The following is a 115,343-nucleotide window of genomic DNA, read 5'->3' on the forward strand; positions in this document are numbered from 1 at the left end:
ACCCTTGTGTGAGCTTACATTGATGTCGGCCAGGAGGCGGCCCATCCGTTCTGCCAGGTCGCCCCCGCCGGACCAGGGGGGACTGTAGGCCCCTGGCCTGCCCACGAAGGCGTCCGCAGATTTCGGGGCCCCGTTCGAGGACAGGAAATCCCGGGGGATGTCGACCACGGTCATTCCCCTCCATGTCATGCGCAGGCGGGGCTCCTCGACCACCCGGGCGATGACCGTGGCCTGGAGGTTCTCCTCGTGGGCGTAGGCGATGAAGGTGTCGGCATCACCGGCATCCAGGGCCACGGCCATGCGTTCCTGGCTCTCCGATATGGCGATTTCGGTCCCGTTCAGGCCTTGATACTTGAGGGGGACCCGGTCCAGGTCGATTTCCAGGCCGTCGGCCAGCTCTCCGACGGCGACGGCCACGCCTCCGGCCCCGAAGTCGTTGCAGCGTTTGATCAGGCGGGAGGCATCCCGCCGGCGGAAGAGACGCTGGAGGCGGCGTTCCTCAGGGGCATCGCCCTTCTGCACTTCGGCGCCGCACACCTCCAGGCTCTCGCTGTTCTGGGACTTGGAGGCCCCTGTGGCCCCGCCGATCCCATCCCTTCCGGTCCGGCCGCCGACCAGGACGATCAGGTCGCCGGGCCGTGGCCTCTCCCTGACGACATGGTCTGCGGGGGTGGCGGCCACGACGGCCCCCACCTCCATATGCTTGGCCGCATAGCCGGGGTGGTAGATCTCACTGACCTGGCCGGTTGCGATTCCGATCTGGTTTCCGTATGAGGAGTATCCCTGGGCGGCCGACTGGACTATCCTGCGCTGCGGAAGCTTGCCCGGCAGGGTGTCTTCGACGGGGGTCCTGGGGTCCGCTGCTCCGGTCACCCTCATGGCCTGGTAGACGTAACCCCTCCCGGACAGGGGGTCGCGGATGGCTCCCCCTATGCAGGTCGCCGCCCCCCCGAAGGGCTCGATTTCGGTGGGATGGTTGTGGGTCTCGTTCTTGAAGAGGAAGAGCCAGTCCTCCTCTCTGCCGTCCACATCGACCCTGGTGCGGATGGTGCAGGCGTTGACCTCTTCGGAGTCGTCCAGACCGGTGAGCACCCCTTCCTTCCTCAGGTATGAGGCCCCGATGGTCGCCATGTCCATCAGGCAGACGGGGCGCCGGGTCCTCCCCAGTTTTTTCCTGATTTCCAGATATCGGCGGAAGGCGGCCGCGACCCGGTCGTCTTCGATGGAAACATGCTCCAGGCTGGTCCCGAAGGTGGTGTGGCGGCAGTGATCGGACCAGTAGGTGTCTATGACCTTGAGCTCGGCCAGGCTGGGGTCGCGTCCCTCCTGGCGGTAGTGGTCCCGGCAGAAGACCGCATCGGCCAGGTCCATGGCCAGGCCCTCCCGGTCGATCAGATCCGAGAGACCGGCCTCATCCAGATGCCGGAAGCCCTCCACCTGGGGGACGGGGTCCGGTTCGCGCCAGGTCTGGGAGAGGGTGGCCGGCCTGTCCAGGCCGGTAAGCCTGGCCTCGACCGGGTTGACGATATAGCCTTGGATGCGTTCGATGTCTGTCCGGTCAAGGTCCCCCTCCAGGAGGTAGAGGGTGGCCGTTGCCACCCGGGGTCGTTCACCTTGACCCATCAGTTGGATGCACTCCTCGGCCGATGCCGCCCGTTGGTCCAACTGGCCTGGCAGGTAGGCCACGGCGAAGAGGAGGGGGTCGTGGACCAGTTCGGCCAGCACAGGCTGACCGGGCAGGCCGACGGCCTCTTCAAGTGTGAAGGAGACCCGGTCCGTCTGGGGCTGGCTGAAGACGGTGGGCAGACAGCGGCGGAAGAGGTCCTCGCTGATGCCTTCCACGTCGTACCGGTTGATCACACGGACGCCTTCCAGGCCGGGCAGGTCAAGGACCGTGCGCAGCTGGTCGCCCATCCGGGTGGCCTCGACATCGAACCCTGCCTTCTTCTCTGTATAGACGCGGAAAACCAAGGTGCCGACCTTCCTTTCATGCCCCTCCGAGGTGGGGCTGACACATCTGCACGCGCTATCCGGCGCAGTCAGCGCCGGCGGCCGGTCCCGCCCTCCTGCAGCTCCCTGCCCTCCTTGCCGGTTTGGCGGTCGGGTCAGTGGGAGATGCCCCAATCCAAGTGTGGGGAAGGGAGGCCCCGGTCGGGGTAGGGTCAGGCCTCCGCAGGCCTTCCGGCCTCGAGGGTGCGAAGGCGGTCGAGAACGTCCTGATAGGCGGGGATGATGTTGCCCAGGTCGCGGCGGAAGAGGTCCTTGTCCATGTGTTCGACCTCGCCCTTCCCGGAAGCCTTGTCCCAGAGGCGGCAGGTGTCCGGGGTGATTTCGTCGGCCAGGAGGATGGTCCCATCGGAGGTGGTGCCCATCTCGATCTTGAAGTCGACCAGCCTGATCCCGATCGAGTCGAAGATGGAGGTCAGGGCCTTGCCGATCTCCCTTGTCTTGGCCTCGATGATGTCGAGCTGGTCCCGTCCGGCCAGACCAAGGGCTTCGATGTCGTCCTCGTTGATGAAGGGGTCATCCAGCGGGTCCGACTTGTAGAAGAATTCGAGGACGGGCTTGGACAGCTCCTTGCCCTCCTCGACCCCGTAACGCCTGGCGAAGGATCCTGCCGCGGTGTTCCTCATGACGATTTCCAGGGGGAACATGGCCATCCGCCGGTCCAATTGCTCGGTCGCTGATATCTGCCTGATGAAGTGGCTGGGTATGCCCCTGGCCGCAAGGAGGCGGAACATGACGGATGTGATGTGATTGTTGAGTTCCCCCTTGCCGGCGATCTGCGCCTTTTTGGCCCCGTTCCCCGCGGTCGCCTGGTCCGTGTACTCCACCCAGAGCACATCCGGATCATCGGTCGTGTATAGTTTTTTTGCCTTGCCTTGGTATATTTTCTCCAACTTTTCCATGGTTCGCCTTTCCTGAGCGGTGCTCGCGAATTGGGAGAAATCAGGACTGGGACAGGAAACAGATTAACAAGAACCATGTTGCCAACGTGTTATTTGCAGATTCGGCAGTTCGCGTCGGCGCAGGCGGCAGGGGGAGGGGCCGGCGGGTGTCCCCGTCGGGATGGCTTGCGGGGACGGGACTTGCGGGTCTGGCCGACGGGCAGCCGCGATGTCCGATCTGACGGCCGGCCTGGCGGTCAGGCCCGATCCATATGGGTCTGCAGTCTCGTGAGGACCAGGCCCGTCCTCTTCCTGGCGGTCTCCTGGTCGGGGCCTGCGGCCAGGGCGACCCCCATCCGCCTGCGGCCGTGGACGGCCGGCTTGGAGAAGATGCGCAGGTCGGACCAGGGTACCTCCAGGGCGGCGGGGAGCCCGCTGAATCCCACCGGTCCCTCTCCCTCGGCCAGGAGGGCCCGGCTGGCCCCCGTCCATCCAGGGGGGAGGGAGGGCAGAACATCCTCCGGCCGGACCGGTATGCCCAGGAGGGCCCTGGCGTGCAGGTCGAACTCGTTCAGCCGCTGGGTGATCATCGTGACCATCCCGGTGTCGTGGGGGCGGGGGGAGACCTCGTTGAAGAGAATCCGCCTGCCCTCCAGGACGAAGAGTTCCACCCCGTACAACCCCCACCCGGTCTGGCCCCCCTCGCCGGCCAGGCCGGTCAATCCGGCCACCAGGTCCCGCGCCATCACGCAGGCCCTGTCCGTCGTGTCCCGGTCCAGGCCGGCCGGCTGCCAGGACTCCCTGTAGTCCCCATCGTCCTGTATCTGGCCGATGGGGGGGGCAGGTTACGATGCCCGCGCTGGAGGAAACGGTCAGAACCGTCAGTTCGTGGACCAGGGGGACCAGGGATTCGACGATGACCCGGGTGTCATGCGGTTTTCCGTCCGTCCCCGCGGAGGTCGCCTCGACCCCCCTTCCTTCGGTCTGGGCCCGTTCCCATGCCGCCTCCAGGCGGTCGGCTGACCTGACTACCGTCTGGCCATGACCGGAGGAGCTCATGACCGGTTTGACGACGCAGGGCAGGCCGACTTCGCCTGCGGCAGTCCGCAGGCCGGTCAGGTCGTCGGCGAAGCAATAGTTGGCGGTCGGCAGGCCGACCTGCTCATGGGCGAAGACCCTCAGGGCCTGCCGGTCCATGCAGATGGAGGCAAGGTTCGAGGCCGGAACCACCTGGATGCCGTCTTCCCTGGCCAGGGCCAGCCGGTCTGTTGTCAGGGCCTCGATCTCGGGGATGATGATATCCGGCTGGAACGTTTCGATCGCCCGGCCAAGGGCCTGCCTGTCGGCCATGTCGAAAACCATGTGCTCCTGGGCCACCTGGGCGGCAGGAGCACCGGGATAGGAGTCGGCAGCGCAGACCCAGGCACCCATCCTGATCAGGGAGATGGCGATTTCACGCCCCAGCTCCCCGGATCCGAGGAGGAGGACCTTGGTGGTCCCCGCCTTCTTGGGCCGGCCCATGATGCGGTCCTTGTCGGGGAACATGCGGGATGGAAGTGGCCCAGCGGGTGATCTCATGCCCTTATTGTGCCATAAAGCAGTACTTGAAGGGCTGAATCAGGGGACAGATCGCTGTCGCCTGATAAGGCATAATAGATAACTCGTATAACATCCGGCTTGCAGGCCAGGGGGGAGCCTGGTTACCATGGCGGTCGTCCGCCGGCGGCAGCAGTCCGGTGGTCCCGAATGGAAAGAGAGCATGTGGACACCCGGATTCCGGCCGTCGAAATCAGCCATCTGACCAAGATCTACCACAGTGACGACGAGGGGAACAAGACCGCCCTCTCGGACATATCCCTGACCGTGCAACCTGGCGACATATACGGCATCATCGGCCTGAGCGGTGCCGGCAAGAGCACCCTGGTGCGTTGCATCAACGGTCTGGAGGGATACGACTCCGGCAGCGTGAAAGTGAGGGGGAGGGAGGTAAAGGGGTTGGCCCCCCGCGACCTGCGGGCCCTGCGTCAGGAGACAGGCATGATCTTCCAGCATTTCAACCTGATGCCTTCTCGGACCGTGGCAGGCAATGTCGGACTCCCCCTGCGCAGCCGATCGGACCGACGCAGCCGGGTCCCCCGACTTCTGGACCTGGTCGGGTTGGAGGACCTGGCCGACCGCTACCCCTCCGAGCTTTCGGGCGGGCAGCAGCAGCGGGTGGCCATCGCCCGGGCCCTGGCCAATTCGCCTGACATCCTCCTGAGCGACGAGGCGACAAGCGCCCTGGACCCGACCACCACCAAGTCCATCCTCCAGCTCCTTCGCGACCTGCATGACCGGTTGGGAATCACCATCGTCCTGATCACCCATGAGATGTCGGTTGTCAGGCAGATATGCAACAAGATCGCGGTCATCGACCACGGCACGATCGTCGAGCGGGGCAGGGTCTTCGACGTCTTCGCCAACCCCCAGGCCAGCCTGACCAGGTCGTTCGTTTCGACCACCTCGAACCTGGACAAGGTAAACGACCTGATCCAGCAGGATTCCCCCCTTGTCAGGCTGGAGCCCGGGCAGATGCTCCTGCGGATGTCATACGTGACCAAGGAGGTCTCCGAGGCCCTGGTTTCCAGGATCTCCCGCATCTACGACCTGGATGTCAACATCATCTTCGGCGACATAGATGTGGTCGAGGGGGCCCCTTTGGGTGGCCTGGTGGTCCGGTTGTCGGGCCGGGCCGACCAGATCGCCGGCGCCCTGGACTACCTCAGGGAACGCCATATCGGAATCGAGGTCCTCAAGTCATGACCGACCTGCTCAAAGCCTGGTTTCCCAACGTCATGGAGCGGCTGCCCGAGTTCTTCTCCAGCCTGACCCAGACCCTGATCATGGTCGGTGTCTCCGGTGCCATCTCCTTCGTCTTCTCCCTGATCATCGGGGTGGCGCTGACGGTCACGGCCCGCCAGGGGATCAGACGAAACGGCCTGATCTTCAACCTGTTGGACAAACTCATCGACCTCTTCCGTTCCATCCCCTTCATCATCCTGACAGCCGCCCTGGTACCCGTGACAAGGAAGCTGATGGGGGCGGCCATCGGGCCCAAGGGGGCCATCATCCCCCTGGTCGTCGGCATCACCCCCTTCTTCTCACGGCAGATCGAGTCCGCACTGGCCGGTCTGGACCCCGGCTATGTCGAGGCGGCCGAGGCCATGGGCATGTCCACCTGGCAGATCATCTGGCACGTCTACCTGCGGGAGGGTATCCCCTCCATCATCAGGGTGAGCACGATCACCATCATCAGCCTGGTGGGGGAGACCGCGACCGTGGGGATCGTCGGCGGCGGAGGACTGGGCGACTTCGCCATCCGCCTGGGCTACCAGCGATACATGTATGACGTGACCATCGCCACCATCATCGTCCTGGTCATCCTGATAGCTGTCATCGAGCTCTTCGGGAGACTCCTGGCAGAGGTGGTCGAACATTGAGGCGACCGGGCAGGGACGACCGTAAGGTGCCGGCCGGGAGGCCGAGAGACATGTCGCAGGAAAACGGAAAAGGCGATGACGAGGGGAGGGCGGACTGATGGCAGGACTCAAGGGGGCAGGCAGGAAGCGGATGGCCCGGATCGAGCTGACCCTGCTCAGCGTCTGCATGGTGGCTGTCCTGGTGCTCATCTTCGCCACATCGGCCAGGTTGAACCGGACCCAGAGCGGAACCAGAACCGTCACCGTAGGGGTCATCGGCAGTTCCGACGATCAGATCTGGAAGGCGGTCCAGGCGGAGATGGACCGCAGGGGCGACGGGATCAGGATAGTCCTCAAACCCTTCCAGGATGCCATCTACGTCAACCAGGCCACCTCCAACGGGGAGGTGGACATGAATGCGGCACAGCACTACGCCTACCTGGAAGACGATGTGAAGACCAACCACTACCAGCTAGCGGTCCTGGGCAACACCTACATATCCCCAATGAACCTGTACTCACGCCGGTATTCCAAACCCTCCCAGTTCCATGAGGGCGACAGGGTTGCCATCCCGAACAACGCGACCAACATGGGCAGGGCCTTGAAGGTCCTGGCCGACGCCGGCCTGGTCGGCCTGCGCGACCCACAGGAGGTCAACCCCGTGCCGGAGGATGTGGTCGAGAACCCCAAACACCTGAAGATAGAGCAGGTGGACCCGGCCAGCATACTCAACCTTCTGCCCGACTATGCCGGCGGGGTGACCAACGCCAACTTCGTGGTGGATGGGGGCATGAGCGTCCACGACGCCATACACGAGGTCCCCTACGACTTGGACAACCCGGCCAACAAGCCCTACATCAACATCATGGTGACCACCAGGGCCCACAAGGACGACCCTGACTTCAAGAAGATCGTCGCCGCCTACCATTCCAAGCCGGTGGCCGACACCATCACAAGGGTCTACAAGGGGGCCTGCCTGCCCGCCTTCACATACTGAAGCGTGCATACCGAAGAACGCGAGCTGAGACCCGGAGCCGAAGCAGGGAGAGTCGGGTTTGCCGTCATCGACTTACCGTCTGGAACCGCATGGCGGCCGGTCGCCGATCTGCCATGTCCAACTGCGCTGCTGTCATGGAACGAGAGAGACGGGTTCGTCGGCCGGTGACCGTCGGCAGGGCAGGGCCCGGTGGAGGTGAAGCCGTGAAAGGGTCCTTGGAGGGGCAGAGACCGCTGACCATCGCCATGGTCCTGGATACCTTCGGCAACAGGGGGAATGGGACGTCCAACTCCGCCATCCAGTATGCCCATGAGTTGGAACGCCAGGGACACCACGTCCGGCTGGTCGGCATCGGAGCCCCGGACTACCCGGCACGGGTCCACACCATCCCACTGGTCTCACGGGTGGCCGCAAAACAGCAGATGAGCTTCGCCCGGGCCGACCCCTCCCTTTTCAAACGGGCCTTCGACGGGGTGGACCTGGTCCACATATACGAACCCTTCGCCTTCGGAAGGGCCGCCCTGGCCGTGGCCGACGGGATGGGACTGCCCGTCACCGCCGGCTTCCACATCCAGCCGGAGAACATAACATACTCGGCCGGGCCCCTGCGCTACGTGCCCGGCCTGGACGGGGCCATCTACCGCCTATTTCGCCACTGGCTCTACGGGGGAATCCGGCACATCCACGTCCCCACCCTCCTGACCGCCGACCTCCTTCGGGCGCATGGCTACCGTTCCTGCCTCCATGTCATATCGAACGGGTACCAGCCCCGGTTCGACCCCGGTGACAGATATGAGGCGAAGAGGACCCCGCCCTTTTCCGATCGACCGGTCCATATAGTGGCCTCCGGCCGGCTGGCCAGCGAGAAGGACCACGCCACGCTGATCCGGGCCCTGTCCAGGTGCCGGCACCGTGACAGGGTCAGGCTGACCATAGCCGGGACCGGCCCCCTGGAGCGACGGTTGAAGGCCCAAGCGGCCCGGGAGCTGGACGGTCCCGTTTCGATAGGCTTCCATCCCAATGAGACCATGCCCCAGTTGCTCAGGACAGCCGACCTCCTGGTGCATCCCTCGATTGCCGACCTGGAATCGGTCAGCGTGCTCGAGGGGATGGCCTGCGGGGCCGTCCCCATCATCGCCCAGTCGAAACTGAGCGCCGCCGGCCAGTTCGCCCTGACCCCGCACTCCCTCTTCCCCGTGGGCCAGGCGGATGTCCTGGCCTCCCGGATCGACTGGTGGATCGATCATCCCGACCTGATGGTCTCCTGGTCGAAGGGGTACGCCGACTTCACCCGGGACCACTATTCGATCGCCGCTTCGGTCAGGGCCTTCGTCGGTATGGAGAGGCAGGCCCTGGCCGACTTCCGTCCTTGAGATCGGCCGGGCCGTCTGATTCATCGGTGATTGGTATTCCTCGGACCCTCAGAGGGTGTCGTTCCGGCTCATATCGTGGTGGCGCGGGGGCAATTTCCGAAGACTGTCCGGCGACCTGGCAGTGGAGGTTTGAGAGGTGGTGCTTGCGGAGCGGGCAACGGGACTCGGACCCGCGGTCTCGACCTTGGCAAGGTCGCGCTTTACCAACTAAGCTATGCCCGCACACTCTGGACCGGCAGGGCATACCTGCCTTCCATGTGGATTGCCTGGTCAGCCAGGCAACGGAAAGAACTATACAGGATGGAAGGGACCTGACTCGCCGCGCCACCCGGGGCCGCAGGCCCGGAGCCGGCTTACAGGAGGCTGATCAGGGCCTGCACGTCCTCGGTCTTCGTGGCCCAGGAGGTGGCGAACCTCACCACTGTGTGGCTCTCATCGGCCCTCTCCCAGAAGTCGAAGGCCACCTGCTTGGCCAGTTCTTCCATGGTTTCGTTGGATAGGATGACGAAGGTCTGGTTGGTGGGGGAGTCCATGTAGATCCGGTAGCCCTTCTGTCTGAAGGCCTCTTTTATCATCCCTGCGGTCTTGATGGCGTTGCGGCTGATCCGGGTGTACAGGTCGTCGCTGAAGAGGGCGTCGAACTGGACCCCCAGGAGGCGGCCCTTGGCGAGGAGGGCGCCCCGCTGCTTGATCATCGTGGTGAAATGATCGGGGGGGTCGCCCTTGGGGAAGACCACGGCCTCGCCGCACAAGGCGCCGACCTTGGTGCCGCCTATGTAGAAGACGTCACAGAGGTCGGCGATGTCGGAAAGGGTCACATCGGTGCCGGGGGCCACCAGGCCGTAGCCCAGGCGGGCCCCGTCCAGATAGAGGGGGATGTCGTGCTTGCGGCAGGTGGCTGCCAGGGCCGCCAGCTCGCCACGGGTGTATAGGGTTCCATACTCGGTCGGATGGGAGATATAGACCATGCCCGGGTAAACCATCTGCGGATGGTTGGCATCGGTGTAGAAGGCATCGAGGAACTCATCCAGGACGGCCGCGTCGACCTTCCCCTTCCTGCCGGGCAGGCTGAGGACCTTGTGGCCGGCGGCTTCGATTGCTCCGGCTTCATGTACGTTCACATGGCCGGTATCCGCAGCCACCACCCCCTGGTAGGGCTTGAGGATGGTGGAAGTGATCACCTGGTTGGTCTGGGTGCCTCCGGCCATGAGAAAGACCCGGGCCTGCTCGTGCCCGCAGGCAAGGGCGATCTTTGCGGCTGCCGACCGGGTGTAGCGGTCCTTCCCGTAGCCGGGCAGCTGCTCCATGTTGGTGTCGATCAGTCGCTGGAGTACGGCCGGGTGGGCCCCCTCGGAATAGTCGTTGACAAATGAAAGCATATGCACCCCTTCTTCGGACCCTTTCGACATGTGCCCCATGGTACGGTGCCCTGTCTACCTCCCCCCTTCAGGTCCGGTCGGTGCCCTGGAGCCGCCTCGATTCGCCCCCTCCCCCCGGTAACCGCGACCCCGGCGGTTCCCGGAGTTTATGCGGTCGGGTCGTCCGGCGGCATCGCCGGTCTTCCGCACAGGGTCCCTTCCCGGCCTGTCCTCTTCGCCGCTGCCTTCGGCAGTGCTCATGGCCCTCTCACCGTCTTCGCGCGTGGGACGTGAGAAGAGACGTTCGTGGGCGAAAATGAGGCCGAAGGCGGCGACGGTCTCAATCAGGCTGGCCACGATCCAGGTGATGATGATGGGGTTTTGCCGGTCGGCTATGCTGCCCATCCTGGTGAAGACGAAGATGTCGATGATGAAGACCTGGACCACGATCAACACGGTGGCGACGGTGACGGCCCTCCCTCTGCTGCCGTCACCCATCCGTCCGCCGTCTTCATCATTGACGGCGGACGTCCAATAGGCGAGGAACCACATGCCCATGCCGAACAGGAGGGCGGCCAGGGGGAGGGAGAGGAAGATGGGCAGGGTGCTCAGGGCCACACCGACGGCGGCGACCAGGAAGGCCGTGGACAGACCCAGGTAGATGGGGGCACGTCCCTTTTTCCGCTCATGATCGTGCACTTCCTTACCGGGGCCATTGTGTTCGCGGGCGCCGTTCTTCCGATGGAGATGACCGCCTCCTTCCTCTTGGCGGTCTCGGACCTCCTTGCCCGGATCGGAATCCGTGATTTCCTCCCGCCCGCCTTGCCTCTCGGGTCCCCTGCTTTCACCCGACCGATTGTCGGGATCCACCGGATCCTTGCCGCCCTCGTCTGCGGACCCGCCTCGTACGATATCCTGTTTCCTGCTGCTCATCTTTGCCCCGCTCCCCGGAAGCCCGGATGCCTGCCGGATGCATGGCATCCTTGCCCCTTGCAGTTGCCAGTCTAGGTGGGTGGTTCAGGTTTCCTGCATATTGAAGCGGCGGTGCCGGGCTGGTGGACGGGTCGGAATGGGGTCCCCTGTCGACGTCTGCATGACGAGTGCTGGGGTGATGTCCAAGACCGCCCGCCGGACAGGTGAAAAGGAGTCAAACCGTCATGTGCTCACCCGCGCAGGTGTTGTATGGCGTAATCGGCCTCCTCCTTCGTGTACCCCTCTGAGCTTGACATGAGTTGATCGTGAATTTCCTCGGGCTTCATCTTGAGGTTGAGCTGATAGGACCTGGCGCACTTGGCAGCAGCCTCCTTGTAGTCATATTTGAGGTGCCCCATCGCCTTCTCGGCTGCGGCGCGGGTGAAGGTGGGATGGTTTTGGTTGGACCCCGAGATCAGCTCATCTTCGAGCTTTTTCTTGCTGTATGGGTAGTTGTCCGTCAGATAGAGGGCCTGCATATAGGCATCGTCCGCGTTGTCGGAAGCCTTTGCCTTCTTCCTGCCATCTGTGTTCGACGAATCCCCTTGGTGCCCCTCCGTGGTGTCGGAATCCTGCGATTTGTCCCCATCCGTGGTGTGACCGGGGTAGGCGCTGGCGGAATTGCCGGATTCGAATTTCTCGTTCACCCAATGTTGCATTCCCAGGAAATCACCCAGGTAGGCGATGACAAGCAGGCTGATGACCGTGATCAGAATCAGGAGGAAATTGGCGAGAGGGCCGCGCTTTCGGGTGGGTGTCGTCACCTCCATCTGCTGTTTTCCGCTCTGTTCTGAGGTCGCATGCCCGGTGGGGGGCCTATTCGGATCCACATTGCTGTATTGCTGATATGTGCCAGAAGACTGTGCATCCGCCCGCTGGTACATGCCGGATGATTGCGCCTCGTCCGATTGGCCGGGCATCGTCGTTTGGTCGGATTCGTCTGAGTCCCTGGGCTGATCCCACGCAATCTGATTGGGATCGTTCCTGTCGGCCATGTTCCCTCCCTGTCAGGTTCATGCTGACAGACACGGTGTCGCCTTGCATTTTCCCCGAAGCACGTCAGCTCTTAGATTTCGATTATGCTCCGGGATTCTGACAGATCTGGCCTGTGTTCAATGTTCACAGGACCTTCCCGGTTATCCCGCTTTGAGTGGGGAGCAGGAAGGGTGGGGAAAGCTCGCCCCCGGGTGCCTTCGATGAATGAAATTTGTGGGCAATCACTTGGATCCCGCTATCTGTTGGATTTGGCGGTAGCGGCGATCATCCTTGGCGTGTAACCACCCCATGAACAGGGAGATTACACGCCAAGAAGTGGATCCATGATGGTCTTTTCCTGATCATCGCCGAATTGTTCGGATTTCAGATCCCGGCCATCGCCATCTTATAGGCATCAAGAGCATTCTGATAGCTCCCAGACGACTTTCCCACCTTCTGAGGATCATATCCCCAGGGCGCAAGGTTGTTGGAGTACCTCGCCACAACGCTGTCCAGGTTGCGATCCAGCCAAGCCTCGGGATCAGACCGCCATTTCACTATGATGTTTCCATCCTCATCCTGTTCGGTCTCCATGAGTGCCTTCAGTCCATAGACCAAAGGGGTGATGAAACCGTCGGGGCTGAGACTATCCACTTCCCCGTGCCCGTAAGGCGCCAGTCGGCTGCTCCGTCTCGCGTTCAAGGACTTGACGGCAATTATGCGTCCGTAACTGCCTCCGTTTTTATTGTACAGGGAAGGGAACTTTGCGTATATGTAGTCATAAAGCTTGGGGAGTTGCACACCGATTTTGAAAGCGCTGAATACGCTTTGGTTATGCAGTTCCCGTTGATAACCCCTGCCAGGGGAGCAGACTTCCGGCGAGCTCATGAACTGTTCGAACTTTGACAGGCACATGGCTTTGCTCGAATACAGCTGAACGGGGTTCGGCGGTTCTATCACCTTGCCGCGCTCGCTGGTGACAGCCGGAATCAATGACAAGGGGATCCAAGCCAGGGCAATGATGTCAGCAGCCTTGATGTCACCTCCCTCGTTCGACTTCCATTCGATTCTCGGCGCCAGTTCGGGGTCCTCTTCTTTCAAGAGTTTTTTGAATTCGTCGAAGTAACCGTGCTTGTTGGCCTTGGTGCTTGTCGTGAGTTGAACGTTGTTGTTTCGTGCTGCACAGATGTCCAACAGGTTCGTCCTAAATTCATCAAGGCAGTTCTGATCGGTCTGATCTTTGGGAATCAAAAGCTCCACAGGTACCAGCGTGTCCAATGGAGTGATTGTCGCGTCATCATCCTCATCTTTGCGAGTACTGCGAATGTAATCCTCGATGTCGGAGCGTTTGTCGAGCCATGCTTCCTTGAAGTCGCTCCAGGTCTTGAGAGCGGATGGCATCTGTTCGTCCTTGCTGTTCAACGCCAGGCGTAATACATACAGACCGATTGACAGTGCGTTGTGGCCCCCGTCAAGTATTCCTTCGGTTTCCGTGTCCTCAAAGAAGAGACGGTAGCGTTTGGAGTCTATTTGCTCGTAACGTGATGCGGCCAACAGCACACCCTTGGTTTTGAAGGGGAAGATTTCAGGTGTGTCTTCCAGAGAATCTTCGATGTCGTTGGTTACATTGCCGACCTTTGATGAGCGTGGATTTGCATCTAGGTCCAGAGTATCAATGAGGTTGATGAAACTCCTGATTTTTATGAAGCCAATGATCCTCTGAATGCAACCTGTACCTTGTTTGTCAGATTGTGAGAATTTGATGACCGCTGATTTGACTGAATCAGATCCACTGGAATTGCACATTCATTGCCACCTTCGTTGGTCATGTGTATGGGAAGAGGCGGTGTTGGATCCCGAAAGCCACCTTTATTTTCCGGCATCCCTTCCTCTCCCTTTACTATCGGAATTAAGCGATCTGAACCAAATAATTCCGATTTGATTATATAAAATTAATTATGATGTCAACTCTGCATCGAGGTTGAGATCAGTCCGATATGCTTCTTATCGATTGCAGGACTTCCCCGTCGAACCAGGGGTTGAACCCAGCGAGAAGAAGCAGACCATTTGCATGACATTGAGAAGAGGATCATGCAAGGGCCCCGCCTTAGCGGGACCCTGATGATCTGCAGCCTTACTGCTTCTTCAGATGGACGGTGGTCGTCTCGCCCAAGGCGCTGACCTTGTATGTGATCTCCCCGTTCGTGTACTTGAAGTCCTTGCTCTCGTCCTGGGAGGCAAGCAGGCTGCCGGACAGTTTCTCCTTGTTGCCCTTGCTGGTCCATGTGTAATCACCGGCCGAAGTCGGGGCGGTGAAGCTTCCTGACCAGTAGAGATCCTTGCTGTCCTTTCCGACCCAGTTGACCTCTATGGAATCGGCAGTGATCGTGGCCTCTTGGTAGTTGTCTTTGTCTTTTGGATTCTCCTGCTTCCAGGTCCCTGTCAGGTCAGCCGGCTTTGCCTGGGTGCTCTGCGAGGATTCCTGCTTCTTGTCTGCGGCGGCATCGGAAGACGAGTTCCCGCCGCAGGCTGACAAACCAATCACCAGAGCGGCGATCGTGGTGATGATGGCTACTGATTTTTTCATACCCTGCCTTTCGATGATGGATAATATAATAATTTATATATCATCTGGCCCGAACCTCCATCAAAATGAATGGTCTGTGAATCGGCATGTACCGGGGCTGAATCTTCGGAATGGCTCGGTCACCGGAGGGCAAAAGCACTCTTCCCGCCCTGTTTCGGCTGTTTCGCATCGTCCAGCATCCGCTGGTAGTCAAGGACGACCTGTAGGGTCACGTCCAGCTCACAGGCTATCTGGTAGGGTTCCCCTTCGTACAGGCGCTCCGCCATCTCATACTCCGGCAGGCTGATCAGGGTGAGCGCCGTCTCCCGTTTGGCCCTGCTCTCCGCCCTGCTGCCGAAGACCCCTTCATGCGTGCTGTCTGCATGGGACCAATGGATGAGCTCGTGCACCAGGGTGCAACGCTTCTGGCAGTATATGAGTCTGCGGTCTATCAGTATGGTGCGCGTGGCCTCGTCGTAGAATCCCGTCTTGCCGCGGGGGAGGAGGGCGCTGGCCACAGTGAGATCGAGTCTGTCGGCGAACCGTCTCATCTGCCCGTATGTCATCTTTGACGACAGGCCAGCCAGGGATCTTGGGCCTTCAGCGTCCATCGCCCCCCTCTTCCTCCCGTTCCTTGTCCGGGTCTGTCATGGCGGCCAGGGTCTGGTCGCCGGCCTTGATCTTCTTCAGGACGAATCTGACCTTTTCGTCTTCGCTCATCGTAGATGGGTCGATGCCTGTGACCGTCACGGTTTCGCCTGCTTGCGTGGTCGGTGTCGCGGGGGCCCTGCGGGATGATGCGGGGCGTTCCCCGGCCTCGCGCAGGAGGTCCAGGGCATCGACGCCCAGTATGTCGGCTATGTAGCTGATGTCATTGGTGTTGAAGGGTTTCTCCCCCCGCATCCTGGTGTAGAAGTAATCCTGGGACATGCCGCTCTTCTTGATGATTTCCATATTTGTCATCCCTGAAGCGGCGATGGCGTCTTGGATGATTCTGATGACATCCATCGAAAACGGATCCGCTGCTTTCATACCTTTTCGTCCCATGCTCCAAGCCTACGGTAATTACGTACTGCGACACGCCGAGTACGTATTTAAGTTGTGCAACAGTACGCAAATACGTACAGTGTCGGGTATGGCAAGGAAGACGATTCCGGAGGTGACCCTCCTTGTGGCGGCAGCCGTCAGAGAGCGGATCGAAGACAGGGGATTGGTCTGGGGAGCGGTGGCCGAAGCGATCGGCATGGATCAGGATCGGCTCGGCAGGTGTCTGACCGGGGCCGAACCCTTCACCACAGCCGAAATCGCCGCCATCTCCCGGGCCCTTTCGATAACCCCGGCCGACCTGGTCGGTTCGATCCGTCGTCGGGGGAGGGGCGCGCGGGAAGGCCCGGATCCCTGAGCTGAGTCGGTCCGCTGCCGATGCAGGAACCCGCCGCGATGACCGGCAAGTGTCTTGTGGACGGGGAGGGCAGGAAAAGTCAGGAAGGAAGCCGGCGGAAGTGCACGAATCAGGTGGACATCAGGACGCATCAAGTGGAGGTAGCAAGCGAAGTGGTCGTGAAAATGGAAGGATCATGGATGAATGGGACCAGGACATGTCAACAGGTGGCGGGGGGCACGCATCGCCCCGCCGGCGGCAGGGTCAGGATATGGGAGCTGCCTGTGACAGGCACTCCTATGTCACCGATGCAGGAGGCCGTCATCATGGCGCTGGGGCGGATGCCGATCCCGGCCGAGGCCTGGAGGGTGCAGGCCGAGGCGGAACTGGTGACAGGCGGGAGTCTGAGCGGAAGCACGGTGAGAACCCGCCTGGTGGAGTTGACGCGGGCAGGGGTGGTCACCCTGGTGGACCGCAAGGGCAGGAGCATGACGGGAAATCGCTGCTCACGCTACAGGCTGGCATGGAAAGGGGCGGACCTGTGAATCAACGACGCCTTCCCGCATCAGTCACCAACGACCTGCCGGGGGCCGCTCGCCTCTGCGAATACTGCCATAGGCCCGATGTCGGGGCTGACAGGTGCCCCCACGCCATGGACCCCTCGCAGCTGTGTCCCAGACGGACCGTGCCCAAGGCCCTGAGGGAGGCTATGAAACGGTATTGAAGCGCCGGAAGGCAGGGAACGCGGCAAGAGATGGACATGAACAAGTGAGCCAAAGGAGCGATGAATGGGGGAGGGCCGTCAAATAAGCGAAGTCGAAGAGGCGGGAGCCAGGAGGGAATCATGCGAAGAGCGGACGGACAAGGCGGAGACAACCGGATCGCATGAAGGCGGATGCCCTGTCTGCACGGGAAGGCCCAGGGGGATCCTGTGCAAGGAACACAGGCGGGAGCTTGCCCGCATCATACATGATCTGCGGATGGCCCTATACGAACTCTCCATGTTGGCGGCGCGCAAGATTCGCCGGACCGATGGCGTGCCGGGGGCCAAGCCCGCCTTTCCCTCCGCCCCCTTGGAGATGGGTGCCGCCGACCTCTATCAGGAGGTGGAAGAGATCGTACGTGACGTTGCCGCTGACATAGGCGTCTGGGGAGGCCGGGCGCCCGGCCTCCTGAACAAGCTCTCCTCCCGATTGGGCAGGCTGGCCCAGGCACCCCATGTCAGGAAGGATTACCTTCGCCTTGCCGATGCCCTCCACCGGGTGCAGATGCGGGTTGCGCCGCGTGAGGACCGGATCATGCTCGGGCGCTGTCTGAATCCCCGATGCAAGGCAGAGCTCAAAGGTCTGGCCACCGATACCGCCATCACCTGCCGGGACTGCGGGTCGGTGTGGAGTGTGGAAGAGCTGCATCGTGCGCGCCGGCAGCGGTTGGCCGGCAGGAGCATAACCGGCACTCCCACCCAGGTGGCTGCATGGGTGAAGTCCGCCACCGGCGTGCAAGTAAAGGGGCAGAACGTGAAGGACTGGATCCGACGGGGGCAGGTGGGCATCGTCTCGAAAAGGGGGAGGGGGATTTACGAGTGCAGCCTTCCAGACCTGCTGAGGGCGGCAGAATCTGCCCATCCGGGTGTGAAGTTGACACGCTGACTTGACAGGTACCCATTGCCACCATACTATAAATATAGTTGGTTAATTATATGGAGCTGGACATGATGTCCAGCTCTTTGCATATCCGGGCAAAGTGTGAATACTGAACACGTCGCCCGTGCTTTCAGACTTCTTCCAAGTTCTCTGTCTGGTGTCCGTCCTGTCCCTCATCCTGTTCGCCCGTCCGTGAGGATCTCCGATTCGGCATTTCCGGCTGCCCACCCCCTTGCTTCGGGCCTGCGCCGGTGGTGGTTCCGTCTCCGTGGGTGGCATGAAGGTTGAAGATGTGAGGCTAGCCGCCAGCCCGTTCTCTTTTGCGATTGTGGGTCCAGTGTGAAGACACCAGGACAATCCGGCCCGTTGCCATTGTCGGCAGCGGGCTTTTCCATCTGTCGAACGTCCCGATCCCCTGTCCAAGGAGAGCCGTGGACCGACAAACAGCGGGGCCGGTTGCATCCGGTCCCGTCATCAACAGAAATGAAATGAAAGGTATATGACAATGGCAGATACCAGTTACATCAGTTCCGGCAACAACGCGGACCTGGTCAAGCTCATCAAAGACTATGCCCTCTTCCTCTTCAAGAAGGACGAGCCTTTCACCATGCCGACCTCGGCCGACTGGCAGCCGCCGACAGGCAAGGAGCCTGTCGGCTACAACAGCGAGGACGGGGCCGTGCTGCACCCTGAACCCGGTGACGCCACCGAAATCAAGGCCCACAACGGGGATGTGGTCGTCTCTGAATCAACCCCCGGCCAGTGGACCCTGCAGATCCCTGGCATCGAATCCAAGAAGGACATCATCGAAGCTTACTTCGGCACCGAGGCGGATGCGGATGGCAACTTCCACGTGAAGGATGCCACCAGCAACATCGAGTACGGCTTTGTCCTGGCCGCCCTGGACCAGCATGGCAACCCCATCGTGGTCTGCGGGCAGAAGGCCAAGGTCACCGACAGGGATGACATGACCCTGTCGGCCAGCGAGGTGCTGACCTACAACATCACCCTGGGCATGTTCAAGGGGAGCGACGGCTACCAGTTCCATGCTTACGGCCTGGTACCCAAGACAGACAAGGCCTGACCTTCCTCCTCTCCGATACGGCTACATTCCACAGCTTATGGCCGTGGTCTTTTGACTCTTCCCACCCTCGCTTGATGGCGGTCTCGCGGGGGTGGGATCCCAATCATCGAACAACGCATCCATACAGACCGCCGGCAGAAAACGAAGGAGACCGTCATATGAACGACAAGGCCAACCAGTACGCACAGGTGGAGCCGGAAATCGACGAAAAGGCCGAAGATTACCCCGATGTTCATCTTGAAGCGTTGGGATTGAAGTTCGACCTGCCAAATCTCAACAGCGCCGACCTCCCCATCGAGTTGGTGCAGACCATACTCATCATCAAGAGCCGGGTGGTGCTCAGCCAGGAGGAGCAGTACCAGGCCTTGGCAACATGCCTGGCCTACTTCGAACAGATGCAACCCAACCTCTGGAACAGACTGCGGTCCACCGGCAATGCCCTGGGCTGGCTGGCCGGCATCGTCAAGGCCTGGGCCGAAGAGAGCGGGCTGGACCCAAAATCGTTTGCCTCCTCATCCTCCAGGCCAGATACCCGGGAGCATTAGAGGCAGATTGGCTGACCCGCTACCACTGCCTGTTCAGGCCGGTCACCTTCATGGCCTGGCTGGATGCCCCTCCCGGCTCAAAGCCCAGGGCCTCCATGAGTCTTGGCCGGGCCTGGATGCTGACCCGTGAGATCCTCAAGGACCACACAAGCAACAGTTTCGCCAGTCTGGCGGGGTGGTCCTATGTCCCCACGGGCGCGGAGATAGCCCTCTGGGACATGATGGAGCTGGAAGGAAGGCTCAAACGCAAGGGGTACAGGCCCTGGGCCGATCCCAGGAACGATTTCCTCAGAGAGCCCAACCTGGAGACCTCTTCGCAGCGCAGGGAACGGTTGGAACGCAGGAGCAGGCTGAAAAAGCGGTTCCACATAGACGACTGAACACAAGCCCGACCGCCATCGGGTCAAGGACGAGCAAGAAACATGGGAGGACCGATGGCGCAGAATTCAGGTGCCGTGTATGTCCAGGTCGAACCCTCGATGCAGGGTGTCGGCGACAAGATAGAAAAGGAATTGGCCGGTTCCATCGACAAGGCCGGAAAGGAGGGTACCGCCGGCCTGTCGAAACGGTTCACTCAGGTTTTCGCAATCATAGCGAAGGCGGGAGGGGATGTCCTCCGGTCCTTCTCCCGCGGCCTGTCGGATCTGAGTGGCGAAGGGGGTTTCGAACGGGCCCTGGCCATAGATGCTGCCCAGGCCAAGCTTGCCCAGCTGGGAGCCGGTGCCGGCCAAGCGTCTCAGGCCATAGGAGATGCCTTCACTGCCGTGAAGAACACTGGTATGGGTCTTGATCAGGCAGCAAGTGCTTCGGCAGAGCTGTCCCTGGTCACGGCCGCCGCCGGAGACCGGATGGCCCAGGTGCTCATGGCCACGGTCGGCGGTGCCCAGAGGGCTGGTGGCGGTCTTATCGCCATGGGTTCTGCCTTCGGTGCAGTGGTCTCGGGCTTCCAAGCGCAGGGCGGGGCGTTGAGCCAGCCGATCGAAGGAGGGATCTCCGCCCTGGAAGTGATGGGAAAGCAACTGGGCAGTGCCGGCGGGCAGATACAGCAGTTGGCGGATAAATGCAAAAGCGGGTTCCAGTCGATGAAGGATTCCATCCAGAAGGGCTTCGGTGGACCCCTTCCCCGGTTGGACTGGAGCGGCATCTTGGATGATGCCAAGCTGACCGTGAAGGTCGTGGAAAACGCCTTCAGCGGCATCGGCAAGGCCGGCGCTTACTGTGACACATTCGGCGGCCATGTAGTCGATGGTTTCAAAGCCCTTCCAGCGAAGGTCGAAGGGGCGATGAGCGGCCTGGGAAGGTTCAAGGGCTTTTTCAACAAAGACATCCGCGAGGCCATGGCCATCGACGGCGACCCCTTCGCCGGCGGCTCGGTCCAGGTGGGCAAGGGCATCGAGAAGCTGACGGCACCCCTTGCAACCCTGGGCGGTAAGTTCGCCGCCACGGGCATCGGCGGCAAAATCGCCGGTCTCGGTTCATCCATCAGCAACGGTCTGAGCAAGCTGACCGGATCGGCGGGCGCGGCCATATCTTCCTTAGGGTCGAAGATGGGGGGCGGGTTCGATTCGGCCATGCAGAAGATCGGCGGCAGTCGGGTCGGGCAGGCCCTTTCGAAGGTCGGGTCCACGGTGAAGAATGGCCTCTCCGGTCTGGGCGATGTCTTCGGCGGTCTGGGGCAGATGGTCTCCGGACCAATCAGGTCCGGCCTGGACAAGGTGGGGTCTGTTTTCGGAACCTTCTTCTCCCCTGGCAACTTCGTCAAGTTCTTCGGTTTCGCCGGCATAGCCGCGGCCCTCGTGACCGGTCTTGGCCTGGTAGACCAGTCCATGGGAGGGCAGCTGACGGCCACGGTGGCCAACCTGTCGGCCAAGGTGCCTGCATTCATCACCGGATTCATCGGCCAGTTCATGACCGCCCTCCCGCAGTTCATGGCTTCAGGCATGCAGATTCTCATGAGCCTGATCAGTGGATTGACCACCGCCCTTCCCCTCCTCGTCGAGGGGGCGGGGACCATCATCACCACCATGTTGAACGGTCTGCTGGTCGCCCTTCCCCAGTTCGTTCCTGCAGCCGTCACCATGATTACGGCGTTGATTTCGGCTCTGGTGACCCAGCTCCCCCTGATTATGACGGCAGGGTTGCAGCTGCTGAACGGGTTGATCATGGGGTTGATATCCGCCCTCCCGCAACTGATACCGGCTGTCATCACCATGATCACCTCCCTCCTCACGGCCCTGGTCATGCAGCTCCCCCTCCTGATGACGGCAGGCATGCAGCTGCTGAACGGACTGATACAGGGCCTGGTCACGGCCTTGCCGCTCCTTGTCGCTCAGCTCCCGCTTCTGATCAATGCGCTCCTGACGGGAATCGTCTCCATGCTGCCCACCCTCCTGACTGGGGGAGCCCAGCTCCTGATGGGGCTGATCAACGGCATCGTCCAGACGGTGCCCGTCCTTGTGGCCCAGCTGCCGGTCATCATCAACGCTTTCATCGGAGCACTGACCACCAACCTCCCACAGATCATCCAGGCTGGCATCTCGGTGCTTTTGGCCCTGATCAGCGGCCTGATCAACGCGCTTCCCCAGCTCGTCGCACAGATTCCGATCATCATTGCGGGCCTGGTCAACGCGCTTTCGCGCAACCTTCCGCAGATCATCACGGCCGGCGTGGCGATCATCGTCTCTCTGGCATCCGGACTGGTGCAGGCCATACCGCAGCTCCTGGCGGCCCTGCCCAGGATCGTCGACGGGATCCGCAGCGGTTTCAGCCAGGTCAATTGGGGGGAGGTAGGCGGGAACATCATCGATGGAATCGCAAACGGCATCAGACAGCTTGCTTCCAGGCTTTGGGAAACCGCCAAGAATGTTGCCAAGGGTGCTCTGGACAAGGTCAAGGGCGTCCTTGGCATCCACTCGCCCTCCAGGGTGTTCCGTGACCAAGTCGGTGTCATGATCGGTCGAGGAATGGCCCAGGGGATCGATAAAAGCGCCGCGGACGTGCAAGACAGCATGGATGGCCTTTCAGCCTTGACGCCTTCATTGGACTTCGTCAGGGCTTATGCGGGCATGAAGCTTCCTTCATGGGGCGCTTCCGGCCATCTGACGGATGAAATCCGATCCGATACGGACCTCGTGGGGCATGCAAGCAGACAGGACATATATGACGCGGTTTCCGCGGCCTTGAACAGTGGGGTGACCCTACATCTCAACGCTGCCGGAGGTCGGGTCATGGCGGGCAAGTTGGCGAAGCCCATGAATTACGAGTTGGAGCGGCTGACCGCTCTGGGGAGGTGAGAATCATGCTTGGTGGGCAGCGTATGGAACTGTCGGAAACAGGGACCCCCGCTATCAACGGGGTCCCTCTGGACAGGATGATGTTGGCATTGACGGATTCCGGAATTGAAATCGGACAGAGTGAGTTAGAACTCGAGACCCAAGCCATTCCGGGCAGAGACGGGGTCGTTGACACCTCCCTGACCGGGCCGGAGGGTGCCGCTTACACGGACAACAGGGATATCACCCTGCACCTGTACACCTGCGGGGATGAAGATGACATCATGGTCGCTAAGACCCGACTCGGTGCATTGCATGGCACGATCGTCACCGTCGGTTGGAGGATGCTTCCGGGTGTCTACCGAGGACGCCTGTCTGTAGGCCAGTGGGACGATCTGTGGTCTGCACGGGGCCTATGCGCGGCCACCGTCGATGTGACCGTCTCCGCTTCCCCCTGCCTGCTGGGCCGTGTGCACACAGTGCAATTGAACCGTGGCTCACAGTCCATCCGCGTGGACGGCAACCGGCCGGCCTGGCCTATATGGACGCTGAAGGCCGAGCCGGGTTGCCGGTCCATGACCGTGGCATCGGGGGGATCCGTCATCACCGTGAATACAGGTGACCTGGCCTCTTCAGGACAGGCCGTGATCGTCACCGATCCCGTGGGGCGGAAGGTCACCATGGGCGGTGTGCGTCACCCGGTCACCCTGGATTCTGATTTCTTCCCTCTGAGTCCGGGACTGACACGGATCGCCTTGTGGGGTTGCGCCGGGTCCATGGCATACAGGCCGAGAACGATCATCTGAGGAGGCTATATGCGTTTCATACTGATGGACAGGTACGGCAAGGATGTGGGCGATCTGCCGGCCGTGGTGCAGGCGACCCGGACCAGGGGCACCGATGGCACTGACACATTGGACCTGGTGACTGTGGGCGAGGTGGAAAAGGACCAGCGAATCGTCTTCAGGGACGGGATGGGAAGGTGGACCGAGTACCTGTGCACCTCGGCCGACACGGACCGGTCTTCCGGGATTCCTATGACGACGGCCTACTGCACGAACAGCATGGCTGAGTTGTCACGAACCTTCATAGTCGACAAATCCAATCGCAACGCCACCCCGGCCGACTGCCTGGGCCAGGCCCTGGAGGGTACAAGGTGGAGGGTTGGTGAGGTGCAGACCGGCACCTTGACAGGCCGGTCCGATCTCTCCTTCTATCACTGTTCGGTTCTGGACGCGATAGACAAGATCTGCGACGCATTCGGCCTGGAGGTGGAGACCTCCATAGGCCTGGACCCTGGGTCGAATGTGGTCGCCACGCGCACCATCAACCTCCTGGAAGGGAGGGGGAATCCAGGTGGTGCCCGCCGCTTTGAATATGGACGGGATCTGACCGAGATCAAACGCAGGGTCGATTCCTCAGATGTGGTCACACGCCTGTACGGGTGGGGCAAGGGCGTGGATCAGTCTGCCGGCGAGGAGGGGGATGAAGGGGGCCATTCCCGCAAGATCAGCTTCGCAGACATCAATGACGGTCGTCCTTACGTCCAGGACGATGACGCCCTAGCGGACTGGGGGTTGCCAGGACCGGAGGGGGAACTCATCCATGCCGAGGGAAGTGTGGACTTCCCTGACTGCGACGACCCGAATGAGCTGCTCACATTGACCAGGCGGGAACTTGAGGTGCGATCCAGGCCGAAGGTCAGCTATGAGGCGACGGTCGCAAACCTGGGCAATGCCGGGATGAGCGTGGACGGTTTGGACCTCGGGGATGGGGTGCAGATCATAGACACAACATTCCCCCGTCCGTTGCGTCTATCGGGAAGGGTGCTGAAAATCGAGGAGGAACTGCTCGGCCCTGCGGGTGACACCCGTCTGACCCTGGGGAACATCTCTCGGTCTTATACCCGCAGACTGGCGGCTCAGGAGCAGTCGGTCGACCGGCTTATCAGAAGTGCCGGCGCGTGGGACGAGGCAGCGTCGACAAGCCATGCATATATAGACGACATCATCTCACGGGTCAATCAGATCATGAACGAGGCGGGCGGCTACATCTACCTGGTGCCCGGTGAAGGCCTGTATGTATATGACCGGCCGAGGGAGAACAACCCTGAGCAGGTCATACAGGTCGGCGAGGGGCATTGGCGGACGGCCGACAGGAAGAAGGCAAACGGAGACTGGGACTGGCGGCCCCTGGCCGACGGGCACGGCATCTATGCCGATTCCATCTCCGCCGGCACCATCAGGGGTGGCGGCAACAAGTGGGATCTGGACACAGGTCGGCTCGATTTCAGGCAGGGGAGCATCGACATTGACGGACCCGCAGGAACAAGAGTGTCCATCAATGCGGCTTCTGGTCTGAGCATAACCCAACACGGTCAGCTGATCGGCGGCATGGAGGTAGTCGACGGTGTGGCCCATGTGCGGGCTCAAAGGGTCGGTTCCAGTCCGGACCTCTACCTGACCACGGGAAAGACGGGCCAAGGCAATCCCGGTGCCAGCATGAGCGAGGGGGGACAGAACTACCTGGATCTTGAGGCGGTGCACGACAGTGCCGACCCTGGGGGTGAAGCCGACGGGGTCGGTCTGAGCACCTTCAACCGGCCTTTTCTGTCCGCCGGCAGGTATGGCACCCCGTATCTCTGGATCCAACCACCAACCAAGGAAGGTGATTACTCCAAACCGGGCAGCACCCATCTGAGCCTGAGCCAGGACACCTCCATCAACCTGGAGACCGAAGGAGTGATTCAACTCAACGCTTCTCACCTGGCGGTGGGGACTGAACCCGGGCAAGCGGGCACTTACGGATTCACAGGTGAAATCCCTCTCATCAGCAAAGTCGAAGACGCGGAAAACGGTGGGTTGCGGTGGAGGTCGGGCACAATCAATGTGGTCAACGGCATCATCACCGACGCTTCTGCCGGATGACGCGAACGGATGATCGTGAAGATCAAGCCGAAACAGGTGGAAGAAGCCTCACCTCCTGCGCGAAGGTGAAGTAGGGCACGCACAATCCGGGGGGGGGGCGGGATGCGGAATGCTGCAGCCACCACCCCTGGTTGACCCAAAGGTTGCGTGAAGAAGTTGGTAAATGTGTGCGCCCAGGACGCTGCCGGGTGGTCCTGACGATCAGAAACATAACAAGAATGAATTAAAGGAGTCTCATGGCGAAATTGACTGAAGCACGCACCATAGAAGTGAACATCGACACCGTCCAGGATTGGCAGCCTGACATCCGGCTGAATGCCGGTGATGTGAACGGGCGGATTATACGCGCGGTCATCACCGATGACAGGCAAAACGTGAATGAAGGTGGGTTGACGGCCCGCCTCTTGTTCAATGCCTTCCCGGGGTCACGCAAAAAGGCGGGTGGCTACGTGACCATGACCGCCGTTCCCGGTCAGGAGACGGCGACCTTCGAAGCGACCGTACCCAGGGCCGCCCTGGCGGGGGGAACCTGCGCCTTGGGCGTGGAACTCACCGACAGCGATGGTTCCATTGTCTGCACCCGTACCTTCAACGCCCTCGTCGAACCCTCCGTCCTCAATCTGGAAAGTGAGGAGGGTGAGGACGCGCTCAAAGAACTCCATAGCGGAATCGATGCGATGCACGCCGGGACCGTTGCCGCCGGCCAGGCGGCGGGACAGGCTTTATTGGCGGCCGGTAAGGCGCAGGAAGCGGCCAAGACAGCCGAAACTGCTGCCAGCCTGGCTTTAAAGGCCGGCCAGGGAATCAGCCTCGGCCCAGAGCCGCCGCTTGCGGCGAAGCCGGGGCATGTGTGGCTGGTGGAGTCTCAACTGAAGCGCAAACCTCTGTACCCGGGTGGGACCATTTGGCCAGGGCCTGCCACCTACCCCGAAAGACCGGGGCGACTGGCCGATGGATGTCACAAGATCAGCGCCATCAGACGCTATGAGGGCCAGGACGACCATGGACAAGACCAATGGACCGGCTTCAAGCTGGACCTGACGGAAATCAACAAGGAGGAAAAGTAATGATTAACACGAATAAGGGCAGTGAATTGGGTCCGAAGATGGATCAGGCACCGGCTGCCATGACCCCTTCCACGCAGGAGGAGACGACCGGCACCAGCCCATGGCGTCACGAGTCTCGGACTTGGAAGGACGGGGAGGCGGGAGGGACGCCCATTACGGCCGCGGCCCTCAACCAGATAGACACCGAACTGGCATCCCTCTTCGCATCCACTCCCGTGTACACGGTGATAGATAAGGACGACCCGGTTCCATCCAAGCCTTGTACGGTACAGGTCGTCGATCGTGACGGCAACTATCAAGGCAGCTGGTATGACAGCGGGGTCGGCCGTGTGCAAGTGGGCTGGCGTTGCACCTCGCTCTCGTACGTCGTAAACCCCTTCGGTTTTTCAAAGGACATGGGTACAGTGTCTGTGAGGTCTTTCTGGTCCCCGCTGCCGGTGGACGTGCCGGTCTCCAACGACGGGTCTCTGGTTGGCACTTTGCCGGATACCTTCCGCCCCTTCGAGACTGAGACAGGCCTGCTCCTGAGTAGCGGTTTCACTCTAATCGGGGCTGTGCTGGTGTCCAATGATGGGCAGGTGCGCATTAGAACCAGGGGCACCGCCATTGAGGCCGGAACGCGAGTGACCTTGGCTTCTTTCGCTTACCATGCCAAAGCCTAGGTGTGTCCTGGAATGAGTGTGGATGCTTCATTGGAGGTTTTAGGCTGGATTGTTCCGGTCGTGTTGAGCGGCCTGGTGGGTTGGTTGTCCAGGGGTCTGACCCGCCTGCATGAGGCGGAGAAAGCCCGGGATGAGGCGCAGGAGGCGCGTGACAGGGCCATGCAGACCGGGCTGCGCACCCTCCTGCGTGCGGAGTTGCTGGACATCTACACCAGGCATGTGGTGCGCAAGAAGCCGATCGGCGTTAGCATCCAGGATGAGGCCGAGCGGGTCTACCGCGCCTATCACGAGCTGGGGGGCAACGGGACGGGCACCTGGATGCATGAGCGGATCATGAGCCTTGACGCATGTCGGGACGAGGTCGGGGGAGCGGGGCAATGAAACACCTGCTCATGGCCCTCCCGGCCGTCCTCATGGCCGTGTCTGTCTGCCTGGGTGTGCTGGCTTTCATCGGCTGGCTGCTCAAGCCGCTGGCCCTCTTGGCCCTGGGCGTGCTCCTCATCACGGCCTGACACACAAACACACATATCGATCATGGCCACTCCGGACGGGGTGGCTTTTTTCATGCCCCCGGGAGGGGGCGGATTGGAGGTCCGTGATGGACCAGACGAATGAGCCGGTGGTGCAGCCGCAGGGCGGCAGCCTGCCGCCGGAGACCATACCGGTCATCGCCGAAGCGCGGGCCGCCGCAGTCGTGGCCGGCCTCGACGGGGAGGGGGATTGACCATGGGCAACGTCAACGTCCTCATCAACAGGATGCGTTACTGGTGCACCGGCACGAGCCTGGGGTACAGCCAGGCCGACCGGTGGGACATCAGGCCGGGCGGCAACTGCGACTGCTCCAGCCTGGTGATCCACTGCCTGCGCGAGGCCGGCTTCGACACCGGGTCCGCCACCTACACCGGCAACCTGAGCTCCAACCTGACGGCCAGGGGGTGGCGTCGCCTGCCCGCCGACGGCAGGCCACAAGCCGGCGACATCCTGTTGAACGACCGATGTCATGTGGCCGTCTTCCTGGGTGGCGGCCTGCTGGCCCAGGCCTCCGCCAGCGAGCACGGCACCATCAACGGGACCGGCGGCGACCAGACCGGACACGAAACCAACGTGCGCGGTTACTACAGCTATCCCTGGGACTGCTACCTGCGCTACGGGTCGGCACCAGTACCACCCAAGCCTGCCGTCCCGCAGATCGAGGTGGACGGCTCCTGCGGCCCCGCCACGGTCAGACGCTGGCAGCAGGTCATGGGCACACAGGCCGACGGGGTGGTCTCCGGGCAGGTGGAGCCGGACGGGCGCACCTACGCCAGGCCAAGCCTGGCCTCCTGCACGTATGGAGGGTATGGCAGCCAGCTCATCCGCGCCGTGCAGGCCAGGCTGGGCCTGGCCCGGGACGGGCTGCTGGGCCCGGCCACCATCCGCGCGATCCAGGCGCATCTGGGGGTGGTGCAGGACGGCAGTTTCGGGCCCGCGACCGTCAGGGCCCTCCAGGCCCGGCTCAACCAAGGAACCTTCTGAAAGGATGGATGACACCATGACAGACAGCGATCCCATGCCCGAGCATGCCTCGGACCAGCCTGGTTACACGCCGGTCTTCCCCGACGCGGTGCGCACCGCCATCTACGTCATATGCCTGGCCGCGGGCGTGGCGGCCCTGGGCTGCATGACCTTCGGCCAGCCCGAGATCGGAGGGTTCATCGCCACCGCCGCCTCCCTGATCGCCGCCGGCTTCGGCGTCACCTACAACCCCATCAGACTCGCAGGCAAATAAACGGAATATACTGCATGTCGGCTTTCGCCCTCGAAGATTGCGGCGAAAGCCTGCATGCGTCCGTGATAGGTCATGTGGCAAGGCATGGATGAAATGGAAACGGATGTAAGCCGAATCTCCTCTCATTAGGAGACCCTCTGAGCTGGTATCACTGGAATTGTTGCTTCATTGAACCAGGAGAAGAGACGGAAATGATTCTCCATCGGGTTGGATGCCAAGCTCCCTTGAGCGCATCGCGACTGCCCGCCACCTGGCTCTCGAAATATGTCTTGTCATTTCATCGCTCTCGGGCTGCGTCGGGTCCCATATTTTGATGACAGTCATCGTTGATGCGTTTGACAAACGAATTGTCAGATTTAATTAGCTGGGATAAGGCCATGGGTATATTGATTGAGCGAGTGGAACACTGGGAGTAAGGATTGCGATGGTACAAGATCCCGCACGGACCGGGGGCTCGGTACAGCATGGTCGGATTGCTTGGATTGATGTTGCTAAAGGCATAGCCATGCTGCTGGTATTTTATGGGCATCTGCCTGGCAGTGGTGATAATCCATGGTTCCCGGATTTGATGACCAGCCGAAGCGTCGTTTATCTTTTCCACATGCCCCTCTTCTTTGTGCTCTCAGGAATCACATTTCACCCATCCAAGGGATTCAGGCAATTTGCGGGTAGTCGCTTACGTCGACTTATCGTTCCATATTATTTTTTCTCGTTGTACGCCCTGATGAAAATTGTCTTGAAGGTTGTGGCTCCTGCCATATTCGCTTCATTCCACGGCGAGGCAATGGGATCTTGGCGCTCTGAACTGCTCAATATAGTCCTGGGAAATTCAATCGGTCTTTGGTTCTTTTGGGCGTTGTTCTGGGGTGACCTCGTTCTGTGGTTACTCGCAAAATTTCCGAAAGCAGTGCAAGGAGCCTTTTGCCTGCTATGTCTTTTGGCATGGCCGTTCGTGCCGGTTTCCCATGTTGAGTTGCCCTTCCAACTTTGGGGAGTATTCGAAGCTGTAGCCTTTACCGGGCTGGGCTGGCTTCTGTCAGGTACTTTGGAAAAGGAGAGCAGGATGGCCAGCTCGGTGTTCTTGATCATTTCAATGGCAGTGTTTGCGGTAAGCGCTTGCATTGCGCTAAGTCCCTCGCACAACCCGATCAAGGTTTATGTTGTCAAGCTGTTCGCAGCTGTAAGTGGCTCGTTGATGATTGTGTTCTTGGCGAAGGGTCTCATACAATCCAACAGTCTTCTTCAGTATATCGGTCGTGACACTTTGATTTTTTATGGATTGAACGGTCTCTCCCTCGCCGTCTCTAAAGGGGTCTTCTTCCGGATCGTACCTGTGTCATTTGTCCGTTCTAATGTTTGGTCCCAGCTGCTGGCGGGGATGATTGTCCTTTGTCTGGCCTGTCTGCTGTGTGCTGCTCTCAAGCCGCTGATTCACCGTTATTGCTGGTGGGCCATCGGATCGACAAACCCCGTCAAGAAGACAGTATCCAATAACTAAGAAGAGGAAGGGACGAGTAAGCGATCAGAAAGGCCTTATGGCTATAATCTCTGATTTCTGCCTTGCCTGCAACCAGCATGAGGATGGATGGATTCCTTCCTGCTTACGAATAATCGGATGTGGGGAGGGTGCACACTGCTGTGCAGCACCGGTCAGATTGTTGTGGATTCCTTTGTTGGTCCCCAGCGGAGTTTCCCAGGGTCAGGTTTGGAGGGGGCATTGTTTGCTCTTCATGTCTGCAAGTGGCAAGCCCCTCACGCATATTTATGGTAAATCAGCAGGGTGGCCACTTATCCTCGGTTGCCCGGCTCTCTTTCTTCCCTGTCTTTTGTGACCGGTTTCAACCGAAAGGACGGCCGGTATTGGCTGCGAAGTTTACGGTAGCTTGAATCAGTTGCATGGGGACAGGGAAGTCCGGAAGTCGTTGACGGCTGCAGGTGATTTGAGGTGTCGCGTGAAGCCCCCAGTCGAGGTTGGGCGAAGGTCTTTCCGTGTGGATGGTGTCAGCGGTATTTCACAGGGTGACGAGCATTCTGTTTATCTCGCGTCGGATGCTGCGTTTTATGTGGTTGCCGTAATACCATCCGGGTTTTGTCCGCATGAATTCAGTGGGTGAGTTCCAGAACGGGGTCCCCAGCGTCTGCATGTAGGTGTGCTCAGGCCCTTTATGCTGACCCCTGCCTACGTAAAAAGGTCATCGCCTTAGTCCGTCCCTGTCGCAAGAACCACCATCGCACCGATTCCGATCATAACTACGGCAACTGTCAAACCGACAGGCAAACAGTTATTCCACCTTGTCGCTCATACTGAGACCGGCGCACTAATACATCGGCGTTTTGACCAGGTCGCATCAGCCCGTGGCATGCTCAACTTCAAGCTGGAAGTGCGGCAGGTACTCACATGGCCCACCTATGAATTCGGCAGGATTTCGGTTCTATCAGGTTTGGGATGAGCCAGTACGTCGTGACGGCATAGCGGCTCATAGGGTCGACAGCCCCTGCCGTCAGGGTGTTCAGTCCTGGAGTTCCAATCCTCGGCCGTCTTGGTGGTAGGGGGAGCCCGGGTGGGATCCGAGAATCTGCGCACCTTCGACGATGGCCCATACCCATGAGATGATGGGGCCTACCACGACGATTGCAAGGAATATGGTGATCAGCAGCTGGGCGACCCCTCGTCCGGTCTTGCCCAGGTAAAAGTTGTGGATGCCGAACTCACCAAGGAAGAAGGCGTAAATGGCCGCCGTGACCTTGGACTTGTCGGACATGCCCGGGCCGTACACGTATTGTGCCTGCCTCTGCCAGGGTTGGACGGGGCTTTGATATCCGTTCATGCCGGGGTCCTGTGGCGCTCCCGGAGTTTGTGAGTATGGGTTCTGCGGGCCGTAAGCGGCATCCGGCGCCGACGACCGGGACTGATTGGCTGTCCCCTGCTCTGGTGACCCCTCTTGTAGCGGCTGGTAAGGATTGCTCATGACTATTACTCCTCTTTAACCTGCTGGCCATTTGATACGTCTTTATATATTTGTGGTATGTCGACCAGAACTCAGTGTCTAGTACAATGTTAGCCATTTTGATTCTCTTTTTAGAGTAATGGCAGGCCGTTCCGCGATTCTTCGGATGTCCATAGATATAAAAAGACCCCGACTTCCTTGTGGGGAGTAGGGGTTTGTGGTGGGGTGGCTAACGCGGTTCGAACGCGCGACCTCCTGAACCACAATCAGGTGCTCTACCGACTGAGCTATAGCCACCATGTCAAACGAACTCGTCAGGCGATTTCGTGCAACAGATGGAACTATACACCAACCTGCCGAGGGGCACGCCGACGATAAGGGAAAAGCCCATTTCCTCTTTACAAGGCCGTGATTGTGCCGGAACGGTGGGAGGGGGAGGAGGGGGAGGGAACACTCTGCTGCCCTGCCGTGATCATTGACCCTGTTGGTTCAGTGCATCCACAATCGGTCGGTAGTCCAGGATGAGGTCATCAAGATGCTTGGCTGCGTTGGCCGTGCTGGTGGATGGCAGACAGGTCATGGGGACGGTCAGCCCGCTCCGGTCGAGGAGGGGGAGGCAGAGACGCCTGTAGAGTTCACCGGCCTTGCGACCGGTGGTGAACACATGACGTATCGGAGCCGAACGGATTATGAGACCGATGTCATTGGGAACCGGATTGACGATGCTGGAGTCGCTTGTCCCCTGGATGTCACACTCGGCCAGGACGTCCCATAGGGCGATCCGGTGGTCCAGGGCGTACCGCCGGCGGGTCGCGGGATCGGGTCTGGGCACAGGCGTGTGGAGGAGGGCTGCCAGGACAGGCCAGAACCGGTTACGGGGGAACATGTAGTAGAAACCCGCCTCACGTGACTTCGTGCTGGGCATGGTTCCCAGTATGAGCACCTGTGACGAACCGTCCCAGACCGGGCCGAATCCATGCTCGACATGCATCATGACTTCCAGGTTAGTCTCATGGCGATCGTACCCGCAGCCTGAAGCGGTCAGCAGGTTCTTCCGGGCATTAGATTGAGATACTTGGCCGCCGGCCGCCATATGATGCGATCCGGCCTGCCGGTTTTGTCCGGTTCACCCGAAAAGCCCGGCGATGGGGGCGGCGGTGCCCACGGTCACGAAGAAGACCACAAGACTGGTGAAACTTTCTATCATCCCCACGTGCAATATCGGGATTCTCCTTTTCTTTCCGACCAGGGGGGTGATTGCGGCCCTTGCCAGGGATATCAAGGCGGCGGCCAGGGGCCAGAATCCCACTCGGGGGAGCACCCATGCGGCTGCGGCGCACAGGATCAGGTTCCAGGCCACCGAGGCGGCATAGCACCATGGGTTCCTGCGCTCGCGGATCATGGACTTGACGAAGAGGACGGAGCCGAACTCCGTGTAGGCGAACATCAGCGCAGCCACCAGGCCGATAAGGGGGAACGCCCGTGCGGGGAAGAAACCTTCCGCAAAGCAGTTGACGGCAGGGTCGGGGGAGCAGCCGAAGTAGGAGGTCATGAGGACGGCGGTCTGCCCCCTTCCCCCTGATCGGACCGCGTGACCTGCCTGGCCCTGTGCTGCGGCCCCCATCGATACTTCGATGAGGCAGAGGGTGCTGGCTGCGATTACCGATACCAGGTTGTTCCACAGGCTGCGTTCCGACCTGGTCCAAGCAGCCCAGAAGGTCAGGGCCGCAAGGAGGGCGTAGAGGGGCACCCAGCGCAGGAGGCCGGGTGTGCTCACAAGCAGGGCCAGGCCGGAGACGGCGGTCAGACCGGCATAGGTGGCCGCCGGTGGCAGGAAACGGTCGGACATGTGGGAAACCAACCAGCGGGAGGCGGTGAATTCCGTGCAGTAGCAGAGCAGCCAGGTCACGAAGACGAGAACGTTGCGCCAGGTGAGGCCGCCTATCAGCATTCCGGCCAGGGGCGGCAGGAGGGCCATGGCCCAGGCCCCGGGTTGGTTGGGGACCCAGAGGTGGGCCAGACGCGAGAGCCTGCTTCCAGGGGCCGGCTTCGTCTTCTGGCCCGCTCTCGCCTTCTCCGCTTTAAAGCGGTCCCCGGTCTGGTCCCGGCTCCCGTCCGCTGCATGTCTGCTCTGGCTCATGGATTCAGCCTATGCCCGATGATCTGCCCGGACAAGCTTTTTCATGATTGCTGCCCGCGCTGCTTATATGTGCGTTGAGAGCCCTATTATTTGGAGGGCATGCTTCACATCCCGGCAGGCGGCAGGGCGGGTCGATGCAAAGAGAATGCATGTAAATAGGTATCATCTGGCAGAGGGAGGTCGCCGATCATGGGTGATGTGACCATCAAACGCGTGTATGAGCCGGCCGAGGCAGGTGACGGCATCAGGGTCCTGGTCGACAGGCTCTGGCCTAGGGGGATGACCAGGGAGAGGGCCGCCCTTGAATGCTGGTTGAAGGATGTGGCCCCCAGCCAGGAACTTCGTAAGTGGTGGGGCCATGACCCGGCCCGGTTCGCAGATTTTGCCAACCGCTACCGCTGCGAATTGGAGGAGAACCCCGCAGTGGACGACCTCTTGGCCATCGTCAGGGAGCACGACCTGACCACTCTTGTCTATGCCGCCCGAGACAGGACGATCAACCATGCGGCCGTCCTGCGGGAGTATCTGGTCCAGGCCCTTGCCGACCAGGCACAAACGCCTGCAGCATAGCCGTCGGCACTTGTCCGCCCGCGTGTTACACTATTAATCGTGTGTGCCGGCACCATGCCTTATGTGACAGGCCTGGTCGCCGGGATATCCCTGAGTCCGTCGATGGCCCGCAGCAATGTGTCGCCGGAGGACGAGGGGCCATCGGGCCGGTGGACAGTGGCTGATTTCTCCCGTTCATGCGGGTGACTGCGGCTGCGGTGTGGCGGCTTCACTGAAACAGGAACCTACAGGTACCTCAAGAGTCATGAACCTACTGAATCGGAGAGAATCAGTTGCCAACAATTGAACAGCTCGTCCGCAAAGGACGTAAGGCCAAGCCTCGCAAGTCGAAGACTCTGGCATTGAAGGGCAGCCCGCTGCGTCGTGGCGTCTGCACCCGTGTCTACACCACCACCCCGAAGAAGCCGAACTCGGCGCTGCGCAAGGTGGCCCGTGTCCGTCTGAGCTCGGGCATCGAGGTCAGCGCATATATCCCCGGTGAGGGCCACAACCTGCAGGAGCACTCCATCGTGCTCGTCCGCGGTGGCCGTGTCAAGGATCTGCCCGGCGTGCGCTACCACATCGTGCGCGGTGCACTCGACACCCAGGGAGTCAAGGATCGCAAGCAGGGACGTTCCCTGTACGGAGCAAAGAAGGCCAAGTAAACCATGTCACGTAAAGGTCCAGCCAAGAAGCATCAGCTCCTGCCCGATCCCATTTATGGTTCGACCGTGGTGGCCCAGCTGATCAACAAGATCCTGCTCGACGGCAAGAAGTCCATCGCCGAGAACATCGTCTACACGGCCTTGGAGCAGGTCAAAGAGAAGACGGATCAGGAGCCTGTGGCCGTGCTCAAGCGCGCCCTGGACAACATCCGTCCCAGCCTTGAGGTCCGCAGCCGCCGTGTCGGCGGCGCCACCTACCAGGTGCCTGTCGAGGTCAAGCCCAACCGCGCAAACACGCTCTCCCTGCGCTGGCTGACCGACTACAGCCGTGCCCGCCGTGAAAAGACCATGTCGGAGCGTCTGGCCAACGAGATCCTCGATGCCTCCAACGGGCTGGGAGCTTCCGTCAAGCGCCGCGAGGACACCCACAAGATGGCCGAGGCCAACAAGGCCTTCGCTCATTATCGCTGGTAATAACAAGAGAGCGAGAACAAGGAAATTATGGCACAAGACGTGCTCACGGACCTCACCAAGGTCCGCAACATCGGCATCATGGCCCACATCGATGCCGGAAAGACAACGACGACCGAGCGTATTCTCTACTACACCGGCGTCAATTACAAGATCGGCGAGACCCATGACGGCGCCTCCACGATGGACTGGATGGACCAGGAGAAGGAACGTGGCATCACGATCACCTCCGCCGCCATCACGGCCTTCTGGAACCGTCAGTCCCATGACCCCGAGGACCGCTTCCAGATCAACATCATCGACACCCCCGGCCACGTGGACTTCACGGCCGAGGTGGAGCGCTCCCTGCGTGTGCTCGATGGGGCCGTTGCGGTCTTCGATGGCAAGGAGGGCGTGGAGCCCCAGTCCGAGACCGTCTGGCGTCAGGCCGACAAGTATGGTGTGCCCCGCATCTGCTTCATCAACAAGATGGACAAGCTGGGCGCCGACTTCTATTACTCGGTGAAGACCATCAAGGAGAAGCTGGGGGTCAGGCCCCTGGTCATGCAGCTGCCTATCGGCGCCGAGAACGATTTCCACGGCGTGGTCGACCTGGTGCGTATGGTCGCCTACTACTGGAAGGACGAGGCCGACCTGGGCGCCAAGTACGAGACCATCGACATCCCCGATGACCTCAAGGAGAAGGCGGAGCAGTACCGCACCGAGTTGATCGAAGCCGTGGCCGAGACCGACGAGGGGTTGCTGGAGAAGTACCTGGGTGGCGAGGAGATCAGCCAGCCTGAAATCCGTGCCGCAGTGCGCAAGATGACGATCGACCAATCCGCCTTCCCGGTCTTCTGCGGGTCGGCCTTCAAGGACAAGGGCGTTCAGCCCATGCTGGATGCCGTCGTGGACTACCTGCCCAGCCCGGAGGACGTGCCTGCCATCAGGGGCTACCAGGTCGGTGACGAGTCGGTCGAGCTGGACCGCAAGCCCACCATCGACGAACCCTTCTCCGCCCTGGCCTTCAAGGTCGCCACCCACCCCTTCTACGGCAAGCTCATCTATGTGCGTGTCTACTCCGGCAAGGTGGCCCAGGGCGATTCCATCCTGGACTCGACCAAGGGCAAGAAGGAGCGCGTCGGCAAGCTCTTCCAGATGCATTCCAACAAGGAGAACCCGGTCGACGAGGCCATCGCAGGCAACATCTACGCCTTCGTGGGTCTGAAGAACGTCACCACGGGCGATACCCTGTGCGACGAGAAGGCCCCGATCGTCCTCGAGTCCATGACCTTCCCCGACCCCGTCATCGAGGTCGCCGTGGAGCCCAAGACCAAGGCCGACCAGGAGAAGATGGGCGTGGCCCTGCAGAAGCTCTCCGAGGAGGACCCCACCTTCCAGGTCAAGACCGACGAGGAGTCCGGCCAGACGCTGATTTCCGGCATGGGCGAGCTCCAGCTGGACATCCTGGTGGACCGCATGCGCCGCGAGTTCCACGTCGAATGCAACGTGGGCAAGCCCCAGGTGGCTTACCGCGAGACCATCCGCAAGGCCGTGATGAACCAGGAGTACACCCACAAGAAGCAGACGGGTGGTTCCGGGCAGTTCGCCAAGGTCCTCATGAACTTCGAACCGCTTGACACCTCCGAGGGGGAGACCTACCTCTTCGAGAACAAGGTCACGGGCGGTCATATCACCAAGGAGTTCATCCCCTCGGTCGACGCAGGTGTGCAGGAGGCCATGGAGTCCGGCATCCTGGCAGGCTTCCCCGTCGTTGGCGTCAAGGCCACCCTGACCGACGGACAGATCCACGAGGTCGACTCTTCGGAGATGGCCTTCAAGATCGCAGGTTCGATGTGCTTCAAGACCGCCGCCCCCAAGGCCAAGCCGGTCATTCTCGAGCCGATCATGGCCGTCGAGGTGCGCACACCGGAGGAGTACATGGGCGACGTGATGGGCGACATCAACTCCCGTCGTGGATCCATCCAGTCCATGACCGATGCCACCGGCGTCAAGGTCATCGATGCCAAGGTCCCCCTGTCCGAGATGTTCGGTTACATCGGTGACCTGAGGTCCAAGACCCAAGGCCGTGCCATGTTCACCATGCAGATGGACTCTTATGCCGAGGTCCCCAAGGCCATCAGCGATGAGATCATCAAGGCCCAGAGGGGCGAGTGAACCAGGTCGATCCGTCCCTGTGACGGGCCGCAACGCCGGTGACCGCCTGTCGCAAGTCAGCGCTACACTTTTGTAGCGCTGACTGGGCGGAGGGCATAACTGGCAAAGAACCCAATTACCCAGTAATATGTAGCCAGTGTCCTGTGCGTGGTTCGCACGGGCAAACTACGAAACGTCCAGGAGGACAAGTACATGGCAAAGGAAAAGTACGAGCGGACCAAGCCGCACGTTAACATCGGCACCATCGGCCACGTGGACCACGGCAAGACGACCCTGACGGCCGCCATCTCCAAGGTGCTCCACGAGGAGTACCCCGATGTGAACCCTGAGTACGATTTCAACCAGATTGACGCCGCACCCGAAGAGAAGGAACGCGGCATCACCATCAACATCGCCCACATCGAGTACCAGACGGCCAAGCGCCACTACGCGCACGTCGACTGCCCGGGCCACGCCGACTTCGTGAAGAACATGATCACCGGTGCCGCCCAGATGGATGGCGCCATCCTCGTTGTCGCCGCCACCGACGGCCCCATGGCGCAGACCCGTGAGCACGTCCTGCTGGCCCGCCAGGTCGGCGTGCCGAAGATCCTGGTCGCCCTGAACAAGTGCGACATGGTCGACGACGAAGAGCTGATCGAGCTGGTCGAGGAGGAGGTCCGCGACCTTCTGGACGAGAACGGCTTCGACCGTGACTGCCCCGTCATCCGCACCTCCGCCTACGGCGCCCTGCATGACGATGCGCCCGATCACGACAAGTGGGTCCAGACCATCAAGGATCTGATGGATGCCGTCGACGACTACATCCCCACCCCTGTCCATGACCTTGACAAGCCCTTCCTGATGCCCATCGAGGATGTCTTCACGATCTCCGGACGTGGCACCGTGGTCACCGGCCGTGTCGAGCGTGGCAAGCTGCCTGTGAACACCCCTGTCGAGATCGTCGGCATCCGTGACACCCAGACCACCACGGTCACCTCCATCGAGACCTTCCACAAGCAGATGGACGAGGCCGAGGCCGGAGACAACACGGGTCTGCTCCTGCGCGGCATCGGCCGTGAGGACGTCGAGCGTGGCCAGGTCGTGGCCGCCCCCGGCACCGTGACCCCTCACCACAAGTTCGAGGGCGAGGTCTACGTCCTCACCAAGGACGAGGGTGGCCGCCACTCGCCGTTCTTCTCGAACTACCGTCCGCAGTTCTACTTCCGCACCACCGACGTGACCGGCGTCATCACCCTGCCCGAGGGCGTCGAGATGGTCCAGCCCGGCGATCACGCCACCTTCGGTGTCGAGCTGATTCAGCCCGTCGCCATGGAGGAGGGCCTGACCTTCGCAGTGCGTGAAGGTGGCCACACGGTCGGTTCAGGCCGTGTCACCAAGATCATCGAGTAGTCTCAGGCTGCCTGACCGGCCAGGATCCTCAGATGGATTCGGTCGGCGGGGCCGTGTGACTGCCTGTCGGTGAGGTCCCGAGGACCGTCCGCAGGCACGATGAGACCGTCAGAAGGGCCGGTCCGGTTGGTTTCCAGCCGGGCCGGCCTTTTTTCGGACCCGGAGCCAGGAGAGCCCCGGGGGCGTTCTTGCCTGCCCCTGCCAGGATGGTCCCCGTTTATCCCCTGAGAGGGAGAGGGGGCGGCGTGTTTATGCGCCGTGGCATAATAAGCAAGGATTCAATACGAGAAGACCGGCCGTCGGCCGGCCCCGACCGGAGCGTGGTCATCAGTGAATCTGCCAGGCGGCGAAAGGCCGCAGGACCCTCCGGCGGAAGATATGCAGATAGGTGGTTTGAACGTGGCACAGACATCGAACGACATCAAGAACGGTTCGGTCCTCAACCTGGATGGCAAGCTCTGGACGGTCATCAAGTTCCAGCATGTCAAGCCGGGCAAGGGTCCGGCCTTCGTGCGGACCACCATCAAGGACGTCCTGAGCGGGAAGATCGTGGACAGGACCTTCAACGCCGGCATGAAGATGGAATTCGAGACCGTGGACAACCGTTCCATGCAGTACTCCTACCGGGACGGCGACAACTTCGTCTTCATGGACATGAACACATACGAGCAGGTCAACATCCCCGCCGAGTTGATCGGCGACCAGGAAAACTACCTCCTCGAGGGAACGGACTGTGTCATCAGCTTCCATGACGGCACCCCCCTGTCGGTCGAACTGCCCGCCTCAGTCATCCTGACGGTGACCCACACCGAGCCCGGTGTGCAGGGCAATCGTTCCAACGCAGGCACCAAGCCCGCCACGGTCGAAACCGGGGCGGAGATCCAGGTCCCCCTCTTCGTGGGGGAGGGCGAAAAGGTCAAGGTGGACACCCGCGACGGTTCCTATCTGGGCCGCGAGAACTGAGGCCAAGCGGTACATGGCACGTTCCACAGCCCGCAAAAGGGCGCTGAACACCCTATATGAGGCGGATGAGAAGGGTCAGGATTTCCTGACCCTCCTGGATGAGCGCATCGCCAATCCGGGGGCCCAGACCCCCCTGCCGGACTATGCCATAGAGATAGTGCGGGGGGTCGCGGAGCACCGTCGTCAGATCGACGAGATTCTGGATCGGCACTCCACCCGCTGGCCCCTGCGCAGGATGCACGTAATCGACCGCAACATCCTGCGTATAGCCACCTGGGAGATCCTTTACAACCCCGAGGTCCCAGGAAAGGTAGCAATCGACGAGGCCCTCAGCCTGGCCAAGACCCTCAGCGATTCAGACTCGCCCTCTTTCATACACGGCCTCCTGAGCGCCGTCAGGAAGGAAGAAGAGGAAAGGGCCGACCACGACGAGCACGCCCAGGCCCGTCGCGAAGAGGCCGAACGGATTGCCGCCCTGGCGCAGGCCGAGGCCGAAAAGGCCGAGTCCGAAGCAGGTCTGCCCGAAGCAGCCGAGGCGACCGAAGCGCCTTCGGACCAGGAGTCCCAGGCCGGGCAGCCGCAGGACGACGGGGAGGCATCGGACGATGCGGACGGGGACGGCCGGTCTCTCGATGACCTCAGCCTTCCCTCCCTGGGTCAGCTCTCGGTAGGAGGGTCCCTTGCACACGGGGAGGGGGACCCGGCAGGGTCCGAGTGAGAGGGGGGGGGGCGTTTCACTGCCCTCTTTCTTGCAGGCCCCCGGCGGGGGCACATTCCGGTGATTGTACTGCCCCCGCCTCCCGTTTCCCCTACGTGGTCTTCCATCCTGCCCCGACCCGTTCGCCTGATGGGTCGGGGCGGTTCCGGGCCTGTGCTTGCAGGCAGGAACCCGCCCGCCGGATTCAAATCCAAGGGTGTGACTAGGATTGCCTCGAATATCCGCAGACGTCAAGGGGGCTCGGTGAACCTGAAGGACACCAACGCCATTGCCGCCGATAGCCGTTTCCCGAAACAAGCCGTCCTGATCCTGGAGGACGGGGAAGTGTATTCGGGCGAGGTATTCGGCGCAACCGGCTCGACGATGGGTGAGATAGTTTTCACGACTGGGATGACCGGCTACCAGGAAACACTGACCGATCCCAGTTATGACAGGCAGATAGTGGTGCAGACCTTCCCGCACATAGGGGATACGGGGGTCAATCAGGAGGACGCTGAATCGTCCAGGATCTGGGTCTGTGGCTATGTGGTCCGGGAGTCAAGTCCCAACGTCAGCAATTGGCGGGCCGACGGTTCCCTGCAAGACCAATTGGTCGATCAAGGCATCGTCGGCATCAAGGGGATCGACACACGCCGGCTCGTAAGGCACCTGCGTTCCGCAGGGGTCATGCGGGCCGGTATTTTTTCAGGTGCCGAAGGACTCCTTGGGGCCGATCGCAGGCCCCTCTCCCTGCAGGACATGCTCGACCGGGTGCAGGCCGCCCCGATGATGAGCGGTTCCCACCTGACCGGTGAGGTCAGCACCGACAGGGTCTACACCATCGAGCCATGCGGCCCCTGCCAAGGCCGGGAGCCCGTCTGCACGGTCGCCGCCCTCGATCTGGGCATCAAATCCATGACCCCGCACCGTCTGGCCGAACGGGGCTGCAGGGTCCACGTGCTCCCTCTGGGCACCAGCCTCGAAGAGATCACGGCCCTCGGCCCTGATGGGGTCTTCTTCTCCAACGGCCCCGGCGACCCTTCCACGGCCGACGGGGAGGTGGATCTCCTCCGCCAGGTGCTGGATGCAGGCCTGCCCTTCTTCGGAATCTGCCTGGGCAACCAGCTCCTGGGGCGGGCACTGGGCTTCGAGACCTACAAGCTGAAGTTCGGCCATCGGGGCATCAACCAGCCTGTCAAGGACCTGACCACCGGGAAGGTGGAGATAACCGCCCACAACCACGGGTTCGCCGTCGCCGCCCCCATCGGGCAGCCGGTCCTGGCCCCCTTTGCGGGTGGACGTTACGGCCGGGTGAGGGTGTCGCATGTGGACCTGAACGACAGGGTGGTGGAGGGACTGCAGTGTCTCGACATCCCCGCCTTCTCCGTCCAATACCACCCGGAGGCGGCCGCCGGCCCCCACGATGCCTCCTACCTGTTCGATCGTTTCATTGACATGATGAAGGGTGCAAGGCCTGCAAGGTCCGAGGGGGCCACCATGGAAGGGGGAGCGCATGCCTAGGCGTCAGGACATCCATTCGGTGATGGTCATAGGGTCGGGTCCGATCGTGATCGGGCAGGCGGCAGAGTTCGATTATTCCGGCACCCAGGCCTGCCGAGTGCTCAAGGAGGAGGGGATCAGGGTCATCCTTGTCAACTCCAATCCGGCCACCATAATGACCGATCCGGAGATGGCGGATGCCACCTACATCGAACCCATCACTGTCCCCTTCCTGGAAAAGGTCATAGCCAAGGAGCGACCGGATGCCCTCCTCCCCACCCTGGGCGGGCAGACGGCCCTGAACGCGGCCATGGATCTGGGCCAGGCCGGTGTCCTGGAGAAGTACCAGGTTGAGCTTATCGGCGCTTCCCTCGAGGCCATCGACAGGGGGGAGGACCGTGAGCTCTTCAAACAGGTGGTGGAGGGGGCAGGCGCCGAGTCGGCCAAGTCCCGCATCGCCCACTCCATGGCCGAGGCCGAGGCCGTGGCCGATGAGCTGGGCTACCCCCTGGTGGTCCGTCCCAGTTTCACGATGGGGGGTCTTGGGTCGGGGATAGCCCATGATGCGGATGAACTCCACAGGATAGCGGGTGCCGGCCTGCATTACTCCCCGACGGACGAGATCCTCCTCGAGGAGGGGATCGAGGGCTGGAAGGAGTATGAGCTCGAGCTCATGCGCGACCGCAAGGACAACGTGGTCGTCGTCTGCCCGATTGAAAACGTCGATCCCGTGGGGGTCCACACGGGTGATTCCATCACGGTGGCCCCGGTCTTCACCCTGACCGACCGGGAGTACCAGCGGATGCGCGACATCGGCATCGCCATCATCCGCGGGGTGGGCGTAGACACGGGCGGCTGCAACATCCAATTCGCCGTCAACCCGGACAACGGGCGGATCATCGTGATCGAGATGAACCCCCGCGTCTCGCGTTCCTCCGCCCTGGCCTCCAAGGCCACAGGCTTTCCCATCGCCAAGATAGCCACCAAACTGGCCCTGGGCTACACCCTCGATGAGATCGAGAACGATATCACCAGGTCGACCCCGGCCTCCTTCGAGCCCACAATCGACTACGTGGTGACCAAGATCCCCCGTTTCGCCTTCGAGAAGTTTCCCGGGGCCGACACCACCCTGACCACCTCCATGAAGTCGGTGGGGGAGGCCATGGCCCTGGCGGGGAACTTCCAGGAGTCCCTGGGCAAGGCCATGCGTTCCATCGACAAGCGGCACATGACCTTCAACTGGGACGGGCCCCGGCCCGGCCAGGCCGAGGTGGACCGCCTCCTGGAGCTCATGCACACCCCCACCGAGCATCGGTACCTGCAGATCCAACGGGCCATCTGGGGAGGTGCCACAGTCGATCGGATCCACGAGGCCACCAGGATCGACCCCTGGTTCCTGGAGCAGATCCGCCTGATCAACGATCTCGCCATGGCCGTGCGCAGGTCGGAGGTCCTGGACGAAGACCTGCTGCGTCGGGCCAAGAAGGCGGGACTGAGCGATTTGCAGATCGCCCACCTGCGCGGGATGGGCGATCAGGGGGAGGCGGTCGTTCGCGAGCTGCGCTGGGCCTTCGGCATCCGCCCGGTCTACAAGACCGTCGACACCTGCGCGGCGGAATTCGACGCGGTCACGCCCTACTACTACTCCTGCTATGCCGACGAGTCCGAACTCAGGCCCAGGGACCGGGAGGCGGTGATCATCCTGGGGTCCGGCCCCAACAGGATCGGGCAGGGGGTCGAGTTCGACTACACCTGCGTCCACGCGGTCCAGGAGCTGGGCAAGGACTATGACACGATCATGGTCAACTGCAATCCCGAGACCGTATCCACCGATTATGACATGTCGGACAGGCTGTATTTCGAACCCCTCACCTTCGAGGACGTCCTGGAGATATACCAGGCCGAGAAGAAGATGGGGCCGGTCAAGGGCGTCATCGTCCAGCTGGGCGGTCAAACCCCCCTCTCCCTGGCCGCCAGGCTCAAAGAGGCAGGCGTCCCCATCCTGGGGACCAGCCCCGAGTCGATCGACATGGCGGAGAACCGGGAGCTCTTCGGCCAGGTGCTCAAGAAGGAGGGCCTCAACGCCCCCCGTTACGGCACGGCCCACTCCCTGGATGAGGCCCGCATGGCCGCCCGGTCCATCGGATACCCCGTCCTGGTGCGCCCATCCTATGTCCTGGGCGGCAGGGGGATGGAGATCGTCTTCGACGACGACCAGCTGGCCACCTATGTCAACCGGGCCCTGGAGGAGGCCCGCGCGGACACCGTGGTCTCCGGCCGTCTGCCCTCTCCGCTCCTGATCGACAAGTTCCTCCAGGACGCAATCGAGATAGACGTGGACGCCCTCTTCGACGGGGAGGAACTGTACATCGGCGGGATCATGGAGCACGTGCAGGAGGCCGGCGTCCACTCGGGCGACGCGGCCTGCACCCTGCCCCCCTCCACCCTGTCCGACGACCAGATCCGGCGGCTCCGTCAGGCCACCTATTCAATTGCCCAGGGCTGCGGGGTCCGGGGGTTGATCAACGTGCAGTACGCCTTCATGGCCAACACGCTCTACGTGATAGAGGCCAACCCCCGGGCCTCCAGGACCGTCCCCTTCGCCTCCAAGGCCACCGGAACGGCCCTGGCCAAGGCGGCCGCCAGGATCATGGTGGGGCAGACAGTGGCCGACCAGCGGGCCAGTGGCCTCCTCCTGCCCGCCCACGACGGTGGGTCGGTCCGCATCGGCCAGCCCGTGGCCGTCAAGGAGTCGGTCCTTCCATTCAAGCGCTTCCGCACTCCCCTGGGCCGGACGGTCGACATCCTTCTGGGTCCGGAGATGCGTTCCACAGGAGAGGTCATGGGGTTCGACAGGGACTTCCCCCACGCCTTCGCCAAGAGCCAGTTGGCCGCCTATCAGGGAGGGCTCCCCACAGGGGGTGTCGTCTTCCTTTCGGTCAACGACGGTGACAAGCGCCAACTGCCCATGATAGCCGCCAGGCTCAAGGAGCTGGGCTTCGAGATCTGCGCCACGGGCGGCACGGCCTCCGTCCTGCGTCGCTATGGCATAGACGTGGGCGTGGTCGACAAGATCACCGATCCAGAAGCAGGACAGGCCAGGGCCGGAGTGGATGCAGACGGGGTCAGGTGGATAGGGAGGAACCCGGTGGAACTGATCGAGGACGGGAAAATCGACATGGTCCTCAACACGCCGTCCTCACGAGACTCACGCTCCGACGGCTACCTGATCAGGGTGGCCTCCATCGCCGCTGACATACCGCAGTTCACCACCATGACAGAGTTCTCCGCCGCCCTGATGGCCATCGATGCCGTCAAGGAGGGGGACTATGAGGTCCGCAGCATCCAGGAGAGGGCCCAGGAGGTCCTCAGCCTGGAGAGCAGGGAGGGCTGATGACGCGCCCTGACACCGTCTTGCTGTAAAGTTGACCTATTGCGCGGTCGGACGGGACGGGTCCCTCCGGCCCCCGGACATTCCGGAGGGCCGGTCGCGGGGACCTTCCGGGAGGGTCCGGCCGGGTCAGTCAGGAAAGGTGCATACATGAGCGCGATCGCTGAACCCAATCCAACTGCCGGTTCCAGGCAGGCAGGAGGGGCAGGCGGCAGGCGCAGGCTGGTCGTTCTGACCGGCCCCACGGCCGTGGGCAAGGGAACGGTGGAGGCGGCCCTGCGCTCGCGGCACCCGGAGGTGTGGGTGTCCGTATCGGCCACGACCCGTGCCCCCCGTCCGGGAGAAAAGGACGGGATCACATACTGGTTCATGGACGAGGCGGAGTTCGCCCGCCGCGACCGGGCCGGCGACTTCCTGGAGAGCGCCCTGGTCCATGGCATGTCCCACTACGCCACCCCCCTGAAGCCGGTATTGGAGCACATGGCCCAGGGTGTCCCCACGATTCTGGAGATCGACCTGCAAGGGGCCCACAGGGTCCGCCAGAGGGCGGGCGAACTGGGCCTGGACGTGGTCTACGTCTTCCTGGCCCCGCCCAGTTTCGACGACCTCATCCGCCGTCTGGCCAAGCGGGGGACCGAAAACGAGGAGCAGCGCCGGAGAAGGCTGGAGACCGCCAAGGTGGAATTGGCCTCCGAGAAAGAGTTCGACGTGGTCATCGTCAACGACGACGTCGAACGGGCGGCCGATGCCCTCTGGCAGGTCATCCGCAAGGAGTACGACCTGGACTGATGCCAGGCGGCCCCCGTCCGGCCCCTCCTGTGTTCCCAGGGCTTACAGGTCACGCGAAAATCGAGCCCGGGCGGTAGACTTGGCCCTGTTTGAACGATTGATTCATGCATTGCATTGGAGACCTCACATATGACATCATTCGGTACCGATCCTCATCCTCAGGGCCTTGCCGACCCTCCCATCGACGACCTGATGCAGCACGCGGATTCCAAGTACGCGCTGTCCATCTTCGCCGCCAAGCGGGCCCGTCAGATCAACTCCTACTTCACCCAGCTCAATGAGGGACTGTTGCAGAACGTGGGCCCCCTGGTGGAGTATCAGAACCAGGAGAAGCCCCTGTCCATCGCCTTCAGGGAGATCAACGAGGGCCTCTTGGAGGAGACCCTGGGCGAGGACGACCTGAGCGAGGGGAACTGACCGGACCTTCCGGTTCCATAGGCACGGCCGCCCGAGGCTGATCACGTGGTCGCGCATCATTGAAAAGGTGGAGAAGTATGACAGAGCGACGACTGATCACTGCGGAATCGGTGACTGAGGGCCACCCCGACAAGATCTGCGACCAGATATCAGATGCCATCCTGGACGACCTCATAGCCCAGGATCCACACTCCCACGTGGCCGTGGAGACCTCGGCCGCCACGGGTCAGTTCTTCGTGTTCGGCGAGGTGACCTCCCAGGGCTACACGGACATACAGCGTCAGGTCCGCTCGGTCCTTCGCCGTATCGGTTACACATCCTCGGAGATAGGTCTTGACGCAGACTCCTGCGGGGTCATGGTCTCCATCAGCGAGCAGAGCTCGGAGATCAACCAGGGGGTGGATCGCCTCAGCGAAAGCCAGGAGAGCGCAGCCACCCGTGAGGAGCGCTACGAGGCCCAGGGGGCCGGCGACCAGGGTGTCATGTTCGGTTACGCCTGCGACGAGACGGATGAGCTCATGCCCCTGCCCATCCATCTGGCGCATCGTCTGGCCTTCCGCCTGGCCCAGGTCCGCAAGGAGGGGATTGTGCCCCACCTTCGCCCCGACGGGAAGACCCAGGTGACCATCGAGTACGACGAGAATGATCGCCCCCTACGTGTGGACACGGTCCTCATCTCCACCCAGCATGACCCTGAGGCCAGTCATGACTGGCTTCAGGCGCAGCTTGTGGAGCATGTGATCAACCCGGTCCTGGACGAGGTCTGCGGGGAAGCCGTGGAGCATGAGGGCTACCGGATCCTGGTCAACCCCACAGGTTCCTTCGTCCTGGGCGGCCCGGCGGCCGATGCCGGTCTGACGGGGCGCAAGATCATCGTCGATACATACGGCGGTGCCGCCCACCATGGCGGCGGCGCCTTCTCCGGAAAGGATCCCAGCAAGGTGGACCGTTCCGCCGCATACGCCGCCCGCTGGGTCGCCAAGAACATCGTCGCCGCGGGCCTGGCCCACAAGGTGGAGGTCCAGGTGGCCTACGCCATAGGCGTGGCCGACCCGGTCAGCGTGAACGTCGAGACCTATGGGACCGAGCAGGGGGCCACCAGGGACCAGATTCAGGAGGCCGTCCGCAAGGTCTTCGACCTGCGTCCGGCTGCCATCATCGACGAGCTCGACCTCCTCAGGCCCATCTATTCGAAGACGGCGGCATACGGGCACTTCGGCCGTAATGACCCGGACTTCACCTGGGAGAATGTCGACAAGGTCGGCGAGCTGAAGGCTGCGGTCGCTGTGGCCCGTTGACGGGCCGGGACCGCCCGGACGGGGCGGTCCGCAGATTCAACCAAGGCCGTGGTGCCCCTTCCTGCCTGCTGTCGGCAGGGAGGGGCACGCGGCCTTTTCAGACCATGCCGTGGGCAGGGAGAGGAAACACGGGGAAGGAGACCGACCAGGTGGACCAGGATGTGCAGCAGCCGGCCCTCGACGGCCTGACGGTCCGGCCTGCCCGACGCAGGAAGCGGACGGCCAAGGCCGAGCCCCTGCACACGCCGGCCCCCGACCTCCCCATAGCCCAGGTGGTCCTTGATGTGCAGGCCACACATCTGGGGGGGACCTTCGACTACCTGGTCGATGCCAGGCAGGACAAGAGGGCCCAGCCCGGTGTCCCGGTCAGGGTCCATTTCGGCAGCCAGCGGGTGACCGGCATCATATGGGACCGACGGCCCTCCAGCCAGGTGCCCGTCTCGGCCCTGCGCTACCTGGAACAGATCCTCAGCCCCCATGTGGTCGTGTCAGACTCCATGCGGGAGGACATCGCCTCCATCGCCAGCGCCTATGGGGGGACCGAGGCCAACGTCCTGCGGATGGCCGTACCCCCCCGGGTGGCCAAGGTCGACAGGGAGCAGGGGTTGGTCGCCGGCCAGCCACGCCTGGCTTCCGACCTGGACTGGGTGGCTGCCCTGGATGCCTCAGTCCGCAGGGCGGAGGAGGGGCTGGCGGATGCTTATCCTGACCTGACCCGGCTGGGGGAGGCCTTGGAGGGTACGGGCTTCTCTTCCTGGGTGGTCGGCCTTCTGCCGGGGCCAGGGCAACGGTGGTCGATGACGGCATGGGTCCTGGCCAGGGCCCTCCTGGACGGCCGGTCGGCCATCTGCGTACTGCCGGACATGCGGCAGGTCGCCCGCCTGTCTGCCGCCCTCCAGGCCCTGGGCATGAGGCCTTTTTCGCCCGATACGGCAGCGGGCACCGGCCAGGCCGCGCCCGGGTGGACCGGGGACTTCGCAATACTGGGTTCTTCCATGCCGCCGGCCGACCGCTACCGGGCCTACCTGGCTGTGGCCTGCGGCCAGGTTCGTTGTGTCATAGGGCTCAGGGCGGCCATGTACGCCCCCGTGGAGGGGCCTGCCCTCTTTGCCCTCATGGATGATGCTTCTTACCAGTATGCGGACGGGAAGATGCCCTACGCCAACGCCCGTGGTGTGCTCAGACTGAGGGCCAGGGCACATGGCGGCGTATTCATGGCCCTGGGCCAGTCCCGCAGCGTCCGGTCACAGTGGGAGTGTGGCCCCGATGCCCTCGAGGTCGGTTCAGGGGTGACCGGGCCTGCCGGTGAGCTGGTGCCGGCCCGGGCAGGGCTGGCCGACCGGATGCCCTGGGTCCGGTGGCTCAACCGTGACGAGCTCATGAGACTGGCAGATGCGACCGTCGGGGCCAGGGTCCCGCACACGGCGGTCGCCGTACTGACCAAGGCCCTGAATTCTGGCCCCGTCCTCCTCTCCATCCCCCAGGACGGGGTGGGGGAGACCATGAGCTGCGCCTTCTGCCACCGGCAGGCCCGCTGTCGGCGTTGCACCGGCCCCCTCCAGGTGACCGGGGGGAATGCGGCCCCACGCTGCGCTTGGTGCGGGGCACCGGCCGTTGACTGGGTATGCCCCGGCTGCGGAAAGACCAGGATGAGGGCGATCAGGGTGGGGGCCGCCGGTACGGCCCGGGAGCTCCAGCTCCTCTTCCGTAATGTCCCGATTGTGATCTCCTCTGCCTCACAGCCGCGTGGGATCGTGGAAACCATAGAGGACAGGCCTGCCCTGGTGATCGCCACGCCCGGATCCGAACCCAGGGTGCGTCCCGGGGCCGATGGGAATGAGGGTGCCGGCTACCGGGCCGTGGCCATACTCGATGCATGGACCAGCCTGTACAGCCAGGGCGTCGATGCCAGCCTGGACACCCTGACCGCATGGATGAGGGTGGCGGGTCTCTGCCTGCCACGATCGGACGGCGGTCAGGTCCTCATCCTCGGTGAGACCTTCCCCCTCCTGGCACAGTCCCTGATGACCTGGAACCCCTCCCTGCTGGCCCGTGCAGAGCTGGACGACCGCAGACAGATGGGTTTCCCGCCCGCCTGTGCAGCAGCCACCGTATGGGGCAGGAGGGATGCGGTCATGCAGGTCCTCCAGGAGGCGGGGGCCTTGGACGGGGACTATGCCCTTCTTGAGACCGCCGAGGGCGAGGTCCCCGCCACCCTTGGGCCGGTGCCGATAGCCCCTCCCAAGACCCTGTCGAACCGCATACTGGTCCAGACGGCGGACAGGGTCCGCGCCCTGGTCAGGGTCCCCCCGGTCCGCAGGGACGAGATGGCCCTGCGGCTGAAGGCCAGCCAGGCCAAATATGTGGCGGGCAGGGGGAGGGGGGAGCTCCATTTCCATGTGGACCCCAAAGACCTCACCTGACCCGGCGGACCCATCCGCCCGCAACCCTCTTCCCTGCCAAGCCCTCCCGGCCGGCATGTCTTCGCGGGCGCCGGTCCGGGACCTTGCGGACCTGATCGCGGTCCCTTTGGGGCGGGCCCGGCGGCGGCCAGGGTCGAGGCGGCATGGTTCCATGGTTGCATTGGACGGCGTATTCAGACCGGCGCGGAGAGTTTGCCGGGGCGGGTCGTTCCGCGGGTCACGGTCCGTGGAAGGGAAGGAGACCTATGAAGGGCTGGCGAGGCGAGGTCGATGTGACACCGGACATCATCCTGAGTGACGAGGCGGCGACCTGTGTCAGGGACCTCCCCATCAAGAACGTCATCTTCGACTTCGGCAACGTCCTCATCTACTGGAAACCGGAGACGGCCATGATCGGCCGCTACTCGTCTCAGGCCATCGAGGCCATGCTGGACAATGACCGCTCCGGTTTCTTCGATGCCAATGACATCATGGACGGGGGAGGCACCTGCGCCCAGGCCCTGGAATGGGTCAGGGAGCACAAGGGGTCCCCCTGGGATGAGATGTTCTCTTACTATTGCGCCAACTTCCAGGACTCCCTGGACGGTCCGGTGCCTGGCGCCCGCAAGCTGGTGGGTGATCTGAAGGCTGCGGGGATCGGGGTCTGGGGCCTGTCGAACTGGGGCAGCGAGCTCTTTCCCATTGCCTGGAGGCGCTTTCCCATCCTGCATGGCCTGGATGGTCTTGTCGTGTCCGGCCCCATTCACATGCGCAAGCCCGACCCGGTCATCTTCAAGTACGCCCTGGACCGGTTCGGAGTCGGAGCGGATGGCTGCCTCTTCGTCGACGACAAGGGGATGAATGTGGTCGGAGCGAACAAGGCCGGGATCCGCGGGTACAGGTTCACCGATCCGGACAGGCTGCGCGATACCCTGATCGGAGCGGGAATCGGGATCCCCCCGCTCATCTGAGGGAAGGCCGTCCCCTTCCGGCCCGCCGGAACCGGCCTTCCCGGGCGGTGGTCCTGGCCTGGCGGCTGCGGAGGATGATCCGTTGCATACGAAGATAAGGTGGTTTCATGAGCGAGGAAGTTGCAGGTGGACACAGGCCCGTCGCCCCTGAGGGTTCGCAGCAGGGGGTGCAGGAGGTCATGGCGGGCGGTGCCGCCTCGAAGGCGGTCGGCCTGCCGGTGGGCAATGTCATCTTCGACTTCGGCAATGTGCTCATTCGCTGGCTGCCCGGCCAGGCCCTGGCCGGCAGGTATTCCCGTCTCTCGATAGAGGCCATGCTGGACAACGGCCGATCAGGTTTCTTCGACGGGGACGACCTCCTGGATGCAGGGGCCTCCTGTGAGGAGGCCCTGGAATGGGTCAGGGAGCACAAGGGGTCCCCCTGGGATGAGATGTTCGCCTGTTACTGTTCCAACTTCGAGGATGCCCTGGCCGGCCCTGTGCCTGGCGCACGCAAGCTGATCGAGGACCTCAAGGCGGCCGGCATCGGGGTGTGGGGCCTGTCGAACTGGTCGGCCCAGCTCTTCCCGCTTACCTGGGAACGCAGCCCCATCCTGCACACCCTGGATGGGTTCGTGGTCTCCGGCCGCGTCCGCATGCGCAAGCCCGACCCTGCCATCTTCGAATACGCCCTGGGGAAGTTCGGCATCGATGCTGGGGGCTGCGTCTTCGTCGATGACATGGCCGTCAACGTGGAGGGGGCCAACAAGGTCGGCATCCGGGGGATCCGGTTCACCGATCCCTACCTCCTCCGTACCGCCCTGATTGGTCTGGGGCTGGACATCCCGCAGGTGGCCTGCGGTCCGGAGGCGGCCTGACAGCCATCAGGCCGGCTGGCCGTGAGGCCGGCCGACTGCGAGACCGACGGCGGGACGGGCTCCGGCGATGGGCTGCCCGTCAAAGAGAGAACGCAATCCGCATGGGATGCGATTCGGAAGTGATGAAACGAGGAAAAATGGTCATGAAGGTCCTGTTCGCCGGCACCCCTGAGGTCGCCCTACCCTCCCTGGAGCTCCTGGCGGGAGACAGGGAACACTTCGAGGTGGTCTCGGTCCTGACCAGGCCCGACGCCCCCAGCGGGCGGGGCCGGCGGCTGATGCCAAGCCCGGTCAAGGAGGCCGCCCTCCGGCTGGGCCTGCCCGTATTGGAATCGGACCCCAGCGACCCCTCCTTCCCTGATGTGGTCAAGGCCACAGGCGCCCGTTACGCGGCGGTCGTCGCCTATGGGAGAATACTGCGCCAGCCGGTTCTGGACGCCCTGGAGGGTGGATGGTACAACCTCCATTTCTCCCTCCTTCCCCAGTGGAGGGGGGCGGCCCCGGTGCAACGGTCCATCTGGTCCGGCGACACCGTCACAGGTGCCACGGTCTTCCGCCTGACCAAGGGGATGGATGAGGGGCCCATCCTCTCCCAGTCGACGGTGGAGATCGGACCGGACGAGAACGCAGGCCAGCTCCTGGACCGTCTGGCACAAGACGGGTCCCGCCTCCTGGCCGCCAGCTTGGAGGCCGTCGGGGAGGGGAGGGCCCGCCTGGTCCCCCAGAGTCCGGGAGCCTACGAGGTCGCCAGGAAGATCACAGGGGAAGACGCCCACATACGATTCGATGTCCCCGCATTCGCCGCAGACCGGCAGATCAGGGCCTGCACTCCGGAACCGGGGGCCTGGTGCCTCCTCCATGCCGAGGGCGGCCGTGATGACACCGGCCTGGTCCTTCATGTCCTCCGGGCCAGACCCCTTCCGGCCGACGACCGGGCAGCCCCCCGCGACCTGCCCGCCGGAAGGCTGGCCAGGACCAAGAGACAGGTCTGGGTGGGGACGAAGTCCAACCCCCTGGAGCTCCTGGAGGTGAAACCGGCAGGCAAGAAGGCCATGAAGGCGGCCGACTGGGCCCGTGGGGCGCGCCTGGCAGACGATGCCTGGTGCGGCTGACCCCACGGGCCGCATGAGGCAGGTGTGAGGACTTGGTACATTCCCAGGAAGTTTGCACGCCAGGTCACGGGGTGGCACCCGGGGTGGAATATACTGCTGGGTAATGGACGAGGTGCCGTAGGCGCCTCGCAAGGATGCCCGGCCGTGGCCGCTTCGTCTGACTGCGTCCCGGCCCGCCACCGCTTCCAATGGGCGGTGGCGCTGCGCCGGGATGTGGACGCTGTGCGGACCCGCAACCTGTGGTGGCACACCGGAAGGACGGAGGAGAGAGGAGACTCATGGAATTGAGAGATTTGGCCATGGAGGTCGCCACCATCGCAATAGAGGCGGGTCGTCATGCCCTCCAGGATCAGATCAACCCCCATGACCCTCGCAGCACGTCGGGTATAGGCGGGGGCAACCAGTTCACCTCCGGCATCGATGACAGGCTGATCCATTACTGCCGGACCAAGATCCTCAAGCTGGAGCCCTTCGACGGCTTCTGGGAGGAGGAGGCGGGCAACCGCAGACCAGGCGGCCGCTACTGGTGCGTGGGCCACATCGACGGGGCCATCAACTATGTGAGGAACATGGCGGAGTGGACCGTCACCATCTCCCTCTTCCAGGTGGATGAGACCGGCCACGCCTCGCCGGTCCTCGGCATCGTCCACGCCCCGGTGCTGGGCTCCACCTATCTGGCGGCCAAAGGGGAGGGGGCAATCAGGATCCGACGGACCATGGTGGGAGACAAACGCGAGAAGATCATGCCCTCGACCATGCGGTCCCTGGAAGGGGCAGTGGTCAGCTTCGGCATGTCATACTTCCCCCAGGAGTCGGTGAATGCCCTGAAGATCGTTGCGGAAATGGCCGGCAAGCCCGCCGACATCAAGCGTGTGGGCCCCACCTCCCTCGACCTGTGCAGGGTGGCGGACGGCAGTTATGATGCCTACTTCGAACCCATGCTGCACTCCTGGGACATCCCGGCCGTGTCCGCTGCGGCCGTTGTGGTCCGCGAGGCCAAGGGGAAGCTGTCCAGGTGGAACGGAGACCATGTGCGCTGGGATGACAGCAATGACGTGATGGCCACCAACGGCCTGATCACGGACGACCTGACCCGTTATCTCCTGCCCTGATGGCTGCCGGAGGCCCGGCGGGGCCGCAGGCTGTGTGCGGCAGGCTTGCACAGGCCGTGGAATGCAGAAGTGCCCCGCCCCCTTGGGGCGCGGGCCACTTCCATGAAAATCTGGTTCACTTCTTGTTGGAGACGGCCTTCTTCAGCAGGGAACCGGCGGAGATGCGGACGCCATAGCTTGCCGGAATCTTGATGGTCTCGCCGGTGCGGGGGTTGCGGCCGGTACGAGCGGCACGCTTGACGCGCTCAGCGGAGAAGAGGCCGGTGAGCTTCAGGCCCTCGCCGGACTTCATTGCCTCGACGAAGACATCCTGGAAGGCGTTGACGGCGGCCTCGGCCTGCGCCTTGGTCAGGTTAGACTTCTGAGCGATCTTCGAGACGAGATCAGATTTGTTGTATGCCATAGAAGCATCCTTCTTTCGGGGGTTCCCCATTCCTTTGCCGGGAAACCCAACGGTCAATGACCGATACTAGCGCAGATTGGGGCGAAATGCCGCATTGGGAGGGCTATTTTCTAGGTTATTCGGGGGTTTCGCGGGGTATTTTGTGACATTTCGACCAGGATGCCCCCCCTTGACCGGTCCACCAGGCCGGCAGACCGGGCGGATATTGGGGTCAGATCAGGTTGTGGCGGCCCAGCCAGCGCATGGCCATGGCACCCAGGGGGATGCGGAGCCAGTAGGTGGCCAGGCGGTAGACCAGCGTGGCCGATATGGCCACAGCCGAAGGTACGCCGGTCAGGCGGAATGCCGAGAAGAGGGCCGCCTCGACGGCACCCAGGCCACCAGGTGTCGGAACCGCCGATCCCAGTGTGTTGGCCAGGAGGAAGACGAAGACGGTCTCGAAGGCGTTGGTCTTGCAGCCGAATGCCAGGAGGGCCGCCCAGTAGCTCAACCCCGTCGCCACGCTCTGGATCAGGCCCCCCAGGGAGGCGATGGCCAGCTGCCTGGGCCGGGTGAGGATGTCCAGCAGTTGCCTGGCATAGGCGGAGACAAGGGGGAGGAGACGGTCCACGACCAGGCGACGGGTATAGGGGATGGCCATGGCCAGGGCCGCCAGGATGGCCACCACCCCGATGACGATGACCAGGGTGTTGGTGGGAATCATGCCTGACAGGGTGTTGCGTCCGGTGAAGATGCCGATGGTGATCAGGAGGATGAAGGTGACGGCGAACTGGACGGCGATAACGGCGCTCATGATCGCCGTGGCCATGGTGCTGCTGTAGCCGCTCTTGCGCAGGAACTGGAGGTTGACGAAGGCGGGCCCCACGCCGGCCGGCATCGAGACCGAGGTGAAGCTGGAGGCCACCTGGGAAAGGAAAATCCCCTTCAGGTTCCGCTTGTCCTTGTCGATGAAGACGCCCAGGGTGATGGCGCACCCCACCCATGCCATGGTCCCCAGGAGGAAGCATACGGCGGCCATCCAGGGGTTGGCATTGGTCACGGCGTCTATGACCTGCTGCATGTTCAGCTGGGTGATGACGACCACCACGGCCACGACCAGGAGGACCAGGGCGATGAAGCTGCGCAGGGAGAACCGGGAGAGGGTCACCATCTGCGTGCTGTCCGCGGTCTCAGGCGGGGTCAGGGCATGGATGGCCGCGCGAAGGTCCGCCAGGACCTGCTTGTTCCAGTCCGGTTGGGACTGGGTCCCGGCAGGTATGGCGGCCCTCTGGACGAAGGGCATGATTCCCGCCAGAGTCTTGTCCCCCCAGACGTGACGGGCCACTGAAATCGTGCGCTCCACGCCTACGGCACTGGCCAGGAGGGCCAGGAGCTGGATGCGGTCCAGGGCCACGTTGGCCGTCGAACTGGCGCTGTCGCCGTTCTCCCAGCCGGCTATGACCATCCGTCCCTGGCCGTCCCGGGCTATGCACTCGGGCGTGATCCTCCGGTGGGTGTAACCCCTCAGGTTGGCCTGTTTCAGGTATTCCATGAGCTGCCCCACCTGGTCGTCGTCCAGGCCGTCCGGTTTCACGGCCTCCAGACGCACGTCGTCATGGAGGACCAGGATCGAGGAGTCGGACGTCTCTGCCAGACCGTACGGGTGGACGGCGGACAGGCCCAGGTCCCTGAGCTCTACGAGCATGGCCATATGGTGCTGCATGGAGTCCCTGACGGACCTGTCCCTGCGCATGGCGACCCCCGAGAGCCTGATCCACTGCCAGAGCTGCATCAGGTAGCCCACGGTATGGAGCTGCCCGTCCATCACGGAGACCGTGTAGGCGACCCCCTGCCGATCGATGGCCCTGTATATGCGCGAGGACTCGATCAGGTCATCGTCCAGGCTCCTTGTGGGCTGGCCGTCGACGTGGGTTTCGGGCTCATCCCTGATCAGGCTTGTGACGTGTATGCCGATCCCCTCCAGGGCCTGTACGACGGCGGACCCCCAGGCCCCCTTGCTCTGGGTCCCGGTCAGATAGCGGGTTATCATCCCGACCGTCCGCCCCAGGCAGAGCGAGACCAGGGCCCCGCTTGCGGAGTTCGAGGAGATGACGACCATGATGACCGCCACCGTATACAGGGCGTTCCACCCCCACTTGACGGTGCTGCGCATCCGTCGGGGGCCGGCGGCACTGAGGAAGGCGGCGAGGCCGGAGTATATGTCGGGCAGGAGGACCGTGGCCCCTATGGTGTTGGAGGAGCTGAAGGCCGCTATGAGCGCCGTGTTGTGAAGACGCAGGATGATGTCGGACAGGATCAGGACCGCCCCATAGCCCAGGAAGAGGGCCAGGGCGGAGGTGATGGATTGGATCCACTCACGATTCAGGAGGAGATGGATGAGGACCGCGAGGACCACGCCCACAGTGACCGTCTGCTGGAGGAGGGTGGTGGGCAGGTCCATCAGCCAGTCCATGGTCTGGCCGGCCTGTCTCATGTCGTGCTCGACCCCCTGGGCCGTCCCCTTGAAGTAGACGGCTATCAGGGTGATGAGAACGCCCAGGAGGAAGGCGCCTCCCGCCCTGAGCAGGTCTTCGGCGTCATGGACCCGCTCAGGAGGGGTGTCCTTCACCAGGACCTTGGGTCCGATTTCAGGCGACCTCCCGGCAGACTCCTGCGCCGGGGCCTGCCCCTCCCCGGCGCCCTCCGGGTTCCGGGCCGCCCCGTTTCCTGAATCTTCCATCCGTCTGTCTGGGAACCTCATGCTTCACCTGTAGTCGTATGCCACCAGGGACTCGGCGGCACCGGTGTATGTGGCGGGGGTCAGGGCCTTCAACCGGGAGGTGGTCTCGGGGTCCAGCCCCAGGCCGTCGATGAAGGCTTCCACGTCGTCCTTGCCGATCCTGTGGCCCCGCATGAGTTCCTTGACGCGCTCGTAGGGATTGTCCATACCGGGGATGCCCCTCAGCGCGGCCGCCCTCATCGCGGTCTGTATAGGTTCGCCGAGGACCTCCCAGTTCCTGTCCAGCTCGCGGGCCATGGCCTCCCGGTCGGGGTGGATTGCCTCCAGCCCCCTGTGCAGGTTGTCCAGGGCCAGTAGGCTGTAGCCCAGGCCGGTCCCGATGTTGCGCTGGGTGGTCGAGTCCGTCAGGTCCCTCTGCCAGCGGGTTTCGCTCAGGGTCGCGGCCAGGGTGTCCAGGAGGGAACAGGATATCTCCAGGTTGGCTTCTGCGTTCTCGAAGCGGATGGGGTTGACCTTGTGGGGCATCGTGCTTGACCCGGTGGCCCCCTTGACGGGTTCCTGGACGAAGACCCCACGGGAGATGTACATCCAGATGTCCGTTGCCAGGTTGTGGAGGATCCTGCCTGTGTGACTGATGGATGAGTATAGTTCGGCCTGCCAGTCGTGGGATTCGATCTGAGTGGTCAGGGGGTTCCAGGTCAGCCCCATGCGTTCAGTGACGAAGACGCGGGACAGGCCGATCCAATCCACCTCAGGTGCTGCGGCGAGATGGGCCCCATAGGTTCCTGTGGCCCCGTTGATCTTCCCCAGGTACTCCTGGGAACGGACCCTGTCCAGCTGCCGGCCCAGCCTGTGGACAAAGACGGCCATCTCCTTGCCCAGGGTGGTGGGGGTGGCCGGCTGACCGTGGGTCATGGCAAGGAGGGGGAGGTCCCGGTACCGGTCGGCCATGTCAGACAGGAGGTCCGTCAATGCCTGCACGGCAGGCAGCCAGACCTCCTGTACGGCCCCCCGGATGGAGCGGGCGTATGCCAGGTTGTTGATGTCCTCGCTTGTGCAGGCGAAGTGGACCAGGGGCTTGAGCCCTCCCAGCCCGGTATCCTCACCCAGTGCGTCACTGGCCGTCTCCAGGCGGCGGTCTATGTAGTATTCGACCGCCTTGACGTCGTGGTGGGTCACGGCCTCTATCCCGGCCAGTTCCTGGATCTCCTCATCGCCGAAGGCCTGTGGCAGGGCCCTCAGATAGGCCAACTCGGCATCGGTAAGGGGCTTCACACCTGGCAGCACGGGTTTCTTGCCGTTTTCGGCGCAGCCGTTTGCCAGCAAGATCATCCATTCGACCTCGACCCTGATGCGTTCCCGGTTCAGGGCGGGCTCGCTCAGGAAGTCCACCAGGGGGGAGGTCTGCCTGCGGTAGCGCCCGTCGAGTGGGTTGAGGGGGATGGGGGGTGTGATTGAGGTCAGGTTCATGGTTCCTAGGTTACGCGAAGCTGTGAACCTGCCCCGCCGCTCACGTGCCCCCGTTTCGTGGTCCCATCCTGCCCTGATAGAAATGGGTTTCCTCCAGGTGGCCCTTTACCACCTGGGCGAGGTGCTGTTCGTGCCTTGCGACCAGTGGTTGCCCCCGGCTCCGTGCGTCCCGCCAGGCGGCCAGCTGATAGTTCATGCCATGGGTGGATTCCGCCCGATCCCGGCTGTCTTCCACCTCCTTCCCCTGACCTGGACGGGTGTCCCGGTCGAGGTCCACCCTCCCCCTGACGGTCAGCCAGGAGGACCTGTCGGGGTTATCGGCCCCATCCAGGCTGGAGACCAACTCGTCCTCCATCTCCACGCTGGTGACCCAGGTGGACTCGGGAACCGGATGGTTGGCCACGGGTGAACCTGCCGTGACAACATGCTCGATCCGGTAGTATCCGCCCAGGTCGCTGGCCAGGCAGGCAGCTGCTATGCCGCCTTGGGAATGTCCGATCATGGCGACCGGATCAGCGGGGCCGATGCCTGCCTCCTCCATGGCCCTCCTGACCAGGCGGGCGCTGGCGGCCCCCATTCTCCCTTCCCGGTTTTCGCCCATCAGTTCCAGATTCTGCTCCCATCCCAACGGGCTGTCGGCGTGGCCGTCCGTCCCCGGGATGATGACCGCCCAGGCGGAGCTGCCGTCCTGACGGCGATAGCGCTGGACGGCCACCGTCGCATACCCGATCCCGCCGACCCCTGAGCCCACCCGCTTCAAGTCGGTCAGGGCATCATCCACCGAGAGGATGGGACGCAGCGCATCCTCCTTCGGGACAACTTCGGCAAGGGTCAACCTGTCTCCCTGCGCCATCCCGGCCATCCAGGAGGTGACTTGGCTGGCCCTTCCCGAGATCTCGTTGACGGGGTGTGGGGAATCGGGATTCCCTCCGGTCATCCCGAGCATCCCCCGGGCCAGGCCGCTCATGAAGGGTTGCTGGAGCCCGGCCGTCCCGTGCAGGAGTGGGTCAAGGCCCCCCTCCTGCCCATCCGTGACTGCGGACAGGAAGAGGGATCCGGCTGCCAGACCCCCTGCCATCGCCAGGGACTGCACTGGCAGCAGGGCGGAGGCGAAGGAGGTCAGTGTGGAGAGGATGCGCTCCAAAGTGGATTCTGCGCTGGAATAGGTGGAGTAGACCGTGACCAGGGACAGAGCCAGGTCCGTCAGCCAGCTGGCCAGCGTCCGCCCGGTCAGGGCCTGATCGTTGCAGGTGTCAATCAGCTGGCCGAAGGGGAGCCAGGCGTGCCGGGCCGGCCCCTGTGCGTCCGACGGTTCCCATCCGTTCATCGGGGGGACCTGGCCGGGGCAGCGGCCTGCCAGGTCCACCTGTTCGCGACGCAGGGCCAGGGCAGTGGTGGCCCACTGCCTGGCCAATGTCTCCATTTCGCCGGCAGTCTGGTTGAAGCGGTCGGCCTGACCGGTCAGATCGTCGAGTTCTTCCAGCGAGAAGCCGGTGGCGCTCACCATGGACTCGACCCGCCGAGTCATGGTTCCACCCGGCCGAGCAGACAGGCGCGCATGGAGTCCAGGCCCGCCTCCATCTGCGAACAGAGACGGCCAATGTCGGCCACCGAACCTCGGAAGGCATCCGCGGCCTCTCCAGTCCACGGCAGGTCCGCCGCCCCGGCCAGGCAGGTCAGGAGCCGCTGGCCTACGGACTCTCCCTCGGCGATCTGCGTCTCTGCCCAGTCGGACGATCGTCTGACCGCCTGATGGCAGGGGCAGATCGCAGTGTCCCCGATGCCTGTGGCAGGGACCGCACCTCCAGCCAGGGGGGCCCCGGTCCAGGAGGCCTCCGCCATGGCGGCAGGACCAGACGGGACATATCCGGTCGGGCAAAGGGGAGTGTAGGGGGTTCGTCCCCCTGGCGCATTGGTCATGATTCCGATTTCACACCTACGCGGCCTCGACTGGATGGATGGGGGAAGATGTGGTCGAATGCGCAATCGGAATGCACCCTGTTGACAAGTCCCTTCAGACGAATCCGTCCGACCGGACGGACATGGATGGGTCCCTGAAACTCGTCCTGCTCAGACTTGCATTTCCGTCCGACCGGACGGAAATGGATGGGTCACCGATGGTCACCGATGGGTCACCGACGGCCAAGGTCGTGTCCTGTGGAAGCCTGCCTGCGAAACCGAAGCTGAAGGGGGATGTGCAGGCGTCGGTGGTCACCAGGGTTTCACCGTCCTGTCGACCTGGCGCCCCCCTGGGTCTTTGCTTTCACCGCCCGCCTTGCCCCGTTCCCCCTGCGAGTTCTGGCTGAGCAGGTCCTCCAATTTCTGCTTTTCCTCCTGGGACCGGCCGTGTTCTCCTTTTCCCCCGTCCGCCTGGCCCCCCCGGCCTGTCCCGGTCCCGTTGCCATCCTTGCCATGGGTTTCGGACCCGCCGGTGTCGGCCCCCTCCTGGCGGGCTTCTTCACGTTCGAGCAGGGCCGACAGTTTCCTCGAAAGGTCCCTGTTGCGTTCCAGGGCTGTTCTGGTGCTGGGCAGAAGGAGGGTCTTGAATCGGTCCACCTGGTCGAATTGGGCGTCGGTCTGTTCCTGGGCCGCCCTGAGACCCGTCAGATCCGCATCGGGCCTGTCGGCCTGTTTCAGGTTGGTTTGCAGGGAGGAGGTCGCCTGGTTGTATTCCTTTACGGCCAGTGAATTGATCATGGCCAGGCATCCTGTCAGTCCGGCCAGGAGGGCCGCCAAGGCCAGACAGACAATTGCCATGCGTGTTCTCGGCGTCGTTTTCACAGGAGCCTCCCCGACGTGGTGACCCAGGCGGCAAGCTCCCAGATCAGGAGGGCCAGGACCGCCAGACCCAGGGGCCAGACGAAGGGGGTGAGATGGCGGCGGACCTTGTTGACGGCGACCACCCGGTAACGCGATGAGGTCTTGCCCGACTGGCCGGACCGGGCGGTCCGGCCGGACTCAAGCGCCAGATAGTGTCCGCTCATTTCATCTGCCATCTCCTTCATGGTCCCCTCGTCCATCTTCGAGATCCCGGGTTGACCTGTGGATGGGTCCTTGACCCAGTCATCGCCGGTTCGGCCGTCGGCCTGACCGGTCCCCGTCCGTCCTGGCCGGTCCTCGGTCACCGGCACCCGTCCGCCCTGGACGGATCCGACCCCCATGACGAAGGAGTCGTCCAGGTAGGCCCTGAGCGTGGAGAAGCTCCGCCTGGCCCTGGGACTGGTCTGTTCCCCGTCCGTGATCACGTAAAGGATTATCCGGTCGTCGGGCCGACGGTCCTTGGTCTCTTTGAGAGTGACGACCAGCTGGTTCAACGGGGCATCCAGGTTCGACCCTGACGACAGGCCGGTGGGTTCGACCGACAGGCCGTCGGCCCAGTTGACGACCGCCCGCCCGTCCGGGGTCACAGGGAGGTCCAGGGTCCCGCTGGCCCCGAAGCGGACGGCGGCGAAACCGGCATCCGGATACATCGTGACCAGGTCCTTGACGGCCCTTCTTGCGGCATCGATCCTGGTCAGCCCGGTCTGGTCCCCATAGGAGGCGTCCCTGACGGCCATGGACCCGGTGACATCCACGGCGATGAAGACATCTGTGGCGTTGACGGCCCGGGTCGTGGCCTGGGTGACGGTGCTGGGGGTCAGGGCCATAAGTGACAGAAGGAGGCAGATGGTGCTCCGGCGGATCGTGTCCGTCCATCCGGCATCGTCGTGCGCACCTGCGCGGGCCTTGTGGATGACAAGCGTCAGGGCCAGGGCGGCCATGAGGGCCGCCAGGATGGATCCTGCCACCCAGCCCAGGGAGGGGTTCAATGTCAATTTCCAGTTCATCGTCTCAACCTCCACGCCACCAGGAGGTAACCGCCGAAGCAGATGCTGAGGGCCAGTACCCACCAGGCGGGGGAGTCGACCAGACCAGACCGGTTGATCGCATCCGGGTCGCCCCCGTGCCGACGCTCGATCCGTCTGACCAGGGAGTCGATGGAATCCTGGTCACCATGCAGGAGGAAGGCGCCCCCATGGGCCTCTATGAGCGAACGCATCTGCAGGGTGGACTCGTCCCCCTCGCTCTGCCTGGGCCCAGAGTAAAGGCCGTCCACGGATATGTCCGCCTCGGCGGCCAGGTCCAGGGCCTCCTTCAGTGAATACGTGGAGGTGCCCGAAAGGACGTTGTCGGTTGCCAGGACCACCGAGGCCTTCCTTCCGGAAGCCTCCTTCCTGTCCGGCCCTGTCACCGTGGAGAATCCGGGCAGCATGGCGGCGCAGCTGACCAGGCCGTCCCCGATCAGGGAGGTGGCGTCCTTGCGGTTCTGCGTCCCCTCCAGCCAGTCGCTGACCGCCTGGTACTGCCTGTCGGTCATCTTGTCGATCCCCTCCTGGGACTGGACGCCGTCGAGGACCTTCCTCGCCTTCTCCAGTTGTCCGGTGACCATGTCGTAGTCGTCCGTCAGGGGGAAGACCGTGCGTGAGGTGGAGTTGAAGATGCTCAGGGCCATCCTCTCCCCGCGGAACCCTTTGACCAGGTTCAGATAGGAGGTCAGGACCTCCCGGTCGTAGGGGAGGGTCGATCCAGAAACATCCAGGCAGAGGACGATGTCACGGCTGTGACCCTCCTCCCTGGTTTTGTCTACACGGGCGGGGCGGGCCGCCAGGCTGATGGCCAGGATCAGGCAGGCGGCCAGGAGGACGGCGGCGATGCGGCCCAGCACCCTCCACTGGCGCAGGTAGCGGGAGCCGGACTCCGTGTCCAGATCGTCGCCCAGGCTCCATACCAGGGCGGGTGGCCGGCCGTCCTTTGAACTCCCCGTCCTGCCCCGCTTCCGCCTGCCCATGTGGATTCCCACCAGGAGGGCGGCCAGGGCGCAGACGGTCCCGACAAGTGCCATCCAGGGCCAGAGCCAGGTGAAATTCGACATGTTCAACGCCACCTCCCGATCAGGGAGGAGACCCAGTCGGCCGCCTCCCTCACAGTCGGCGTGGTGCCGGTGGAGACAGGTGACGCGAACTCGGGGGGATAGAGGGCGTCTATGGTCTGCCGCAAGAGATCCAGCCCCCTCTTGTTCCCCTGGTCTCGGGGATGGGCCATGATCTCCGAAAGCGTCCTGCTGCTCATGTCCTCATTCCAGGCCTGGGAGGCGAACCCCCGGGCTATCTTCGCCAGTTCCTCCATGGCTGCATCCCTGTCGATGACCCCCTTGTCGTGCCGGGCCACGACCGCTTCCACCCTGTCCATCCAGGCCTGCCTGGGGGCCCGTGGGTCATGGCCGCCTGCCGGGGAGGGGGAATTGGCGGCCGGTCTGCGCAGGAGGAAGACGATCAGGCAGACGAAAATCAGGGCCAGCACCCCTCCTGCCAGGGCTGCGGCTGTCAACCATCCCTCCTGCGGCAGCAGGGGGCCTGGATGGATGCCGTGCAGGTCGTCGGCTGCTGTGGCGTATCCGGGCATCAGACGGACCTCCGGGCCCTGACGGGCAAGGCCCCGGCGCGTCCAGGGCCAGCGCCCCGGCCGCCGGGCACCATGCCGGCGGCGGGAAGCGTGCGGGATAGCAGGCGGATGAACTGGTCGAGCATGTCCTTGCTGGATGCCCCCCGTATCAGGGTGGATCCGTTCCTGGCCAGTTCCCGCCTGAGGGCCTCGGCCAGGTACCCTCGATGGACCATGACATCGTCCTGCGTGGCCTTGCGCCTGAGGAAGGCCGGTACGGTCCGGCCGTCGGCGGCATCGACCACGGAACCGAAGTCATGGTTTGGGCCGAAGGGGTTGAGCACGCACACCGTGGCCACGGTCATCGGGTGGGTCCTTGCCAGCTGGTGGATAAGGCCCAGGTCATCCTCGCCCAGGGCCGTTTCATCCGTGGCCAGGACGATCAGGGAGTAAGGGTCGTCGATGCCCCTGACATAGCGGAGGAGGGCACCCAGGTTCCTGGGGTGGGATCTCGGGCCTGCCAGGGCCTTTTCCAAGACCCGTTCGAAACGGTCCAGCCCGCCCTTGCAGGGGATGCGGCGGATGGATGAATCGTCGGCCAGGATGAGACAGACATCGTCGGAGCGTTTCAGCGAAAGCGAGGCGAACATGAGGAGGGCGTTGACGGCTACCTGGAGGGCCTGCTCTCCCCCCTCACAGGTGGCGGTCATCTCCCTGCCAACGTCGAGCAGGAGCCAGACCTTGCTGTTCATCTGGCGTTCCTTTTCGACGATCATGGGCCTGCCGGCCCTGGCGCTGCTGTGCCAGTCGATCAGGCGGGATTCGTCGCCCGGCTCATAGGCCCTGATTCCGGCGTTGTCATACCCGTTCCCCCTGCGACCCGAGGGATGCTCGCCTTCGAGGATCCCCAGGGCCTTGCGGACCGTGGGAAGGCTGACGGCGGAGCCGAGCGCCTGGATGCGGCGGCGGATGGGATCGTCCTGTCCCCCTGGCCTGATCATGGCACCGGCACCGTCTCAAGTATGGAATCGATCACCTGGTCGCTGGTCACCCCGTCGGCCAGGGCTTCGAAGGTCAGGAGGATCCTGTGACGCAGGACCTGGTGGGCGAATGTCTTCAGGTCCTCCGGAACCACATAGTCCCGGCCGCTCAACAGGGCGTGGGCCTGGCCGATGCGGACCAAGGCGATGGAGGCCCTGGGTCCCGCCCCCAGACGGACCGAGGCAGACAGCCCCTGGATGGGCCGGCTGCCGGCCCCACGGCTGGTGGCGGCCAGGTCCACTGCGTACCTCATGATCGAGTCGGCCACATGCACCCTGCGGGAGCAGCGTCGCAGGAATTCCACATCCGAGGTGGACAGGCGGTCCATGTCGTCGGGCAGGGGCATATCGCTGCCACGCCTTGTCAGCATCTGCAGCATGACGGCTTCCTGCTCCGCGGAAGGGTAGGTCATGACCGCCTTGAGCATGAAGCGGTCCATCTGGGCCTCAGGCAGGTTGTAGGTGCCTTCCTCCTCGATGGGGTTCTGGGTGGCGATGACCATGAAGGGGCGGGGGAGTTCGATGCGCTCGCCGCCGATGGTCGTGGCCCCCTCCGCCATGGCTTCCAACATGGCCGACTGGGTTTTGGCGTTCGACCGGTTAATTTCGTCGAGAAGGACGAAGTTGGCGTGGATGGGGCCCAGTTGCGTGGAGAAGCGCTGGGTCGAGAAATCATAGATCTGGGTGCCCACCAGGTCGGAGGGCATGAGGTCGGGCGTGCACTGGATGCGTTTGAAACTGCATGAGACCGAAGTGGCCAGGGTCTGTGCTGCCGTCGTCTTGGCCAGGCCCGGCACTGATTCGATCAGGATGTGCCCCGAGGCCACCATGGTCATTATCAACGATTCACGCAGCTCGTCCTGGCCCACCAGGGTGCGTGAGAAGCGGGTTCGGATGCGGTCCGCCAGCAGTCTGCACCGCTGGAGGTCGTCCGGTGTGAGCGCCCCCGTGGCCTGGGTGGCTGCCGGATTGACGGGTACCTGCTCGTTTCGGCCCTGCTGGGGTCTGGGAGGGAATAAAGCCATAGACGATACTGTAACGGCCTTTGCTGACCGGGAAGCCCGAGGGAGCCCGCACCTGTGGTTTTTCTCCGCAGGTGGGCCCTTTCCCCATGGGGAACCTTCAAAGATGCCGCCGGGATCGCACCACCCCTCGCCCGCCCGTGACGGCCTGCTCAGGTTTGACGGTTCCAGCTGCTACTCAAGCGACCAGTCCACCGGCTCGGCCCCCATGGACAAGAGCGCCTGGTTGGCTTTGGAGAAGGGGCGGGAGCCGAAGAAGCCGTAGCGGGCCGACAGGGGGCTGGGATGGGGGGAGGCGATGATGGTGGCGTTGGTCAGCAGGGGTTCCAGGCTTTGAGCCTGGCGGCCCCAGAGGATGGCGACCAGCGGTTTTGTCCCGCCATGTCCGTCAGTGCGGGCGTTCAGGGCCCGGATGGCCTCATCCGTGATGTGCTCCCAACCCTTGCCCCTGTGGCTGGCCGGTTTGCCCACCCTCACCGTCAGGCATCTGTTCAGGAGCATGACCCCCCGTCTGGTCCACGGGGTCAGGTCCCCGTTGGAAGGCATGGGGACGTGAACATCGTCCACTAGTTCCGTGTAGATGTTGCGCAGGCTGCCGGGTATCGGGCTGACGGCCGGGTCCACGCAGAAGCTCAGCCCCACGGGGTGGCCGGGGGTGGGGTAGGGGTCCTGGCCCACGATCAGCACCTTGATTGAATCGAAGGGGATGGTGAAGGCACGCAGGATGTTCCTGCTGGACGGCAGGTAGCGGTGGCCGGAAGCCAGCTCGGACCGGAGGAAGTCCCCCATCCTGTGGATGTCGGGTTCAACCGGTGCCAAGGCCTTGGCCCAACCCGGATCGACCAGCTCACTCAGGGGTTTCCGCCTCTTTGCGCCGGCGGCACCCCCGCCATTCTCCTCCACGGGGTTGTCGTCAGTGACCTGGCGGTCGAATGGCCTGGCCGGCCCGGCCGAGGAGGGAGGATTCATCCGGTCCGGTCTTTGCGCCGTCACCTGGTCATGGGGGGTATCGGGAGTGCTCATGAGGCCTACTATATATCCGGCCGATGGGCGGGGCGTCTGCCATAAGGCCCATGGCCTTATGGCAGGCCGTCTTCGGGCCGTGGAGAAGGCAGGCCGGGGCCATGACCTCCCCGGCCGGTAGACTCAGCCTATAATGGAGCGAGGCTCACGGGAGCAGAGGAGTTATTTCATGGCTAGGAATCAAGCAGGCGATGCCGAAGGATCGACCCCTACCGGGGATCAATTCGACAACCCACCCAGGGGCCCTGTGGGCGTGCACCGTGGTTCCCGCCCACTGGCCGTCAGGCTCATGCCCTTCATCGTGGTGATACTCGTAGCCGCCCTCTGCGGGTTCCTGGCCTGGGCCTATGTGTCCGGCAGCCGGATGCCCTGGCAGCAGGCGGGGCCGGCATCCTCCGTTCAGAGCTCGAAGGAGGGGACGGCATCACCGTCGGCTTCTCCGACCGGCCAGGCCTCCACCCAGGAGGGTGACGGTGCAGGCCAGTCAGCCGGCGGCGACCAGGAGTCCGCCTCGCCCGAGCAGTCCGGTCAGCCGCAGGATGGGCAGACTCAGTCCCAGCAGCCTGAGCCGCCCGCTCCGACGGTGAACAAGGCCACCCAGATCCGTGTGGTCAACGGGACCAGGATCAGCGGTTATGCGGCCTCAAAACGCCAGGTGCTGGTGAATTCGGGATACAGCGCGGTGACGGCGAGCAACCCGGCGGGTCAGCTTCCGCCTGACAGCACCGTCCTCTACCGGGATGAAGCGGACAAGGCCACCGCCGAGGATGTGGCCAGGGTATTGGGCATAGCCAGTGTCCAGCAGTCGGCCGCCACGGCCGCCCCGGTCGAGGCCATCCTCCTCAGGTGAGGTTTTTGTCCGCATTTCGGTTGTCAATCGGCGTTTCTTCCACGGCGTGTCATAAAATGAACAATGTCGACCGGACAGGTGCGGTGAGTTTCGTGCCTGCCGTGACGCGGCACCTATGTTAAGGAAGATAGTTATGGCACAAGGCACTGTGAAATTCTTCAGCGCTGGCAAGGGTTACGGATTCATCAACCCCGACGATGGCGGCGAGGATGTTTTCGTCCACTATTCGGCAATCCAGTCGGATGGTTTTAAGACCCTTGATGAGGGAGATAAGGTCGAATATCAGGTCGAGCAGGGCCCCAAGGGCCTGCAGGCAACCAAGGTCACCAAGATCTGATTGCACTCTTATATTCGTCTTTGAAGCAGAGGGCCCCGGTTCAATCCGGGGCCCTCTGCTTTTGTCCATTGTCTGGTCTGTAGGGCGTGGCCGCCGGTTTCCACGGCCGGCGTTTCATCCGACCAGCCCCTGTCGCGACCGATTCTTCGGCCTATTCCCCTGGGCGCCCCATTCTAGCCAGAAGCATATTTCCCCCATGAGGTTGGCACTCGGACATGGTGAGTGCTAATCTGCTGAATTAGCACTCAAGGTGCGAGAGTGATAACGAGGCAGCTGACGGTCCCGTCCATTCTGCGCCGAAGGTGGGTCATAACACTCAAGCCATTACGGAGGAAGCGACAATGGCAAAGATCATTGCATATGACGAGGAAGCTCGTCAGGGGATGCTGGCCGGCCTGGACAAGCTGGCCGACACTGTCAAGGTCACCCTTGGTCCCAAGGGCCGCAACGTCGTCCTGGACAAGTCCTACGGCGCACCGACCATCACCAACGACGGCGTGTCCATCGCCAAGGAGATCGACCTGGAAGACCCCTATGAGCGCATCGGGGCCGAACTGGTCAAGGAAGTCGCCAAGAAGACCGACGACGTCGCAGGAGACGGCACCACCACCGCCACCGTCCTGGCCCAGGCCCTGGTTCACGAGGGTCTCAAGAACGTCGTCGCCGGTTCCAACCCCATCGCCCTGCGCCGCGGCATCGAGAAGGCTTCCGACGCCATCGTCAAGGAGCTGATCGCCGAGGCCAAGGACGTTGAGACCAAGGACCAGATTGCAGCCACGGCCACGATTTCCGCAGCTGACCCCGAGGTCGGCGAGAAGATCGCGGAGGCCCTGGACAAGGTCGGCCAGGATGGCGTCGTCACCGTCGAGGACAACAACCGCTTCGGCCTGGACCTGGAGTTCACCGAGGGCATGCGTTTCGACAAGGGTTACATCGCCCCCTACTTCGTCACCAACAACGACGACCAGACCGCCGTCCTGGATGACCCCTACATCCTGCTCACCTCGGGCAAGGTGTCCAGCCAGCAGGACGTGGTCCACATCGCGGAGCTGGTCATGAAGACCGGCAAGCCCCTGCTGATCGTGGCCGAGGACGTCGACGGTGAGGCCCTGCCCACCCTGATCCTCAACAAGATTCGCGGCACCTTCAACTCCTGCGCCGTCAAGGCCCCCGGCTTCGGCGACCGCCGCAAGGCCATGCTTCAGGACATGGCCATCCTGACCGGTGCCCAGGTGGTCTCCGATGAGCTGGGCCTGAAGCTCGACTCCATCGACATGAGCGTTCTCGGCACCGCCAAGAAGGTCATCGTCTCCAAGGACGAGACCACCATCGTCTCCGGTGGCGGCTCCAAGGACGACGTGACCGCCCGCGTGGGCCAGATCCGTGCGGAGATCGAGAACACCGACTCTGATTACGACCGTGAGAAGCTGCAGGAGCGTCTGGCCAAGCTGGCCGGTGGCGTCGCCGTCATCAAGGTGGGCGCTGCCACCGAGGTGGAGGCCAAGGAGCGCAAGCACCGCATCGAGGATGCCGTGCGCAACGCCAAGGCCGCCATCGAAGAGGGCCTCCTGCCCGGCGGTGGCGTGGCCCTGGTCCAGGCCGCCAACAAGGTCGAGCAGAGCGTCAAGCTCGAGGGCGACGAGGCCACCGGTGCCTCCATCGTCTTCCGCGGCATCGAGGCCCCGATCAAGCAGATCGCCGAGAACTGCGGCCTGTCCGGTGACGTCGTCATCAACAAGGTCCGTTCCCTGCCCGCAGGCCAGGGCTTCAACGCCGCGACCAACGAGTACGAGGACCTGCTCGAGGCCGGTGTAGCCGATCCTGTGAAGGTGACACGTTCCGCCCTGCAGAACGCCGCCTCCATCGCCGGGCTCTTCCTGACCACCGAGGCCGTTGTCGCCAACAAGCCGGAGCCTCCGGCAGCTGCCCCCCAGCAGCCCGCCGACATGGGTTACTGATCGGCCCCGGGCTTGACCCGGACCGATGCCCCTCCCGTCGGGGAGGGTAGATGTCGAGCCGCCGCACTTCCCACAGGGACGTGCGGCGGTTCTTTCTTTCCCCCTGGTCGGGACATCCGAACGGGTGTTACGGGAGGAGGCCGGTTCCGGCGGATACCGTCACCCGGCGAAGAGGCCGGAAGCCTGGGCCTCCGCCTCCGAATAGAGGCCGGAAGCCTGGGCGAGTGCCCGCTGGATCCCCTCCAAGGCCTCCTCCATCTGCAGTTGGGCCGCCCGCCACTGTTCGGCCACGGCAGTGAAATTGGCGGCCGCACTGCCGGTCCACATCTCCTGGAGATTGCCCAGGTTCACATACATCCCGCTGACGGAATCCCGTATGGATGACACCGAGGTGCTGACCGCACCGCTGGCCCTGAGCAGCTCCTCCGAATCGACTCTGAATTGTGGCATGGTCTTCCTTTCTCTGAACGATCGACGGCGGCGCACCCACGAACGGGCAACCTGCCGCTAAGGTGGAGCCTATGACCAAGAGGATGAAGCCGGGTCCGGCCGACCCGCATGTGGTCGAACACGACCATTTCGGCCATCCGTCCACAGGGGAGGGTCGGCAGGATGCCCTTGCGGGGGGCAGACGGCCTGCCCTGCGCTTCCTCTGCCTGGTGGTTGTCCTCCTCTCCCTCCTTTCCCTTCTCGTACCTGCCGGCTCTTGCGTGCGCTGGGCCCCCTCCGCAGTGATGACGGCCCGTGCCGACGGGAAAGAAGAAGAGGGAAAGGGGGAGGGTGCGGACCGGCAAGCGGGTCCGGGGACTCTGACCGAGGACATCACCGACCCCCAGAACCTCCTCGGGGCGGATGTCGGTTCGGTCCGTGACGCCATCGCAACCGCCAGGTCGGAGACTGGAGTCAAGGTCAAGCTCCTCTACCTGTCGAATTTCTCCAGGGGAAGCAACCCCGATGCCTGGGCCCAGCGGGTCCTGGCCTCAATGAACCCCGACCCCGACACGGTCCTGCTCGCCGTCGCCTCCCAAGACGGCAAGCTGGTGGTGGCGGTGTCCAGCAATTCCGACTCCTGGCTCAAGGACCAGACAACCGTCGACACCCTCTCCCAGGCGGCTCTTGGTCCGATAAGCGACCATGATCCCCCGGACTGGGTGGGTTCGGCCAGAGCCATGATCGCCGCCATATCGACGGCCCGACAGGAGTACAGGCGCCATCGGATCGTCTTTTGGGGGTCCATCGGCTTCGCCGTCCTGATCGCGGTCCTCCTCGCGACCGGTGCGATCCTGTGGCGCCGCCATCGGCGGCGTCATCCCCATCGGGCCCCCTCCCTCAAACATGGCCCGCCGCCTTCAAAGAATCCCCTCAGGCGGCATCGGAGACCGGGCCGGGAACCCTCAGAAGGGGGAGCAGCTTCCCGCAAGGGCCCGGAGCCGGCTGAGGGGACGGAGGCGGCAGCTGTGGGAGGGGCCAAGAAGAAGTCAGCTGACGTTCAGGAAACTTCCAGATAAAAGCGACAGGCTGGAGACATGAGCAAACCGAGTGAAGCAAGCCTGGTAGTGGTGGACGATGAGCCGTCGATCCGGGACCTTCTGGTGGCCTCCCTGCATTTCGCAGGGTTCGAGGTGGCCACGGCGGCCACCGGGACCGAGGCCATCCAGGTGATTGAAAAGACCCAGCCCGACCTGATCGTCCTCGATGTCATGCTGCCCGACATCGACGGGTTCACGGTGACCAGCCGGATCCGTCAGGAGGGGATAGATTCCCCGGTCCTCTTCCTGACCGCCCGCGACGACACCCAGGACAAGGTGATGGGTCTGACGGTCGGAGGGGACGACTACGTGACCAAGCCCTTCAGCCTGGAGGAGGTCGTGGCCAGGATCCGGGCGATTCTGCGCAGGACCAGGGAACAGAGCGACGAAGACGACCCGATCATCAGGGTCGGGGACCTGGAGATCAACGAGGACTCCCATGATGTGACGCGGGCCGGCCAGCCGATAGACCTGAGCCCGACAGAGTACAAACTCCTGCGCTATCTGATGGACAATGAAGGAAGGGTGCTGAGCAAGTCGCAGATCCTGGACCACGTCTGGCAGTACGACTGGGGGGGTGACGCGGCGATCGTGGAATCCTACATCTCCTATCTGCGCAAGAAGGTCGATGGGATAGAGGTGACCGGCGAGGACGGGTCCAGGCACAAGGTCCCCCCTCTCATCGAAACCAAGCGGGGCATAGGTTACATGATCCGCGAGCCGAAGCCGGTTCCGGGGCAGGGGGCCTGAAAGGATGGCCCCGGGTCCCGTCATGAAAACGGCGGCGGATCTTGGAACGACAAGGTGGCTATGAGATGAAGGATGCCGGGGCTTTCACTACCGTGCAGATACCCAGACAGGCCGTGGCGACCGGGATGGCCGCAGGCCCCGATGGGGGGCATCCGCACGCCCCGGCCGGCAGGAAACGGCGGTGGAGCAACCCACTGGCCGCCGTCCCCCTGGGAACCAAACTGGTCACCTGCATGCTGGTCCTCCTGGTGGTCGGGACCATGGGGGTCTCGGTGGCCATCTGCCAGATGGCCGACAACTACCTCCTGCAGAAAACCGACTCCCAGCTGATCCGACAGGCCAGGCTGGGCATCACCAATGCCACCCTGCTCAACAATGACGACCAGGACAAGACCGCCGGCACGGGACCGACCGACTACTTCCTGCAGATCCGTGACGAGAAGATGAACGTCATCGTCAACGAATTGAACACCAGCGGGGCCAACGGGGTCATCTCCATGCCCAGGCTGCCGGCCAACGGCACCCTTGGCCAGGTGGCCCTGGGAAAGCCCTTCACGACACCCGCCGTGGTAAAGGTGGATGCCAAGACCACACCCGACAGCGAGGCCATGCAGGCCGCCCAGGCACCCTGGCGGGTGGTGGCCATGAACTGGACCCTCCGCAACAAGCTGAACGGGGAGGAGATCAGAGGGGTCCTCTTCATAGGGCTCTCCATGAGCGATCAGATAGAGACCGTCCATGCCCTGACCAGTTTCTGCCTGGTCATCTGCGTGATCGTGGTCATCCTGGGCGGGGTGATTTCGGCCCTCCTCATACAAAGCACCCTGGCCCCCCTGAAGCGGATAGAGAAGACGGCCGCCAAAATCGCGGCGGGCGACCTCTCGCAGAGGGTCCCCAGCCTGCCTGAAAACACCGAGGTGGGATCCCTGGCCGCCTCCCTGAACGTCATGCTGGCCCGAATCGAAAAGAGCTTCGACGAGCAGAAGCAGACCACGGAGAAGATGAAGCAGTTCGTCTCCGACGCCAGTCACGAACTGCGCACCCCCCTGGCCGCCATACACGGCTATGCCGAGCTCTACCGGATGCAGCGCGACTACCCTGGGGCCCTGGAACGGGCGGACGAATCCATCCAGCACATCGAGGACTCCAGCGCACGAATGTCCGACCTGGTGGCCGACCTCCTCTCCCTTGCCAGATTGGACGAGGGGAGGGGGATCACCACCACCCTCCCCGTCGATCTGACCGGGGTGGTGCGTGATTCGGCGGATGACCTGCACGCGCTCGACATGGACAGGAAGATCACCTGCGGATCCCTGCAAGTTGATGCCGGACTGCCTGATGACGGGGACCCCGGCCATCCGGCTCTCGGCGCCGTGTCCACGTTGACCCTGGAGGAGGGGCCCCTGCCTGAGATCCAGGTGGTGGGTGACCCCAGCCGGTTACGCCAGGTGGCCACGAACATCGTGGGGAACATACACCGGTACACCCCGGCCGATTCGCCGGTCCAGATCGGCATGGGGCTGGTCCAGGCGGCCATCCCACCGGATATCCTGGCTACGCTCCCCTCGACCGATGCCTCCCTGGCCCGCTTCATGGAGGCGGTGCAGGTGTCCCAGAACAGCAAGGTGGGCGACGGATACGTGGTCATGCAGTTTGTGGACCACGGACCCGGGGCCTCGGCGGCCGCCCGGAGCCGGCTCTTCGAGCGCTTCTACACGGCGGATCCCTCCCGGGCCCGGCAGAAGGGGGGAACGGGTCTGGGGCTGGCCATCGTCCAGTCCATCATCAAGGCCCACCACGGTCTCATCTGCGCCACGGAGACACCCGGGGGAGGGCTCACCTTCACGGTCGTCATACCCCAGGGTTCGCCGGATGAGGCGGCCCGGGCGGCCAAGGAGGCCAAGGCCAGCGAAATGGCCAAGGTCAAGGTGGCCAAGGCCAGGATGGCCAAGACCAAGGAGGTCCGAGGCAGTCACATGGTCCGGGAGGATGGTCTCCCCGGGGGCGGGGAGGGGAAGCGGACAGGCCCGGATGAGGCAGGGGCAGCAGGAGGGTCGGCGGAAGGCCAAGTCCCTGGAGTGTGAGGCACGACCCGGCTCCGCCTACGACATGAAGAGGGCCGGGCGGGCCTATCTTGGGATAGACTGGGGAAAGTTGTCCATCGAGGCCGGACGGTCCGGAAGAGTCCAGTGAGGAAGTGCCAGTCATGCCCAGCGGGAGAGTGCGTTGGTTCGACGCCAAGAGGGGGTTTGGTTTCATTACGAGTGACGACGGCGAAGATGTCTTCCTGCCGTCATCGGCCCTGCCTGCGGGTGTCTCCACCCTGCGCAAGGGCACCCACGTCGAATTCTCCGTCGCCGAAGGCCGCAAGGGCCCCCAGGCGCTCTATGTCAAACCTGTGGGCAGTGCCCCCTCCATCGTGAAGGCCACCCGGCCCGCCCCCGATGACATGGCGGCCATAGTGGAGGACCTCATCAAGCTGCTGGACAGTGCGGGCAACGACCTGCGCCGCCATCGCTACCCCTCCGATGCCATGTCTGCGAAACTGGCCTCCCTCCTCAGGGCAGTGGCGGACGATTTCGACGTGCAGGTGTGAAGACCCGCGTGAAGGGCGGCCGGTGGCGCAAGCTGACGGAATGTGTACGGATGGTCCGGCTGGATGGCCGGCCTGATTGTGTGAAGGTGTTATAGATGGCTCTACAAGATGTCGATCCGGAGGATCTGGCACGGAATGTGGTTCTCAGCGTGGCCGACAAGGCCTCGCAGGTGGGCGACCTGATTTCCGGCAAGGAGTTGGGCGACGGGGTCTTCGAATACCGTTTCACCTCGCACATCACGGGATATGAGGGCTGGCAGTGGTCGGTCACCCTCTACCACGACCTGGAGGGGGAGCAGTGGACGGTCGATGAGTCCTCACTGGTCCCCGGCGAGGGCGCCCTCATGCCTCCTGCATGGATTCCCTGGAAGGACCGCCTCCTTCCCAGTGACTTCAGCGTGACCGATGCCATGGGGACGGAGCCGGGCGACCCCCGCCTGGAAGACGGATTCGGTCATAGAACCGACCGGGGCCAGGCCACACGCACGGCGGATGGAATCGTCAATCCCGGCCTGCCTTCGGATGCGGGGGACGAAGGCGCAGAAACGGATCAGGGCGGCGGTGCCGATGGCCAGGCGGGCGGGGCCGTCTTCACCGACAAGGACGCGGACCGGACGGAGGATGGCGAGACCCCGGCCGAGGGCGCAGAAGGGGGACAGTCGGCGGAGGACGGGCAGACTCCTGAGACCTCCGATGAGGACCTGGAGGAGGCGGTGGAGACCTTCCGCCTGTCCCGCAGGCACGTGCTCAGCGCAGAAGGGCGGGCTGAGGCGGCCAAGCGTTGGTACGAGGGCCAGCACGGCCCGCGGTCACTCTCTACCCGCACAGCGGATGGACACACCTGTGACACCTGTGGGTTCATGATTCCCCTTCAGGGGGAATTGGGGACCATGTTCGGCGTCTGCGCCAACCGTTGGAGCCCCGACGACGGCAGGGTGGTCTCCCTGGACCACGGCTGCGGCGAGCATTCCGAAATCGAGCCGCCCGAAGAGCCCTCCCTCTGGGTCCAGTCCAAACCCGCCTATGACGACCTCCATATCGACGTGGTCAAGCAGAAGCCCCGTGAGGAGAGCCCCGAGGTGGAGCTGATAGAGGAACTTGCCGGCGGGGAGGACGAGACGGGGGCCAAGACCGCGCAGGAGGATTCCTCCGACGAGGAGGGGGAGACCATGACGGTGAGGACAAGGTCCCGCCGTCGCTCATCCCGCACCGGGCGGTGAGCCCGGACCTTTCCAGCTCCATCCGCAGGGGCCGTGGGCGGCTGTCCTACCTGGACCGGACCTGAAGAAGTCAGGGGAGCGGGGCTGCCGCATGGCCTTCCGGAAGGGCCTGAGACCTGCTGTCGGGCCTGTTTGCGTTCAGAGCGCAATCGCCAGGTGCCCGTGAATAAACGTCACCGCAAATCTGTAGAGTGAGTAGCAGTCTCAAGGGAAGGACAAGTATGTTCGAACGGTTTACCGACCGCGCTCGGCGTGTGATTGTGTTGGCCCAGGAGGAGGCCCGTGCCCTCCAGCACAATTACATCGGCACCGAGCACCTCCTGCTCGGTCTCATACGGGAAGGCGACGGGGTAGCCGCCAAGGCCCTGGCATCCAAGGGAGTCGAATTGGAAGCCACCCGCAAACAGGTCGAGGAAATGATCGGGAAGGGCAATGCGGCCCCCAACGGCCACATCCCCTTCACCCCCCATGGCAGGCAGGTCCTGGAGCTCTCCCTGCGGGAGGCCCTCCAGCTTGGCCACAGCTATATAGGCACCGAACACATCCTCCTGGGCCTCATCCGCGAGGGGGAGGGCGTCGGCACCCAGGTCCTCATCAAGATGGGTGTCGATCTGGGCGACCTGCGCACCACGACCATCGACATGATCCGCGGCAGCCACGAGGGTGAGGAACCGGGCAAGGGAGACCTGGCCAACGCAGGCGGCGTGCAGGGCAAGAGCAGCCAGACCGGGTCGGCCATCCTTGACCAGTTCGGCAGGAACCTCACCCAGGAGGCAGCCGACGGCAAACTCGACCCCGTGATCGGACGCAGCCGCGAAATCGAGCGCGTCATGGTCGTCCTCTCCCGCAGGACCAAGAACAACCCGGTCCTGATCGGCGAGCCCGGCGTGGGCAAGACCGCCGTCGTGGAGGGCCTGGCTCAGAAGATCCACGAGGGCGACGTCCCTGAGACCCTCAAGGGCAAGCAGATCTATTCGCTGGACCTTGGTTCCATGGTGGCCGGTTCGCGTTATCGTGGCGATTTCGAGGAGCGCCTGAAGAAGGTCCTCAAGGAGATCAAGACCCGCGGCGACATCATCCTCTTCATCGACGAGATCCACACCATCGTCGGGGCCGGTTCGGCCGACGGGGCCCTCGGCGCCTCCGATATGCTGAAGCCCCTCCTGGCAAGGGGCGAACTCCAGACCATCGGGGCCACAACCACTGACGAGTACCGCAAGTACATCGAGAAGGACGCGGCCCTGGAGCGCAGATTCCAGCCCATCCAGGTGCCCGAGCCCAGCATCGCCCAGACCATCGAGATCCTGAAGGGCCTGCGCGAGCGGTACGAGAACCACCACCACGTGACCATCACGGACGGTGCCCTCCAGGCGGCGGCCGAGCTCTCCTCCCGCTACATACAGGACCGCAACCTGCCCGACAAGGCCATAGACCTGATCGACGAGGCGGGCGCACGCCTGCGGATCAAGCGGCTGACGGCCCCTCCCGAGCTGAAGGAATTGGACGCCAAGGTGGACAAGATCTCCTCAGAGAAAGATCAGGCCATCAAGGACCAGGACTTCGAGAAGGCCGCGGACCTACGTGACCGTCAGGAGAAGTTGGAGACCGAGCGCAAGGAGAAGGAGAAGGCCTGGCGCCAGGGGGAGTCCGACGTCAAGATGGTCGTGGACGAGGACGTGATCGCCGAGGTGGTCTCCTCGACCACGGGCATCCCCGTCTTCAAGCTCACCCAGGCCGAGTCCAAGAAGCTCCTGGGGATGGAGGCCGAGCTCCACAAGCGGATCATCGGCCAGGACGAGGCCGTCTCGGCACTCTCCCGTTCCATCCGCCGCACCCGTGTGGGTCTCAAGGACCCCAAGCGGCCTGCGGGCTCCTTCATCTTCGCCGGCCCCACCGGCGTGGGCAAGACCGAGTTGGCAAAGGCCCTGGCCCAGTTCCTCTTCGACGACGAGAATGCCCTGATCCGTGTGGACATGTCCGAATTCTCGGAGAAGTACGCGGCCTCCAGGCTCTTCGGCGCCCCTCCGGGGTACGTCGGCTACGAGGAGGGCGGCGAACTGACCGAGAAGGTCCGCCGCAAGCCCTTCTCCGTGGTCCTCTTCGATGAAATCGAGAAGGCCCACCCCGACATCTTCAACACCCTCCTGCAGGTGCTGGACGACGGCCATCTGACCGACGGCCAGGGGAGGATGGTGGACTTCAAGAACACCATCATCATCCTGACCACCAACCTGGGCACCCGCGACATCGCCAAGGCGGCCAACACCGGCTTCAATGTGTCCGGGAACACGGAGACCTCCTACCAGCGGATGAAGGACCAGGTGACCAGCGAACTCAAGCAGCAGTTCCGGCCCGAGTTCCTCAACCGTCTGGACGACATCATCGTCTTCCAGCAGCTGACCGAGCCTCAGGTCAGGCAGATAGTCGATCTGGACATCGCCCAGCTCAACGACCGTCTCTTCGAGCGCCACATGTCCCTGGACCTGACGGACAGGGCCAAGGACCTCCTCGCCGAGAAGGGCTTCGACCCCCTCCTGGGTGCCAGGCCCCTGCGGCGGGTCATCCAGCGCGACATAGAGGATGCCGTCTCCGAGAAGATCCTCCTGGGCGACCTGACCGACAACGAGTCGGTCAAGGTGGATGCCGAGGGAGAGGGAATCCTTGGGGAGTTCACCTTCACCGGCGAGCCCTTCCAGGGCGGTGACGGCAAGGACGGAACCGGGTCGGACAAGGAGCCGGAACTGGTGGGCGCCCCCCTGGTGGCGACGCCGGATGTGGATCTGACCCGTGATTCCGACCAGATGGAACGTCAGGCCCCGACACCCGATGACGGGCCGGCTGCAGAAGAGCAGGCCGGGACCGAGGGCGGCGAGTGATCCCGGACGGGACCGGGTGCCTTCGGTCGGGAATCAGACCGGCGGGCAGCCGGTCCTGATGATTCCGGCAGAGGGATGAAAGCGACCCGATGGTTTGAATAGGGGGAGGCGACCCATATGGGGCCGCCTCCCCCTCTCTGTATCCGAGAGGCCCGGTGCGGTCTCGCAAGAATGCCCACGCAGACATGCAGGTCGATTGCGCAGATCGGATCCACCTGCCGGGCGGACGCAGCTGGGGTGGGGCCGCCGCCGTCCGGGACCTCCGTCAGACCAGGGCCAGGAGGAGGATGGCCGCTGCATAGGCGGCGACCAGGCCTATGAAGAGGCCGTCCTCACCCCTCACCTTCATCAGACGATAATGGGTGCGTCCGTGACCCCCCTCGTAACACCTGGCATCCAGGGCCTGGCCCAGGTTGTCTGCATGACGGAGGGCGGCGGCGAAGACCGGGACGACGATGGCGGCGCAGGCCCGGGTCCTGTCCGAGAGGGAGCCGGTCTCGATGCTTCCCCCCCGGGCGGCCTGTGCCTCCATGACCTCATGGAGTTCGTGCCCAAGAGTGGGGATGAATCTGAGGGCCAGGGAGAGGACCAGGGAGATCTCGCTTGTGTGCACCCCCAACCTCCCCAGCGGTCCCAGGAGGCTCTCGAAGGCATCGGTCATCTGGGTCGGTGTCGTCGTCAGTATCAGGACGGCCCCAAGGACGAGGACCAGGGCCAGTCTGCAGGTATAGATGAGCGCCACCCACAGGCCGTCACCTGTCACCATCAGGGGGCCCCATCTGACCAGGACCCTCCCCGTTCGCGTCACCAGGAGATTGAAGATTGCCAGGAAGGGCATGAGGTAGAGGAAGGCCCTGAGTGAGCGCAGGAGATGACGGGCTTTGATGCCGGACAGGGCGGTCACCGCCAGTGTGGCCGCGAACCCGGCCGCCAGCTGCAGGGGGGAGCCGATCAGAAAGGCCGTCAGCATCATCGCAAAGAAGGTCACCATCTTGACCCGGGGGTCCAGGCGGACCATCAGGGGGAGGCGGTCCCCGGAAACGTCCTGTCGGCCTGCCCCTCCGGTCCTTCCGGCCTGGCCGGTCATTGCCCCCTGTCCGGTTCGGGAGGGCCGGCGCGTATGGACGGAGGTGTCGGCGCCGTCCTTGCCGCCCCGGTGCTCTTCCTGTGCCGGGTGGGGGGCCGTGATCAGATGTCTGTAGTCCCGGAGAACCTCGTCCACGTCCCCTTCGGCCACGACCCGCCCCCTGTCCAGGAGGAGGGCGCAGTCAGCAAGTCTCCTGACCTCATCCTCGTCATGTGTGTTCATGACCATGGTCACCCCCCGCCGGTGGAGGTCAGCCAGGAGGTCGAGTATGCGCCGCCGGGCCAGGGGGTCGAGGTTGGCGGTCACCTCGTCCAGCACCAGGACCCGGGGCCTGCAGGCGATGACACCGGCTATGGCCACCAGACGTTGCTGCCCTCCGGACAGGTCGAAGGGGGACCGGTCGGCCAGGTCTGCGATTCCGAGGAGGTCCAAGGACCGCCTGACACGGACCTCCACCTCCTCCTGTGACAGACCCTGGTTGACCGGGCCGAAGGCCACATCCTGGAAGACGGTCTCGGCGAAGAGCTGGTGTTCGGGTTTCTGCATGACATAACCCACCTGACGGCGCAGGAGGCGGAGCCTATCCCTGGCTCCGGAACGGGTGTGCGTCCCCTCCTGATGGCCCACGTCGATGCCGGCCACCTTCAGGTGCCCTCCGGTGGGTGGGATCAAGGCGCAGATGAGACGTGCCAGGGTGGATTTGCCGGACCCGTTGGGTCCCAGGACGGCCATGGTCCGCCCCCCTGCAAGGGTGAAGCAGACGCCGTCCAGAACCGGACCCGACCCCTCGCTGAAGGTGAAGGTCAGATCCTGGCAGTCGATCTCGCCCCCCTCATGGCCGCCAGCGCCATTCGGACCGGTCTTGCCGTCCAGCCCGGTCCCGCCGTCCAGACCGGTTCCGCCGTCCGGTCTGGACCCGCCCCCGGGTCCGGACATGCCGACAGGGCCGGCCGTCGCACCCTGGCCGGCATCCTCCACGTCGGCTCCGGTGATTGCACGATTTTCCGGACCCGGGGGGATGGGGGCCCCCGGGTGTTCGCCGGTCAGTCCCATGGAGGTCAGGACCTGTGCCGGATCCCCTTCCGCCTTGATCCGTCCATGGTCGAGGACGATCACCCGGTCGGCCCGGGCGGCCTCTTCGGTCAAATGGGTTATGTGGATGACGGTGCCTCCGGCCCTGACCAGCCGGTCCATGATGGCGGCCATGTCCGCCCGCCCGCCGGCATCCAACATGGCGCCGGGTTCATCCATGATCAGCATCCCCGGCCTCATGGCCAGGGAACCGGCTATGGCCACCCGTTGCTGCTGTCCGCCGGACATGAGGGTGGGGTCATCGTCTGCCCTCTCCTCCATTCCGACGGCTTTCAGCGCCTGCACCACCTCGGTTTCCATCTGGACGCGGGGGGTGGAAAGGTTCTCGGGCCCGAAGGCCACGTCATCCTCCGTTACGGTTGTGACGATCTGGTCCTCCGGGCTTTGAAAGACCATGCCGATCCGGTGGCGGGCCTGTCGGTAGGCCTCCGGATCGACCCTTGAAGACCGGTCAGGGGAGTCGTCGAAGACCCTCCTGCCCATGAGCTCCACCCGCCCGGAGTCGGGGGCAAGTGCCCCTCCCAGAAGGCGGCCCAGGGTGGACTTGCCCGATCCGTTGGCCCCGAGTATGCACAGGTGCTCCCCCCGGGCCACCTCCAGGCTTATGTCGGACAGGGCCCAGGTGGCTCCTGCGTCATAGCTGAATGAGACCCGGTCCAGGAGGGCCAGGGGTCCGGTGTCGGCCCTGTCGTCGCTCTGTCGGTCCATCGGCGTCCGTCAGCGGTTGACCAGGACCGAAATCGGCTTGTATATGAGGAATGTGACGATGCCGTTGATGGCGAACTTCATCAGGTTGAAGGGGAGGAGGACGGGGACGATCATGGCCAGGACCTGCTTGAAGGTCATGTGGGCATAGAGGGGGGTGATGACCACGTTGCACAGGATGGCGGTGACGAGGGCGGCGACGGCCCCCACCAGGATGCCTATGACGGCCCCCTTCATGGTGCGCATCCGCTTGTAGATCAGGGATGAGGGAAGGCTGAGGGCCAGGGCCACCAGGATGTTGATCAGGGCGCCGAAGGGGTTGCTGAAGAAGTGGGGGATGAAGCCCAGGATGCTGACGATGGTGGCCGCTGCGGGGCCGAAGGCGAAGCCGGAGACGAGGACCGCGATCCCCGAAGGGTCGTATTTGAGGAAGGAGGCCAGGGGGAAGGGTATGGATACGTAACTCAGGACCATGGTCAGTGCGACGAAGAGGGCGTAGATGGCGATGCGACGGGTGGACCAGCGCCCATCGGGGCCGCCCTTGGTGGAGTGGGACTGCCCTTCCGGGACCTTCCTGTCGGAATCACCGGTCTTGCCGGCGTGTGAAGACATGCTCATAGAAGCCTCGTTTCTTCCATCCGGACTTTTACCGTTGGCTTCGGACTTTCACCGACATCAACCGCCTGGGCGGGTCGCGGGCTTCCGGCTCGACCGCCGGTTACCGCCAGTAAGGACTTTCACCTTCCCTGAAACTGACGGTTTCAATCTATCAGCGGTCCCCGGGAGCGTCAACAGCGCCACCCTCCTGGCGGAGGTTACATCCCGGTGTCACAATGGAAGGTATGACAGAACCCATGAAGAAGACGGCCATGGTCGTCGTGACCTACAAGAGGCAGGAACTCCTCTCCAACCTCTTCGATTCGATACTCGAGCTGACCGTGGCCCCCTGGCGGATTGTGGTCGTGGACAACGAGGGGTCCGAGGACACCCGGGCAATGGTCCAAGACTTCTCCGAAAGGGTATGTGCACGGTGGGGCAGGACCATCATCGATGCCGAGGGCGGCGAGGACAGGGTGGTCTACAGGCCGCAGGCCAGGAATCTCGGGGGCTCCGGCGGTTTCTCGGCCGGCGTGGCCGCGGCCTACCGGCTTGGGGCCCAGTGGTTCTGGGTCATGGACGACGATGTCGAGGTCCTTCCGCAGGCCCTGGAACGTCTGTCCAGGTGGGCCGGGGATCACGAGGTCATCCAGGGGTCCCGTCTGGACTACGACGGGGGACCCTTCTACTGGCAGTACCACTTCATCGTCCCCCTTGGCATACCGGATCCCGTGGCCCCGGCCGATTTCGGTCCATCCGGCTTCCAGTACATGGACACCATGTGCTTTGAAGGGGCCCTCTTCTCGCGCAGGATCGTCGACCTGATAGGTCTTCCCGACCCTCGTTTCTTCATCTACTGGGACGACACCATGTATGGCTACCTGGCCAGCAAGGTGACCAGGCCGATCGTGGTCAAGGACGTCATCATCAAGAGGAGCAGGCAGATAGCCAACTGGGACATTGCCGGAGTCCGGCAACTGAACTCCACCTCGGACATGAACCGTTACCACATCATGCGCAATCGGGGGTACATGGCCCGCTACTTCATGGTGCACGGGGACTACCGACCTCTGGCCTTCGCCCTGGGGACCCTGGCCACGGCGGCCAAGGAGGTGATCCGCCTCCTGGCCGTCGACCGTGGGAACATCATGACCGGCATCCCCAAGATCATCATGGGGTGGAGGGACTCCCGCAGGCTCATGCACGACCCGGATTGGAGGCCCATGCCCCCGCTGGGAGGCGCGAAGGCGGGGAGGGGCTGATTCCCGGAGCCACCCAACGCTTCCAGGCGGACCGCCGGCGGACCGTCAGCCCAGGTCGGCCCCCCGCCGGTAGTAGTCCATGGACGACACCGGGCCGTCGAGGCTGAAGATGCCGTTTTCATAGACCAGCCTGGTGGTGGCCGTGTTGTCCATTCCTGGGATGTCCACCTCCTCGTCGAGGAGGACCAGGAGGAGCTGCTGGAGGCACATGCCAGAGCTGACCACCAGGACGTTCCCCCCTCCCTGTGAGGCGGCGGTCCGGGCGATGCCGGTGACGGCGGAAAGCATCCTGCCCTGCACCTGGGCGGTGGTCTCGGCCCGGTCCTCATCGGCCAGGCCTGCCCGGTAGGGGTCCTCTTCCAGGTCCATCCTGTGGAAGGCGTCCTGCATGTGCTCGGTCACGTGCCGGCCGTAACGCTCGACGGCTTCCTGCCAGGTGGCCAGGCCCAGGGTCCGGGCCACCAGGGGGATGATCTCGTCCTCCTCACGCCCTTCGAAGCTGCCGAAGTTGTCTTCACGCAGGTCGGGGATGACCTCTATCTGAACATCCCCGTTCCCGGAGTTGTCCAGGGCCTCCCGGGCCGTGTCATAGTGGCGTGTCAGGTTGCCGCAATAGGCGGAACGGAAGCGGATGCCCCGCAATCCCCGTCCGAAGGTCCTCACATCCTCCCGCCCCTGCCTGGTCAGGGGGAAGTCGGACCAGCCCTGCATCAGGTGCATTACGTTGGCGGTCGTCCTGCCGTGCCTGGTCAGGTAGAGCGTGACGGGGGCGGAATCGACTTCCTCCGGGTTCCCGCCCGGCCGCCTTCCTGACAATCCCTGCCCTGGCTCCTTTTTCGGCTCTTTTCGCTCACCTGTCTGTAGACTCATGGATTTCACCATACAGGCAAGCTCGGCCACGGCGGTTCGTAGGCTGCGGGCCTGACCTGTGCAACCGTGTCAGGAGCGGATGAAACGGCCCCCGTCCCCCCAGAGCCAGGTGCCTGCGCCGGCCCCGATCTGGAAGTTCAACTTGGCTATACCCAGGTCGACCAAGGAGCCCGTCGAGACGGCAGGGTCCAAACGGGCGACCGCGTCTGAGCGGACAGGATCGTAGGCGAAGAGGACCGGTTGGCCGTTCATGGCCGAGGGGGCCTTGGCGGCCGCCTCCACCCCTGCCTTGAACCAGTCAGGGGCCTGGTCGCGGGCGTCTCCCTCCATGGGGGCCGTCAATTCCTCATAGGTCTTTGAGGGCCGGTGGGTCCGCTGGCGCTCGCAGAGGGCCTCATAGTCCTGGCTGCCGTAAGCCGCCTCCGTCTTGGAGGGGCCGATGGTGATGGCCAGGTAGAGGTCCTGGCTGCCGGTCACCCGGCAGTGGCTGCGGGCCCGGTCGGCATCCCAGCTTCCGGCCACCCACCCGGTCCCCAGGCCGTACAGGGTGGCGGTCAGGACCAGCCTCTGCCCGTAGAATCCAGCCTTCTCCAAGGACTCCGGGTCGCCCTTTGGGCCCACCAGGGCCAGGTAGTTGGAGGCGTTTGCCAGGTGGCCGGAGGCGTTGTCGGCTGCAAAGACGTCAGGATGCCCCTGGACCAGCTGGATGTCCAGTCCGCTGAGCGTGTTGATGGCGTCGATGGACGACTCCAATTGGCGGGCGGCATCCGGGTCGATGGGGTCCGCGTCGTAATGACGGGTGGTGATACGTACGTTGAGCGCGTCGATGAGCTGTGTATGTTCTGACATGCTTCCATTATCCACCCTCGCAGGTCCGGCGGGAGCGGGCAGGGAAGTGGGCCGGTCCGGGTCCTGGGTTCCATGGTCGGCGGATAGGGTACAATTCCAATCGTGCCGCTAGGAGATTCCCGAAACAAGGCGAAGGAGCAAGAATGATACAGACAGCCCAGGCTTTCGGAGTTGACATCGGCGGTTCGGGCATCAAGGCCGCCCCGGTCGACCTGACCATAGGCGACTTCGCTGAGCCCCGCAAGAAGATCCTCACCCCCGAACACTCCACCCCGAAGGCCGTGGGGGAGATCGTCAACAGACTTCTGGAGTCCTTCGAGGTCGGTGAGGACATCCCGGTAGGCATAGCCTTCCCGGCCCCCGTCAAGCCCGGGCGCCCCCTGGGCTTCATAGCCAACCTGGACCAGGACTGGGTGGGGACGGACGTGGAGGCGGAACTCTCCGATGCCTGCGGCCGCCCGGTCACGGTGATCAACGACGCCGACGCCGCAGGCCTGGCGGAGGTCCAGTACGGCGCGGCCAAGGGTCAGAAAGGGCTGGTCATAGCCACCACCCTGGGCACCGGGATCGGGACAGCCCTCATCTACAACGGGGTCCTCATCCCCAACAGCGAGCTGGGCCACCTGGTCCTGGACGGGAAGGACGCCGAGAAGTACGCGGCCTCCTCGGTTCGTGACCGCAAGAAGCTCAGCTACAAGAAGTGGGCGGGACGCCTGACCAAGTACTATCGCCTCCTGGAACATTATTTCAGCCCCGACTACTTCGTCGTCGGGGGAGGGGTGAGCAGGATGAGCGAGCGCTTCCTCCCCTACGTCGACATCGAAACCCCCATCGTGCCCGCCTCCCTGCACAACCAGGCCGGCATCGTCGGCGCGGCCTACACGGCCGACCTGCGCCAGAAGCACCTGGGTTGACAGGGGGCGTCAGACCGCCGATGAGCCGGCCCAGCAAGGTCCAACCCCCACGTTTCTCCCGCAGGACCGGTCCTGCCTCCCCGAACCCAATCGCCCTGGCCGAAGCCGGGGCGGCGGCCGGGGGGAGGCCCCTCGAGCGTCTCAACGACTCGAATCCGACCAGGTTCGGTCTTGCCCCGGATTTCCTGCCGCAGGAATACCGGGCCGAACCCAGGGGGCCGATTGGGGCCAGGAGGGCTTTGGCCGACCACCTCAGGGACCTGGGTGATGAAGGTGCCGTCGACCCGGAACGGACCTACCTGCTCAGCTCCACCTCCCAGGCATACTCCTGGTTGTTCAAACTCCTCTGCGATGCCGGCCAGGCCATCCTGGAGCCAAGGCCCGGCTACCCCCTGGTGGAGTCCATCGCCCGCCTGGAGTGCGTTGACGCCCTCCAATACCGACTGGCCTATGACGGCTCCTGGACCATCGACCTGGCCTCGGTCAGATCCCTCCTTGAGCAGGAGGGGGGCCGAATCAAGGCCCTTGTCGTCATCAACCCCAACAACCCCACCGGATCCTATCTTCACCCGGAGGAAAGGGAGGCCCTGGTCGGTCTCTGCCAGGAATACGGACTGGCCCTGATCGCGGACGAAGTCTTCTTCGGCTACCCCCTGGAACCCCTTCCCGGCCGACGGAGGTTGGCGGGGGAGGACAGGGTCCTCACCTTCGCCCTGGACGGTTTTTCCAAGATGCTGGCCGCCCCCCACGCCAAGGTGGGATGGATCCGGGTCTCCGGCCCCCGGGACCAGGTCGGGCAGGCCCTGTCCCGTTTGGACGTCATAGCCGACGACTACCTGCCCATGAGCCAGATCCTGGCCGACAGGATGCCGTCCATGCTGGCGCAGGCCGCAAGGCAGACCGCCCGGGTCCGCGGGAGGGTGACAGGCAACCTGGCCCTTCTCAAGGAGCTCCTGAATCCCGCCACATCCTGCATATCCGTCCTTCGGGCCGAGGGTGGGTGGAACGCCCTCCTGCGCTTCCCCTCGGTCATCGATGAAAACGCCCTGGTCTTGAGGTTGATAGACGGGTATGGGGTGACGGGGCAGCCAGGTTATTTCTTCGACATGCCCTCAAACGGGTACATGGCCCTCTCCCTCCTGCCCGAAGAGGGGCGGTTCAGGAGGGGCGTCGAGTGTCTTTCCCTTGCCGTCGACGACCTCCTCCATTGAAGCCCCGCGACCTTAGGATACCGGTGGACTGCAGGCGCGGCCCGGCCTGGCCTCGCACCGTCTGTCCTCTTGCTCATCCGTCACCTCCGGTCCCATGCAGGGGCCCCTTCCGGGAGGCAGGCGGTCCGTCAAGGGCAGAGAACCCAGGAACCCACCAGGCTGGAGGTGAAGGGGTCTGAATCCTGGCAGATGACCAGGGTCCAGATGAGTGTGAGGAAGACGCCGGTCAAGGTGGCCAGGACGAGGAGGACAGGAATCAACCGGCCGGCCCATCCGGAATTCAGCCGGCCCCGCCCGCCGCCGTGACCGCCATCCATCTGGGCGGCCGTCACCTGTTCGGGGCGGCCGGTGGTGGCCGCGCAGATGGCGCAGATGGCGACCAGGGCCACCATCCAGCTGAAGTCGATGGCGTATCGGCAGGAGAAGCCGCCGATCCAGGCATCGAAGACCATGACCAGACATGCCGTGCACAGGGCGGTGAAGGTCAGTCCCCTGACCTGGTGCCGTCGCAAGGCCCTTCTGATTCCGGGGAAGAGGAGGGCGGCCAGCCCGATCAGGAGGGCGGGGTTGAGCGTCAGCAGACCGCCCACCCCGGGTTCCGTGTACTGCCACACGGGCATCGGTGCCGGTGACAGTTGCAGATAGGGGAAGGCGGGTATGAACGAGAGCGGTTGGAAAAGGTAGTAGACGATCAGGGTCGGCAGGTTGCCCAGAGGTGGTCGGTAGGTGTTCAGGTTCGTCACCGTCAACTGGTACGTGTTCCCGAAGTCGAGGGGGGATCCGAACCTCCACTGGTTGTATGCGAGCAGGGGGGCGATGACCGTGGCCATGGGGAGGATGACGGCTGCCACCGCCTTGAAGGAGGCAGCCGCCCCCGCCGGTGGGCGGCCGGGGACGGCGTTCTTCCCCCTGAACCAGGAGGAGATGCTGCAGGCCGCCGAGCGGGCTATCAGTCCGATTTCCCGGCTGAATATGGGCAGGGCCAGTATGCCGGCGAAGATGAAGGGCTGCCGGCTGGCCAGGTTGGCCGTTATGCACAGGGTGCCCGCCGCCAGCCGTCCCAGTGAGAGGGTGCAGGCGGCCTGCCGGGAACCACACGGCTGTGCCCCGTCCCCGTTCACCCGCTTCCGTCTTCCCTGAATGAGGAGACGTTCCGGAAGGGGGTCCCTGACCGTCCAGGGCCGGGTCGACGGCCGTCCTGTGCTCCCGCCCCCTGGCCTTTCCACCCGACGGGCCCCCAACCAGAGACAGAGCCCCGCCATGGTCAGCAGGAAGGAGCCGTCAACCGGAATCGTGTAGAAATTCCGCCGGTTCCACAGGAGGGTCAGATCCGAAGCCGTCAGGAAGACCAGGATGCAGATGGCGGTGGTGGCCAGGGAGGCGGAGGGGAAGAAGCGTGAAACCAGTGCGACGACGAAGAGGACGGCCAGGATGGTGGCCGGACCGAGCATCAGGGCTGCCGCCGCCGCTGGGGGGAGCATGAGGCCGCCGGGTACGAAGAGGGAGGTGACCGCGCGGTAGGGCAGGAAAAGGAGGAGGGCCGGCAGGACCCCGAAGTAGGAGTACCAGTGTCCCTTGTAGTAGACATAATCCCAATAAATCGGCGCCTGGTCCTGGGCCAGGAGCCTGTTGCGGGTGGGGATGTCATAAGGGTTGGCGGCCATCCTCAGCCCAGGGGCCTGCTCCATGTCCAGCCAGGGGCGGCCGGCGAGGAGGGAGTCGGCCAGGTGGGCGTACTGGTCGAAATCGTAGGTGTAGGAGTAGGGCTGCTGGAATTCCATATGGGTGAAGGAGGAGACACTGGTGATGAAGATGGTGGCCGCCCATAGGATGACCGGGCTCATCAGGAGCCAAAAGGCCACGCGCTGACCCTTCCGGGCCGTGTCCAGCCTGGTCCGCCACAGGCCCCAGGAGGGCAGGAAGGCGAGGATGAGGGCGGCCAGGGCGGCCATGGTCAGTATCCGGAAGGGGCTTATGTCCAGTGGGACCTGGGGGTTGACTCCGATTGAGTCGATGTCGATCAGGGATCCGATGGGTTCCTGGACCCACAGCCGGGCGGAGCGTGCCACCTGCCTGTCCCTACCCCCAGCGCAGTCAGGGGGAAGGGTCTTGACCCGCAGGTAGTGGCTCCTGGGCAGGTACGAGATCACCTGTCCCTGTCCCCCCTTGGTCCAGGTACTGCACCCCTGATAGAAGAGGTCCACCCTGACCTGGACCTGGTTGACGACTTTCAGGTTCCTGGCCGTCGAATCCTCCAGCCAGTGGTTGCCTGCCTCCACCCCGGCGAACCGCACCCGGGTGGGGGGGAAGTCGGTCTGCAGGTAGGAGGCCGTCGGGTCGCTCACCTTGAAACCCCCGTCGGTCTGCCTTTCCAAGCCCGGGCCGGGGGTGACGGCCGAGGGGTCCGCCGTGTACCCGGTGGACCCCAGGGTCTGCCAGTGGGCCAGGTTGAAGGCGAACAGCTCGGCGAGGATGATGAGCAGGAGGCAGACGCCCGTCTCAATCCTTCTGTTGACGCGGATTCGACGGGTGGGGAGGGCTTCTTTCACGTCTTTATTCTATAAGCGACATGTCTGGATGAATTGGGACAATTGTGAACATGTCTAGGAGTATGCAGGGATCGGGCGAGGCGGGAAGATTCGGCAGAGGGGCCAGGTCCTTCTGGCAGGGCCTCGTGGACCGGACCGCCGACATCCTCCCGGGGGTGTCGAAGAGGAAGAGGTCCGAGTCCGGCAGGGAGGATGATGGTCTGCCGGACCCCATCATCCTTGCCCTCTCCGGGCCTGATCCCGGTGAAGACCGTGTCCGTCGCTACCTGCAAACCCACAGCCGGCCGGTGTCTCCGGTAGTCAAGTGCCATGCCCTGCATGGTTTCGAGGGGCTGCCCGACGGGATGGAACCCGGCTGGGTGCAATGGCCCGAGACCAGGGGACGCTTCTTCTCCCTGGGCTTCTTCACGGGGCACAGGCGGTTCACCCAGGTGGCCCTGGCCGACGACCGGGGGAGGGTCTTCCCCGGCAGCAGGCAGGACATGGATGTACAGGGGGTGGAGGCGGCCTTCCTGCTGGGCAAGGAGCAGGATGTCGACCTGCCTTACGGGCGTCGGTTCGGCCGACGGACCCCCGACCCCCAGGCCCCCGTGGTCAGGGCCCTCCAGGGCGACATCGCCGGACGCGACTCGGGCGGCCATCTCTGCTGGCTGGCCTCATGGCTGAAATACGACAACCGTTACACCCTGGAACAGATGAGGCCCGACCTCCCGGCAGGCCTCAGATTCGACCTGGAGTTCCGCGACGCGGTGGCGGTCTCCTTCTTCGCCACCTACTTCCTTCCCCGCCTGCATGGCGGGTTCACGGGGTTCGGTGCGGGCAACATCTTCCGCCGTCTCAACAGGCAGGCCCCCCTGAGGGCCATCCGGGGGAGCGTGCAGGATGCCGCCGCCGCCAGGTCAAGCGGCCAAAGGGTCTCCGGTCTGGAGGACCTCTTCACCGATCTGATGAAGGAGGCCGGGGCCCTGGATCCGGCCCCCGGGCTGGAGGCCGTGCACGGTTCCGAGCCCCTCCACCTGTATGCCTCGTCATATTCCGGCGGATACTTCCTCACCTGGAACACGGGCCTCGAATTCCAGGCCGCCCTCCGGGCCCTGAAGATCGAGGGCAACCTGAACCGATTCGCCCTGGTCAGCTCCTGGCTGGAACGCAACTCCCGCCTGGGGGTCTACCCTACAGAAGACAGCGTCACCAGGGTCCAGGCAGCCCAGATAGACCAGGCCCTGATGGCGGACCCCGCAGTCGCCGCCCTCCTTCGCGAGGGGGACTACGATGCCGGTTTCGACCTGCTCCGGGACGACGGTCGCCTGGCTCTCAACAAGTTGGTGGACAAGGCGGCTGCGACCGCGGCCCAGGTCCGCCGTGACGCCCCTCCCGCCCTTCCCGTGGAAAAAGGGGACCAGGACCGGCAGGTGTCCAGGTCGGAGTGGGTCTATAGGCAGACCTTGGCCGGGCTTACCCGCAGCCTGCGCCTTCCCTTCCGCTACGACCTGGAATTCAGAAGCAACCTGGAGGAGGGCCGGGTCGCCATGGTCTTCACCAGCGCCGGCCGCACCATGATGCCATCCGACCGCTATGACGGCGGACGCAGGGCCTGGGTGGTGTTGGATGCCGACCACAGGGCGGCGATGAGCGCCGACTACAACCTCAAGGTCGGTCTGATCCTGGCGGCCCTGGCCTTCGGCACGGACCCATCGATCGCACAGGTCAGCCTCCTCATGGAGTCGGTCGGCCTGGAGGAGGCCGTGGACGAGCAGAACAGCGCCATCCGGCAGATGATGGGCCAGGCCCTGGAAGCCTTCGAACGGATGAGGTCAGGCGAGATGGGCTCCACAGGGTCCAAGGCCGACCCCAAGGACGGGGACGTCCACGGAGACCCCACCCACCCCATAGCCAATGAGTCCATGTCCCGGTCCGACGAGGCCCCTGCCGGGGGATCGGCCCCTGTGGCCGGGGCCGACGAGCCGGGGGCCTCTTCCTCCGATGAGGCCTCCTCGGATCCCGGATCCGCACAGGGCCAGGTCCGCGGGCCCGAAGACGGAGGGCCCTCCGGCGCGCAGGCTGATGGCGGCGGGGAGGAACCCGCCGACAGGGTGGACAGCAGTGACATCAACAGGGAGTTCACCGACCTGATGAAGGGGGTGGACCTCGACGACATGTCCTTTGCGGCCCCCGCCCTCCCCGGGCAGGACCAGGCCGGCCAGGGGACACCCGTACAGGGGGATGGGACGGACCGACCGGCCGACGGGGGAGGGGAGGAAGACCCCATGCAGTCCCTCCGCCGGAATCCCAGCGTGCGCAACCTGGTTTCGGTCACTTTCACCCGGGAGCTCTTCCTGTCGAAGATAAGGCAGGAGGGATTGAACGAACCGAAGGGGATCTACCGCTTCTTTGACGCGGCGATGAAGGTCGGTGCCGATGGGGGTCTGGAACCCGTGGACACGGACCTGGTCGACATCCAGGATGCCCGTTACGCCCCCGAGCATGCCCAGGAGGAGCCGGAGTTCTGCGATGAGGTCTTCACCCCCCAGGCCGCGGCCGCCCTCGGGGCCGATCGGGCCGTGGGGCTGTCCATCCAGAGGGCGGATCTCCTGCAGAGGGCCATGTCGGAGTTCCGCCGCCTGGCTGCCGACCAGGAACTCTCCGCTGCCGCCAAGGCCCAGGGGGCCACAGAGGTGATCAGGAGCATCGGCGATCCCGAGTTGGACCAGCTCTCCTCGCAAGTGGCCAGCGCCATGATCGACGAGACCGAGGTCCCCGATTTCGATTTCGTCCTCTCCTCCCGCCTGGATGCCGAACGGGTCAAGGCCAGGGACCTCCTCTTCTCGGGCTCGACCGACCAGGCCCTGCAGACGGAGGGTGATGCGATCGACCGCCTGGATGCCCTCTTCGCCTCCGGGGACAGGGTCCCACGCTACTTCAACTCCTATGCGGAACGGGTCGTCTACAACCGTCTTTTCGCCACGCCGGGCGAGCACACCCTGCTCATACCGGACAACCTCTTCTACGCACATCTGGAGATAGCCGACATCCTGACCCAGATGAAGGAGACGGACAAGGCCCTCAAGCACCTGAACGCCATGGTCTCCTATGCCCCTGCCTACCCCCTGTCCCACCTGAAGCTGGCCGTCCAGCTGGCCATGGACGAGGACTGGGATTCGGCCCGGGCTGCCACTCTGAACGCCCTGCGGGTGGCACTGGACAGGGACGATGCCTCCTTCGCTTACTACCGTCTGGCCTATGCCTCCTGGATGAGGGACGAATTCGATGTGGCTGCCGCCGCTTACATCATGAGCGAGCACATCAGCCCAGGCCGGCTCAGCACCTTGAAGGAGGAACTGGCGGAGTTGAACGGGAGGGCCGAGGCCCAGTGCATCCCGGTGCCGAAGGACTACGACGAGGCCCGACTGGTCCTGCATGAGCATGGCCTGCCGGTCTGGCCCCACACCGAGGTGGCCTCGATCGTGCGTGAGGCGGCCCGGGTCTGCGTGGACGGGGGCCTGTTCGTACCCGCCCGGACCCTGTCAATGGCGGCGGCACGCATGAACGACGACGATAATGAAGGTGTTGATGTCGTACAAGCACAATTCATGAGGTCGCTCAATGCGTGAAGAAGAAACGGAACAGGGAGGGGGAACCCCCTCCCGGGTCGAAGACCGGGCCGGACAGACCCCCCGGATCGGCAGTGACGAATGGATATCCGCCCTCCAGCCGGACGATTCCGATGCCCTTGGCCTGGGGGAACTGGACGTATCCTCACTGGATGCCGGGCAGGCCCAGCGACTCTGGTCCCGCCTTGCCGCCTGGGTGGAGTCGGACCAGGTGGCCTATTACATAGACGATGCACCCGTCTCCTCGGATGCCGCCTATGACGCGCGGATGCGCTGTCTGCAGGCCTTGGAAGCCCAGTTCCCCTCCCTGGACACCCCCCAATCCCCCACCCACCGGGTGGGCGGGACCTTTTCGAATGACTTCGCCTCAGTCCGTCACCCCTCCCAGATGATGAGCCTGGACGACGTCTTCAGCACCGACGAGCTCCGCCAGTGGTATGACGGGGTCCGCAGGGATCTGGACTGGCCCGATGACAGGGCCCTCCCGATGACCAGCGAGGTCAAGATCGACGGTCTGGCCCTGAACCTCCTCTACCACAACGGGGTCCTGACCCAGGGGCTGACCAGGGGGGACGGGGTGACGGGCGAGGACATCACGCTGAACGTGCGCACCATAGGGACCATCCCCCAGAACCTGGCCGGTCCCCGCAGGGACATCCCCGAGTTCGTGGAGATCAGGGGGGAGGTCTTCATGCGGTTCGACGACTTCAACGCCCTGAACGAACAGCAGGAGGCCGAAGGGAAGGCCCCCTTCGCCAATCCCAGGAACGCGGCGGCCGGTTCCCTCCGTCAGAAGGACCCCAGGGTCACGGCCGGCCGCAAGCTCAGCTTCTACGCCCACGGACTGGGAACCTTGCGGTGGGGACGGGCCCATCCCAAAGGGACCCATGACGAGGTGATCGACCAGTCCCAGGCTTACGACCTCTACCGCCAGTGGGGCATCCCGGTCTCACCCCACAACAGGATCGTGACCTCCTTCAACCAGATCCTGGACATGATCGATTACTACGGCCAGCACCGCAACGACATTGAACACGCCCTTGACGGCATCGTGGTCAAGGTCCAGGACAGGGACCTCCAGCGCAGGCTGGGCGCCACCTCCCGGGCGCCGCGATGGGCCATCGCCTACAAGTACCCCCCTGAGGAGGTCAACACCGAGCTTCTGGACATCACCGTACAGGTGGGCCGGACGGGGAGGATCACCCCCGTGGCCATCCTGAAACCGGTGACGGTCGCCGGGTCGACGGTCTCGAGGACCACGCTCCACAACGCATCCGAGGTCAAGCGCAAGGGGGTCCTGATCGGGGATACGGTGGTGGTCCGCAAGGCCGGGGACGTGATCCCCGAGCTGGTGGGTCCCGTCCTGGAACGCCGCAAGGGGAGGGAGAAGGACCTGCGCGAGTTCACCATGCCACTCACCTGTCCCAGCTGCGGGGCCCGTCTGGCCCCCGCCAAGGAGGGCGACGTCGACATCCGCTGCCCCAACGTGGAATCCTGCCCGGCCCAGCTCACCGAACGTGTGATCCACATGGCCTCTCGCAAGGCCCTGGACATCGAGCACCTGGGCGAGCAGAGCGCCATAGCCCTGACCAACCCGGAGGAGAACAGGCCCGACAGCGTGGACGTGTACGCCCCTGACCTGCGTGAGGTCCTGGTGGACCAGGGTGGGCAGTCCTCCGTCTACCGGCCGGCCCCCGGCCTGGAGCTGCCGGCCCCGCAGACCCCCGTACTGACCAGCGAAGCCGGTCTTTTCGACCTGAAGGCCGAGGACCTCCGGGATGTGTACGTCTGGCGTGAGGTCCCCCTTGTGGAATCGGTGGAATCCGACGGGAACCATGCCGGCCCCTCCAAGCGCCGGGCCGGGGGGAGCGGTCTGTGGTACCGGGTGCCCGCCTTCTACAACCTGCCCAAGGCCTCACAGGAGCCCCAGGCCGGCGGTGCCATGAACGACCATGCCGACCGGGATGCGTCCCGCGACCCGCTCTCGGGTCAGAAGGGGGCCGAGCCCTCCAGGAACACCCTGCAGATGCTTGACGAGATCGACAAGGCCCGGCATGCCGATTTGTGGAGGGTCCTTGTGGCCCTGTCCATCCGGCATCTGGGTCCGACCTCGGCAAGGGCCATTGCCAGCCGCTTCCCCTCCCTTGATGCCGTCGAACATGCAGGTGTGGAGGAGCTGTCGGACCTGGACGGGGTGGGGCCGGAAATCGCCTCCTCCATCGCTGACTGGTTCAGCGCGGCCCGCGAACCCGGCGACTGGCGGGGGAAGATCCTCGACGCCTGGCAGGCGGCCGGGGTCGGCACCCATGTCGAGCGCAGCACCAAGCCACAGACCCTGAAGGGTATGACCGTTGTCGTCACCGGCAGCCTGGAAGACTTCTCCCGTGATTCCGCCAAGGAGGCCATCGTCGAACGAGGGGGGAGGGCATCCGGTTCGGTCAGCAAGAAGACCACCTACGTGGTCATCGGAGCCAATCCGGGGTCGAAGGCCGAAAAGGCGGAGAGCCTGGGTCTGCCCACCCTGGATGAGGCGGCCTTCCACCGGCTCCTGGAAACAGGCAGCCCGGATGAGGGGGATTCGCAGGGGGGAAGGCGGTAGGACTCTTCGCAATATCCGACCAAACGGGCCCTGGCCGTGGACTTCCCCAAGCGTTAGGGTGGGCGGCATGGGCCAAGAGCAGGACAGAGCGGAAAAAGATGGGACGCCGGCCGGCGGTGTGACGGATTGGGATGACTTCCCGCGCAGGATCAAGGGTGAGGTCTTTGAACGCCTGAGCAAGGTGATAGATCCCGAGCTGGGGCGTTCCATAACCGACCTTGGCATGATCACCGATATCACGGTGGTGCCGCGCAGGGACACGGCCGAGGCCGACTACGACGTGACCGTCAGGGTGGAGCTGACCATCAAGGGCTGCCCCCTCTCCCAGAGCATCACCAACCAGATCAACGGCGTGGTCTCCTCATATCCCAAGGCGAGGCTGAACCCACATATCGATGTGACCTCCATGAGCGAGGAGAAGCTCAACAACCTGGTGGCCGACCTCAAGGCAGCCCGGCGCAGCAACCCCTTCAACAAGCCTGGCGTCAAGACCCGCATCTTCGCCATAGCCTCCGGCAAGGGCGGTGTGGGCAAATCCTCGGTCACGGCCAACCTGGCGGCCACCCTGGCCGCCCTGGGCTACGACACGGCGGTCATCGACGCCGACATCTACGGCTTCTCCCTTCCAGGGCTCTTCGGGGTCGATACCCACCCCACCAATCTGAACGGGATGCTCATGCCGGTCACTGCCTGGGGGGTCAAGCTGATTTCCATCGGAATGTTCGCAGGGGCCGACCGGGCCATCCTGTGGAGGGGGCCTCGTCTGCAACGTTCCCTGGAGCAGTTCCTGTCCGACGTCTGGTGGGGGGACCCGGATGTCCTCCTGCTCGACCTGGCGCCGGGGACCGGCGACATGGCCCTGTCCGTGGCCCAGGCCCTGCCCAACAGCGAGCTTGTCGTCATCACCACCCCCCAGCCCTCGGCCTCGGACGTGGCCGTTCGTTCGGGCCTGGTGGCCCTCCAGCTGCCCATCCGGGTCCGGGGGGTGGTGGAGAACATGTCATGGTATGAACACAGGGGGGAACGCCTCCACATCTTCGGGGAGGGCGGCGGGAAGCGGGTCTCCGACCAGCTGACGGAGGCTCTCGGCTACCCGGTCCCCCTCCTGGAGCAGCTTCCCCTCCAGCCTGAGGTGCGGACGGTCGGCGAGTCCGGACGACCTGTGGTCCTGGCACCCGATGGATCCCTGGATGACTCCGGCCTGTCGCACAGGTTCGTGGATCTGGCCAGGACGCTCATGTCCGATCCCTCCTGACCACCAGGGTCCGGGCGGGGGCTGCCGTGCGGTCTCGTCCATCCGGTCCTGTTCAGATGCCGGACGGATCACCGGAGCGAGTCGCGACGATTTTCGCCTGGTATGACAAGGAAAACACGCCCTTCCAGCAAATCCCCAGTCAGCTTAAAGCAAATTCAGGCTTTCCCTCCTATAACGTCGGAACGTGTCGAATACGAGCAGCGGATCCGATCGAAAGGGACCTGGATTGTGTATATCATCACCAATGCACTGAAGAACATCTGGAGGTACCGGGGGCGGAGCCTCCTTTTCGCCGCCACGGCCCTGTCCATCATCGCCATATGCACCACGGGCGTGCTGATCAGGAACGCCTCGGGAACCCTCATCGATGGTTACCACGGTCAGTTCGGTTCCAAGGTCACCCTGGGGCCGGACCTGGCCAAGGCCACCCCCGGGAGCACCAAGCAGCCCACGACGGCGCAGTATCTGGATTTCGGCCGGTCGGAACTCCTGCAGAAGGCCGTCTACACGGCGCACATGTCCGGAAACGTCAAGGGGCTGACCATGCTTGACGAGGAGGAGGAGGGAAAGTACGAAAGCCATTCCACGGGGAGTCCCGAGGGGATGGGGGCGATGCCCAAGTCCAACCTGGTCGGCTACGATGATCCCTCCATCAGCGAGGAATTCACCAGCGGCAAGCGCCGGATAGTGGATGGACGCAAGTATTCGGGCGACCGTGATTGCCTGATCAGCCAGCAGCTGGCCAAACTCAACCACCTCAAGGTGGGGGACGCCATCACCTTCACCAGTCTGGACAATGGGGACCCGGGCGTCCGACTGCGCATTTCGGGCATCTACGCCGATTCCACGATGAACGGCAAGGCCCAGCAGCAGTTCAAAACCCCCATGCTCAACCGGGGAAACGAGATACTCATGTCCCAGCAGGCCGCCAGAAAGCTCCCTGCCTTCGTCCGGCAGGGATATCTCGAGCCGGAGTTCTACTTGAAGAACCCCGACCAGTTGGACGCCTTCCGCAAGGAGCTGAAGGCCAAGGGGCTTCCGGACGATTTCAAGGTCAGCACGGACGAGGCGGCATACAAGAAGGTGGTGGCGCCGGTGGAAAGCCTGCGGCGTCTGGCCACCATCTTCCTGGCCCTGGTCCTGGTGCTCGGCGGTCTGGTCCTCCTCTTCCTCTGCCTGATGGCCATGCGTTCCAGGGCCTATGAGATCGGCGTATTGCGTGCCATAGGCATGAAGGGCTGGAAGGTTTCCCTAGGCATGATCACCGAGACCGTGGCCATAGTCGCCCTCTGCCTGGTCCTCGGGCTTGGGGTCGGTACGGCTGCGGCCCAGCCCCTGGCAGACTCCCTCTTGGAGGGGCAGCAGGCGAACAGCGCACAGGAGGGCCAGGCGGGGGAGGGGGTGTCGCCCTCCAACATCGTGATAGCCGGCCAGCCCACCAGTGAACCGGACGTGAAACCCGCGAAGATCAATCTGGGCATGGACGCGACATCGCTGGCCCAGATATCGGGGGTCTCCATGGGTATGGTCCTCCTGTCCAGCATGGTGGGAATGATCGCAGTCAACCGTTGCCAGCCCAGGAAACTCCTGTCGGAAGGGAAGTGAGGGGAAGATGGACATCATCACTTTGGAGAACGTCTCCTACAGGTACAGCAGACAGGGCAAAATGGTCCTTGCAGGGGTCGACGCGGCCTTCCGTTCGGGGGCGTTGACCTGCATAACAGGAAGGTCGGGAGCGGGCAAGACCACCCTCCTCTCCCTCCTTGCCGGTCTGGACACGGCCACGGGCGGGCGGGTGCTCTTCAAGGGGGAGGACCTGGCGGAAATGGACAGGGACCGTTACCGGGCCCGGCAGATCGGGACGGTCTTCCAGGGGTACAACCTCCTGAACCGGGCCAGCGCGGTGGAGAACATCGTCCTTTCCATGCAGATCAGCGGGGTCAAGGACCGGCGGAAGACCGAATCCGCCCTGGCCCTGCTCGAGCGGATGGGCATCGACGAGACGACGGCCCGTCGCCAGGTCTCCAACCTGTCGGGAGGGGAGCAGCAACGGGTGGGGATAGCACGGGCCCTGGCCCACGATCCCGACACGATCATCGCCGATGAACCGACCGGGAACCTGGATGGCGAGACCCGTGGCAGAATCATGGACATCCTGGTTTCCCTGGCCCACAAAGAGGGCAAGTGCGTGATCGTGGTCACCCACTCCACGACCGTGGCCAAGCGGGCCGACCGGGTGTGGAACCTCAACCGGGGAGCCTTGAAGCCCGCCAAGGCCCCGTCACAGCCAAGGGGATGAACGGACCCGTCTTTCCTCTGTCGGTCCTGTCGTTTCCCGGCTCCCCGCCACCCTTCGGCCGCCGGTCCTACCGGCGGTGGGAGGGGATGAGGAGGAACCAGGGCAGGCTCAGGACCATGAGGCCGATGGCGCACATGGACAGGAAGGGGATGGTCTCGTGCCCGTCCAGGATGTATGAGGCGAACATGGGGCCGACGATGTAACCCAGTGACGCGGCTGTGTTGAGCATGCCGAACATCCGCCCGCTGTAGGCGGGGCCAGCCAGTTCCGTGGCTACGACCGGCTGGGATATCCCCATCATGACCTCGCCCAGACCGAAGATCATGATTCCCAGGGATGCCACACCCAGGGCCCCCGCAGTCGTGTCCAGCCTGAGTCCCAGCACGATGATGATCCAGGCGGCCGCCCAAAAGACCGGGACCGTGCGCAGTATGCGGACATGATTCGCATCCTTGAGCCGGGGCAGGAGGATGATGTTCATGATAACCACGGAGAAGGTGTTGACCACGTCCACGACGGAGAGGGACCAGCGGGGGATGTGGGGGTCGGATATAAGGGTGGTGACCAGGCCTGCGTCGAACTGGGAGTAGCCGAACAGGTCCATGAAGAAGGTGCCGCAAATCAGGATGGCCATGGTGGCCAGAATCCTGGTCAGTGAGGAGGTGGTCCCCCCATAGGGGCCCCGTTCGGCAGGTCCGGCATGGACACGGGTCCCTCCGGTGCCATCCGCCCCTGACGGGCCGCCGGCAGGTCCCTCCTTCCGGCCTGTGGACGGGGCCGATACCGAAATCCGCTCCTCCTGGGCCCTCAACCGGTTGGTCAGCCGGCGCAGGCCGTAGTGCCGTTCGATGACGAGGAGGGAGAGGCTGAGCAGGGCGAATCCGAGGGCGCGGCCGCCGAAGCCCAGACGGTAGAGGGAGTCCTGGCCGCCTGCTGCCAAAAGGCCTCCCACGGCCGCTCCCAGGCCGATGCCCAGGTTCAGCTCCGCCTGGTTGATTCCATAAACGATCCTGTGTTGGTCCCTGGTCGAAATCTGCGTCAGGATGCTGGACCAGGATGTCTCCATCCCCATTCCCAGCCCGGAGATGAAGGCTCCGACCACACCCATGCGGTAGTCATGGGCCAGGGTGAACACCAGGGGCCCCACGACCGAGAAGATCATGGCCGTGTGCATGGCCAGCCAGGATGACCGCCGGTCGGACACCCAGCCGATGATCGGGTTGGAAATCAGCGAACCGACCGAGCTGACCGTGACCAGGAGGGCTGCCTCGCTCATGGTCGCACCCAGGGAGTGTGTGGCGAAGAGGAGCTCGATGGGCATGACGAGGCCGATGCCGAAGTTGCACATCAGGTCGACGATCAGCATGGCCCGCAGGTAGTCCGGCAGGCTCATGAACTCACGCAGCCAACGCATGGCCTACCTCCATCAGCACTCGGGCCCCTCCCATTGTCTCCTGTCCTATATCACCATTCAGGAGGGACCGGGTGTGTCGCGACCTCTGGACCCGTGACCCATCAAGGCCTGGGACCTGGCCGATCCAGCTGCCGGAGACAGAGACGAAGAAGGCCCTGGCGGGGACGGATCGCGTCTGCCGCCGGGGCCTGGTCATCACACCCGGATCAGATGTGGAAGTAGAGCTCATACTCCAATGGGGTGGGGGCCAGACGGGCCTGGGCCAGCTCATCGCGCTTGATGTCCAGCCAGGTGTCGATCAGGTCATTGGTGAAGACATCGCCCTCGCTCAGGAAGTCGTGGTCCGCTTCCAGCGCGTCCAGGGCCTCCTCCAGGGAGGCGGGGACCTGCTGTATCTGGTCGTGCTCCTCGGGCGGGAGCTCATAGAGGTCCTTGTCGATGGGGGCGGGGGGCTCGGTGTGGTTGAGTATTCCATCGAGACCAGCCATCAGCTGGGCCGAGAAGGCAAGGTATGGATTGCAGGAGGGGTCCGGGGCCCGGAATTCGATCCGCTTGGCGGCGGGGGAGGTGCCGGCCAGGGGGATGCGGATGGCGGCGGACCTGTTCCTGGCGGAGTAGACCAGGTTGACCGGGGCCTCATAGCCGGGGACCAGGCGCTTGTAGGAGTTGGTGGAGGGGTTGGTGAAGGCCAGGACGGCCGAGGCGTGGTTGATCAGGCCGCCCACGTACCAGCGGGCGATGTCGGACAGCCCGCCGTAGCCGCGCTCGTCGTAGAAGAGGGGCTTGCCGTCCTTCCACAGGGACTGGTGGCAATGCATGCCGGTCCCGTTGTCCCCTGCTATGGGCTTGGGCATGAAGGTGGCCGCCTTGCCCGCCAGGGCGGCTGTCTCGTGGACCACGTACTTGTATTTCATCAGGTCGTCGCCCGCGTGCAAAAGGGTGTTGTAACGGTAGTTGATCTCCTGCTGTCCGGCCCCGCCGACCTCATGGTGGGAGCGCTCCAAAATCAGGCCCACCTTCTGCAGGTTGGCGACCATGTCGTCGCGCAGGTCCTGGTAGTGGTCGACCGGGGGGACCGGGAAGTAGCCCTTCTTGACCCTGTTCTTGAAGCCTATGTTGGGGGTGCCGTCCTCTTCGACGTCCGCGCCCGAGTTCCAGGGGGCCTCGATGGAGTCCACCTCGTAGAAGGAACGCTGCATGCTGTTCTCGAAGCGGACCTTGTCGAAGATGAAGAATTCCGCCTCAGGGGCGAAGGATGCGGTGTCGGCGATGCCGGTCGACCGCAGATAGGCCTCGGCCTTGGCGGCGATCTGACGGGGGTCGCGCGAATAGGGCTCATCGGTCAGTGGGTCCACGATGGAGAAGGACACATCCAGCGTCTTGTGCTTGCGGAAGGGGTCGATGAAGGCGGTCTCGGGATCCGGGATCAGCTTCATGTCGGACTCATTGATGGCTTGGAAACCCTGGACGGAGGATCCGTCAAAGGCCATGCCGTCCGTGAAGGCGTCAGAGAGGAATTCGCGGGCCGGGACCGTGAAGTGCTGCTGCACCCCGATCAGGTCGGTGAAGCGGACGGATACGAATTCCACCCCCTCCTGGCTGATAAGTGCTTCGCAATCGGCCTTAGATTTCAGTTCTGGCACTGAACCGCTCCTTTCGAGAGAACCGTCTACGGTCACTCAGTCTAGGGGCGGCGTTTTTTCGCCAGATGGCATGTTAGGTTACGAGGTTGTTTCGTCCGGCTGATCTGCGTCACTTGCCACGCATGGCCCGGCGGCTCACGTGGATTTTCGTGGGGTCGATGCCCTTGGGCATCCCCAGCGAATTCTGGCGCTTCTGCAGGGTCACCAGGCGGTCGTTGAGCTGGTCCAGCTCCATGGGGGTCAGCTTGACCTTCTTGCTGACCACGGTCTTCTGCAGCTTGCTCAGGGGGACCTGCTTGGGGCCATGACCCACACTGATCTTGTAGATGGGGATGGCGGAGCCCTGCGTGATCCTGCGGATCTTGGTCTCCTCCCTGTCCAGGGCCTTCATGACCCTGCTGTATTCACCCTCGCCCACAAGGTAGACGCCGGTCCTCCCGGTACCCCTCCAGATGGCATCCTTGGTCTTGACGTCGATCCAGACCGGGTCTTGGGGGAATTTGAAACCGGCCTTGCTGATGTTGCTCAGGACGGACCCTGCAGCGCCAGGACGCCCGTCCATCTTCCGGTAACCCACGCGGTCGGAGCGGCGGGTCAGGGTGATCGTGGCGATGAGCAGACCCAGCATGATCCCCAGGAGCACGGTCAAAATCCAGGAGAGCCAGCCGAACCTGAAGACCAGGCAGACGACCACGGCCACAAGGGTGGGCACCAGGATGGCCGCCGCCAGCAGCCAGGGGAGGATCCTGTCCTCCTTGTAGGTGAATCTGAAGACCTGGACGACCGTCGAAATCATGCTCGTCTTCTTGGTCTTGGTGTCCTTCTTGTCTGTCTGTGCCATACCATCCTCACTTGGAATCGTTCACTGGTTGACCAGTCTAGCGCATGTGGAGTGGGCGGCCGTCGGCTTTCAGCAGAGCCTCTCCCAGTGTTTCACTGAAGGTAGGGTGGGGGTGGATCAGCCCGGCCGCCCGGTGCAGGGGGACCCTGTTGCCGATCAGCTCCTCCACTTCGGCTATGTTTTCCGAGGCTTGAGGTGAGATGATCTGCGCGCCGACGATGACCCTGGTGTCCAGGTCCTCCGCCCGGCAGGCGGTGACCAGGCTGAGCGCCCCTTCCTGCCCGCTCATCCGCATCCGGGAGTTGGCCATCATGGGGTAGATGGTCTCCTGCACATCGGTAAGGGTCCCGTCCTCCTGGGCGGCCTGCCGGTCATACCCGACCGAGGCCGCTTGCGGGGTCGAGAAGACCACCTGGGGGACTGTGGCGTCATCCACAGGTTCGGGGTCCATGCCGGCCATGGCCTCGGCCACGGTGATGCCCTGTTGGAAGGCCCGGTTGGCCAGCTGATGGCCGGGGGTCACGTCTCCCACCGCCCAGACGTGGTCCAGGTTGGTCCTGCCCTGGGCGTCAGTGACGACGGAGCCGGCCCGATCCAGATCCAGGCCGGCGGATCCCACCCAGGGTGCCCCGGTATTAGGCCGCCTTCCGACCGCAGCCAGGAGGAGGTCGGACCGGATCAGGCCGGACTCCTCGCCCTCCGCGCTCTGGCCCGGGTCCGGGCCCTTCGGGCCGTTGGGCGCATAGTGCACGGTGATGCCCCCTTCGCCGGTGGCATCCCCATCAGAATGGCCCTGACCTGGGCTGACGCCCGGGGTGGCATCCTGGCTGATATCGACGCCTGTGCATTGGACCCCGGTGATGATGTCGATTCCCCGCCGTCTGAGTTGGCGGGTGAGTACCTGGCCGGACCTGCGGCTCCAGCCGGTCAGGACCCTGTCATGACGGATCAGGAGGGTCACCTGGCTGCCGGCCGCCCTCCACATGCTTGCGAATTCCAGGGCGACTGCCCCGGATCCCACGATCACGGCCCGGTCGGGGAACCGGGGCAGGGACAGGGCCCTGTCCGAGTCGATGACGGGGCCGCCGAAGGGTATGCCCGGCAGGGGCCTGGAGGATGCCCCCATGGCCAGGACCACATTGTCGGCATCCAGGGTGAAGGGTTCCCCGTCTGGCCGGGCCACATCGACCCTGCCGGGTCCGGCCAGCGACCCCCTCCCCCTGATGACATCGACCTTGCGCTGGGACAGGAGGTCGCCCAGGCCACCTGTCATGGCATCGACCATCTCCTGTTGGAAGGCGTGCAGGCGGTCGTAGTCGATGGGTTCAGGAGTCAGACCGACCCCCATCTCCCTGGCATGCCTGGCCTCTTCGATGGCATGTGTCGCCGTCAACAGGGCCTTGGTGGGCACGCAGCCCCTGTTCAGGCAGGTGCCGCCGACCACATGGTCCTGCTCAATCAGGGCAACACGGAATCCAAGCTGCGCCGAACGCAGGGCGGTGGCATAGCCGCCGGGTCCCGAGCCGATGATAGCCACGTCGTAAGTGCCTGATGGCCGCCCCAGGCCGGGGGCTTCACGCTTTTGGTCCATGGGATCAATCGTAGCCCGCCGTCTCACGCTGGCAGAGAATAAAGCGCCGGTGCCCGGGGTCTGCCCCCGGGCACCGGCGTGATTGAGGACTGTCCCTACGGGGGTCCCATCCCGGCCTGGAACCGGTACGGTCCTGCCCGATGGGCCAGGACCTCACTCGGGCCAATGCCCACGCTTGTCGTGGCGGGGTTTGGGAACGCGCCAGCGACGCACCGTCATGGCCCGCTGCCACATGTAGCTGCCGGACTTCATCCCCTTGGCCACGGAGCGTTCGCCGAACTTGTCGATCAGCTTGACCCTCAGCCGGCGCCAGGCCAGCCAGATGTCGATGATGGCCGCGATCAGGTAGACGTAGAGGATGATGGTCGTCGCCGTCGTCACCTTCACGGCGACGGAGGGCGGAAGCGCGACCACGGAGAACATGACCACCAGCATGACGATCATGAAGGGGAAGATCAGCTCCAGGAGGTTGAATCGGGCATCCACATAATCGCGGATGTAGATGCGCCAGGGCAGACGCTCCGACTTTGGCATGTGGTAGATGTCACCCGTCCTCATGGCCTCGTACTCGGCATCCTCCCTGGCCCTGCGGCGGGCCTTGGCCGCCTTCCTGCTGGCCTTGCGGTCCTTGGGGACCAGGGGGCGCAGGTTCTGCGCCTCGGCCACCTTGCGCTTTGGGGTGGGACGCCCCTTGCCCTCCGTCTGCGGCCCGGAGTCCGAGGAGTACTGATCTTGGGCGCTCTGATCCTTACGCTTGAACGGGTTCCATGTCATGCGAACAGGTTACGGTGACGCCTAGACTCTATAGGTATGGTATGGGCAGGGCAAAAGGGCCTGTCCCTTGGCTTTCCGGGAGGTAGCGATGGCACGGATCGGCGCGGACGAGATCAGGACCAGGGTCCGAGGGGACTGGCCCAGGGTCCTGGGTCTGCTCAAGGACAAAATAGCCCTGAAGTCGGTCTCAGCTCAGGGAATCACCGGGGAGCACATGCGGCGTTCGGCACGATTCGTGGCCGACCAGCTTTCCCTGGTTGGAATCGATGCCCGTCTGGTCCAATCGACCAACCCGGACGGGACGCCAGGCGCCTTTGAGGTCGTCGGCTCCCGTGTGGTGGACGCCAAGGCCCCAACGGTCCTCCTCTACGCCCACCATGACGTCCAACCCGTTCCCGACCCGGCCGTCTGGGAGACGGACCCCTTCGTCGGAACCGAGCGCGACGGCAGGCTCTACGGCAGGGGGGCCGCTGACGACGGAGGCGGCATCGCCATCCATTCGGGGGCCTTGAAGGCGCTGGGTGATGACCTGGGTGTCAACGTAAAGGTCTTCATCGAAGGAGAAGAGGAGATGGGGTCCCCCAGCTTCATCCCCTTCATCGAGGCCCACAGGGAGGAGTTCGAGTCCGATGTCATCGTCGTGGCCGACTCGGGCAACTGGTCGTCGGACATCCCCAGTCTGACCACATCCCTCAGGGGGAACACCGACCTGGATGTGACCGTGAAGGTCCTCGAGCACCCGGTCCACTCAGGCCAGTTCGGTGGCCCCGTCCTGGACGCCAATACCCTTGCCGCCATGCTGATAGCCTCCATGTATGACGGAAACGGGGAACTGGCGGTCCCGGGCATCGAATCCGACCAGCCGGTGGGCGGGCTCCAGAGGGACCTGGATCCCGGCCAGTTCAGGGCCGATGCCGGAGCCGTGGACTCATACCGGCTGGCGGGAACCGGGTCACTGGCCTCCCGCCTCTGGACCAAGCCGGCCGCCAGCGTGATCGGTTTCGACGCCCATCCCGTGGAGGGTTCCTTCAACGTGGTCGCGGACCGTGCCCGGTTCAGGATCTCACTGCGCACGGCACCCTCCCAGGACCCTGCCCAGGCACAGCAGGCCCTGGCCGACTTCTTGGCCGCCCACGCCCCCCTGGGTGCCGAAGTCAGCTTCGAGTACGGGGAGAATGGACGCGGCTGGGCCATGGATCCGGACAGCCTGGCCGTCCGTGATGCCCAGGATGCCATGCGGGAGGCCTTCGGCACCGATCCGGTCAACAAGGGGGAGGGCGGCTCCATCCCCTTCATTCCCGAGCTCAAACGGCTCTTCCCTTCGGCCCAGGTCCTGGTGACCGGACCCGAGGACCCCCAGTCCAACGCCCACAGCCCCAACGAGTCCATATCCCTGTACGGCCTGGAGCGCAACATCGTCGCCGAGGTCCTCCTTCTGGACAGGCTGGGGGCAGGGAGCAGGTAGCGGGCGGCGAAACCGGCCGGCCCGGTTCCAGGCGCCGGACCCCGGGTCATCAGGCCTGCCCAGGCCCAAGCCAGTCAGGTCCGGCATCTGACAGGCCCGGCGGAAACGCCACGGACGGTCTTGACCGCCCTGCCCCCTATGCTTGAGATTGACACGGGGGCCGCATGCTGTAAAGGCGTGTGGCTGAGAGGAGGCTCAGCCTCAACCGGACGAACGTATACCGGGCAATGCCGGCGCACGGATGTCACTCTTCCCGTGCCTTGAATGGATGCGCACCACAGGGGTGCGCCACGTTGAAAGGCACATCATGACGGATAATCACGATGCCCGTATTCAGGGCGAAAATCGGATTGACAGACAGGACCAGGGGGCCGACGGCAAGGCCGTGCCCGTGAAGGTGGCATCAGGTCCCCGCCTGCGTTGGAGGGTGGTGGACATAGCCGTCGCCTCCCTGATCGGTGTGGCCTGTGCCCTGATTTACCAACTCGCGGCCCTGGTCACCTCCGTCCCCTGGTCGGTGATTAACGGACTTCTGCCTGGCCTGGCCGGCCTCCTCAACGGGCTCTGGCTTTTCGCAGGCCCCCTGGCCATCGTCATCGTGCGCAAGCCGGGTGCGGCCCTCTACGGCGAACTGGTCGCCGCCATACTGGAGTCCCTCATGGGCAATCAGTGGGTGCCCGCGAAGACCCTGGGCATAGGTCTGGTCCAGGGGGCCCTGGCCGAGGTCGTCTTCCTGGCCCTGAGATACCGCAAGTGGAATCTGGCGACCACCTGCCTGTCGGGTGCCGCCTCGGCCCTGGGTTGCTGGGCCTTCTCCTTCTTCACCCACCTCCAGGCCATCAACCTTGTCGGCCCCTACGGCATCACCTACCTGGTGACCACGGTCCTGTCCGGCGTGCTCTTCGCCGGGGTCATGGTCTGGTACCTTTACCGGGCCATCGCCAGGACGGGGGCCCTGGAACGTTTCGAATCCGGCCGGGACATCAACAGGAGGAGGGGCTGAGCCCTTGGTCGAGCAAGTCCCGCCTCCGGCGGACGCCCCCATGGCGGCCCGCCTGGAGTGCCGCCACTGGGGTTACCGTCATGCCTCCAGGGAGCAGTATGCGGTCAGTGATCTGAACCTTGTCATCCCGCCCGGTCAAAGGGTCCTCCTCCTGGGGGCGTCCGGCATCGGGAAGTCGACCATCCTCAGCGGGATGGCCGGCCTCCTGGGGGATGATGCGGAAGGATACACGGACCACGCCGCGGGCGGCAATCCGGCCCCCGGCGATTTTTCCCCGCCTGGTTCTCCCGCCCGGGATTCCGCCCTCCGGGATTTCGCCCTCCGGGATTCCGACCTGGCCGCTTCCCGCACCGGAGGTCCTCCGGTCCCGGAAGGGATGGCTGACGACTCGCGGGCGGACGGTGTCGAGGTCGAGGATTCCGACGGCGGGGTGACCCGCGGGGCCATTCTGGTGGACGGGGTTCCGGCGGCCAGGGCCAGGGGTCGTGTCGGTCTTGTCCTCCAGGATCCTGACGCCCAGGTGATCTTCCAGAGGGTGGGCGACAACGTTGCCTTCGGCATGGAGAACATGGGAGTGTCCGCCGACCGGATCTGGCCCCGAGTGCACGAGTGCATGAAGGCCGTGGGGCTGTCCGACCTGGAGCTGCACCGGTCCGCCCTCCATCTGAGCGGGGGCCAGCTCCAGAGGCTGGCCCTGGCCGGGGCCCTGGCCATGAGCCCAGGCGTCCTCCTCCTGGACGAGCCCACTGCCAACCTCGATCCCGACGGGGTGGGGCAGATCGTCTCCGCCGTCAGGCAGGTGGTGGGTGACCGCCGTTCCACCATGGTCCTGGTGGAACACCGCGCCGAGCCCTGGATGGACATGATCGACCGGGTCCTGGTGCTGGGCAGGGGACAGGCCGGTGGCCAGAATGGACGCACCGTCGTCGTGGCCGACGGGACCCCGGAGGAGGTCTTCACCGACACCTCCCTGGACCTGGCGGCCCTGGGGGTCTGGGTGCCGGCCCGCTACCGCCGGCCCGGGGACGAGGTCGGTCCCATTCACACGGAAGACGAGCCTGGCTACCCGGCCTGGGAGGGGTCCGGTCCGGCCCTCCTTTCCGCAGGGAACCTGGCGGTCGGACGGGGGGGAAGGGCCATAGCGCATGGCATCGATCTGGGCTTCAGGACCGGTCAGATAACCGCCCTGGTCGGTGCCAACGGGGCGGGAAAGTCCACCCTGGCCATGACCCTGGCCGGTCTCCTGCCCGAGGTCGAAGGCCAGGTGACCGCTTCGCCGGAACTGATGGCTGGCCCAGGCGGGGCAGAAGGAGGGGTCAGGCCCCCGACGGATCCTGACCCCACCCGGTGGTCCTCCCGTCAGCTTGCCTCACGAATTTCCTATGTCTTCCAGAATCCCGAGCACCAATTCGCCAGGGGGTCCGTCCTGGAAGAGGTCATGCTGGCCCCCTTGCGCACGGGAATGGGGCGGGAGGCGGCCGAGGCCAAGGCCAGGGACCTCCTGGCCCGTTTCCGTTTGGACGGGTACGCCGACGCGAACCCCTACACCCTGTCGGGAGGTGAGAAGAGGCGGCTGACCGTGGCCGCCGCCCTGGCAGCGGCCCCGCAAGTCCTCATACTGGACGAGCCAACCTTCGGCCAGGATCGTCTGACCTGGATGAGCATGGCCGGTCTCATCCACTCGCTGCGGGCGGACGGGGTCTGCGTCATCCTGGTCACCCATGACCGCGATCTGGTCCGTGCCCTGGATGCCAGGGTGGTGGAGCTTGTCCCAGGAGGAACCGGTCGCCGGGGTGGCGACCCTGGTGGTCCCGTGCAGGCAGGGCACCGGATCGGAGCCCTGCGGCGGCCCGAACCTGGGGAGGATGTGGGATCCATCCAGGGTTGGCAGGGCCACCTGGCCCGGTCGGTTCCGGTGGAACCCATGGGGGAGAGGGCGGAACCTGAAAGGCCCGCCAGCCCCTCCCGCCTGGTCGCCGCCATCAACCCGTCCTTCAGGCTCATCGGCGCCTTCCTCATCGCCATCCCGCTCATGTTCAGCCTGGACTGGGTCTCGGCCTGCACGGCCCTGGTCCTGGAGGTCATCCTCCTCCTGGCCGCCGGTTTCAGACCAACCCGCATATTGAAATCGACCTGGCCCATACTGGTCGGGGCTCCCACCTCGGCCCTGGCGATCATCCTGTATGGAAAGTCCGGTGGGGCCACCCTCTGGCGGTGGGGGCTGATCAACATATCGGAGCGCTCGGTCTCCCTGGCCCTGGCCACCGCCCTGCGGGTCCTGGCCGTGGGCGTCCCGGCGGTGATCACGATGCTGGGTGTGGACTCCACCGATCTGGCGGACTCCTTCACCCAGATCCTCCACCTGCCCGAGCGGTTCGTATACGGCGGCCTGGCCGGCATGAGGCTTTTCAGCGTACTCAAAGACGACTGGGGGGCCCTGACCGCTTCCCGCCGGAGCCGGGGGCTGGGTGACGAGAGCCGGGCGAAGGCCTTCTTCCCGCAGGCCTTCGCCCTCCTGGTCCTCTCGATCAGACGGTCGACCACCCTGGCCACGGCCATGGAGGCCAGGGGCTTCGGGGGTACGGTCAGGCGCACCCACGCCCGCACCTCCACCCTCGCCGTCAGGGACTGGGTCTACCTGGCCCTCTGCCTGGCCGTCCCGGTCGCATCCCTCCTGGTCGCCTGGTGGACCGGGGCCTTCGCCTTCCTGGGCAACTGAGGCCGGTCGCCTGAGGGGCCAGGCCCCTCTGCCGGCCTAACGACGGACAGGGGCGGCATGAAAAGGGCCCCTCACGGAGACATCCCGTGAGGGGCCCTGTAACCTTAAAAGGGAGGTTCCTGGCAGCGGGTCACCGGGCCAGGGTGGTGTTCAGGTTGCGCACCTCGTCGAAACGCTTGGAGGCATCCTCCCAGTTGACGATGTGCCACCAGGCCTTCACATAGCTGGCTCGGTCGTTCAGATACTCCAGATAGTAGGCGTGCTCCCAGAGGTCCAGGAGGACCAGCGGGAAGATGGTGACCGGCAGGTTGCCCTGATGGTCGTACATCTGCAGGGTGATCAGTCGTTCGCCCAGGGAGTCCCAGGCCAGGACGGCCCAGCCCGATCCCTGTATGCCGGCGCACATGGACTCGAAGTACTTCTGGAATCCCTGGAAGGAGCCGAACTGATCCTCTATGGCGGCCTTGAGCTCGCCCGTGGGCTCCTGGCCGTCGGCAGGGGCCATGTTCTTCCAGAAGATGGAATGGTTCTTGTGGCCGGCCAGGTTGAAGGCCAGGTTCTTCTCAAGGAGGTTGGACTTTGAGACGTCTCCGGTTTCCGCCGCCTCCTGGATCTGCTCCAGGGCCTGGTTGGCGCCGTTGACATAAGCCTGATGGTGCTTGTCGTGGTGGAGCTCCATGATCTTTCCTGACACGTAGGGCTCCAGGGCGGAATAGTCGTAAGGCAGCTCGGGCAAGGTATATACGGGCATGTCGTCTCCTTTTTTTCAAAATCAATCCGGCTCGTCGATCATCTGGCCGGCGGACCCGTCGGACGTTGACGGATCGTCTGTTTGTCGGACATTCAAGCCTGTCTGGCCTGTCCCTACAGTCTATCGGCCACATGTGGGCGCGCCAAGCGGGTCAGGCCGCGGGATTTGTGCATTCTGCCACATTTCCGGGCGGGGCGGCCTGCATGTATGGTGGGCACATGCCCGCCTATGACGAAACGATCGACAACCCACATTCAGAGCGCATCCGCAGAGTCGGCGATCTCAAGGAGCGCCGCAGCCGGATCAGGCACGGGCGCTTCCTGGTCGAGGGTCCGCAGGGGGTGAGGGAGGCGGTCTCCTGCCGACCGGATGCGGTTCTTGACATCTATGCGACGGTGGCCGATCCTCAAACGGAACCTGGGAAAGAGGGCCTTGCCGGACCTTCAGCCGCCGCCTCCTGCGTCCCCCCGTCCCCATCTGCGGGCCCTGCCGTCAGCGGACCGCGGCGGGCGGCTGACCTCCCGGCCACCCTGGGCGGGACGGTGGTCCCCATCGTCCGTCAGGCCCTGGAGGTCGGGGGAATCTACGTCCATTACGTCACCGACCGTGTGATGAAAGCGATGAGCAAGGATTCTCAGGGGATTCTGGCCGTCTGCCGGACGGATGCCATGACCGGCCCGGAAGGCTCCGGCTGGACCCAAGCTGCCGGACCAGTGGCCGCCTTCTGGCAGGTGAGGGACCCAGGCAATGCGGGCACGGTCATTCGGACGGCCGATGCCGCCGGGTGCCGCTGCGTCGTCTTCGTGGATGACTGCGTTGACCCTTTCAACCCCAAGGTGGTCAGATCCACGGCCGGTTCCCTCTTCCACATTCCAGTCCTGTCCATGGGGACCGAGGACTTCATGTCCTGGTGCCGTTCCTCGGGCTTCGACCTGGTCGCCGCCGATGTATACGGGACTGAGGGCAGGCCCCCCACACCCCTTCCGGATTTCCTGGAAGGGCCGTCGACAGGGGGGCGGGCCACGGCCGTCCTCTTCGGCAATGAGGCAAGGGGTCTGCCTGCCGACATCCTGACCCGAACGGACCGGATCGTCTCCATACCCATATATGGGAAGGCGGAGTCTCTCAATCTGGCGACCAGCGCCGCGGTCCTCCTGTATTCGATGGCCATGTCGGGAGGTTTCCATGTCGAGTCGTATTGAAAGAATATGAAGGCGTAAAAGGGCTTATCTGGCGCTGTTTCGCGCCTGCACAAGGTGGAAAGGTCTGAAGGTGGCAGATGCAGTGTTCGACCCCTCGGCGGTGACCGACGAGGTCAACGAGGGTATCGGGAAGATCCGGGAGGCCTCCGATCTGGAGGAGCTGAAGGCCGTCAAGACACGGTATGCGGGCGGCGATTCCACCATGGCCATGGCCAGCAAGGCCATCGGGTCGCTGCCTGCCGACCAGAAGAAGACGGCAGGTCAGCTCATGGGCAGGCTCAAGGCCGACTTCGGCCGGGCGTATGGCCTCAAAGAGGGCCAGCTGCGTGCGGAGGAGGAGGCCAGGCAGCTGGCGTCCGAACGGGTCGACATGACCCTCCCCGTCGACCGCCGTCCCCAGGGCGCCCGCCACCCTCTATCCAAGCTGATGGAGGATGTCGAGGACTTCTTCGTCTCCATGGGCTGGCAGATAGCCCAGGGTCCTGAACTGGAGGCCGAGTGGTACAACTTCGATGCCCTCAACTTCGGTCCCGACCACCCGGCCCGCCAGATGCAGGACACCTTCTACGTCAAGGGAAACCAGGCCAGGGACGCCGCCGGCTTCATCGGTTCCAACATGGTCATGCGCACCCACACCTCGCCCGACCAGGCCCGGTCCCTGATCACCAGGGGGGTGCCGCTCTACGTGGCCTGCACCGGCAGGGTCTTCCGTACAGACGAGCTTGACGCCACGCACACCCCCGTCTTCCACCAGTGCGAGGGGATAGCCGTGGACAGGCACCTGACCATGGCCGACCTTAAGGGGACCTTGGACAAGCTGGCCGTTGCCATGTTCGGCCCCGAGGCCAGGACCAGACTGCGCCCCTCATACTTCCCCTTCACCGAGCCCAGCGCCGAGATGGACCTCTGGTTCCCCGACAAGAAGGGCGGGCCGGGCTGGATAGAGTGGGGCGGCTGCGGCATGGTCAACCCCAACGTCCTGAGGTCGGCCGGCATTGATCCCGACGCTTATTCGGGCTTCGCCTTCGGCGTGGGCATGGAGCGCACCCTCCTCCTGCG

General features: G+C 63.9%; 96 protein-coding genes, 2 tRNA genes, 1 pseudogene and 1 riboswitch (1 of these 100 only partly in view). Of the genes and pseudogenes, 60 read left to right on the forward strand and 39 right to left on the reverse strand.

Going from position 1 to position 115,343, the window contains the following annotated elements:
- The 3 genes and pseudogenes from V6584_RS02700 to purT form a co-directional block, all read right to left on the reverse strand.
- Nucleotides 1–1,971 (reverse strand): AIR synthase-related protein (locus tag V6584_RS02700; RefSeq protein WP_340486170.1); only part of this gene is annotated, 1,971 nt, incomplete at its 3' end.
- 191 nt (nt 1,972–2,162) lie between these two features.
- On the reverse strand, nt 2,163–2,909 hold the full coding sequence (gene purC / locus V6584_RS02705) for a phosphoribosylaminoimidazolesuccinocarboxamide synthase (RefSeq protein WP_340468887.1): 747 nt from the start codon (nt 2,907–2,909) through the stop codon (nt 2,163–2,165).
- 236 nt (nt 2,910–3,145) lie between these two features.
- A pseudogene (purT, locus tag V6584_RS02710) lies at nt 3,146–4,466 on the reverse strand (formate-dependent phosphoribosylglycinamide formyltransferase).
- 168 nt (nt 4,467–4,634) lie between these two features.
- Here purT and V6584_RS02715 point away from each other — a divergent pair.
- The 4 genes from V6584_RS02715 to V6584_RS02730 all read left to right on the forward strand — a co-directional run bounded on the left by V6584_RS02715 (nt 4,635) and on the right by V6584_RS02730 (nt 8,716).
- Nucleotides 4,635–5,690, forward strand: a complete 1,056-nt coding sequence (locus tag V6584_RS02715; protein WP_340468888.1) for a methionine ABC transporter ATP-binding protein — start codon at nt 4,635–4,637, stop codon at nt 5,688–5,690.
- Nucleotides 5,687–6,367: a methionine ABC transporter permease gene (locus V6584_RS02720; protein WP_340468891.1), complete on the forward strand. Its 681-nt coding sequence runs from the start codon at nt 5,687–5,689 to the stop codon at nt 6,365–6,367. Before V6584_RS02715 ends, V6584_RS02720 begins: the two co-directional genes overlap by 4 nt.
- 97 nt (nt 6,368–6,464) lie before the next feature.
- The gene (locus V6584_RS02725) at nt 6,465–7,343 is read left to right on the forward strand and encodes a MetQ/NlpA family ABC transporter substrate-binding protein (protein ID WP_340468893.1); all 879 of its coding nucleotides are present in this window, start codon (nt 6,465–6,467) and stop codon (nt 7,341–7,343) included.
- 245 nt (nt 7,344–7,588) lie between these two features.
- On the forward strand, nt 7,589–8,716 hold the full coding sequence (locus V6584_RS02730) for a glycosyltransferase (RefSeq protein WP_340469711.1): 1,128 nt from the start codon (nt 7,589–7,591) through the stop codon (nt 8,714–8,716).
- A 149-nt stretch (nt 8,717–8,865) separates the two neighbouring features.
- Here V6584_RS02730 and V6584_RS02735 read toward each other — a convergent pair.
- The 8 genes from V6584_RS02735 to V6584_RS02770 form a co-directional block, all read right to left on the reverse strand.
- A tRNA-Gly gene (locus V6584_RS02735) sits at nt 8,866–8,938 on the reverse strand.
- 131 nt (nt 8,939–9,069) lie between these two features.
- The gene (locus tag V6584_RS02740; protein WP_340468894.1) at nt 9,070–10,095 is read right to left on the reverse strand and encodes a threonine aldolase family protein; all 1,026 of its coding nucleotides are present in this window, start codon (nt 10,093–10,095) and stop codon (nt 9,070–9,072) included.
- 54 nt (nt 10,096–10,149) lie between these two features.
- The gene (locus tag V6584_RS02745; protein WP_340468895.1) at nt 10,150–11,007 is read right to left on the reverse strand and encodes an MFS transporter; all 858 of its coding nucleotides are present in this window, start codon (nt 11,005–11,007) and stop codon (nt 10,150–10,152) included.
- Nucleotides 11,008–11,237: 230 nt separating this feature from the next.
- A complete protein-coding gene (locus tag V6584_RS02750) occupies nt 11,238–11,816 on the reverse strand; it encodes an Ltp family lipoprotein (RefSeq protein ID WP_340468896.1) in 579 nt (192 codons plus the stop codon).
- A 589-nt stretch (nt 11,817–12,405) separates the two neighbouring features.
- Entirely contained in the window at nt 12,406–13,827 is a 1,422-nt protein-coding gene (locus tag V6584_RS02755) for a hypothetical protein (RefSeq protein WP_340468897.1), read from the reverse strand.
- A gap of 328 nt (nt 13,828–14,155) precedes the next feature.
- Nucleotides 14,156–14,608 carry a hypothetical protein gene (locus tag V6584_RS02760; protein WP_340468899.1) on the reverse strand — a complete coding sequence of 151 codons (453 nt, stop codon included), beginning with the start codon at nt 14,606–14,608 and terminating at the stop codon, nt 14,156–14,158.
- Nucleotides 14,609–14,727: 119 nt separating this feature from the next.
- Nucleotides 14,728–15,198 (reverse strand): hypothetical protein, encoded by a 471-nt coding sequence (locus V6584_RS02765; RefSeq protein WP_340468900.1) that lies wholly within the window; start codon nt 15,196–15,198, stop codon nt 14,728–14,730.
- Complete coding sequence (locus V6584_RS02770; protein WP_340486172.1) at nt 15,188–15,541, reverse strand: hypothetical protein; 354 nt, start codon at nt 15,539–15,541, stop codon at nt 15,188–15,190. Before V6584_RS02770 ends, V6584_RS02765 begins: the two co-directional genes overlap by 11 nt.
- A gap of 181 nt (nt 15,542–15,722) precedes the next feature.
- Between V6584_RS02770 and V6584_RS02775 the strand changes: the two genes are divergently transcribed.
- From V6584_RS02775 to V6584_RS02855, 17 genes are all read left to right on the forward strand, one after another.
- Nucleotides 15,723–15,989: a helix-turn-helix domain-containing protein gene (locus V6584_RS02775; protein ID WP_340468903.1), complete on the forward strand. Its 267-nt coding sequence runs from the start codon at nt 15,723–15,725 to the stop codon at nt 15,987–15,989.
- 278 nt (nt 15,990–16,267) lie between these two features.
- Nucleotides 16,268–16,513, forward strand: a complete 246-nt coding sequence (locus V6584_RS02780) for a hypothetical protein (RefSeq protein WP_340468904.1) — start codon at nt 16,268–16,270, stop codon at nt 16,511–16,513.
- A gap of 435 nt (nt 16,514–16,948) precedes the next feature.
- Nucleotides 16,949–17,617, forward strand: a complete 669-nt coding sequence (locus tag V6584_RS02785; RefSeq protein ID WP_340468905.1) for a hypothetical protein — start codon at nt 16,949–16,951, stop codon at nt 17,615–17,617.
- 493 nt (nt 17,618–18,110) lie between these two features.
- The gene (locus V6584_RS02790) at nt 18,111–18,695 is read left to right on the forward strand and encodes a phage tail tube protein (RefSeq protein WP_340486175.1); all 585 of its coding nucleotides are present in this window, start codon (nt 18,111–18,113) and stop codon (nt 18,693–18,695) included.
- 158 nt (nt 18,696–18,853) lie between these two features.
- Entirely contained in the window at nt 18,854–19,240 is a 387-nt protein-coding gene (locus V6584_RS02795) for a hypothetical protein (RefSeq protein WP_340468907.1), read from the forward strand.
- Nucleotides 19,241–19,290: 50 nt separating this feature from the next.
- The gene (locus tag V6584_RS02800; RefSeq protein WP_340468908.1) at nt 19,291–19,620 is read left to right on the forward strand and encodes a hypothetical protein; all 330 of its coding nucleotides are present in this window, start codon (nt 19,291–19,293) and stop codon (nt 19,618–19,620) included.
- 54 nt (nt 19,621–19,674) lie between these two features.
- Nucleotides 19,675–22,533, forward strand: a complete 2,859-nt coding sequence (locus V6584_RS02805; protein ID WP_340468909.1) for a phage tail protein — start codon at nt 19,675–19,677, stop codon at nt 22,531–22,533.
- A gap of 5 nt (nt 22,534–22,538) precedes the next feature.
- Nucleotides 22,539–23,318 carry a phage distal tail protein gene (locus tag V6584_RS02810; protein WP_340468910.1) on the forward strand — a complete coding sequence of 260 codons (780 nt, stop codon included), beginning with the start codon at nt 22,539–22,541 and terminating at the stop codon, nt 23,316–23,318.
- Nucleotides 23,319–23,327: 9 nt separating this feature from the next.
- Nucleotides 23,328–25,439, forward strand: coding sequence for a phage tail protein (locus V6584_RS02815; protein ID WP_340468911.1), 2,112 nt, complete (start codon nt 23,328–23,330; stop codon nt 25,437–25,439).
- 236 nt (nt 25,440–25,675) lie between these two features.
- Nucleotides 25,676–26,506 (forward strand): hypothetical protein, encoded by an 831-nt coding sequence (locus V6584_RS02820; protein WP_340468913.1) that lies wholly within the window; start codon nt 25,676–25,678, stop codon nt 26,504–26,506.
- A complete protein-coding gene (locus tag V6584_RS02825) occupies nt 26,506–27,168 on the forward strand; it encodes a hypothetical protein (protein ID WP_340468914.1) in 663 nt (220 codons plus the stop codon). The genes V6584_RS02820 and V6584_RS02825 overlap by 1 nt, the downstream gene beginning before the upstream one ends.
- A gap of 12 nt (nt 27,169–27,180) precedes the next feature.
- Nucleotides 27,181–27,549 carry a hypothetical protein gene (locus tag V6584_RS02830; protein WP_340468915.1) on the forward strand — a complete coding sequence of 123 codons (369 nt, stop codon included), beginning with the start codon at nt 27,181–27,183 and terminating at the stop codon, nt 27,547–27,549.
- Nucleotides 27,546–27,680 carry a hypothetical protein gene (locus tag V6584_RS02835; RefSeq protein ID WP_340468916.1) on the forward strand — a complete coding sequence of 45 codons (135 nt, stop codon included), beginning with the start codon at nt 27,546–27,548 and terminating at the stop codon, nt 27,678–27,680. The genes V6584_RS02830 and V6584_RS02835 overlap by 4 nt, the downstream gene beginning before the upstream one ends.
- 86 nt (nt 27,681–27,766) lie before the next feature.
- Entirely contained in the window at nt 27,767–27,892 is a 126-nt protein-coding gene (locus V6584_RS02840; RefSeq protein WP_340468917.1) for a hypothetical protein, read from the forward strand.
- A gap of 2 nt (nt 27,893–27,894) precedes the next feature.
- On the forward strand, nt 27,895–28,683 hold the full coding sequence (locus V6584_RS02845; protein WP_340468918.1) for an endolysin-like domain-containing protein: 789 nt from the start codon (nt 27,895–27,897) through the stop codon (nt 28,681–28,683).
- 16 nt (nt 28,684–28,699) lie between these two features.
- Nucleotides 28,700–28,936, forward strand: coding sequence for a hypothetical protein (locus V6584_RS02850; protein WP_340468919.1), 237 nt, complete (start codon nt 28,700–28,702; stop codon nt 28,934–28,936).
- A gap of 424 nt (nt 28,937–29,360) precedes the next feature.
- Nucleotides 29,361–30,434 (forward strand): acyltransferase family protein, encoded by a 1,074-nt coding sequence (locus V6584_RS02855; RefSeq protein WP_340468920.1) that lies wholly within the window; start codon nt 29,361–29,363, stop codon nt 30,432–30,434.
- Nucleotides 30,435–31,446: 1,012 nt separating this feature from the next.
- Here V6584_RS02855 and V6584_RS02860 read toward each other — a convergent pair.
- From V6584_RS02860 to V6584_RS02875, 4 genes are all read right to left on the reverse strand, one after another.
- The gene (locus V6584_RS02860) at nt 31,447–31,764 is read right to left on the reverse strand and encodes a TM2 domain-containing protein (RefSeq protein ID WP_340468921.1); all 318 of its coding nucleotides are present in this window, start codon (nt 31,762–31,764) and stop codon (nt 31,447–31,449) included.
- 341 nt (nt 31,765–32,105) lie between these two features.
- Nucleotides 32,106–32,181, reverse strand: a tRNA-His gene (locus V6584_RS02865).
- A 175-nt stretch (nt 32,182–32,356) separates the two neighbouring features.
- Nucleotides 32,357–32,878 carry a DNA-deoxyinosine glycosylase gene (locus V6584_RS02870; RefSeq protein WP_404802584.1) on the reverse strand — a complete coding sequence of 174 codons (522 nt, stop codon included), beginning with the start codon at nt 32,876–32,878 and terminating at the stop codon, nt 32,357–32,359.
- Nucleotides 32,879–33,010: 132 nt separating this feature from the next.
- Complete coding sequence (locus V6584_RS02875) at nt 33,011–34,024, reverse strand: YwiC-like family protein (protein WP_340468922.1); 1,014 nt, start codon at nt 34,022–34,024, stop codon at nt 33,011–33,013.
- Nucleotides 34,025–34,213: 189 nt separating this feature from the next.
- Between V6584_RS02875 and V6584_RS02880 the strand changes: the two genes are divergently transcribed.
- The 17 genes from V6584_RS02880 (at nt 34,214) to V6584_RS02960 (ending at nt 54,767) form a co-directional block, all read left to right on the forward strand.
- On the forward strand, nt 34,214–34,594 hold the full coding sequence (locus V6584_RS02880; protein WP_340468923.1) for a DUF488 domain-containing protein: 381 nt from the start codon (nt 34,214–34,216) through the stop codon (nt 34,592–34,594).
- A gap of 272 nt (nt 34,595–34,866) precedes the next feature.
- A complete protein-coding gene (gene rpsL, locus V6584_RS02885) occupies nt 34,867–35,238 on the forward strand; it encodes a 30S ribosomal protein S12 (protein ID WP_015022141.1) in 372 nt (123 codons plus the stop codon).
- A gap of 3 nt (nt 35,239–35,241) precedes the next feature.
- Nucleotides 35,242–35,712, forward strand: coding sequence for a 30S ribosomal protein S7 (gene rpsG, locus V6584_RS02890; protein ID WP_340468926.1), 471 nt, complete (start codon nt 35,242–35,244; stop codon nt 35,710–35,712).
- A gap of 27 nt (nt 35,713–35,739) precedes the next feature.
- On the forward strand, nt 35,740–37,866 hold the full coding sequence (gene fusA, locus V6584_RS02895) for an elongation factor G (RefSeq protein ID WP_340468927.1): 2,127 nt from the start codon (nt 35,740–35,742) through the stop codon (nt 37,864–37,866).
- A gap of 192 nt (nt 37,867–38,058) precedes the next feature.
- The gene (gene tuf / locus V6584_RS02900) at nt 38,059–39,258 is read left to right on the forward strand and encodes an elongation factor Tu (RefSeq protein WP_340468928.1); all 1,200 of its coding nucleotides are present in this window, start codon (nt 38,059–38,061) and stop codon (nt 39,256–39,258) included.
- A gap of 399 nt (nt 39,259–39,657) precedes the next feature.
- On the forward strand, nt 39,658–40,221 hold the full coding sequence (gene efp / locus V6584_RS02905; protein WP_340468929.1) for an elongation factor P: 564 nt from the start codon (nt 39,658–39,660) through the stop codon (nt 40,219–40,221).
- A gap of 13 nt (nt 40,222–40,234) precedes the next feature.
- Entirely contained in the window at nt 40,235–40,939 is a 705-nt protein-coding gene (gene nusB, locus V6584_RS02910) for a transcription antitermination factor NusB (protein WP_340468930.1), read from the forward strand.
- A 243-nt stretch (nt 40,940–41,182) separates the two neighbouring features.
- The gene (gene carA / locus V6584_RS02915) at nt 41,183–42,439 is read left to right on the forward strand and encodes a glutamine-hydrolyzing carbamoyl-phosphate synthase small subunit (protein WP_340468931.1); all 1,257 of its coding nucleotides are present in this window, start codon (nt 41,183–41,185) and stop codon (nt 42,437–42,439) included.
- Nucleotides 42,432–45,812, forward strand: coding sequence for a carbamoyl-phosphate synthase large subunit (gene carB / locus V6584_RS02920; protein WP_340468932.1), 3,381 nt, complete (start codon nt 42,432–42,434; stop codon nt 45,810–45,812). The genes carA and carB overlap by 8 nt, the downstream gene beginning before the upstream one ends.
- A 147-nt stretch (nt 45,813–45,959) precedes the next feature.
- A complete protein-coding gene (gmk, locus tag V6584_RS02925; RefSeq protein WP_340468933.1) occupies nt 45,960–46,598 on the forward strand; it encodes a guanylate kinase in 639 nt (212 codons plus the stop codon).
- 129 nt (nt 46,599–46,727) lie between these two features.
- Nucleotides 46,728–47,015 (forward strand): DNA-directed RNA polymerase subunit omega, encoded by a 288-nt coding sequence (gene rpoZ / locus V6584_RS02930; protein ID WP_340468934.1) that lies wholly within the window; start codon nt 46,728–46,730, stop codon nt 47,013–47,015.
- 77 nt (nt 47,016–47,092) lie between these two features.
- On the forward strand, nt 47,093–48,313 hold the full coding sequence (metK, locus tag V6584_RS02935) for a methionine adenosyltransferase (RefSeq protein ID WP_340468935.1): 1,221 nt from the start codon (nt 47,093–47,095) through the stop codon (nt 48,311–48,313).
- Between the two features lie 104 nt (nt 48,314–48,417).
- Complete coding sequence (locus V6584_RS02940) at nt 48,418–50,736, forward strand: primosomal protein N' family DNA-binding protein (RefSeq protein ID WP_422678584.1); 2,319 nt, start codon at nt 48,418–48,420, stop codon at nt 50,734–50,736.
- A 245-nt stretch (nt 50,737–50,981) separates the two neighbouring features.
- A complete protein-coding gene (locus V6584_RS02945; RefSeq protein ID WP_340468937.1) occupies nt 50,982–51,686 on the forward strand; it encodes an HAD family hydrolase in 705 nt (234 codons plus the stop codon).
- Nucleotides 51,687–51,865: 179 nt separating this feature from the next.
- Nucleotides 51,866–52,543, forward strand: coding sequence for an HAD family hydrolase (locus V6584_RS02950; protein WP_340469714.1), 678 nt, complete (start codon nt 51,866–51,868; stop codon nt 52,541–52,543).
- Between the two features lie 137 nt (nt 52,544–52,680).
- Nucleotides 52,681–53,655, forward strand: coding sequence for a methionyl-tRNA formyltransferase (gene fmt, locus V6584_RS02955; protein ID WP_340469716.1), 975 nt, complete (start codon nt 52,681–52,683; stop codon nt 53,653–53,655).
- Between the two features lie 278 nt (nt 53,656–53,933).
- Nucleotides 53,934–54,767 (forward strand): inositol monophosphatase family protein, encoded by an 834-nt coding sequence (locus V6584_RS02960; RefSeq protein WP_340468938.1) that lies wholly within the window; start codon nt 53,934–53,936, stop codon nt 54,765–54,767.
- 115 nt (nt 54,768–54,882) lie between these two features.
- On the opposite strand, the gene V6584_RS02965 is transcribed toward V6584_RS02960, so the two are convergent.
- The 12 genes from V6584_RS02965 to V6584_RS03020 form a co-directional block, all read right to left on the reverse strand.
- On the reverse strand, nt 54,883–55,170 hold the full coding sequence (locus tag V6584_RS02965; RefSeq protein ID WP_297316203.1) for an HU family DNA-binding protein: 288 nt from the start codon (nt 55,168–55,170) through the stop codon (nt 54,883–54,885).
- A 211-nt stretch (nt 55,171–55,381) separates the two neighbouring features.
- Nucleotides 55,382–57,889 (reverse strand): lysylphosphatidylglycerol synthase transmembrane domain-containing protein, encoded by a 2,508-nt coding sequence (locus V6584_RS02970; protein ID WP_340486178.1) that lies wholly within the window; start codon nt 57,887–57,889, stop codon nt 55,382–55,384.
- 24 nt (nt 57,890–57,913) lie between these two features.
- Nucleotides 57,914–59,359, reverse strand: a complete 1,446-nt coding sequence (gene purB, locus V6584_RS02975; protein ID WP_340468941.1) for an adenylosuccinate lyase — start codon at nt 59,357–59,359, stop codon at nt 57,914–57,916.
- A gap of 40 nt (nt 59,360–59,399) precedes the next feature.
- Entirely contained in the window at nt 59,400–60,887 is a 1,488-nt protein-coding gene (locus tag V6584_RS02980) for an esterase/lipase family protein (RefSeq protein ID WP_340468943.1), read from the reverse strand.
- The gene (locus V6584_RS02985) at nt 60,884–61,201 is read right to left on the reverse strand and encodes a hypothetical protein (RefSeq protein WP_340468945.1); all 318 of its coding nucleotides are present in this window, start codon (nt 61,199–61,201) and stop codon (nt 60,884–60,886) included. The genes V6584_RS02980 and V6584_RS02985 overlap by 4 nt, the downstream gene beginning before the upstream one ends.
- Before the next feature lie 369 nt (nt 61,202–61,570).
- Nucleotides 61,571–62,116 (reverse strand): DUF6466 family protein, encoded by a 546-nt coding sequence (locus tag V6584_RS02990; RefSeq protein WP_340468947.1) that lies wholly within the window; start codon nt 62,114–62,116, stop codon nt 61,571–61,573.
- Nucleotides 62,117–62,136: 20 nt separating this feature from the next.
- Nucleotides 62,137–63,186, reverse strand: a complete 1,050-nt coding sequence (locus V6584_RS02995) for a vWA domain-containing protein (protein WP_340468948.1) — start codon at nt 63,184–63,186, stop codon at nt 62,137–62,139.
- The gene (locus V6584_RS03000; RefSeq protein WP_340468950.1) at nt 63,183–64,271 is read right to left on the reverse strand and encodes a vWA domain-containing protein; all 1,089 of its coding nucleotides are present in this window, start codon (nt 64,269–64,271) and stop codon (nt 63,183–63,185) included. Before V6584_RS03000 ends, V6584_RS02995 begins: the two co-directional genes overlap by 4 nt.
- Before the next feature lie 2 nt (nt 64,272–64,273).
- On the reverse strand, nt 64,274–64,801 hold the full coding sequence (locus V6584_RS03005; protein ID WP_340468951.1) for a hypothetical protein: 528 nt from the start codon (nt 64,799–64,801) through the stop codon (nt 64,274–64,276).
- Nucleotides 64,801–65,781, reverse strand: coding sequence for a DUF58 domain-containing protein (locus V6584_RS03010; RefSeq protein ID WP_340468952.1), 981 nt, complete (start codon nt 65,779–65,781; stop codon nt 64,801–64,803). Before V6584_RS03010 ends, V6584_RS03005 begins: the two co-directional genes overlap by 1 nt.
- Nucleotides 65,778–66,845 (reverse strand): AAA family ATPase, encoded by a 1,068-nt coding sequence (locus tag V6584_RS03015; protein WP_340468953.1) that lies wholly within the window; start codon nt 66,843–66,845, stop codon nt 65,778–65,780. The genes V6584_RS03010 and V6584_RS03015 overlap by 4 nt, the downstream gene beginning before the upstream one ends.
- A gap of 171 nt (nt 66,846–67,016) precedes the next feature.
- The gene (locus V6584_RS03020) at nt 67,017–67,697 is read right to left on the reverse strand and encodes a uracil-DNA glycosylase (protein ID WP_340469717.1); all 681 of its coding nucleotides are present in this window, start codon (nt 67,695–67,697) and stop codon (nt 67,017–67,019) included.
- Between the two features lie 337 nt (nt 67,698–68,034).
- On the opposite strand from V6584_RS03020, the gene V6584_RS03025 reads away from it, so the two are divergent.
- The 3 genes from V6584_RS03025 to groL all read left to right on the forward strand — a co-directional run bounded on the left by V6584_RS03025 (nt 68,035) and on the right by groL (nt 71,010).
- On the forward strand, nt 68,035–68,715 hold the full coding sequence (locus V6584_RS03025) for a LytR C-terminal domain-containing protein (protein ID WP_340468954.1): 681 nt from the start codon (nt 68,035–68,037) through the stop codon (nt 68,713–68,715).
- 133 nt (nt 68,716–68,848) lie between these two features.
- On the forward strand, nt 68,849–69,052 hold the full coding sequence (locus tag V6584_RS03030) for a cold-shock protein (protein ID WP_340468956.1): 204 nt from the start codon (nt 68,849–68,851) through the stop codon (nt 69,050–69,052).
- Nucleotides 69,053–69,393: 341 nt separating this feature from the next.
- Nucleotides 69,394–71,010: a chaperonin GroEL gene (gene groL, locus V6584_RS03035; protein WP_340468957.1), complete on the forward strand. Its 1,617-nt coding sequence runs from the start codon at nt 69,394–69,396 to the stop codon at nt 71,008–71,010.
- A gap of 159 nt (nt 71,011–71,169) precedes the next feature.
- Here the strand turns inward: groL and V6584_RS03040 are convergent, their stop codons facing one another.
- Nucleotides 71,170–71,460 (reverse strand): WXG100 family type VII secretion target, encoded by a 291-nt coding sequence (locus V6584_RS03040; RefSeq protein ID WP_340468958.1) that lies wholly within the window; start codon nt 71,458–71,460, stop codon nt 71,170–71,172.
- Nucleotides 71,461–71,531: 71 nt separating this feature from the next.
- Between V6584_RS03040 and V6584_RS03045 the strand changes: the two genes are divergently transcribed.
- The 6 genes from V6584_RS03045 to V6584_RS03070 all read left to right on the forward strand — a co-directional run bounded on the left by V6584_RS03045 (nt 71,532) and on the right by V6584_RS03070 (nt 79,981).
- Nucleotides 71,532–72,518 (forward strand): TPM domain-containing protein, encoded by a 987-nt coding sequence (locus V6584_RS03045; protein WP_340468959.1) that lies wholly within the window; start codon nt 71,532–71,534, stop codon nt 72,516–72,518.
- Nucleotides 72,519–72,536: 18 nt separating this feature from the next.
- On the forward strand, nt 72,537–73,289 hold the full coding sequence (locus tag V6584_RS03050; RefSeq protein ID WP_340468960.1) for a response regulator transcription factor: 753 nt from the start codon (nt 72,537–72,539) through the stop codon (nt 73,287–73,289).
- Nucleotides 73,290–73,414: 125 nt separating this feature from the next.
- Complete coding sequence (locus V6584_RS03055) at nt 73,415–75,373, forward strand: sensor histidine kinase (RefSeq protein ID WP_404802620.1); 1,959 nt, start codon at nt 73,415–73,417, stop codon at nt 75,371–75,373.
- Nucleotides 75,374–75,495: 122 nt separating this feature from the next.
- Complete coding sequence (locus V6584_RS03060) at nt 75,496–75,885, forward strand: cold-shock protein (protein ID WP_340468963.1); 390 nt, start codon at nt 75,496–75,498, stop codon at nt 75,883–75,885.
- A gap of 95 nt (nt 75,886–75,980) precedes the next feature.
- Nucleotides 75,981–77,105, forward strand: coding sequence for a DUF3027 domain-containing protein (locus tag V6584_RS03065; protein ID WP_340468964.1), 1,125 nt, complete (start codon nt 75,981–75,983; stop codon nt 77,103–77,105).
- A gap of 221 nt (nt 77,106–77,326) precedes the next feature.
- On the forward strand, nt 77,327–79,981 hold the full coding sequence (locus V6584_RS03070) for an ATP-dependent Clp protease ATP-binding subunit (RefSeq protein ID WP_340468966.1): 2,655 nt from the start codon (nt 77,327–77,329) through the stop codon (nt 79,979–79,981).
- A gap of 265 nt (nt 79,982–80,246) precedes the next feature.
- Here the strand turns inward: V6584_RS03070 and V6584_RS03075 are convergent, their stop codons facing one another.
- Together V6584_RS03075 and V6584_RS03080 are read right to left on the reverse strand one after the other, a co-directional pair.
- A complete protein-coding gene (locus V6584_RS03075) occupies nt 80,247–82,868 on the reverse strand; it encodes an energy-coupling factor transporter ATPase (RefSeq protein WP_340468967.1) in 2,622 nt (873 codons plus the stop codon).
- 9 nt (nt 82,869–82,877) lie between these two features.
- Nucleotides 82,878–83,483, reverse strand: a complete 606-nt coding sequence (locus V6584_RS03080) for an ECF transporter S component (RefSeq protein ID WP_340468968.1) — start codon at nt 83,481–83,483, stop codon at nt 82,878–82,880.
- A gap of 4 nt (nt 83,484–83,487) precedes the next feature.
- A riboswitch (FMN riboswitch) is annotated at nt 83,488–83,623 on the reverse strand.
- A gap of 75 nt (nt 83,624–83,698) precedes the next feature.
- On the opposite strand from V6584_RS03080, the gene V6584_RS03085 reads away from it, so the two are divergent.
- The gene (locus V6584_RS03085) at nt 83,699–84,724 is read left to right on the forward strand and encodes a glycosyltransferase family 2 protein (RefSeq protein ID WP_404802585.1); all 1,026 of its coding nucleotides are present in this window, start codon (nt 83,699–83,701) and stop codon (nt 84,722–84,724) included.
- A gap of 45 nt (nt 84,725–84,769) precedes the next feature.
- Here the strand turns inward: V6584_RS03085 and V6584_RS03090 are convergent, their stop codons facing one another.
- Nucleotides 84,770–85,594, reverse strand: a complete 825-nt coding sequence (locus V6584_RS03090; RefSeq protein WP_340468970.1) for a histidine phosphatase family protein — start codon at nt 85,592–85,594, stop codon at nt 84,770–84,772.
- A gap of 69 nt (nt 85,595–85,663) precedes the next feature.
- Nucleotides 85,664–86,443 (reverse strand): nitroreductase family protein, encoded by a 780-nt coding sequence (locus V6584_RS03095; RefSeq protein ID WP_340468971.1) that lies wholly within the window; start codon nt 86,441–86,443, stop codon nt 85,664–85,666.
- Between the two features lie 143 nt (nt 86,444–86,586).
- Between V6584_RS03095 and ppgK the strand changes: the two genes are divergently transcribed.
- Complete coding sequence (ppgK, locus tag V6584_RS03100; protein ID WP_340468972.1) at nt 86,587–87,357, forward strand: polyphosphate--glucose phosphotransferase; 771 nt, start codon at nt 86,587–86,589, stop codon at nt 87,355–87,357.
- 20 nt (nt 87,358–87,377) lie between these two features.
- Entirely contained in the window at nt 87,378–88,568 is a 1,191-nt protein-coding gene (locus tag V6584_RS03105; protein ID WP_340468973.1) for a pyridoxal phosphate-dependent aminotransferase, read from the forward strand.
- 128 nt (nt 88,569–88,696) lie between these two features.
- Here the strand turns inward: V6584_RS03105 and V6584_RS03110 are convergent, their stop codons facing one another.
- Nucleotides 88,697–91,117: a hypothetical protein gene (locus V6584_RS03110; protein WP_340468974.1), complete on the reverse strand. Its 2,421-nt coding sequence runs from the start codon at nt 91,115–91,117 to the stop codon at nt 88,697–88,699.
- Nucleotides 91,118–91,167: 50 nt separating this feature from the next.
- Here V6584_RS03110 and V6584_RS03115 point away from each other — a divergent pair, with 50 nt between their 5' ends.
- From V6584_RS03115 to V6584_RS03135, 5 genes are all read left to right on the forward strand, one after another.
- Nucleotides 91,168–94,728 (forward strand): tetratricopeptide repeat protein, encoded by a 3,561-nt coding sequence (locus V6584_RS03115; protein WP_340468975.1) that lies wholly within the window; start codon nt 91,168–91,170, stop codon nt 94,726–94,728.
- On the forward strand, nt 94,721–97,327 hold the full coding sequence (gene ligA, locus V6584_RS03120) for an NAD-dependent DNA ligase LigA (protein WP_340468976.1): 2,607 nt from the start codon (nt 94,721–94,723) through the stop codon (nt 97,325–97,327). The genes V6584_RS03115 and ligA overlap by 8 nt, the downstream gene beginning before the upstream one ends.
- A 67-nt stretch (nt 97,328–97,394) precedes the next feature.
- Nucleotides 97,395–98,582: a P-loop NTPase gene (locus V6584_RS03125; RefSeq protein ID WP_340468977.1), complete on the forward strand. Its 1,188-nt coding sequence runs from the start codon at nt 97,395–97,397 to the stop codon at nt 98,580–98,582.
- Between the two features lie 228 nt (nt 98,583–98,810).
- Nucleotides 98,811–100,187, forward strand: a complete 1,377-nt coding sequence (locus V6584_RS03130; RefSeq protein ID WP_340468978.1) for an ABC transporter permease — start codon at nt 98,811–98,813, stop codon at nt 100,185–100,187.
- A 7-nt stretch (nt 100,188–100,194) separates the two neighbouring features.
- A complete protein-coding gene (locus tag V6584_RS03135; protein ID WP_340468979.1) occupies nt 100,195–100,881 on the forward strand; it encodes an ABC transporter ATP-binding protein in 687 nt (228 codons plus the stop codon).
- 67 nt (nt 100,882–100,948) lie between these two features.
- Here the strand turns inward: V6584_RS03135 and V6584_RS03140 are convergent, their stop codons facing one another.
- The 5 genes from V6584_RS03140 to V6584_RS03160 all read right to left on the reverse strand — a co-directional run bounded on the left by V6584_RS03140 (nt 100,949) and on the right by V6584_RS03160 (nt 107,144).
- Complete coding sequence (locus V6584_RS03140; protein WP_340468980.1) at nt 100,949–102,295, reverse strand: MFS transporter; 1,347 nt, start codon at nt 102,293–102,295, stop codon at nt 100,949–100,951.
- Between the two features lie 206 nt (nt 102,296–102,501).
- On the reverse strand, nt 102,502–103,938 hold the full coding sequence (gene glnA, locus V6584_RS03145; RefSeq protein WP_340468981.1) for a type I glutamate--ammonia ligase: 1,437 nt from the start codon (nt 103,936–103,938) through the stop codon (nt 102,502–102,504).
- Between the two features lie 109 nt (nt 103,939–104,047).
- A complete protein-coding gene (locus V6584_RS03150) occupies nt 104,048–104,779 on the reverse strand; it encodes a DUF4191 domain-containing protein (protein WP_340468982.1) in 732 nt (243 codons plus the stop codon).
- A gap of 37 nt (nt 104,780–104,816) precedes the next feature.
- The gene (locus V6584_RS03155) at nt 104,817–106,370 is read right to left on the reverse strand and encodes an FAD-dependent oxidoreductase (protein ID WP_340468983.1); all 1,554 of its coding nucleotides are present in this window, start codon (nt 106,368–106,370) and stop codon (nt 104,817–104,819) included.
- A gap of 153 nt (nt 106,371–106,523) precedes the next feature.
- On the reverse strand, nt 106,524–107,144 hold the full coding sequence (locus V6584_RS03160; RefSeq protein WP_340468985.1) for a DUF3043 domain-containing protein: 621 nt from the start codon (nt 107,142–107,144) through the stop codon (nt 106,524–106,526).
- Between the two features lie 88 nt (nt 107,145–107,232).
- Between V6584_RS03160 and V6584_RS03165 the strand changes: the two genes are divergently transcribed.
- The 3 genes from V6584_RS03165 (at nt 107,233) to V6584_RS03175 (ending at nt 112,331) form a co-directional block, all read left to right on the forward strand.
- Entirely contained in the window at nt 107,233–108,609 is a 1,377-nt protein-coding gene (locus tag V6584_RS03165; protein WP_340468986.1) for a dipeptidase, read from the forward strand.
- A 307-nt stretch (nt 108,610–108,916) separates the two neighbouring features.
- Complete coding sequence (locus V6584_RS03170; protein ID WP_340468987.1) at nt 108,917–109,612, forward strand: ECF transporter S component; 696 nt, start codon at nt 108,917–108,919, stop codon at nt 109,610–109,612.
- 40 nt (nt 109,613–109,652) lie between these two features.
- Entirely contained in the window at nt 109,653–112,331 is a 2,679-nt protein-coding gene (locus V6584_RS03175) for an ATP-binding cassette domain-containing protein (RefSeq protein WP_340469718.1), read from the forward strand.
- 130 nt (nt 112,332–112,461) lie between these two features.
- On the opposite strand, the gene V6584_RS03180 is transcribed toward V6584_RS03175, so the two are convergent.
- Nucleotides 112,462–113,082 carry a superoxide dismutase gene (locus V6584_RS03180; RefSeq protein ID WP_340468988.1) on the reverse strand — a complete coding sequence of 207 codons (621 nt, stop codon included), beginning with the start codon at nt 113,080–113,082 and terminating at the stop codon, nt 112,462–112,464.
- Nucleotides 113,083–113,300: 218 nt separating this feature from the next.
- Here V6584_RS03180 and V6584_RS03185 point away from each other — a divergent pair, with 218 nt between their 5' ends.
- Nucleotides 113,301–114,284, forward strand: coding sequence for a TrmH family RNA methyltransferase (locus V6584_RS03185; RefSeq protein WP_340486180.1), 984 nt, complete (start codon nt 113,301–113,303; stop codon nt 114,282–114,284).
- 70 nt (nt 114,285–114,354) lie between these two features.
- A protein-coding gene (pheS, locus tag V6584_RS03190) for a phenylalanine--tRNA ligase subunit alpha (protein ID WP_340468990.1) crosses the window boundary here: on the forward strand, nt 114,355–115,343 show its 5' portion. Its footprint extends 76 nt past the window's final position; only the first 989 of its 1,065 coding nucleotides appear in the window; the start codon lies at nt 114,355–114,357; the stop codon falls past the right edge of the window.

Origin of the sequence: Bifidobacterium favimelis (assembly GCF_037963085.1) — a bacterium.
Lineage (GTDB): Bacteria > Actinomycetota > Actinomycetes > Actinomycetales > Bifidobacteriaceae > Bombiscardovia > Bombiscardovia favimelis.

Excerpts from the sequence above, each read along its gene's own strand:
- V6584_RS03015 (WP_340468953.1), bottom strand. The coding sequence starts at position 66,845 with ATGGCTTTATTCCCTCCCAGACCCCAGCAGGGCCGAAACGAGCAGGTA.
- V6584_RS03105 (WP_340468973.1), top strand. The coding sequence starts at position 87,378 with ATGAGCCGGCCCAGCAAGGTCCAACCCCCACGTTTCTCCCGCAGGACC.
- V6584_RS03095 (WP_340468971.1), bottom strand. The coding sequence starts at position 86,443 with ATGTCAGAACATACACAGCTCATCGACGCGCTCAACGTACGTATCACC.
- V6584_RS02760 (WP_340468899.1), bottom strand. The coding sequence starts at position 14,608 with ATGAAAAAATCAGTAGCCATCATCACCACGATCGCCGCTCTGGTGATT.
- V6584_RS02775 (WP_340468903.1), top strand. The coding sequence starts at position 15,723 with ATGGCAAGGAAGACGATTCCGGAGGTGACCCTCCTTGTGGCGGCAGCC.
- metK (WP_340468935.1), top strand. The coding sequence starts at position 47,093 with ATGACAGAGCGACGACTGATCACTGCGGAATCGGTGACTGAGGGCCAC.
- V6584_RS02860 (WP_340468921.1), bottom strand. The coding sequence starts at position 31,764 with ATGAACGGATATCAAAGCCCCGTCCAACCCTGGCAGAGGCAGGCACAA.
- gmk (WP_340468933.1), top strand. The coding sequence starts at position 45,960 with ATGAGCGCGATCGCTGAACCCAATCCAACTGCCGGTTCCAGGCAGGCA.
- V6584_RS03115 (WP_340468975.1), top strand. The coding sequence starts at position 91,168 with ATGTCTAGGAGTATGCAGGGATCGGGCGAGGCGGGAAGATTCGGCAGA.
- V6584_RS03135 (WP_340468979.1), top strand. The coding sequence starts at position 100,195 with ATGGACATCATCACTTTGGAGAACGTCTCCTACAGGTACAGCAGACAG.
- nusB (WP_340468930.1), top strand. The coding sequence starts at position 40,235 with ATGGCACGTTCCACAGCCCGCAAAAGGGCGCTGAACACCCTATATGAG.
- V6584_RS03140 (WP_340468980.1), bottom strand. The coding sequence starts at position 102,295 with ATGCGTTGGCTGCGTGAGTTCATGAGCCTGCCGGACTACCTGCGGGCC.
- V6584_RS03090 (WP_340468970.1), bottom strand. The coding sequence starts at position 85,594 with ATGAGTCTACAGACAGGTGAGCGAAAAGAGCCGAAAAAGGAGCCAGGG.
- fusA (WP_340468927.1), top strand. The coding sequence starts at position 35,740 with ATGGCACAAGACGTGCTCACGGACCTCACCAAGGTCCGCAACATCGGC.
- V6584_RS02985 (WP_340468945.1), bottom strand. The coding sequence starts at position 61,201 with ATGGCGGAGGCCTCCTGGACCGGGGCCCCCCTGGCTGGAGGTGCGGTC.
- groL (WP_340468957.1), top strand. The coding sequence starts at position 69,394 with ATGGCAAAGATCATTGCATATGACGAGGAAGCTCGTCAGGGGATGCTG.
- V6584_RS02815 (WP_340468911.1), top strand. The coding sequence starts at position 23,328 with ATGCGTTTCATACTGATGGACAGGTACGGCAAGGATGTGGGCGATCTG.
- V6584_RS02715 (WP_340468888.1), top strand. The coding sequence starts at position 4,635 with ATGGAAAGAGAGCATGTGGACACCCGGATTCCGGCCGTCGAAATCAGC.
- V6584_RS02765 (WP_340468900.1), bottom strand. The coding sequence starts at position 15,198 with ATGGACGCTGAAGGCCCAAGATCCCTGGCTGGCCTGTCGTCAAAGATG.
- V6584_RS02940 (WP_422678584.1), top strand. The coding sequence starts at position 48,418 with ATGCCGTGGGCAGGGAGAGGAAACACGGGGAAGGAGACCGACCAGGTG.
- V6584_RS02810 (WP_340468910.1), top strand. The coding sequence starts at position 22,539 with ATGCTTGGTGGGCAGCGTATGGAACTGTCGGAAACAGGGACCCCCGCT.
- V6584_RS02770 (WP_340486172.1), bottom strand. The coding sequence starts at position 15,541 with ATGGAAATCATCAAGAAGAGCGGCATGTCCCAGGATTACTTCTACACC.
- V6584_RS02785 (WP_340468905.1), top strand. The coding sequence starts at position 16,949 with ATGGCCCTATACGAACTCTCCATGTTGGCGGCGCGCAAGATTCGCCGG.
- V6584_RS02960 (WP_340468938.1), top strand. The coding sequence starts at position 53,934 with ATGGAATTGAGAGATTTGGCCATGGAGGTCGCCACCATCGCAATAGAG.
- V6584_RS02730 (WP_340469711.1), top strand. The coding sequence starts at position 7,589 with ATGGTCCTGGATACCTTCGGCAACAGGGGGAATGGGACGTCCAACTCC.
- V6584_RS02840 (WP_340468917.1), top strand. The coding sequence starts at position 27,767 with ATGGACCAGACGAATGAGCCGGTGGTGCAGCCGCAGGGCGGCAGCCTG.
- V6584_RS03080 (WP_340468968.1), bottom strand. The coding sequence starts at position 83,483 with ATGAGCATGTCTTCACACGCCGGCAAGACCGGTGATTCCGACAGGAAG.
- V6584_RS02800 (WP_340468908.1), top strand. The coding sequence starts at position 19,291 with ATGGCCTGGCTGGATGCCCCTCCCGGCTCAAAGCCCAGGGCCTCCATG.
- rpsG (WP_340468926.1), top strand. The coding sequence starts at position 35,242 with ATGTCACGTAAAGGTCCAGCCAAGAAGCATCAGCTCCTGCCCGATCCC.
- V6584_RS02875 (WP_340468922.1), bottom strand. The coding sequence starts at position 34,024 with ATGAGCCAGAGCAGACATGCAGCGGACGGGAGCCGGGACCAGACCGGG.
- V6584_RS03060 (WP_340468963.1), top strand. The coding sequence starts at position 75,496 with ATGCCCAGCGGGAGAGTGCGTTGGTTCGACGCCAAGAGGGGGTTTGGT.
- tuf (WP_340468928.1), top strand. The coding sequence starts at position 38,059 with ATGGCAAAGGAAAAGTACGAGCGGACCAAGCCGCACGTTAACATCGGC.
- V6584_RS02880 (WP_340468923.1), top strand. The coding sequence starts at position 34,214 with ATGGGTGATGTGACCATCAAACGCGTGTATGAGCCGGCCGAGGCAGGT.
- carB (WP_340468932.1), top strand. The coding sequence starts at position 42,432 with ATGCCTAGGCGTCAGGACATCCATTCGGTGATGGTCATAGGGTCGGGT.
- purC (WP_340468887.1), bottom strand. The coding sequence starts at position 2,909 with ATGGAAAAGTTGGAGAAAATATACCAAGGCAAGGCAAAAAAACTATAC.
- V6584_RS02750 (WP_340468896.1), bottom strand. The coding sequence starts at position 11,816 with ATGGAGGTGACGACACCCACCCGAAAGCGCGGCCCTCTCGCCAATTTC.
- V6584_RS02970 (WP_340486178.1), bottom strand. The coding sequence starts at position 57,889 with ATGGAAGATTCAGGAAACGGGGCGGCCCGGAACCCGGAGGGCGCCGGG.
- V6584_RS03030 (WP_340468956.1), top strand. The coding sequence starts at position 68,849 with ATGGCACAAGGCACTGTGAAATTCTTCAGCGCTGGCAAGGGTTACGGA.
- V6584_RS02945 (WP_340468937.1), top strand. The coding sequence starts at position 50,982 with ATGAAGGGCTGGCGAGGCGAGGTCGATGTGACACCGGACATCATCCTG.
- V6584_RS03025 (WP_340468954.1), top strand. The coding sequence starts at position 68,035 with ATGGCTAGGAATCAAGCAGGCGATGCCGAAGGATCGACCCCTACCGGG.
- V6584_RS02820 (WP_340468913.1), top strand. The coding sequence starts at position 25,676 with ATGGCGAAATTGACTGAAGCACGCACCATAGAAGTGAACATCGACACC.
- V6584_RS03045 (WP_340468959.1), top strand. The coding sequence starts at position 71,532 with ATGACCAAGAGGATGAAGCCGGGTCCGGCCGACCCGCATGTGGTCGAA.
- V6584_RS02830 (WP_340468915.1), top strand. The coding sequence starts at position 27,181 with ATGAGTGTGGATGCTTCATTGGAGGTTTTAGGCTGGATTGTTCCGGTC.
- V6584_RS02805 (WP_340468909.1), top strand. The coding sequence starts at position 19,675 with ATGGCGCAGAATTCAGGTGCCGTGTATGTCCAGGTCGAACCCTCGATG.
- V6584_RS03000 (WP_340468950.1), bottom strand. The coding sequence starts at position 64,271 with ATGTCGAATTTCACCTGGCTCTGGCCCTGGATGGCACTTGTCGGGACC.
- ppgK (WP_340468972.1), top strand. The coding sequence starts at position 86,587 with ATGATACAGACAGCCCAGGCTTTCGGAGTTGACATCGGCGGTTCGGGC.
- V6584_RS03165 (WP_340468986.1), top strand. The coding sequence starts at position 107,233 with ATGGCACGGATCGGCGCGGACGAGATCAGGACCAGGGTCCGAGGGGAC.
- V6584_RS03160 (WP_340468985.1), bottom strand. The coding sequence starts at position 107,144 with ATGACATGGAACCCGTTCAAGCGTAAGGATCAGAGCGCCCAAGATCAG.
- V6584_RS03050 (WP_340468960.1), top strand. The coding sequence starts at position 72,537 with ATGAGCAAACCGAGTGAAGCAAGCCTGGTAGTGGTGGACGATGAGCCG.
- V6584_RS03005 (WP_340468951.1), bottom strand. The coding sequence starts at position 64,801 with ATGCCCGGATACGCCACAGCAGCCGACGACCTGCACGGCATCCATCCA.
- V6584_RS02835 (WP_340468916.1), top strand. The coding sequence starts at position 27,546 with ATGAAACACCTGCTCATGGCCCTCCCGGCCGTCCTCATGGCCGTGTCT.
- V6584_RS02870 (WP_404802584.1), bottom strand. The coding sequence starts at position 32,878 with ATGATGCATGTCGAGCATGGATTCGGCCCGGTCTGGGACGGTTCGTCA.
- V6584_RS02855 (WP_340468920.1), top strand. The coding sequence starts at position 29,361 with ATGGTACAAGATCCCGCACGGACCGGGGGCTCGGTACAGCATGGTCGG.
- V6584_RS02725 (WP_340468893.1), top strand. The coding sequence starts at position 6,465 with ATGGCAGGACTCAAGGGGGCAGGCAGGAAGCGGATGGCCCGGATCGAG.
- V6584_RS02990 (WP_340468947.1), bottom strand. The coding sequence starts at position 62,116 with ATGGCAATTGTCTGTCTGGCCTTGGCGGCCCTCCTGGCCGGACTGACA.
- V6584_RS03185 (WP_340486180.1), top strand. The coding sequence starts at position 113,301 with ATGCCCGCCTATGACGAAACGATCGACAACCCACATTCAGAGCGCATC.
- V6584_RS03040 (WP_340468958.1), bottom strand. The coding sequence starts at position 71,460 with ATGCCACAATTCAGAGTCGATTCGGAGGAGCTGCTCAGGGCCAGCGGT.
- V6584_RS03155 (WP_340468983.1), bottom strand. The coding sequence starts at position 106,370 with ATGGACCAAAAGCGTGAAGCCCCCGGCCTGGGGCGGCCATCAGGCACT.
- V6584_RS02850 (WP_340468919.1), top strand. The coding sequence starts at position 28,700 with ATGACAGACAGCGATCCCATGCCCGAGCATGCCTCGGACCAGCCTGGT.
- V6584_RS03170 (WP_340468987.1), top strand. The coding sequence starts at position 108,917 with ATGACGGATAATCACGATGCCCGTATTCAGGGCGAAAATCGGATTGAC.
- V6584_RS02965 (WP_297316203.1), bottom strand. The coding sequence starts at position 55,170 with ATGGCATACAACAAATCTGATCTCGTCTCGAAGATCGCTCAGAAGTCT.
- V6584_RS03070 (WP_340468966.1), top strand. The coding sequence starts at position 77,327 with ATGTTCGAACGGTTTACCGACCGCGCTCGGCGTGTGATTGTGTTGGCC.
- V6584_RS03085 (WP_404802585.1), top strand. The coding sequence starts at position 83,699 with ATGGAAGGTATGACAGAACCCATGAAGAAGACGGCCATGGTCGTCGTG.
- V6584_RS03125 (WP_340468977.1), top strand. The coding sequence starts at position 97,395 with ATGGGCCAAGAGCAGGACAGAGCGGAAAAAGATGGGACGCCGGCCGGC.
- V6584_RS02825 (WP_340468914.1), top strand. The coding sequence starts at position 26,506 with ATGATTAACACGAATAAGGGCAGTGAATTGGGTCCGAAGATGGATCAG.
- V6584_RS02745 (WP_340468895.1), bottom strand. The coding sequence starts at position 11,007 with ATGAGCAGCAGGAAACAGGATATCGTACGAGGCGGGTCCGCAGACGAG.
- purB (WP_340468941.1), bottom strand. The coding sequence starts at position 59,359 with ATGAACCTGACCTCAATCACACCCCCCATCCCCCTCAACCCACTCGAC.
- V6584_RS02845 (WP_340468918.1), top strand. The coding sequence starts at position 27,895 with ATGGGCAACGTCAACGTCCTCATCAACAGGATGCGTTACTGGTGCACC.
- V6584_RS03150 (WP_340468982.1), bottom strand. The coding sequence starts at position 104,779 with ATGGCACAGACAGACAAGAAGGACACCAAGACCAAGAAGACGAGCATG.
- V6584_RS02950 (WP_340469714.1), top strand. The coding sequence starts at position 51,866 with ATGGCGGGCGGTGCCGCCTCGAAGGCGGTCGGCCTGCCGGTGGGCAAT.
- V6584_RS02790 (WP_340486175.1), top strand. The coding sequence starts at position 18,111 with ATGACAATGGCAGATACCAGTTACATCAGTTCCGGCAACAACGCGGAC.
- V6584_RS03055 (WP_404802620.1), top strand. The coding sequence starts at position 73,415 with ATGGCCGCAGGCCCCGATGGGGGGCATCCGCACGCCCCGGCCGGCAGG.
- V6584_RS02995 (WP_340468948.1), bottom strand. The coding sequence starts at position 63,186 with ATGAACTGGAAATTGACATTGAACCCCTCCCTGGGCTGGGTGGCAGGA.
- V6584_RS03065 (WP_340468964.1), top strand. The coding sequence starts at position 75,981 with ATGGCTCTACAAGATGTCGATCCGGAGGATCTGGCACGGAATGTGGTT.
- rpoZ (WP_340468934.1), top strand. The coding sequence starts at position 46,728 with ATGACATCATTCGGTACCGATCCTCATCCTCAGGGCCTTGCCGACCCT.
- V6584_RS02755 (WP_340468897.1), bottom strand. The coding sequence starts at position 13,827 with ATGTGCAATTCCAGTGGATCTGATTCAGTCAAATCAGCGGTCATCAAA.
- V6584_RS03180 (WP_340468988.1), bottom strand. The coding sequence starts at position 113,082 with ATGCCCGTATATACCTTGCCCGAGCTGCCTTACGACTATTCCGCCCTG.
- V6584_RS02980 (WP_340468943.1), bottom strand. The coding sequence starts at position 60,887 with ATGACTCGGCGGGTCGAGTCCATGGTGAGCGCCACCGGCTTCTCGCTG.
- V6584_RS03010 (WP_340468952.1), bottom strand. The coding sequence starts at position 65,781 with ATGATCAGGCCAGGGGGACAGGACGATCCCATCCGCCGCCGCATCCAG.
- V6584_RS03075 (WP_340468967.1), bottom strand. The coding sequence starts at position 82,868 with ATGGACCGACAGAGCGACGACAGGGCCGACACCGGACCCCTGGCCCTC.
- V6584_RS02780 (WP_340468904.1), top strand. The coding sequence starts at position 16,268 with ATGTCACCGATGCAGGAGGCCGTCATCATGGCGCTGGGGCGGATGCCG.
- V6584_RS03175 (WP_340469718.1), top strand. The coding sequence starts at position 109,653 with ATGGCGGCCCGCCTGGAGTGCCGCCACTGGGGTTACCGTCATGCCTCC.
- ligA (WP_340468976.1), top strand. The coding sequence starts at position 94,721 with ATGCGTGAAGAAGAAACGGAACAGGGAGGGGGAACCCCCTCCCGGGTC.
- V6584_RS02795 (WP_340468907.1), top strand. The coding sequence starts at position 18,854 with ATGAACGACAAGGCCAACCAGTACGCACAGGTGGAGCCGGAAATCGAC.
- V6584_RS02740 (WP_340468894.1), bottom strand. The coding sequence starts at position 10,095 with ATGCTTTCATTTGTCAACGACTATTCCGAGGGGGCCCACCCGGCCGTA.
- V6584_RS02720 (WP_340468891.1), top strand. The coding sequence starts at position 5,687 with ATGACCGACCTGCTCAAAGCCTGGTTTCCCAACGTCATGGAGCGGCTG.
- fmt (WP_340469716.1), top strand. The coding sequence starts at position 52,681 with ATGGTCATGAAGGTCCTGTTCGCCGGCACCCCTGAGGTCGCCCTACCC.